Source organism: Facklamia sp. P12945 (assembly GCF_050409485.1).
Taxonomy (GTDB): Bacteria; Bacillota; Bacilli; order Lactobacillales; family Aerococcaceae; genus Facklamia.
Genome location: NZ_JBNUPJ010000003.1, coordinates 1 through 115,343, shown reverse-complemented (window position 1 = coordinate 115,343; position 115,343 = coordinate 1). Strand labels below are relative to the sequence as shown.

The following is a 115,343-nucleotide window of genomic DNA, read 5'->3' as shown; positions in this document are numbered from 1 at the left end:
TGCCTCACTATTTGGGGTCAGTGCCTAAATCAGGGAGGGAGTTTAATAAAATTAATTAAAATCTTGATTTGACTCTTGATTATCATCAGCTACTTGCTTAAAAGAGTCGTATTTAGCAATATGTAATAACTTTTGTCTTTCTTCGTAAGAATAAGTCTCACGCTCTAGGACATCGCGCTTAATTATTTTGTAGATAGCGGAAGCTATCGGAACTCCTAGCAACATACCAGCTACTCCGTATAGTCCCCCGCCAATGGTTACAGCGAATAAAACCCACATACCTGGCAATCCTATCGATCCTCCCACAACTCGTGGATAAATGACATTTCCTTCGAATTGCTGGATGAGAATGATAAAGATAATAAACCATAATGCCTGGGGAACCGATTGCACTGAAATTAATAAGGCACCAATAGCTCCTGAAATATAAGCGCCTAGCATAGGAACCAAAGCAAAGAAACCAGTTAGAGATCCAATCATTCCAGCATAAGGAAATCTAAAGATCCACATACCTACGGTAACTAAAAAACCTAATATGATTGCTTCAATCACAGATCCTGTAAAGAAATGTTTAAAAGAGTCATTCAATGTCGTTAACACATAAAATATTCTGCGTGATACCGGCTTACTAGTATAAGTGGTAACGATTCTTAAAAATTGGTCCATTAGTTTTTCTTTCGATAACAGTAAATAGATAGAGAAAATGAAGGCCAATACTCCATTAATAATAATAGAAGTTAAAGAACCGACCGTAGAGAGGGTGGTATTTACTACTCCAGTGATAAATCGATTTCCCATATCTTGAATACTTTTAAGAATATCAGCCCAATTTATTTCAAAACGGTCTAAGAATTCCATCGATTCTGCTGGTAACATTTTCTCAAGATTGGTAAGTGCTTCTTCTATGCGAGTAATTTGAAAGGGAACAGCTGTAATAAACTCTGTAATTACATTGTAAACTTGTGGTAAGACCAAGCCTAAGACAAATAACAATACTAAAATAATTGTTATAAGAGACAAAAGAATGGCGATCGGGCGTCGGTAGGGTTTAATCCAACTTTTATCTGAGACTTTCTTTAGCAAGTCTTCATAACGCACCATTAAAATATTTAAAACATAAGCAATCGCGAGGCCCGAAAGAATCGGTAAAAAAACTTGGCCTAAACGATTAATCCATGAAAAAATCACATCATAATTAAAGATTGCTAAGACTAAACCAGCAATTAAAAAGATGTAGCGAACAACAATTTTATCTAATCTATCAATTTGTTTCAAAAGCATTCCCCTTTCTCATGCATTCTATTCTAGCATCTTTTAGTCCTTTTTACACCATTTAGAAGGTATGTTTTCACTAGTTTAATTGTAAAAAAGGCCCTGATAATCAATCAGGACCCTAACTTATAGTAAAAGATTTAATTAGAAGATTTGGCAATTAATTACCGGATGCTAACCCTTCAAATTGCAAATGATCATTAGCTAAATCCACTTTTACAAGTGAGTTTGGCAGAATATCACCCGCTATAATCGCTTTAGCTAATGGATTTTCCAATTCTTTAGTAATAAAACGTAATAAAGGACGGGCTCCATAAATCGGATCATAACCTTTATCCGCTAGCCAATTGATGGCTTCTGAGGTTAATTGGAGTTCAATTTCTTGATAAGCCAAACGATGACGTAAATCTTTTAAGAATTTCTCTACTACACCTTGTAAATCTGCTCGAGTTAAAGGTTTAAAGAGAACGACATCATCAATTCGGTTGAGAAATTCAGGTTTAAAGTGGTTGCTTAAGGCTTGATTTACTTGTGTTTCTACTTCAGCTAGAATTTCTCCCTTATCACTCACTCCTTCTAATAATAAATGAGAAGCAATATTAGAAGTCATGATTAAAACAGTGTTTTTGAAATCTACAACACGACCTTTAGAATCAGTCAGACGGCCATCATCTAAAACTTGTAAGAGAATATTAAAAACATCTGGGTGAGCTTTTTCAATCTCGTCTAATAAGACAATGGAATATGGACTACGTCTTACAGCTTCTGTTAATTGGCCACCTTCTTCATAACCAATATAACCTGGAGGGGCCCCGACTAAACGAGAAACGGAATGCTTCTCCATGTACTCAGACATATCGATTCGAACCATGTGGTTTTCATCATCGAATAAGACTTCGGCCAAGGACTTGGCTAATTCTGTTTTACCAACACCGGTTGGACCTAGGAAGAGGAAGGAACCAATTGGTTTACGTGGATCTTGCAAACCAGCTCTTGATCTTAGGATAGCTTGTGTTACTTTTTCTACCGCTTCATCTTGCCCCATCACTCTTTGATGAAGCGTTTGATCCAAGTGCATTAACTTGGTTCTTTCTCCTTCAACTAAGCGACTGACTGGAATACCAGTTAACCTTTCAACTACTTTGGCTATTTCAACATCAGTCACACGTTCTTGAGTTAACCGTTCAGTATCAGACTGTAAAGTTTCTTCTGCTTTAGCCTCTAACTCTTTTAATTCTTGCTCTAAATGCGGAATTTCGCCATGCTGTAAGCGAGCCGCTGCTTCAAGATCATAATTACTCTGAGCTTCTTCTAACTGTCTACGCGCATTATCTAAGGCTTCTCGCTTATCTCTTAAAGCGTTAGAAGCTTCTTTTTCTACTTCCCAACGCATTTTCAGTTGATTGGCTTCTTCTCTTAAATCAGCCAATTCTTCTTGAAGATTTTCTAAACGTTTCTTAGAAGCCTCATCAGATTCTTTTTTCAAGGCAGCCTCTTCAATTTCTAATTGCATTAACCGTCGGTTGACAGCATCCATTTCAGTTGGCATAGAATTCATTTCTACGCGAATAGTAGCAGATGCCTCGTCAACTAAGTCAATTGCCTTATCTGGTAAGAAACGATCGGTAATATATCGATGTGATAAGGTTGCAGCGGCCACTAAGGCATTATCATGGATATTGACCCCATGGTGAATCTCGTAACGTTCCTTTAGACCTCTTAGGATAGAAATAGTATCTTCAACTGTTGGTTCTTGGACTAAAACGCGCTGGAATCGACGTTCTAAGGCCTTATCTTTTTCAATGTTTTCACGATACTCGTCTAAGGTTGTCGCACCAATACAGTGCAATTCTCCCCTTGCTAGCATCGGTTTTAACAAATTACCAGCGTCCATCGATCCTTCTGTCTTACCTGCACCAACAATGGTATGAATCTCATCAATGAAGAGTAAAATTCTCCCTTCGGATTCTTTTACCTCTTTAAGAACGGCTTTTAATCGTTCCTCAAATTCTCCACGATATTTTGCTCCTGCTATTAAGGAGCCCATATCTAAGGAATAAAGTTCCTTATCTTTTAAGTTTTCGGGAACATCTTTGCGAACAATTCGATGGGCCAATCCTTCGATAATGGCTGTTTTACCTACACCTGGCTCACCAATTAGAATCGGATTGTTCTTGGTTTTTCTAGATAAAATTCTGATAACATCACGAATTTCTTCATCACGACCGATTACTGGATCCAGCTTATTATTTTTAACCGCATCATTAAGATTCGTTGCATATTTATCTAGAGACTCATAAGTCTCTTCTTGGTTTTGTGATGTCACACGATCTCCCCCTCTTAATTTCTCAATTCTTTCTCTTAGTAGGGACTCATTAATAGCCTTTTGGTTTAACCATTTGGTCAAAGGATTATTTTTTTGCTTATATAAAGCTAGTAGAATCACTTCAGTGGCTAAGTATTCATCCTTATATTTCTTTGCTATTTGACTGGCGTCATTCAATAACTGAGTAAATCTTTGACTAAAGTGTTGGCCATATTGAATATTTTGACCGGCAACTTGAGGTAATTGATCAATTTCTCCTTCAATCACTGCTTGAAAAGCCGACCGATCAACACCTATGTCTTCATATAATTTTGCAGCATAATGGTCTGCTTGAATAAATATACGCCATAAATGCGGGATATCAATCTCTTGATGCTGTCTTCTAATAGCAATTTGTTGCGCTTCAGCTATGGCGCTTTGCAAAGTGGTTGTCATTTTTTCTATCATATTCTCACTCCTTAAGGTCAGAATTAGTCAAATTATTTAATCTATATTAAAAGCTCTCTCAAAGAGCTTAAATTGAGTATAACCTATTGGTCAGGAATGGTCAATAGGTTGGGGCAAAATTTTTAGGAAAAAATAAACTTCTACTAAATTACTTAAATTATTTTAAAAAGTAATTAATTTCCACTTGTATAGAATCTAAATCAATCAATGAATGATCCTGATAATATTTCTTAATAGTCTTTTGACTCTGATCAATTATAAAATTTAATTGATGCCAGTCTGAGAGGTCAAGTGCATATTCTTCAATTAATAGAGAAATTCGTTGTAAGACTATATCCTTAATTCGATTCCTTTCGATACTGATTAAGAGCGGAAAGCCACTACGAATATCTGTGGCGATCATTGAGGAGGGTAAAAGAAGAATCAGTTTGAAAACCAATTGATTGATTTGGTCTTGGCTAACTTTTTCAATATAAGAACTTAAATCCACCCGATGGTCTAACCATTGTTTAGTTTTTTGCAAGCAATCACCTTTCTTATTATTCAAAAAAATCTTTTCTTTCTAAAGATAGCTTTTCTACGTACTCCCATATCTGATCGGACTCTTTAAGAGAAGCTGCCTTTAAAAAGCTGGCCATCTTAACAATTTCTTTAAATGGAACCCGATGATAAGCAGGTTCGTGGTTGAAGTATGTATTTTGACTATAGGGTTGATCGATGATGGATTCCACAAATTCTACCGTATCTTGATAAGGAACAAGCGGATCATTTTCGCCATGCCAAATATATAAAGGGCGATTGGCTATCTTTTCGGCTTGCTTACTTAAATCTGACTGATAAATAATGGCAAATTCTTTATGTGTTTCTTTTAAAAGTTGATTATTCGTTAGACTTTGATTAGATGATGACTGGTTATTAATAATATTTTGATCAATCAACTTAGAAATGTGCGCACTCCCCATTAAGGAAACGGCTGCTGAAAGAAATGGGTGTCTACTGAGTAAAAGTAAAGTGGTCATTGCTCCCATTGACATTCCCGAAACTGCCACAAAATTATCCTTAGTCGTTGATTTAAAATGGTCGAATAATAATGGAAATTCTTCTATATTAGCTCGAAGAGCCATTAAAAAACCTTGCAATTCTAGCGACTTTCTATCCCCTCTTTTCCCATGTAAATAGGCATCTGGCATGACTACTCGAAAGCCTTGTCGGGCAATTTCCATACCATAATGTAAATGTTCACCAGCTGAGTTGGTCCACCCATGATAGAAAAAAACAAGTGGTAAGGGCTGATTCACTTGCTCACTAGGAGATAGAGTCCGTCCTGGAAGAGGGCCAAATGGCCCATCTTCAATCACAAAATCAGAAACCATGACATCCATTACATCACTCCTAAAGCTATCTTGGCATAGCGTGATAATTTATCTAAAGACCAGGGTGGATCAAAAGTAATAGTAACTTCAACATTATTAACTTGAGGAACATCTTCGAAAGTTCCATTTAATTCATCCACAATAACATCTGCCATTGGGCACATTGGAGTAGTTAGAGTTAATAAAATCTTTAAAATCCCCTCTTCAGTTAAATCGGCTCGATAAATCAAACCTAAATTAATTAAATCGACCCCTAATTCAGGGTCAATCACATTCGATAAACGATCCACAATCATACGTTCTTCATCATTTAAACTTTTTGTGTCGCGCATTTTTTCTAAATCCATTCAAACGCCTCACTTTCTTTGTTTTCATTCTACATCAATTCAAGCTTTTAGCCAATAATCATGAATAGTTGCCCTTAAGCTTTCATCTTTGCTATAATCGAAGCAATCTCTAAAGGAGGCGAATTAATGAGCCAACATATGATTGCCATTGATTTAGATGGCACTACTCTAAACAATCAATCCAAACTTACTCCTTTAACGATTCAAACATTGCAAAAATTAGATCACATGGGTCATTTAGTTTGTATCGTTACTGGAAGACCTTATCGGACTAGTAAAGAAATTTATCAAGTCTTAAACCTCGTTACACCTATGGTTAATTTTAACGGTGCCTATTGTCACTTCCCTGACCGACCTGAGTGGCTAGCAAGTTACTACCATGAGTTAGATCGTGAAATAGTCTTTGATTTATTTAACCGGCAAGATGAATTAGGCATTCAGCTAGTTTGTGCCGAAGGTAAGGAACGTCTTTATACTTCCTCAATGAATCTTCCTGAGTCACCCTATTATCCAGCCGAAGACGCAAGCTATCAAAAACTTTCTCGACAAACTCTCATTCATAATCCGATTGCTGTAACCCTTTTCACTTCGGAAGCAGACCAAATACCTATTCAAAAGAAAATCATGGCTAGCTATCCAAATCAAGTTTCTGTGCGAACTTGGGGGGGTGAAATACCCGTTTTAGAAGTGGTTAGTAAAAATTTACACAAGGCAGTGGGTGTTAAAACCATTGCTGACTTCTATCATATTCCTCGTCAAAATATTCTAGCCTTCGGTGATGAAGATAACGACTTGGAGATGATTGAATTTGCAGGTCATGGCGTGGCAATGAGTAATGCCATCCAACCCCTCAAAGATATTGCTAACGATATTACTGAGCATTCCAATGATCAAGATGGTCTGGCTCATTATCTTATCGATTATTTTAATCTTTCTTTTAACTAATAATAAGTTATTACTTTATTTCTGGCTTCACTTTGATATAATTTATTTGAAGAGAAAATTCTAATCTTGCTTATTGAAGGAGGCGTTATGATGTTGAAGCAACTTTTCAGTTTGAAAAAATTCAGAAGCTGCATTCAATCACTCTTTCTGAATAGAAACTCTTCCACTCAGCCTGCATTTCTTGGAGGTAACTTCTCAATTAAAATAATCAACTCACATACCCCCTAACCAATTTTTGGTGGGGGTATTTTATTTTATGTCAAGTAAGTGCAGAGACTAATTTGTGAAAGGAGTGTTGGGATTGTCATTAACTCAAACTAAAAAGAAAGGTTAAGGTGATCCAAATGCTTAAATTGCACGTATCTCGCTCCTAGGCGTTAATAGGAATAAAGTAAACCATCCTTTTAGCAAAAGTAATCAGAAACTAAAAAAGAGCAAAGGAAGAATGTACTGACTCCCTAAAGTTGGATTTCATGGTCCAACTTCTTGGGGTCACTATATCCCTTGCTCTTTTACTTTGTTTAGAAATCGTCATCCTCATGCTCGATTCCATCATATAATTGATCAAATTCCATCGGCAGGTTGAAAAAGCTAAAGTCTTCGGATTCCTCTTCTAATGGTCTGTCTACTTGAACTTGTTTCCTCATAGCCTTTTGTTGGTCTCTACTAAAGAAATGACCTACCACTTTATTCGAACGAATAAAGTTAATAAAAGCTTTAGGGTCTGTTTGTCGAATGGCTTGCTCTAAGGGGAACATTTCATAGCGGTTTAAAACAACCATTAAGACATCTCGTTTATCACGCGAGTAGCCACCTTGTCCTTCAAGAATAGTTACTCCTCGAACAATTGACTTATAAATAGCGTTGACTACTTCATCCGTATTATTAGTCACTACTAAAGCTGTAAGGCGTTGCTCATTGGTATGAATGGCATCAATTGTTTTAGCTAAGGCATAAATGGAGATCAAGGTATAAAGGGCAAATTCCCAATCATATAATAAGCCAGAAGCTAAAATAATTAATGAGTTGATGGCAAAACCAATGAATGCCACATTCATATCAGTAGCACGAGAAATTACCAAAGTAATAATATCTAAACCACCACATGACATACCATATTTAATAGTTATCCCAGAACCAATGCCACAAATCACTCCACCTATAATCGCATTAAGCAACGGATTAGAAGAAATGACTGTTAAAGGAATCATATTAGTTGCTAAGGAAGATACAAAAACAACAATTAAGGTCCAAATAGTAAACTGCTTTCCTAATTTCACCCATGAAAGAATAATAATCGGAATATTAAATAGAAAATAGATATTCCCTACTGTCATATAAGGACCTATAACTGGGATATTCACTGCAAAGTAGTTTAAAATTTGTGCTAAACCAGAAGTACCTGATGAGAAAATATTTCCAGGCATTAAAAAGAGTTTTAAGCCAATACCTATACATAAGGCAGCTGTTAAGGCCACCGTCAGTTCAAATAAAAAGTTTAGCCAAGGTCTTTGTTGTATATATTCAATGATCAATTTATTTTTCCTCCATTAAATCATTGGATTAGCAGATTCGCCTAATTTCTTTTCCAGTTCAACAAGTAATGCACGCGCAATACTAGAACCCATTACCAATACTTCATAAATTAAAGTAGGGTCTTGAGTGGCTCTTAGTAGGTTACGCAGGTAAATTTCACCATCTCCTGCCAAATAAAGGTTATAATAACCTGTTTTAGCTTCGTTTAATTCATTGATTGCTTCTAATGCTTCAGGGCGCTGATTATAATCTTTTAATAAATGAACATGACGGTAAATAATCTGAGCATCTAAATGAGCGCCTTTAGCATTTTGAATAATCACTTCTACAACAAGTCTACGCTCTTTACTCACCTTAAATTGAAAACGATATAGGTGGTTTCCGTCTTGAATTTCTTGGTAATTAGCAGGTAATTTCTTTTCTTTTAGTAAAGCATCAAATCTTTCTTTAAATTCTGACATTAATTTCCCTCTTTCCTCACAATAAGTGTAATCGAATTTAAGTATATCAAAGTTTGACTTTGAAACAAAGGATTGACTTTCACAATTAAATTGCATAGCTTATAGATAGAATCATAAAAAATTTATATTATTTGAAAAGAGGTAGGAAATGGATAGATTAGAAAAAGCTCAAACTGTTGAAGATTTAATCGAAATTATAAATCTTGAGGCTATTAAGCAGTTACCTAAAGCAACCGAACATTTTATTTCCGATTTACATGGTGAATTCGAAGCCTTTGATCATTTGCTACGGAACTGCTCAGGTGTTATTTCAATTAAGGTCGATGACCTTTTTCATGATACTCTAACTAAAGATGAAAGGTTAGAATTGTGTTTCAATATTTATTACCCAGAAGACTTGATATTAAATGCCAAAAAAACAAAAGATGAATGGATGACACTCCTAGATCAATTAGTTCAAATTACGCGCCATGTTTCTAGTAAGTATACCCGTTCCAAGGTAAGAAAAGCTCTACCAAAATCCTATGCCTATATTCTAGAAGAACTTATTTATCAATATGACGAAAAAGATAATAAGTCACGCTACTACCACACTATTTTTAACACCGTTATTGACCTCAATCTTGCTGACCACTTTGCCATGGCTTTAGCTCAGTTAATTCAACGTTTTGTGGTTGACCACCTCCATGTATTAGGAGATATCTACGATCGAGGACCAAATCCGGATAAAATCGTAGACCGCCTAATGGAAATTCCTTCGCTTGATATTCAATTAGGTAACCATGATATTATCTGGATTGGTGCCTATTCAGGATCATTAGCTTGTTTGACCAATGTTATCCGTATCCAGCTGCGCTATGGTCATAGTCAACTCTTGAAAGATTATGGAATTGACTTAAGTCGCTTAGCCAAATATGGCCATCGCTATTACCAAGACAATCCAGCCTTTCACCCTCGCGGAGATAATTCCGAATTAAGCCAAGAGGAAATTGATGAAATCACACTCATGCATCAAGCTATTTCGATTATGCAATTCAAAGTGGAAAGTCAAATTATCCAACGGCGTCCTGAATTCAATATGGAAGAAAGACTCTTACTGGATAAATTATCCGCTGACCGTCAAAGTGTCGTGGTTGAGGGCGTTGAATACCCAATTAAGAACGGTTGCTTCCAAAGGGTCGATTCTGCAGAACCCTTTGAACTGACTTTAGGCGAGGAATTAGTACTCTTAGACTTATTGCATCAATTCCAAAATTCTGAAAAGTTACAACGTCATATTAACTTTTTAGTCTCAAAGGGAACCATGTATAAGTGCTACAATGGCAACTTACTTTTCCACGGCTGTATCCCCACTCATCAAGACGGGGAATTTATGAAAGTCACCCTAGATGGTAAAGAATATAGTGGACGCAGTTTGATGGAAAAGTTTGGCGAATCGATTACACGAACTTTTCTAGATAAGAACTCTATGGATGATTTTGATACCGATTTAGTATGGTATTTATGGTGTGGTCCTGTTTCTACACTCTTTGGTAAACATGCCATGAAAACATTTGAACGTTACTTCCTTGAAGATAAAACAACCCATAAAGAAATTCAAAATCCATATTATGAGTTAAGGAATGATGAAGATTTTTGCCTAAAAATGCTGGCAGAGTTTGATTTAGAACCGACCGGCTATATTATTAACGGACACACACCTGTTAAAGCTGTTGCAGGTGAAAAACCGGTTAAAGCCAATGGAAAAATGTTAGTCATCGATGGTGGCTTGGCAAAACCTTATCAAAAAGTAACCGGCATTGCCGGCTATACCCTAGTAGATAATTCATTTGAAATTTATATCTGTGCTCACCAGCCATTTACAACCAGAGAAGATGCTATTGCCTCACGCTTTGATATCCTACCAAAGAAATATGTAGTGACTGAAAAACCAAAACGTTATTATGTTGCCGATACTGATATTGGATTAAGCTTGACTCGGCAAGCTAATGAATTAAAGAAGAACTTACCTACATATCGCTCGGATATCTTTGAACAATAAAATAGTTTCTCATTTAAATGTAGAGAGGAGACCCTCAAAAGAACGTTTTAAACGCTAACTTTTGGGAGTCTCCTCATGTTTATTTTAAATGAAAAAAATTTTCCTAACAAAAAAAGAAAGCCTACAGAATAGGCTTTCTGGGTCTTTTCTAACGTCCGCGTTCTCTGATACGTGCTGCTTTTCCAGACAATGAACGGATGTAGTATAACTTAGCACGACGTACTCTACCTTTACGTGTTACTTCTAATTTAGCGACACGTGGTGAATGTACAGGGAATGTACGTTCAACACCTACTCCATTAGAAATTTTACGAACAGTATATGTTTCACTGATTCCAACACCACGACGCTTAATTACTAAGCCTTCAAAGATTTGAATACGCTCACGTTCACCTTCAACGATCAGGGCATGAACACGAACATTATCTCCAGGACGGAAATCAGGAACATCATCACGTAATTGAGTTTGGGTAATTTTATCGATTAAATTACTCATTTTCATTTCTCCTTCCAACAAATATTCTTAAATAGTCTTTCTATTTAGCGGAATATCGTTAATTCGGGTCAATAGACCACTTAAACAATTATACAAGAAATAAAACACTTGTAAAGGCTCAATTGCTTAATTTTGAGCCAAATTTTTAAATTCTTCTAGCCACTGCTCTTCTTGCTTACTTAAGCTACGTTTTTTTAACATATCGGGTCTTCTTTCAACTGTTTTTCTCAAACTTTCTTTTTGACGCCATTGGTCAATTCGCTCATGATGACCACTCAATAAAACCTCTGGCACTTCCATTCCGCGAAAATTTTGCGGTCTTGTATATTGAGGGTATTCTAACAAATGATCTTGAAAAGACTCACTGACAATGGATTCAGCATTCCCGACAACTTCCGGTATTAACCTTACTGTCGCATCAATCATCACCATAGTCGGTAACTCCCCGTTGGTTAAAACATAATCACCTAAGGAAACTTCTTGAGAGACATAAGAACGGATCCGTTCATCAAAGCCTTCATAATGGCCGCAAATAAAAACCAACTCATCTTTTGTCGACCACTCTTGCGCCATAGTTTGCGTAAAGGGTTCGCCAGTAGGATCCACCAAGATAATCGGTGTCTTTGAATCTAAGTCGAGACTTTCTAAACACTCCACTATCGGTTCAGGACGCAACAACATACCTGCTCCACCACCATAGGGATAATCATCGACATGACCGTGCTTATTAACGGCAAATTGGCGAAAATCAAGGGTGGAAAACTCAAGAATCCCCTTATCTTGAGCAGCCTTCATTAATGACTCCTGCATAGGGGCAAACATTTGCGGAAAAAGCGTTAATACTTTAACCTTCATCAACAAGTCCCTCCATTAACTCCACCGTTACTTTTCCTTGAGCTAAATCCACTTCTTTAACAACATCATCAATAAAAGGAAGTAAGATATCTTTTTGTTTAGCTTTTTCAGCTTTAACCACCCAAACATCATTAGAACCTAAGGCCATGATTTCTTTAATCTTTCCTAATTTTTCACCTTGATTTGTATATACACTTAAACCAATAATTTGATGGTGATAATAAGCCCCTTCTTCTAGTTCTTGCTGGTCATCAGCAGGAATAGCTAAAGTTAGCCCTTTAAAGCTTTCAACTTGATTAATATTACTAAACTCTTTGAATTTCACAAGATAAGAACCCTTATGTTCTTGGAAGGATTCAACAGTCACTTGCTGGATACTTTTTCCGTCTTTCATTACAAATAAACGATTCTCTTTAGCAAAACGTTCCTCTATGAAGTCGGTGTCCATCAATAATTTTAATTGCCCTTTAATACCAAAGGTATTGACAATCCTTGCAACTTGATAATATTCCATATGTGTTCCTCCTGTAAATTCATTTGTAAGTTAAGGGTATAAAAAGTTGTGTTCTTTGTCTAAAGTTTTGAGTACGAGTTTACTCAGGGCACATACAAAAAGACACTAACTTAAGTTAGACTCAGTTTAGTGCCTTAAGATGGAATAAATAATAAGTTACCCTATTATTTTACTCTTCTTCATTATCATTGAGGTCATCAGCAATGACGATACGTGAGCGTTTTTGATCACGTAGACGAACACTGTAAACAATTGTTCGAATTGCTCGAATGACACGGCCTTTTCTACCAATAATTCGTCCTACATCATCAGGATGTAAGATTAAATGATACTCCATAAATTCTTCAGTATCATGAAGTTCAATTTGAAACTCCTCTGGGTGGTCTATTAAAGGTTCCACAATAGTTTGAATTAAACGTTCAATTTTTTCTGTCATTGAGAGCACATCCTTATCTTTTGACGCTATTGATTAGGCTATTTGCTTAATTTAGATTCGTGGAATTTTTGCATAATTCCTTGACTGGATAAAAGGTTACGAACGGTATCTGAGGGTTGTGCCCCATTTGCTAACCATTCTAAAGCCTTCTCTTCATCAATTACTAATTCTCTTGGTTCTGAAACAGGATTGTAAGTACCGATTTTTTCGATAATACGACCGTCACGTGGAGAACGTGCATCTGCTACCACGATACGGTAGAAAGGACGCTTCTTAGCTCCTGAACGCTTTAAACGAATTTTAACTGCCATGTATTTCACCTCCATAAGTTCTATCACAGTTATGAATAATAACAGAAAAAAAACAATCTGTAAAGGGTTTTTCCTTTACAGACTAAAAATTTATTTACGCTTGCGTTTTTTCTTCAACAGACGGGCAATTTTCTTTTGTTCTTGCTCTTTTTGAATCTGCTCTGGCGATTGTATTTTACCCAAAGAAGGTATGCCCATATTTGGCATTCCACCCTTTTGTCCTCCTTGTTGCAATTGATTCATCATTTTGTTCATGCCCCCCATTTTACCATTGGACATTTGACTCATCATTTCACGCGATTGGTTGAATTGCTTAATTAATTGATTAACTTGTTGTAAGGATTGACCACAGCCAGCCGCAATCCTGCGTCGACGACTTTGGGAAATGACATCTGGATTGGTTCTTTCATAAGGAGTCATGGATTGAACCACTGCTTTGACTCGATTCATCTCTTTATCATCGATATTAAAATCTTCCAGACCAGGAATTTTATTCATACCAGGGATCATCTTAAGTAGGTCTTTAATAGGCCCCATTTTACGAACTTGATCCATTTGATCAATAAAATCATTAAAATCAAAGGAAGCATCTTTAATTTTATCAGCCATCTTAGCTGCTTGTTCTTCATCAAAATCTTGTTGAGCCTTCTCAATAAGGGTCATCATATCTCCCATACCGAGAATTCGTCCTGCCATACGATCCGGATGGAAAGGCTCAAGTGCACTTAATTGCTCACCTTGCCCGGTATATTTTATCGGTTTGTCGATAATGGCACGAATAGAAAGCGCGGCTCCTCCTCGTGTATCACCATCTAATTTGGTAATAACAACACCGGTAATATCTAGCGAGTCGTTAAAGGCCGCTGCTACGTTTACAGCATCTTGACCGGTCATAGCATCGACGGTTAAGAGGATTTCATCGGGCTGAACAGCTGCTTTAATCTGACGCAGCTCTTCCATTAATTCTTCATTTACGTGAAGACGACCCGCCGTATCGATTAAGACCACTTCGTTACCATTTAAACGCGCCTGTTGAAGAGCTTCTCTAGCAATCTCGACCGGATTTGCTTGCGTTCCTTGACTGAAAACATCAAAACCAAGTTGTCGACCAATCGTTTGGAGTTGGTCAATGGCTGCTGGACGATAAACGTCTCCAGCAACTAGCAAGGGTTTCTTTAAACCTTGCTCTTTTAAATGTTTCGCCAATTTACCCACCGTAGTTGTTTTACCAGCCCCTTGCAAACCAGCCATCATAATTACGGTTGGTGGTTGTTTAGAGATATTAATCGGGGTATGCTCGCCCCCCATTAATTCGGTTAATTCTTCGTTAACAATTTTAACCACTTGTTGAGCCGGTGACAGTGAGTCTAGGACTTCTGATCCGAGGGCTCTCTCATTTACTTTCTTTACAAAAGTCTTCACTACCTTGAAGTTAACGTCCGCTTCCAGTAAAGCAAGTCGGATCTCACGCATCATTTGTTTAAGGTCGGCTTCGGTAATTTTTTCCCCTTTACCGACAAATGAAATGGAATTCTGTAATCGTTCGGATAATGCTTCAAATGCCATAATATTGCTCCTTTTTAGCTTTCTAATTGAATTAAATAGTCAATTTTTTCTAATATGTCATCTTGATCTGCCACCATTGAGCGAATTTCTTTTAAATGTTTCAGTCGGTCATTGCTTTTGGCTAAAATACGTAACTTTTCCTCATAGCTTTCTAATAATTTTTCTGAACGTTTTAGAATATCATGCACAGCCTGGCGACTAATCTCATAATAGTCTGCGATCTCCGATAATGATAAATCTTCTTCGTAATAAGATTGCATCATGGATAATTGACGATCCGTTAGGAGAGAACCATAGTAGGAAAGTAATTGATTGAGATAGATTGTTTTTTCAAGTGACATCTTAAGCTCCCCTATTGATTAATAACTAGCTAGAATAAGTAACAGTCTTTAAAAAAAATACTTAACATTCAATCGCGACTTTTAAATAAATTTACTCCTCCTATTTTAGCATGATTTCAGCCGTCTCACAAATCGATAAGTGAAAAGCTGGGATTAAAGAAAAAGATGTCTTCTATAAGTTGCTTTGGCTTTCTAAAACTTAGATAATGTCTTTCTTAAAATTATTTCTTTACTAGATGTTCCATGTTCAAAGGCCTTATAAAAACGGCTCGCCGCTTGATTCTCTGCCTGGATTAAAAAGTACTGATTTATTTCTTCTTGTAAGCAAATATTCTCAAATGCTTTAAATAATGACTGAGCCACTCCCCTGTGTCGATAGTCTGGCAGTGTATAGACCCAATTGACATAGGCCATCCTATAAGAATCTTGAATGCAAAGATAAGAATGAAACTCCAACCTACCCACAATCTGATGGTCCTCATAAGCTAATAAAGAACGACTTAGTTCGTTGGGTTGATTGGAAACCACTTTAATTATCGCTTCTTCATCTATATCATCCGTTGTCATCCTATCCGGTTCTATTGCCAATGCTTTGTTCAAATAAATGATAAACTCTTCTACGTTTTCTTTTGAAAGTTCTTTGATTTCCATTTTTCTCCCCTTAATCTATAAATATACTATGCTGAATCATCTCTCTATTTTATTAAAAACTATCTGTCCTTAAGACTGTTGTCCATAAACTAGATTCAATCAAGACTTCATCTGATAGCTTAAGCTTAACAGAATAGTCTTTGTTAAACAGTAAAAATAAAGATAAAATAAAAAGAATAGAGCAAAAAACGAACTCCATTCTTTAAGATTCCATTTATTCAACTATTCAGTCTGTTTTAAGAAGTACACCGAAGATCAACACCTACTTAAATTAGCCAAAGTAAAATAACTCTTCAAATTTTTTATCTAAAGCAATGCAAATAATAAGCGCTAATCTTGCGGATGGGTTAAATTGTCCTTTTTCGATAGCACTAATAGTTTGTCGAGAAGCCCCCACTAATTTGGCTAATTCTTCCTGAGTCAAACTTTTCTCTGCTCTAGCAACTTTTAAGCGATTTAGTAAAACTAATTCTTCTTTTTTTCCCATATTTAAAAAACTCCGTAACTACTTAATAATGAGGCAAAGCCTAATATAATAGCTAATATAGCTATGATCCCACTTACCAAATAGAGCTTTTTATCAGGCATTTTAGAATACTGATAAAATGAAGCCGCAGCTACTTGAGCCATTAAGATTATCATAATGTCTATGGCTGATTCATTAAAGATAACCCTCAAAACAATAAGAAGTAACATTACAACCGATACTCCTACCCACCCAATTTGAAAAGCTTTCGTATTAATGGCTTCGTCCCTTTCGTCTTTTTGTGCTCGCTGTGCTTTTTTTAAAACATCCTCTTTTTCCATAGTTTGCCCCTCCTTTAACTATTATCTAAATAATAACATTCCAAAAGAGATATGTAAAGTATTGTTGTCACCATGTAAGGTTTAATTGCTTTTGTGTTTTCACATTCCTGTCTTTTATGTGGTAGATTGCAAAATTCTATCCATATCGCCTAGTATTCTAACCATAACCCTATAGCCTTAGTAGGGCTTTCAAACAAAAACAAAAGAACAGAGTTAGAACTAGCTCTATCCTTAACGGTCAATTGATTCAGCTGTTCAGTTGATTTTAAGAATTAGATCGAAGATCACTCAGAAATTAAAATGGGTATTGAATTTGATCAAGGTGACTACTTTTAATCATTAGTTCTTTATACAAACGATAAGCCAAAATTTCGCCTAAATAAGCAAAGGCTGAAGACAAAGGCATTACAACAAGGATAGCGTTAAGAGGTAAGATGAGTATGAAAAGACTCATCATTTTTCAGTTAATATGGACTAGACAGTTCGCAAGTCGAGGGAAATAGATTATTCCTATTAAGACAGGTCATAACATTTTCTTAACTAAATGTTCTGGAGCTTGTAGAAATAATGTGATATCAAGTGGTGTCAATAAGCTGATCACTAAGAGTTTTCTTTGTGTGTTCTTCATAAAATTCTCCTTGTTTAGTCTGCCAACTTCCTACTCTCTATAATATACGTACCATTCAGATACACTACCGCCTTTCAAGATTGACTGTCATCTTTAAAAGAGTTTATAAATCAGCCAGTTTGACAGCTTAAGTTGTTTAATTTGCTTTTTCTTGGCAAATAAAATAAAAAAAACAACTACTTCCTAAGTCTAAAAGTAGATTTAGAAAAAAGTTGTTTTAAGGATTATAAATAGAATGACTAAGGATTAACTAATTACCTTTAAATAAACTTGCTTCATTGAAATAAACGATTTAGGGCATAAAATGCCCCCACCCTTTTCCAATTGCATAGCCGGCACCATAGAAAAAAGTAACAATCAGTAACCCATAAACGATCATTTTTAAAATCTCTGTTATTTTTTGGTATTTTTCTAATTCATTTGCATCTTTTTCAACTTTTTTCATCAGATCAACATCCCCTCTTAACATATAATCTATAGATATTTGATAAAAATTACTAATCTTAATCAAGGTTGGAACATCAGGAAAGCTTTTTCCTACTTCCCAACTAGACAATGTTTGTCGTGTGACATTCAACGAATCAGCAACCTGCTGCTGAGTAAGTTTAAGTTCTTTTCTCTTTTCCTTTAAGATCTCATTGAGCATCGTCTTCACCTCCTAAATTTAAGATAGGCTTTATCAGAGTTTTGGCCTAGCAATTTGAAATTGCAAGTGATCATATTTTGGCAAATATTCTTTGCATGGCGATTATATCAGGGATTGCTTTGAATTTATATCATTCAAATGAATTGTTAAGACTTTCAACTGTCCTATTTATTTTTAGCAAATAAAATGAATTTCCATATTTAAAAGAGACTCGAATGGTTCTCTTTTATAGTTCTTAATATTTTTCATAATTTTCTGACTAAAAGCAAAAGATTATTTAAATTTAAATTAAAAGTTTTATTTTTATAATTTCTAACATAATTCTATTATAAATCTCTAATTTTCATTTTTTCAATTTGGGAAGAAATTTTTAATTGCTTTCTCATAGCAAAATATATAGCTAATAGAATAAAGGTAGGTATATTGTTTACTAAGAGTGTCGATACAAAATCCATTAAACTTTTCATGTTATCGGATTGTTCCAGGGGGGTGATGGTTAAAACAAGTGATAAAGACATAGAATAGACAAAACTTAAAGAGGGCAGTATCAAGCCAAACCATTTATTTTTAAGTTTAGATAATAATATTTGTAAGATAATAATTAATGCCCCATATACAATAAACATAATCAAAGCAGCTCTCATATCATTCAACTCCTTTCATCTTTTTATACTCTGAAACCAAAATTTTAGCTGTTTCAAAATCAAGCTTATCATTAACAGCCAATCGTTTAATTAAAGAGATATAAGGTTCATTTGCAATATCATCGCTCATTTGAATTTTTTGGATAAGCCTATCTAACCTTAGTCTTACTGTCGGATAAGTAACCTCATATTGTTTAGCGATTTCTTTTAAAGAGCCAGATGCTAATATAAATCTTTTGATAAAAGATAAATCTTCTTCTTCAAGATTTGCCATCCATTCAGGAATAATATTAATTTTCATTTCACCCTCCTTCTTTAATTAAGTTAAAGTTATCATTTAACATTATTAAAGTCAATCTTTATCCTATACTTTTACATTATTTAAATTAGGTTTATATAAAAACTGTTTTTAGTGATAAAATGAAGCTTAACTCAACAATTGATTCTAGTGAGACTACTATTTAGGAATTAAACTAAAAGCTAGCTTTAATTTTAGTAAAAAGTTTAACTATTAGCCTGAGATAATTATTATATCGGCCTCTCTTAAAAACAACTTCATTATTGCTAAAAAAGAGTAAGTTATAACACTTCATAACTTACTCCTTTTTTTATATTTGATTTAAGAAAGCTAGTCATACTAACTCATAGCTCTTTGTAATTTGGTTAGAAAAAATATATTCTCAGCAAAAATTCTGTGAGTGTTGTATTAAATAAATAAATTGATAGACCATTGACCATGGCACTAAAAATATAAAACAAAACCGAAAACGATTAATTTCTTTACGACTTTTTTATTATTCTTCTTCATATTATTCCTTTTTTTCTAACATTTTACAGCCTGAGTCGCTTGAACACTAACCATTCTTAAAAGGATAATCTTAATAGATTTTCACTTGCAGGATAGGTGAAATTCCATATTAACAACTAACTATCTGAAATTTTTTAAACCCATTCAAAACAATATAATTCTATTATATATTCTTTATTTACTTAAGACTGAATTTATTCTTAATTCTCTTGCTTCTTGAATAAAACGTGTATTAGAGAGTTTAGAATTAAAAGAGTGTATCCTATCAATACAATAATATCAATTAAAGTCTCTAAATTTAAATATTGAAGCAAAAAATAAAGGAACAAAATTTGAATTAGAATGATAAAAAATTTATAGTTTTTCCAAAATGAAGTATCAAACTTTTTGTTTTTCATTAATACCCTCCTCTATGAATCTGTCCCTTGAACCAATTAAAATTGAATTGAAATTATTTAAATCGACCTAAATTTTTTTATAAATATTTGTCTTATTTTAAACGGTTTTATTATCATTATAGCAAGGCTACTTCAAAAATTAAAGTTTCGAAATAAATTAATTTATTTTAATTAAGGTGCCCACTGATATAAAAAGGTAATATCACTTTGTCGTATTCAAGAATTGTTACTATATTCGATTACCTGTTTATAATTTAATTACCAGGATCGTCTTCATTCTATCCTCCAACGTTTTATCGTAAACAGGTCTACTTAAACCTATAATAAATGATAACTTTAAAATAAGAATTCCCCTCATCCAAATACGGGTGAAGGGATCCATCATTCTATATTCTTATTTTTAGTTAAAATTTATCATGGAGTTTAAGGATATCTAGCAACATTTCATCCCTATATTTTAATAAGGATTCCCGATCATTTCCAATTTCTTTTGGTCTGTTTTTAAGCGATTCTGCGACCATTTTCGGAATTTTCTCCTTGGCTTCTTCGGGAATTTCAGTCCATGTAGCAAGGTCTTCTAACCAGCTTTCTAACGATGGACCGATATGTTTGAGGACAGCTTCAATTCCACCTTCTCCTCCGCCTAGTTCAAAGACAAGACCCGGTCCCATAATTCCCCAACGAATGCCTGGTCCAAAGGTAACTGCCTTATCAGCATCTTCCATCGATACTGCACCGTCTAAGACCATCGAGATAAGCTCTCTAAAAACAGCCGCTTGAATTCTGTTAGAAACAAAACCTTTTAATTCTTTATTCAATACAATCGGTTCTTTATTAGAAGACTTAAAGATTTCTTTAGCCACTTCAATCGCCTGATCACTCGATTTTTCGCCTTTAGCCAATTCAATTAGCGGAATCAAGTGCGGGGGATTATAAGGGTGTGCTCCGATAATTCGATCGGGTTTTTCAGCAAATTTAGCAATTTCTGAAATAAGCAAGCCAGAGGTTGAAGAACCCATTACTGCTTTTTCTGGTGCATATTTTTCAAAGTCTTTAATAAATTCTTGTTTTATTTCATAATCTTCAGGTAAACACTCTTGAACATAATTAACATCTGCTAGCGCTTCTTCTAAGTTTCCTGTATAAGAGATTCTGCTTAAAATTCTATCTCTTTCTTCTGATGTAAAAACATTTTGAGTAACTAGGGTATTTAAAGCATTATCAATATATTTTTTTACTTTTTCTTCTTCTTCTTCCCATTTGTTATAAGAAACTACATTATATCCTCCAATAGCAAAAACAATGGGGAAAGAACTACCTATCACACCACCAGCAATAACGGTAATCTTTTTATCCATATAAAACGCTCCTTTAAATACAAAAACCAACCCTATAACTGATTTCATTAACTAGTTATAAACAAGACTATGTTCCATATCGTTTTAACGAACAACCCCATTGAATGTCATTAGTTATCTCCTATCCTTTTCTTGAAGCCCCCTTCCTAAAGCAATTCATTAAAGCAACGAACTTTCTATCCATGCACATTCAATTTATTGGTCTTCGTTAACAAATTTATCTTAGAATAAAAATAGAAGTCTTTCAAGAATTCTGAATTCGTTGTTTTTTAATATCATACAATTCAAAACACCCGTCTTTTAAGGGTGTTTTGAAAGCATTTTTACTGTCAATTACAATCCATAAAAACTATCTTTATTTTTAATGACCATTTAAATTATAAGGAGACAGTCTGTTGAAGATCAAAAAGGTTAAAAAAATCTATTGTATCCATTTTTCCTTCTTATTCATGCACTTGTATCCTACTTCAAGAGAACATTAACCTACTCATCGTTTTTCGACTATGTGATAGGTAGTGGAGTAATTTTTTAACTATTATATGGACCCACAATGGCTAATTGTTGACCTGGCTTGATTTTTAGAGTCACTCCGTTAATGATCGAATAATCTTTGTAACTAAAGTGGACATCTTCTAATTCGATCGGACTTGATAAATATGTCTTTTCTTTTAGATGATCTTCTGTTTTTTGTTCCAAAATATGAACAATTTTGCTTAGAGAACCTTTCATTCTTGAATAATCTGAAATCTGTTCGAAAAATGCCCCGATTAGGTTTAATAATTGAAGTTTTTAACTAATTAATGGAATTCTTATTTCATCCGTTTTTTATTTTTTAATTAGGTTAAAAAGACGATATTGCTATCTCTTTAGCTTTGTCTGTGAATTTGTTTATTCTACAAATAGGGATTTGTTAAAGAATTTTATCTCTCTCCTAAATTAAACATTATTTTCTAAAAATGGTTGAACCAGATCCATCCACTCTAGAGGAAGATATGCCGATAGGTAGCCATGACTATAACCTTTGGCTTCATATAGAGTACAATTAGGATGCATTTTTCGAAATAGCTTCGCTGATTCCTTGACACAGCGCATTTCTTTTTCACCATAAATATATAAAACCTGTGCTTTACTATCTATAATAGACCTTTTTAGCTTATATCCTCCCATATATGTTTGGTACATTGTGATTAATGTTTTCATGGGAAGTCTTGGCATATCTACCATATAATAGTTTTCTAGTTCTGCTGGGTAAGCCATATTTGGATACATTTTTTTCATTAAACTAAGTTGAACTTTACTAGCTAATTTACTAAACATAAGTTTACCAAAAAGTTTTACAATTATCGTACTAACTCTTGCTAATTTTGGCTGAGGAATGCAAAGACTTCCATCTATGATTGCTTTCTGTGCTATTTCATTGTCTAATGATAATAACTCCATAACAATTTGCCCACCCAAAGAAACACCACCTACAGCATACAATTCTCCATCACAATTATTTCTTATATAATCCATAATTTGCTGTGAAGAATTTTCAGTCGAGATATAATCTTTCTGATATTCTTCTCCATGACCATCAAGTGTTGGTAAAATGACATGGTAGTTTTCGGATAACATACGCGCTTGGCGAAGATAATTCCACCAAGAATTACCTCCACCATGCACCAATAATATATGTGGACACTTTCGATCGCCAAATTCATGAAATTTCATATTTCAGTACCCTCTTTACTTCTATTTTGTAGGAAATATATCATTTAGATTTTAAACTAAATCTTAATAAATTAGTAGAAACTTTCACCTTATTTTCTCCTTCTACCGTTTTAATTAATATAATTTTATAAGTGTGTCAGCCAATCGATAGAATATAAAATTCCTTCTTGTATTAGCCAAGTAAACACAAAAGTAGAAACAGCTTTTGTTGGGATAAAAATTAAAATAAACTTTTTAAAAGACAAAGAAGTCAGCCCAGCAATCATACATAGAATATCATCAGGCGCGGCTGGTAAGAAGAATAATGTTCCTAATATCCAAGCAAAACGATTAACATTTGATGTCCAAGCCATATATCTCTTATAACACTTTTCCGAAATAAAGCAGAGTATAAAAAATTTTCCGTACTTACGTGCCAGAAAGAAAGCAATAATCGATCCAATGGTAATCCCTATATAATTATAAATAAAACCAATTAAAGTTCCAAAGACAAAATTTCCTGCTACTGAAGTCATCCCACCTGGTATGATGGGAATAACTACTTGAAAAATTTGTACTCCAATGAAGAAGAGCGGCCCCCAAAAACCTAATTGACGGAGGTGAACGGTAAACATTCCACCTTTATTTTCAGGCTTAAAATACGTGCCACAAGAAATAAAATAAATAATAATCATTGAAAGAATTAAACCGACAAGGGTTATTATCTGAACTATTTTCCGATACTTTTTTACCCGTGAGCGTAAATCTAACTCTAGCATAAATAATAAACCCCATTTCATCTATAATTATTATATGATCCAACTGATTACTTAAACCTAGTATAGAGTCCTAATGTGATAAGAAAGTGATAATGTTTGTATTCGCTTAAATTATTTAGGGAGATTTGAATTTAATTAAAAGACTTAAAATTAATTAAAATAGGTTAATTTCTCAATTTCTACGGAAAACTTTTCTTCTTTAAACCTTTATTATTCCAGTTTTTTTACCCTCTTCTTAGACAAAATAAAAGATGTGCTAGAAAACCATGCGGATGTCTAGCACATCTTTATAACGTTAAACTTAGATCGTTCTAATTAAATCAATAATGGGTCTATCTAAAATTCTTTTTAATGAGAGGTAATAGATAAGTATATTAATTAGATAGATAACCAAAGAAAATCCTAAAAATAGTAAATAGTAATAGTTATTAATCAGAACCCCCAGACTTAGAGTGGAGGATAACAATGAAATACTAATCATAACGCCAAGCGTCACAAAAATTGAAAGCATAAACGATTTTATTTGTTCGAAGAAAAATTCCTTTAGATAGAGTTTTTTTAATTCTTTTGAATCCATTCCACAAGAATAAAGCATGCCAATTTCTTTTTTCCTATTCATTAAACTCATATTAATGGATGAATAGCCATTGGTTAAATTTAAGATAAATATAATCAAACCTATCGCCACAATAATTTTTATTAAGGAGTTTAGACTTTGAACTCGATTTTTTTTGACTTCTTCTCCTGAGATTATCTCGTATTGGTCATCATAAGCTACCTGCTGATTAATCTTCGCTTCAATATAATGCTTCACATCATTCACTTCTGCTTCAGCGACATTTATTTTTAATTTATAGGGATAGCGAGCGACTTCCGAATTAGCATCCTCCATCAAGCGATGATAATTAGCAAAATCAGTATAAAGCTTAACTTGAAAGGGTAGCGTCCGCGACTCATACATACCAGGATCATTAATGGTAGTAGCGATTTTAATTTTTGACCGATAGTTTTCACCAATGAATATATCCATTTTTTCAACATTTTTGAAATAAGGGATTTTTTTTGCCTTGGCAATTGGTGTTTGAGGATCCTCTTGAACCCGATTGTCTAAAATGAATTGCCCCTTCTCTCCTCCCATCTTTTTTAAATCTTTTTCTTCTAAAGCAATCAAGAAGCCTTCAAGATAATCTGAGTCCATTTTTTCTAGTTCTTGTTTTAGTTTTTTGCCTAAACCAACTTCCTCTGCCTGGTTGGATAAGGCTAAAATATTTTCAATAGATAAGTACTTCGCTTTCGAAATATACCCTTTATTATGCGGTATTTCTTTTAAGATATCTTTTAAGACTACAGGAATTTCATTATCTTTACTATAATAATCAACGATAATATTATACCCTTCATCAAAGTAGCCAAAATTAGTATAATAACGCGAAATTGACACAACCAAAAGGAATAAAGAAATGATTATAATACCTATAGCTGAAATATATGTCTGCGATTTTATACTTGCTAGGTTATTCAATCTTAGCTCTTGCCAAAGATTATCAGCTTTTTTTTTACTTGTTTTACCCAAGCTAATATTACCCTTTATTCCGTCAATAATACTGATTTGAGTGATTTTTCTTGTTGGAGTTATGACTGCAAATAAGACCACTGAAAAAGTAATCAATAAGATGACCAGACTTAAAAGAGGATTAATTTGGATTAATTCTATTTTTGTCACTTCTTGTGCTTTTTGAATATTAATAAATAAATCAGATAAGATTGCAAATCCCAGGAAATGCCCAATTAAAATTGGGATGATAGATAGCCAAATAGCTTCCTTCACTAACAGCTTATATATTTGTAAATTGGTAGTTCCAATCGACTTATACACTGAAAGCTCTTTTATTTTTCTAAGTCCCCATACCCAGAATATATTTTTGATGAAAAAGATAAATAGAGCTAAACAGACAATTAAGGAAAAAATGATCATAGCTTTTGACATAAATTGTTGTATCGGATCATTTTCAACCCCGAAATATGCAATCAGTCTTTCATTAAACTCTAAATCTAGAGTGCGATCTAATGTTTGACTCATTTGTTCTTGTAGAGTCTCTCTATTTTTATAAGCCTCTTCAAAAGAATCAAATTTAATTGAAGCTTGCAGTGGTTGATCACTAATGGCATAGGTCAATGCATGGGTAATTTTACTATATTTATTATAGACATCTTCATAAACACCTACGATTTCATACTCTTTAGTATTTATTACATTAAATGTTTCTTCATTAGTTACCGTACTTAACGGACCTACTTCTTTTTGATTAACCACTCGACTACCCAGTTTAATTGATAGTCTATTCCCTAATTTAAGCTGATGCTTATCAATAAAGGATTTGGAAAGGACTATTTGTGAATCATTTTCAGGAAAGTGTCCTTCAATCATCTCTGAATAGCTTCGCATTTGATTGATTGATTCATCTTGATAATTGATAGCTAAAATATCCTTTTCATATAAGCCTGAATCTGGTTGAACTGATGTTCCACCAGCTAATTTTACTGTTTCTATCGATTGAAGTTGCTTAATTTCTTGACTGTTTAATTCTTGTTTAATCACAGCATCGGCGTAATTCTGAGCCATAGTAGACTTATAATGAATTAAGAGATTGTTGTAGCCATAATAGATGACCACCGAAAAAAATAGACTCACAATAAACAGCGAAATAAAAATAGGGAAATTTCTTTTATTCATTGCGCTCATCCCCCTCAATTTTACCATCGACAACTGTAATCACTCTATTGGTTTGAAGAGCGATTTCCTCATCATGGGTAATGACTATGATCGTTTGTTTTAAACTTTTGTTAAAGAATTTTAAAATATCGATAATCTCTTGCGAATTTTTACGGTCTAAATTACCTGTTGGTTCATCTGCAAGTATAATCGAAGGTTTATAAATTAAGCTTCTAGCAATAGCCACTCTTTGTTGCTGGCCACCTGAGAGCTCACTAGGGAAACTGTCTAACTTATTTTCAATCCCCAATTTTTGAACTATATCCTTAAACCCCCCCTTGTCAATTGCTTTTCCGTCTAATTTTAAGGGGAGTTCTATATTATGTCTGACTGAAATATTGGGTATGAGATTATAAAACTGATAGATTAAACCAACTTTTCTCCGTCTGAACAAGGCTAATTCTTTCGCGCTGTAATTAGCGATATCATTTCCCTCTATATAAACTTTGCCCTCACTTGGAAAATCGACGCCACCCACAATATGGAGTAAAGTAGACTTGCCTGAACCACTAGGACCAACTATCGCCACAAATTCTCCTTTGTCAATGGTTAGATTGACCCCTTTTAAAGCTTGAACAAGATTATCTCCATTTCCGTATTCTTTTTTCAAGTTTTCTACTTTTAAGATCTCCATAATAGCCTCCTATTAGTTAGTAAATTAATAATAGTCTGGCAATGTGATAATTAGGTGACATTATAGAATTTAATTTCAAATTTTGCCCCATTCTCAACATTTGAGACATTTATTTCTCCTTTATTCTTTTCAACGATACTCTTAGCCATGGCCAATCCAATTCCAAACCCATTGGAATCAGGGGTCTTATAAAATCTTCTAAAGATTTTTTTCAAGTTCTCTCTAGCTATCCCACCGCCATTATCTTGAATAGTAAGCGAGGTAAATAAAGGATTTCTCCTTGAATCAATCTTTATATGATTACATAGGGGACGATTATAGGCATTTTTTAAAATATTCGTCACTGCTTCAGCCAGCCAGTAAAAATCACCCTCTATAAAGAGAGTTTCGAGAGAATCACTCACTTCAAAATGAACATTCCTTCTAAAATCAACTGTTTCTGAAGCATATTCCACTAATTCTGCTAAATTTATCCTTTCTTTTTTCATGAGGTCTTCTTTTGCATCCAGACTCGAAAGCTTTAATAAAATATCTGAAAGTGTATTGAGTCTTAACAATTGTCTTTTTAAAATTAAAAGTTCCGACTTACTGGCTTCTTGGACTTCTATGGTTTCCAAAGAAAACTGCATACTTGTTATAGGTGTTTTAATTTGATGGGCAATATCTTCAAGGTATTCTATCTGCCTTTGAGCGTTATCGACAGTCTGTTCCCGAGCTTCTACTAAAGCAATAAATAATTTGTATAGACCATCTTCTAACATCGAAAAATCATCTTGCTTCATAGGCATGGTATAATTTTTTTTGTTCATATTTTCGATTAATTGAAGCAATTCATTGATTCTTTGCTTCTTTCTATATTCAAGCCAGTAATATAAGCCTAGTAGACTGAATATCCAAAGTATATATATCATTTAATCCATCCTATATCCTATGCCTCTAATTGTAGTAATTACATCCTTATCAAGCTTTTCTCTGATTCTCTTAATGGTCGATGTCAATGTATTGTCATTAACGTATTTATCCCTATCCTCCCAAAACATTTGCATCAGATGACTTCTTGTATAAACCCTGTGTGGATTTTTCAAAAACAATAGAAGAATCTCGTATTCAAGCGCTGTTAGATTAACGGACTGGTGATGATAATGAACTTGCGATCTTGTAAGGTCAATTTCAATGTCTTTGTATGCTAAAGTTTTACTTTCGGTCAAAGGAATCGTTCTTAAAACGGCATCCAGTCTTGCCCGAAGTATGGCCAAAGAAAAAGGCTTAATCAAGTAATCATCCGCCCCACTATCTAACAATCGTATAATAAAATCCTCATCATTCTTCACACTTGTAATAATGACACGAATATCTTTAACTTTTAACTGTTCAACTAAATGATGCCCCTCTTTGTCTGGTAAATTGATATCTAATAAAGCAACATCATAAGTAATATTTATTTTTTCCAAAGCTTCATAATAGGAATGAGCGATGTCTGCAAGATAGTCATGGCTCAGTAGATAATTTTGAATTTGATTTGCTATTTCTATATTGTCTTCAATAATCAAGACTTTATTCACTGCTAAATCCCCCCATCTTTTCATAAATAATTATACAAATTATAAATCATAAAGACACCCTATCTTTTTAGAATGAAATAACCCTCAAAAATTAGATTTGGATCTAACTTTTGAGGGAATTATAAGATAGAAATCCTTTCAATTCTCAACATAATCTGCTCCTTCAGTTATTTAAGTATATCTTTAGTAAAATTATAGAAGTAACTAACTTTTTGAATATTTGTATGAAGTGTGTTCAACTCTAATTAAATCGAAGGTTTAATATCATTTATAAAAAATCTCCAATCGTAATCGTATATAGAGGAAGTAGGTACAATTTATCAATTAAATATATTATGATCTTCTTATAATAACTGCATTCCTAATTACAAATAATCGTGGAAAAGAAGATATTAATAGAAATTCTTACGACAGTGAAACACAATTCCTTTTTAAAATAAATTAAAATCAGGAGGTTGATGACAAAGACCCACGTATCTCGACAAAAATAACGTCCTGCGGTTGCTTCCCTGGCATTTTAGCTGAACGGTACAATGCAAGGAATCAATAGTATCAACACAATCGATTGCTCATCAAAAATGCGTGGATATGATGAGCTAAGAGATGAAATACTGGTCTAACAATTACCATTTTATGGTATAGGTTGTACAATTAATTTGACTCTATCTATGGTAACTCATAGACAAAGAATTAACATTAAAACAATTACTAGATAAAATAATAACTTTAGGAAAGGAATTACTAAATATGGTTGAGTTAACTTATGGAATATTAGAATATACTAAAGCATATAATATTGAAGATTCTAGTAAAATTTATCGCATTATAGAAAGATAGGACAATTCCTTTATCCTTATCAATCAATTTGGAGAAATCTTTATAGCAGACAACAACGATTCAAATGAAGAATATGATGTTGACGATTATATTCGAATTGCTGTAAAAGAAAAAAGGTATATTTAAAAAAATTATGCAAAAGGTCTTCTTAAATAAATAGAGCTATTAGCTCTATCAAAAAAACTTTTCTTATAACTCTGATGAACAATTACTCGTTGCAAACGTTGATAAAATTTTCCCTTTAATTTCTGCAGATCAAAAATTTACTCTCTCTTAAGTTGAGAGATATTTATTAACTTTTAATTGTATGGCAGAAGATATTAGATTAACCCTTTCAAAAAAAAGATTTTATTGAAAAATCTAAAACGATTAAATCTTAACTATTAGAAAAATTCCCCAATATCAAGATTTATGAATCTTCTGTTTTTATAAATAATAAGATAAATGTCATTTTCATTTTTTATTTTTTATTTTCTTCAGATAAAACTGTCGTATCTAATTCATTATGACCTGTCAGTCTACATAAAGCATTGATCTGTCTTTGCATCTTTTTTGTTGTTTTTTGTTATCTGATAAATCTAATATTCCTAAAATCAGACTTACATAAAATAAGCCTACTAATATATATGGAAAAGCTATACATTACCTCCAAAATAAATTATTTATATGAATTTTATAATAAGAATTTTAATTTTCAATTAGAATTTGTATCATATGAGTAATCGTTAAAAAGGCAGTAATTCCGATTGGTTAAAAAAAGCTTGATCTGAATTTATTTTTACAGAGATATCGTAATTAAGATAATTATCTTGCTTAAAATTATCGATAACTTCTTTTTCGAATATAGACATTGATGATTTTGATAACAAAAATAGGAGGGTAATTCCTTCCTAGACTTTTTTAAGTTTGACTTATAGAAGTGAGAAAAAATCAACTTTAAATGATCCATAAATTAGTAAAGCTAAACAATCGAGAAATCCCTAACCAAAAAAATTTTAAATACTAACATCGCAAATGATAAATTCGAAAGTATAAATTCATTTCTCTATTTCTTGATTAATGGCAATATTTCATCATTCAGCTAAGTCAGTCACTCATTTTAGATTTTTAACTATTAAATCGGATTACCTGTTTATAGGATCATACAAACGTTTTTTTAGATCATCACTAGCAAGACCTAACTGATCTAATTCAATATATATTGCCATACAAAATGAACGAAATGCCGACCATTGGTAATATTCTTTATTATTTCTTCGCGGAAAATTTTCTCGATTAATCCACACTTTGAATTTATCCTCGTGTAAAATGTTATGAACAAATAATTCTTTAATAATATAGACTAGACGGTCCTCTTCATCATCTACCGGTTTTATTTCTATCTTTCTAAAGTAGTTCATAATCGCTTTCCAGATAGCTTCCAGATTCGTTTTATTAAATAAGGGGTGTTTAACGATTGCAACCATTAAATCTGCAGCATGTGCAAAGGTGTGAACCCACCCAAAACAATCAGCATATCCCGAAAAATCCAACTCTTTGTAAAAGTAAGTCAAGGTATCATTTTCAATTTTTTTAAACGCTTCTTTGTCTAAAAGTTTATAGTATATTGAGCCTTTTTCATTGTCGTATGTAACAATTAAGGAGAGAAGTAATAAGGAAAAAGAGCGTTTTAAAGTAGCTTCCCCTTTTTTATCAATTTCAAATAAAATAAAATCTTTCTCTAACAATTGGTCAATCATATACCTAACTTGATCTATTGAAAATAATTCTTTTGCCATTCCTCTGACAAAAGTCCTATAGATTAATTTATCTCTAATTTCTGAGTTAGGATGACCTCTATTATTAATTAACCATTTTATTTCATCCAAATTATAGTTTTGTGAATTAAACTTCATCTTCTCTAATAACTGTTCTTGCATTACTGATCTCCTTTTATAAGCTATACTCCTTATATTTTGTAGAGGTAAAGTTTAAATCAATTAGATTTTATAAAGACACACTAAATTTTTAGAAGGAAACAATCTCAATTCTCAAAACTTATGTATTCTACCCCAGGTAAATGTAACTCTTTAACTCGTCTTCCCATTTTATAAATAAATAACTTCATCAAATAGATTTAAGTAATCAGGATTCGTATTATGACTGACTAATATGATTGTTTTATCTAATTGCACTAATTTTTTAGTGAGATCGATTTCGAGTTCAGAATTCATCGCGGAAAATGGTTCATCCATTAATAAAATAGGCATTTGAGAAAGTATAGCTCTTTGCAATTTGATCATTTGTTTCTGTCCACCGCTAAGTTGACTACAATTATCACTCTTTAAAATTTTATTTTTGTGCTTTTCAGGTAAACTAATTTCTTCTTTTATTGTAAAACTATCAAATAGTGTGACATTATTAGCATAATTATCCGAAAAAACATTAGAAAACTGACTATTATAAAAAATAATTTCTCTTAATTGACGATAAGACAATTCTCTATTATCAATCAATATTTTTCCGTCCAAAGGTTGGAGATTACCAAATAGTATATTGAGTCAAGTGGACTTTCCTTTTCCACTCTCTCCAACTATTAAATACTTCATGTCTTTTTTTAATTTCATGTCTTAAAAAAAGCGAATGGATTCATTCATTTCCAATCACCATGTGTTTTATTATGTTTTTACCTTGCTTATCAAGTAGGGCTTCTTATCCTATCCATCTTTCCTTTCTGATTTTTGGTACAAAAAAGACGATAGATTTTAATTTCTATCGTCCTTTTACGATAATTACCCTACTTGAGTTTATATGTTTTTATCTATCAACTTTTGATTTGCTGCTAATAACTCTTCATAATAATCATTATATGCTGGACTAAACTTTCTCATCAAAGGAATAGCTTTTTCATAATAACCTGAATCTTGCATATGCTTCTTCATTTTTTCTTGAATACGATATATTGGGTTATTTAGATAAACACTACTTTCCTTAAAAGACTGATATCTTTCTAACATTTCTTTTTTTCCTCTAACCATTCGTCTGGATTATAAATAGCCTTTGTTTTTTCCTCATTTACCTCTTCAATGTCTGTTAGTGAAATGGTTTTTGATGCTTGGTCTATTGCTATCTTCTCATCTTCATCTAACTCAAAGTCAGGCATAGTATCTAAAAATTCAATATAGTCTTCATAATATTTTATCTTATCCTCTTTCAACGTATCTGTTAAAAAAGCTTTGTATGATAAAAAGAAAATTTGACCAATATATCCTGGAAATACTCTTACTAACTTAGAATAAATCGATTCCTGTTGATCGATTAAAATCAATTGTTCTTTTAAAGTGTTTATATCTAATCCCTCAAGGAGTAGTTTCAATATTTCAACTCTTTTATTATCTAATTGTGATTTTATTTCTCTATCTCGAATGATAGTGGCTAACATTGACTTATTGGGTTCTTGTAAAATACCTTCAATTTCCTCTATTGAGCAACCTTATTTTCGATAAATAGATATTTTCTTCAGAATATCAACCTCTTCATCAGTGTAAATCCTGTAATTATTCGACTCTCTTTCTGGACTAATAAATCCTTTTTCTTCATAATATTCTATGGCTTTACGTATTAGACCTGTTTTTTCTCTCACTTCATTCATCAACATAGTACATACCTCCTTTTAAATCAAATATATCAGCCCCCCTAAGGGACAGGTCAAGAGATATTTAATAATTTGAAATAAGAGATCTGTAGTTTCTTTAATTAGAAGTTCTGATAGTTTTTTCAGTCCTTATTCTTTTATTATTAGAAATAAAATAGTGATGCAATGATCGATACTTTGAATAAAAAGAGGTTATTTTCTCTTGTTCTTTTTCAAAAAGCTGGTTATCAAATCTTTTAAAAATAAAGTACCATAAAGTTCACTATCTAACCCCATGGTGCCTTATTTTAATGGATTAACTTCGCATCCCCTGATAGGATCCTCTTCTTTCAAGCTCATGATCAATAGCGTTTAAGACCTCCCACTTCTTCAGTGACCATTGAGGTCCAATCAATCGCTCACGCGGTGCATCGCCGGTTAATCGGTGAATAATAATATCCTGAGGGACATACTCCAATTGGTCACAGATTAATTGCACATATTCCTCCTGTGTCATAAATCTTAACCGCCCCGTCTGATAATCTTGGACCATTTTAGTGCCTTCCATCAAATACAAGAGATGAAGCTTTAAGCCTTGAATATCTGATTCTTTTACTACTCGTTTCAAACTCTCCATCATCATGGCGTAGTCTTCACCAGGCAAACCATTAATTAAATGGGTACACACAGGAATATGATGTTTTCTCAACTTGGCAACACCATCTAAGTAGCATTGGTAATCGTGTCCCCTATTTATATGGACGCTGGTCTGGTCATGAACAGTTTGCAGTCCTAATTCTACCCACATATAATACTTTTGATTCAATTCTGCCAAGTATTCAACCACATCATCAGGCAAGCAATCTGGACGCGTCGCTATCATTATGCCTACCACACCCTCTTCATGAATGACTTGTTCAAACCGCGCTTTTAAAACATGTAGGGGAGCATGCGTATTGGTAAAGTTTTGAAAATAAGCGATGTATTTTTGAACTTTAGGCCATTTTTTGTGCATTTGCTGGATCCCTTTTCCTAATTGAATAGGTAGCGGATCCAACCGACTTTGAGCAAAGTCGCCCGAACCAGATTCCGAACAAAAAGTACAACCGCCAAAGGCAACTGTACCATCACGATTAGGACAAGTAAAGCCACCGTCCAGTGAGACTTTAAAGACCTTTTCGCCAAAATGATCCTTTAAATGCTTATTCCACGTTTGATAACGTTTATTATTTCCATTCATCTTTTTCATTCCTAACTTTTCATTTAAAAAAGACTGTCATGATGAATTCATGATCAGTCTAAGTATTTTATTTCGATTTGACATAAGTAATTCCGTTAGCTGCAGGCCCTCTGGACTGACCAACCACTCCGACCAGGACAATAATTGTCACTAAGTAAGGTGCAATCTGTAAGTAAACAGATGGAATACTCTCAATATAAGGAATACGTGACCCTAAAACTGCTAGGGATTGGGCAAAGCCGAAGAAAATAGCCGCTCCCATTGCGCCAAGCGGATTATATTTACCGAAAATCATGGCCGCCATCGCCATAAACCCTTGCCCGGCAACCGTCGAAAGTGAGAAGTTCAAGGTAATGGTATTCGCTAGAACACCCCCACCTAAACCACCAAAAAAGCCTGAAAGTAAAACACCGGCATACTTCATGCCATAAACATTGACACCTAGTGTGTCCGCTGCTTGAGGGTGTTCGCCGACTGAGCGTAACCTTAAGCCAAAAGGTGTTTTGAATAAAACGAACCAAGCGATACCCGCTAGTAAAATACCAGCATAAGCGGGGGCTGAAGTAGCTTTAAAGAAAATCGGTCCAATAAAAGGAATATCCGATAAAATGGGGAAAGTCGCATAACCAAAGGACTCTCTAATGGAAGGTGTTTCACCTTTACCATCAAATAATACTCTAACTAGAAAGACACCCAAAGCTGGCGCGATCAAGTTGATAACGGTTCCTGAAATGATATGGTCAGATCTTAAATGGACAGTGGCCAATGCATGGATAGCTGAAAGGAGGATACCTGCCAGACCTCCTGCTATCAAGGCCAACCAAGGGGTCAGATCGCCAAATTGATCCGCAAAATTTAAGTTAAAAACAACTGAAGCTAAGGCACCAATAACCATGATTCCTTCTAGCCCCACGTTAACAACCCCAGAACGTTCTGAAAAAACACCACCAATGGCTGTAAAAATTAGAGGAGCTGAATAAACAAGGGTTGAAGAAACGATAAGTGTTAGCAGATTAACTGACATTAGACTTCGCCTCCTTCTGAATTAGCTTTAGTGGCTATACTTTGTTTTTGTGGGAATAATTTATCTTTAAAATAAGTAATAATAAAGTTCGCTCCAATAAAGAAAATAATTATCCCCATGACAATATCTACGATTTCGGAAGGAATTTTAGCAAATAGCGCCATGGTCGATGCCCCTGTTTCTAAAGCACCAAAGAGAATAGCTGAGAAGATAATACCGATTGGATTATTAATTCCTAGTAAAGCGACAGCCATTCCGTTAAAACCAATAGCCGGTGCCACACCATTTTGAAGGTTAATGAATCCAAATTCACCCAAGCCATTCATTACGCCCCCTAAACCAGCTAAGGCACCAGAGATGAGCATGGCAAGCACAATGTTTTTCTTGTCAGACATTCCGGCATATTTAGAAGCATAACGGTTGAGACCCACTGAGGTTAATTCAAAACCAGTCGTCGTGCGTGACATTAAGATGCCAATGATTACCGCAGCAATCACTGCTAGGAAAATCCCACCATGTAGGGTGGAGTTTTTAGTTAATTGACTGAGCCATTCCATTCTTAGGCTGGCATTTTGACCAATTGAAGGCGTTCTATCTGCTCGATCGGTTAAGACATAGCGAATTAAATAATCGACAAAATAAATAGAGATATAATTTAACATGATGGTTACGATGACTTCGCTGGTGCCAAAATAGGCTTTTAAAACGCCGGCGATAGCTGCCCACAAGGCTCCGGCTAATGCTCCGGCGATAATAGCCAAAGGAATGACTAGCCAAGCAGGTGATTCGGGCATCATCAAGGCCACCCCTACGGATACAAACCAACCCCATAGGGCTTGACCCGAAAGACCAATATTAAACGATCCAGCCGTATAAGCCACCGCAAAACCCAGTCCAGTAAAAATTAAAGGAGCTGCTGCTCGGAAGGTTTGACCGATGGAAAACGGATTACCAAAAGCTCCTGTAATTAAAAATTTGTAACCTGTCACTGGATCATATCCAAAGGCCAACATTAAAAGGGCTCCAAAAACCAAACCAATAATGACCGAGGCTACGGAAGTAAATATTTTAGTTAATCTTGACATTAGTTACCTTCACTCCCTTCTTTCTTATTACGATTAGCCATTACTTCTTCAAAAGGCGTCCCGGCCATTAATAAACCTAATTCTTCTTCATTAGTTTCAGCAGCCGGGATATCGGCTACAATCTTACCATCAAACATAACTAATATACGGTCAGATAAGTTCATTATTTCATCCAACTCAAAACTCATTAGCAGAACTGCCTTGTTTTTATCCCGTTCATTGATTAATGCTTGGTGAACAAATTCAATAGCCCCTACATCCAACCCACGTGTAGGATTCGCTGCAATTAAAATATCGGGATGCATCTCCAATTCACGCGCAATAATCGCTTTTTGTTGATTTCCTCCTGAAAGCGAACGGGCATTGACCTTTTCGGAGACCGTTCGGACATCATATTTTTTAATTAGTTCTTTTGCCCGCTTTTCTATTTCTTTAAAGTTCAAGAAATTAGACTTTGAAAAGGGCGAATGATAATAATCTTTCAATACAATATTGTCTTCTAATTTTCGATCGAGAATTAAACCGTATTTGTGACGGTCTTCAGGAATATGAGCCAGACCTTTTTGCGCAATTTGACGGGTTGTATAGTGGGTAATATTCTCACCATTTAAGTAAATCTCACCTGAGTTAGGTGGGATTAAACCAGTGATGGACAGAACTAATTCAGATTGCCCATTACCATCTATCCCTGCAATCCCAACAATTTCACCGTGTTTCACTTCAAATGAGAGCTTGTCTACAGCTACGATGCCTCGATGATCTTCAATATGGATATTTTGAACTGACAAAGCTACATCGGTCGGGTGTGCTAATTTCTTTTCGGTTTTAAAGTTAACGTTTCTTCCTACCATCATATTCGCTAAATCCACCGTTGAAGTTTCAGCCACATCAACGGTTTGAATTGACTCTCCTCGGCGAATAACAGTACAACGGTCAGCCACTTGCTTAATCTCTTTTAACTTGTGCGTAATAATAATTATAGACTTGCCTTCATTAGACAATTTATGCATTGTTTCCATTAGCTCGTCTATTTCTTGCGGCGTTAAAGAAGCCGTCGGCTCATCAAAAATTAAAATATCTGCACCACGGTAAAGGGTCTTTAGAATTTCCACTCGTTGTTGCATACCCACTGAAATATCTTCAATCTTAGCATCAGGGTCTACTGACAAACCATATTTTTTAGAAAGCTCAACAATTTTTTCGCGTGCTTGAGCCTTATCCACCACCAGTCCCTTGGTCGGTTCTTCACCTAGAATAATGTTTTCAACTACGGTGAAGGCTTGAATCAACATAAAATGCTGGTGCACCATGCCGATTCCTAACTCGACTGCTCTTTTTGGAGATCCGATTGTCACAGCCTTACCGTTCATATAAATCTGACCGGAGCTAGGTTCTAGTAAACCGGATAAGATATTCATTAAAGTTGATTTGCCTGCCCCGTTCTCACCAAGTAAGGCATGAATTTCTCCTTTTTTAAGTTCTAAATTAATCTTTTTATTTGCAAAAAAATCGCCAAACTTCTTGGAAATATCTCGCATTTCGATAACAGCATGATCCATGTTAATCGAAACTCCTTTCTCCATTGCTAATGTTCATAGTCCCTCATATTATATCGGATAATAGCATAAATTTCAGTAACAAATTTATTTTAATAGACCATGTTTTTTTAAAACTATTTTAATCATCCTTGGTCTAAAAATTAATCTTCATTTGATTCAATTAAGACTTGCCTTGGCTTACTCCCATCTTGTGCGGAAACTAAACCTTGTGCTTCTAGGTCATCAATCATACGGGCTGCACGATTATAACCAATTCTAAATTTGCGTTGGAGTTGTGAAATAGAGATAGTATCCTGTTCCTTAATCAACTCCACTGCTTCAAGATAATATTCATCATCAGAGGCTTCTGAGTTTAAGACACTCTCTTCACTGACGACAATATTTTCATCATAATTGGCTTGTCTTTGTTGCTTGATGAAGTCAGTAATGCGCTCTACCTCTTCATCAGATATATAAGCTCCTTGAACTCGGATCGGTTTATTCTTGCCCATGGGTTGGAAGAGCATGTCACCACGACCCAGTAATTTCTCAGCACCGACCGAATCTAGAATTGTGCGTGAATCTGTTCCAGAAGAAACAGCAAAGGCTAAACGAGAAGGAATATTGGCCTTAATAATTCCAGTAATAACATCAACCGAAGGTCTTTGCGTCGCTATAATCATATGGATACCGGCTGCCCTCGCCATTTGAGCTAAACGGATAATGGCATTTTCAACATCATTAGAGGCCACCATCATGAGGTCTGCTAACTCATCAATGATAACGACTATCTTCGGTAATTTCTCGTAGCCAGTTCCTTCTTCTTTGTTCCAACTCTCCACTTGTTCGTTATAGCCATCAATATTTCTCACCCCGCTTGTAGCAAATAGTTCATAGCGTCTTTCCATTTCTTCTACCACATTATTTAAAGCTCTAGCTGCCTTGCGTGGATTGGTAACCACCGGTGATAACTGGTGGGGTAAGTCGTTGTAGAGGGTTAATTCGACCTTTTTCGGGTCAATCATTAAAAATTTAATGTCTTCAGGTTTTGCCTTCATTAAAATAGAACAAATAATTACATTCACACCAACCGACTTACCTGAACCTGTTGCTCCAGCAATTAATAAATGGGGCATCTTGGTTAAGTCAGCCAGACAAACTGAACCTGAAATATCTCGTCCTAAAGGCACTTCTAAGAGTTTATCAGATTCCAAGCCCGCATCGACAATTTCACTAAAGGCGACTGGGCTGACTTGGGTATTTGGAACTTCAATTCCTATTAGCGATTTGCCGGGTATAGGGGCTTCCATTCGAATATCACGTGCTGCTAGTGCCAAAGCAATGTCATCAGATAAGGACACAATCTTACTTACCTTAACTCCCACAGCAGGTTCAATTTCATATTTAGTGACTGAAGGACCCAAATTGGCCTTCACTATCTTGGCATCGACCCCAAAACTTTCAAAAGTCAATTCTAATTTTTTTATATTGTCATTAATACGTTGATATTCTTCCGACTGGTCGACTACTGGTAATTTTTTTAGTAGCTTTTTCCCAGGGAACTGATAGGTTTTAGATTTCTTTTGTTTGGTTTTGGTTTGCTTTTGTAGTTCTTCCTTACTTAAAACCTGATCTAAGTCATCGTCAGTTAGAGCTTGCCTTTGATTACTAGCGTCTTGCCAATGACTAGCAGTAGCTAAGACATCTGCTTTATTAGGCGTTTGTTTAGAAAGTGCCTCATCAGCCATTTCGTCTTGTGCTATGGCTGTTTCAATTTCTTCTAGGCTTTCTACTTCCTTCGTTGGTAAAGGATTCAGCTGCTCTTTTGTCATTGAATCAATCGATTGACTATCAGCTTGAGAATGCGCTATTTCTTGATCGTGCATCTGATCAAAGAAGTCTAAATCCAAGACACGTCCTTCTTCTTGGGATAAACGTTTGGAGTTTAAAGATTTTTGCTGATAATCTTCTTGACGATAAGGCTTAAATTCATATTCTGTGGTGGGGTTAAAAGCGGGTTGGTCTTCTCTTTCGAAGGTTGGCATATAAGCTGTTCGATTGTTAAATGAAACATCCTTTGGAGGAAGACTTTGTGTTTCTTCTGTTTTCATAAAGAAGGAATAGAAACGACTAAATAGTGTTGTAAATACATTTTGCTTTTCTTGCTTTGATTCATTAAGTTCGTTGCCTTCAATATTCATAACCTCATCAGGATTTTCTTCCAATGGACTAGCAGCGATGATGTTTCGTTCATCGTTAAGATCATCACCTTTATCTTGGTAAACCTCTTTAAGTTCTGAAAAATCAGGAAAAAGTTCTTTAAAAAGATTAGTCATTTGGCTAAATAATTGCTGAATGGCTTGCCAACCGGTAATTAAAGGGCGATCTAAAAGAAAAATTAAGCCGATAAAGAAACTAACAAAGAAGAAGAGATAAGATCCCCATTTACCAAATAAATATCCGATACTGACATAAAGACCTGCTCCGACCAATCCACCCCCTAAGTTAGAAATACTTTGTTGAGATAATAATTCCTTACGGTAGATTCGAAATGCATGCTCAAACGCCGACTGCTGAGTATTATTTTGTAAGTAATCGTAATACTCAATAAAGTGTAAAGACCCTGCTAATGCGATTATAATTAAAAAACCACCTAAGAGTGGTCTCAAAGGTACATTAATTACTCTTCCTTTTAGCATCATCATGGAGCCTAAGAATAAACTGGTATATAAGAGAAGTCCGTAACTTTCACCTACCATTAAACGAAAACCATTAGTTAGCATTAAACCCATAATGCCCCAATTGAAAATAGCGACTAAACTTAAGAAAGTAATTAATATACCTAAAAATAAGTAGATTGATTGGTACTTCATTTGATTGGGTGATTGACTCTGACGCTTGGATTGTTTTTTCTTTTGAGCCATTCACATCACATCCTTTCAGAACTCTCGTGCATGGGTTATTATATCATTTATGATAAATGATATCGAACAAATTATCGTATTTCTAAGTTTATTAAAGGCTTATACCAATTAAAATTCAACTTCTAGAAATACTCTTTTATATGATTACTAACTTGATAAACCACAAATTTTAGCTTAGAATGTATCAAGTCATTGTATTTGTTGTAAAATAACACAAAATAATATATCGTTAATTATATCAATTAGATGGAGCGTGAAAAATGAAATTTATAAAAAAATATTGGAAGTTAATTTTTCTTATCTCGATGGTTTCATTGATAGCAACAGGCTGTATTCGCTATGATGCATCGGGTAACCCAACTGGACCTATCTATGAATATTTAGGAGTACCAACTGCTAACTTCTTAGACTTTTTAGCAGATATTTTTGGCGGTTCTTATGGGATTGCAATCATGATAGTTACCCTAATCACTCGTTTGTTTATGCTTCCATCGACTTATAAGATGACTAAATCATCAATGGAAAGCTCAGCTAAAATGAAATATGCCCAACCTGAAATTGCAGAAATTCAAGAAGAAATGAAAGGAACAGATAATCCACAAGAAAAAGCTGCTCTGCAACAAGAGTTAATGCAAGTTTACGGAAAATATGACATTAACATGTTATCGAACGTTTCTGGCTGTTTACCATTATTAATTCAAATGCCAATTATTTCAGCTGTTTATACAGCGGTTCGTACATCCGATAAAATTGCAGAGTCCTCTTTCTTAGGTATTCACTTGGGTGGAAAGAGTTTACTATTAGTTGGTTTAGTTGCAGCAACTACCTTCTTATCTAGTTGGTTAATGCAAAAAGGAACAGCTACACCCGTTTCCGATAATCCTCAAGCCAATCAAATGCAACAATCAATGATGTATATGAACCCAATTATGTTAGGTTATTTCACTTATATTTCTAACGCGGGAATCGGACTATATTTCTTCACTGGTTCTCTTTTCACTTTAGCTCAACAATTCTATATGAATCAGGTTGCACGACCAAAAATTCAAAAAGATATTGATGAAAAAGTCAAAAAGTATCAAAATATGCCGCGAGTAAAGCGACAGAAAAAAGCGAGACAAACGAAAAAACAATTAGAAAAAGTAAATGCTGACCGTATTGTGCCGGTTAAAAATCCAAAAGCTAGAAATGCTGGAAAGCAAAGAAAGAATAAATAAATCTACATAAAATGAGCCTCACCACATTATTGTGCTGAGGCTCGTTTTATTTTTCTTCTTTAGCAAGTTCTTTGGCAATCCTTTCACTTTTATAAATTAAGTGTTGGTCCGTTAAAATCGGAAACTCAACATAGAAGATCGATCCTCTTTGATAGACAGACTCCACCCGAATTTTTCCGTGGTAGCCTTCTACTAATTGTTTAGCGATACTTAACCCTAAGCCATTACCACCTTTGGCACGCGCTCGTGCTTTATCCACTCGGTAAAACCTTGAAAAAACACGCTCTTTATCTTCTGCTGTCATTCCTTCTCCAAAATCTTGGACAGCAATTTCAACCTTATTCATGGTTTGACTGACTGAAATATGTATCTCCGGACGATCTGTCGAATATTTCACAGCGTTATCAAGTAATATTACTAAGATCTGTTCAAAGTGATGATGATAAATATTGACATAAACTTTTTTACTTTTCTCATTATCTAAATAAAAATGAAAGTTTGGATATAAAATTTCAAAATTATGGTGGACTAGAGAAGCTGCGGTGGTGATTTCGGTTACTTCGTCTTTGTAATCCACGTCTACATGGTCTGCTCTTGAAAGGTCTAACATTTCTTGGACTAATTCCTTCATTCGTGTAATTTCTTGCAGCGAAGCAGAAATAGATTCATCTAAAACCTGCTGATCTTCTTTACCCCAGCGATTTAACATCTTTAAATGTCCTTCAACAATCGCTACCGGCGTTCTTAATTCGTGCGAAACATCTTCCACAAACTGTTTTTGACCCTTTACATAAAGCTCAATCTTATCGAGCAGTTTATTAACATGTAAACTTAAATCGCTCCACTCATCATTGGTTCGCGGTCGAACAACACGAACCTGAGAGAGAGTATCTCCTTCTAATAAATCTAAAGTGTTAATAACATAAGTTAAGGGCCTTAAAAAATAATGAGCGATTAAAAAGCCACATAATATTGAAATCAAAGTCGTTATTAGAAAACAACGAATCAAAAAATAATTTAACTTTTGAACATACGCTACTTTTGCCTCAGGTAGAACAATATATTGAACAATGCCTAATAATTCTTGATTAATACGACTCGAAATCCGACTAGAGCCGATTAGATAATTCTTTCCTTTTATATTTTGCCTTTCAAGCTCTTTACTAGATGATCCAATAGGATATTGAAAATGCTGACTTTCATTTAATAACTTTTGTTCGGGACTATATAGGCGAATGATAGTTTGGTCGTTAGAATAGTGATCTATTAAAAACTTAACTTTTGTCTCACTATCTTGTTCTTTTTGGTCAAGGAATTGTTGAGCTTGGAAAGGCTGATCTTGGTCGGATAGCCCCTTAATTAAAAATTCAAATTGCATCTGATGACTTTCCTTTGATTGTTCATCGTACATTTGAATCGTTAACTGGCGATAGATTAAAAGTGAAATAAATGACAGCATAATCATTGCTAAGGATAAGAAAATACCCCATTTCCATTTAAGCGAAAGGGGTTGGTCTTTCTTAAAAGTAAAGACAGAAGATGATTTAGTTTCTGATGACATAGCCTGTACCACGAACCGTTTGAATATAAGATTCTTCTCCTGGAATATCGATTTTATTTCTCAAATAACGGATATAAACATCCACCACATTAGTTTCAACCTCGGATTTATAGCCCCATACTTGTTCTAATAAGACATCTCGTGGCATAACCATATTGATATTTTCCATTAAAAAGACTAATAATTCGTATTCTCTTTTAGTTAAATCAATTAACTCACCTTGTCTTTTCACCATACGGCTTGATTTTTCAACCACTAAGTCCCTAAATTTTAGATAAGGTTGATTTTGAGTTCTTGATTCATCTTCAGTCTCGATTCGACGGAAAAGTGCTCTGAGTCTGGCTAATAATTCTTCAATGGCAAATGGTTTAACGATGTAGTCGTCTGCTCCTTGGTCAAGACCTGAAACACGATCAATGACAGAATCTCTAGCCGTCATAATAATAATAGGTACATCTTTAACTGGACGAATACGGCGTACAACTTCCAACCCATTTAATTCAGGTAACATTAGGTCAAGTAAAATAACATCCCACTTTTCTTCTAAGGCCTTTTCCAAACCACTGCGCCCATCATAACAGATAGCTGTTTCATAGCCTTCATGTTGAAGCTCAAGCTCAACAAAGCGAGCTAAGTTCTTCTCATCTTCAACAATTAAGACACGTTGATTTACATTTTTTACCATGCGAACTTCCTCCTATAGACTTAACTTACTAACCAATTAACGTTTATTAAGGTCTTAGACTATTGGTTTACTCTTTCTTCACGCGATTCATCCCAAATGAAATGGTAGCTGCCAACTTTATCCACACGTTCATAAGTATGCGCTCCGAAATAATCACGCTGTGCTTGAATTAAATTAGCTGGAAGTACTTCACTACGATACGAGTCATAATAAGCAATTGCGCTTGAAAATCCAGGAACAGCAACACCCGCTTGAACTGATAAAGAAACAATTTCGCGAACACTTGATTGATACTGATTAGTGATTTGAGTGAAGAAATTATCTAATAAAAGGTTATCTAATTCTCTATTACGATCAAAAGCATCAGAAATATCTTGCAAAAAGCGCGCACGAATAATACACCCTGCACGGAAGACACGGGCAATTTGGCTATAATTTAAATCCCATTGATATTCTTCGGAAGCGCTGCGATATTCTGCAAACCCTTGAGCATAGGACATAATTTTTGAAAAATAAAGTGCCTGACGAATTTTCTCTATCCACTGTTTACGATCCTTTTGGAAGCTAGAAGTATCATGCGAAGGTCCTTGAATAATTTGAGAAGCCTTAACACGTTCTTCTTTTAAAGCAGAGATAAAGCGCGCATAAACCGATTCTGTAATTGTAGGTAAGGGAACGCCTAAGTCTAAAGCTGATTGCGAGGTCCATTTTCCAGTCCCTTTATTACCAGCTTTATCAATAATCATTTCAACCATTGGTCGCTTGCTTTCAGGGTCTTTTTCCTTAAGAATCTTGGCGGTGATCTCGATTAGATAGGAATTTAATTCTCCTTGGTTCCATTCCTCAAAGACTTGAGCAATCTCATCTGCAGACATTCCTAATAATTTATCCATGATTGCATAGGATTCGGCAATTAATTGCATATCACCATACTCAATACCATTATGAACCATTTTAACATAATGACCGGCACCATTTGCTCCCATATAAGCCACACAAGGTTCTTGATCAGCTGGTGCTTTTGCCGCAATTTCTTTTAAGATAGGCTCAACTAATTCATAGGCTTCTTTTGGTCCACCAGGCATTAAGGCAGGACCATGTAAGGCACCTTCTTCCCCACCAGAAACTCCCATCCCAATAAAATGTATGCCAGAGTCAGCTAAAGTTTCTGCTCTTCTCATAGTATCTTTAAAGAAGGTATTCCCTCCATCGATTAAAATATCTCCTTGGTCTAAAAGAGGTAAAAGTGATTGGATTGTAGAATCAGTCGCTTGACCTGCTTTTACCATTAACAAGATACGACGAGGCTTTTCAATTGATTGAACAAAGGATTCCAAGTCATAGCTAGCTACTAAATTTTTATCTTTATTTTCGTTTATGGCTGCTTCTGTTTTAGACTGTGAGCGATTATAAATTGCTACACGATAACCTCTACTTTCAATATTTAACGCTAAATTCTTTCCCATTACAGCCATTCCAACTACACCAATTTGAGCTAATGTCATCTAATTATCTCCTTCACTTTCATGATTATCTCATTCTAACAAACTTTTAACTTGAATTAAAGTTAACTTAATAAAGACAAATTGCATTTTATAGGCGTTTGCGTTACACTATTTTTATCAATGGATAGGAGGTTCCAGCCAATGAAAGCCAACAAAAAAAAGAAAAGTAAATACGATCGACGTATAAAAATCTTTTCGATTATTATGGTGATTACCATGTTAGCTGGTGTCATTTTTAGTCTCGTAATTTCTTTTTTTCATTATAAAGGATAATAGGAATGAAGTGGATTCTGCCACTTCATTTTTTATTGATTCGATTTGGTTTTCCCAAACCATTTTTCCATTCCACCCTTTAGAATAAAGACTTGGTCATATCCATTCTTTCTTAATATATTAGCAGCTCTTGAACTTAAAAAATAATTATCATCCACTAAATAAACAGGAATATCTTTTCGAATTTCACTAAAACGCATTTTAAATTGCGACATTGGAATACTTCTAGCTCCTAAAATATGACGTGCATCAAATTCTCCTGCTTCACGAACATCCACCACTTGGACTTTGCGAATAATTTCATTTAATTCTCCACTAGCGACCAATTGGGCTGATCGTTTGCGCATTATCCAAAGGCTTACCCAGAAAATACCATAAACTAAAAGAACAGTTACAATTATCCACAAAAACAGTTCAAATATACTCATCATTATTTCCTACTTTCTTTTACTAAAATTAAATAAGCTGCTCCTAAAATTCCGGCGTCATTGCCTAATTCAGCTAAGCTTATTTGTGTTTGATCTTTGATAGGTTGAAAAACAAATTTTTGATATTGTTTTTCAATGGATTCCTTAAGGGAGTCTCCAGCCTTGGAGATACCCCCTCCGATAACAATCTGTTGCGGATTGAGAATGTTTGCTAAGTATGAACAAGCTAAGCCTATGTATTTTGAAAAGTTTTCAAAAATTTCCAGAGCAAAGTCATCATTAGCTTTTACTGCTACCATTAAATCCTCAGCTTCAACCACTTGGCTAGCTTGGAACATTTGGTACAAAGAAGATTGGCCTTGATAATCTTTAGCAAGAAGTTGACCCAAGTTATTGAGACCTTTGGCTGAAGCAATCGCTTCTAAGCATCCCTTTTTACCACATGAACAAGGAAAACGATCGGTAAAGTCCACTGTTATATGGCCAATTTCTCCCGCTGAACCCGAAGCTCCTTTAATCAAACGATTTTGGCAGATAATTCCTCCTCCAACTCCTGTTCCTAAAGTTAACATTGCTAAATCACTGCAACCCTTGCCTGCTCCTTGCCAGAGTTCACCAAGAGCAGCTGAATTAGCATCATTAATGTTCATAAAGGGAAGGTTGATTGCTCTTTCAAATTGGCTTTTAACGGGATGAGGGTGTACCCAATTTAAATTATAGGCTCCCTTAACTGAACCATCTTCTAAAATAGTGCCCGGACTACCCATTCCAATGCCTAGGTAATCTTCTGCTACTTCTTGTCTTTCTTCTAATTTGTTTTGAATAGATTCGATAATCGAAGGAACAATTTTTTGACCTTTATTTTGAGTCATGGTTGGTATTGACCATTTTTCAATAATTTGACCTTTTTGTGAAATAATGGCCATTTTAACACTCGTTCCACCCAAATCAATGCCGATAATCTTTTTCATATACAGCCTCCTAGCGATAGTTAAAAATTTTACCCATAATTAAGAAAGCAGTCAAAATAAATATTCCCCAAAAAACCCCTGATCTTATCTTCTTATCAACACTGGCATGCAATCGGTGACCTAGACCTAAGACTAAGGTCGTCATACCACCGTATACCGCTCCACCAAAATGTCCCCACTGATCAATCCCTTGAGAAGAAAAACCAGTAATGACATTCAAAATAATTAACAGTGAAAAATTAATGGCTCTTTGCCTTAAAACAATCATATTGGGATACATTTTCGCTAAGACAATATAAGCTAGAAACAAGCCGAAAATACCTGTCGAAGCACCTGCTGAAACATTGTCATTAAAGGCAAAAGAAAATACATTGCCCCCAAAACTAGCAAGTAAATAAATTATTAAAAAGCGTCCGTGTCCAAGAATTTTTTCTAAGTCTTGCCCTATAAAATAAAGAGAAAGGTTATTAAAAAGCAAGTGTTCAAAACCAATATGTATAAAGCTTGGTGTAATTAATCGCCACCATTCTCCACCATAAAGAATTAATTCATTGGACTTCGCTCCCGTTTTTATTAAAGCCTCTAAGGATGTTGTTGTTTGAAATCTTATTAACATATAAATGAAGACCATTAAGTTGATCGCTACTAAGGAATAAGTAACGAAGGGTAAGGCTAAAATACGTCTCTTTTTCATATTTGAAACTCCTTTAATAATTTGAAGTCCATTATACACTAAGTAGCTATTTTTTCCTATTGAGCCTAATTCAGTTAAAAATAAAAAGTCTAGGTCATTAATGGCCCAGACTTTCATAAAAATTATTTTTTAACTTCACGGTGTAATGTTACCTTACGATCTCTTGGGCAGTACTTTTTAACTTCCAGACGATCAGGATTGTTACGTTTGTTTTTATTAGTTAAGTAATTACGTTCACCGCATTCAGTACATTCTAAATTGATGTTTACGCGCATGATTTTCCCTCCAAACTAAAAAATATTTACTCTTCCAAGAACAGCACTATAAGATTATACCATTGTTTCTAAAATTTAGCTATGGTTTTTTATTGATAATAATAAGCTCCATGAGTTAACTGGCTAGCAATTTCATGAATGGTCATATCAGAGTTCAATTGATATTCGCCTGTTTGAATTAATGAAGATAATTGCCATTGTTCGATAAGGTTTTGAAACTCTTGAGCGGAGGTAATATATCCTTCTGTTTCTAATCGCTGAGAAATCTGACTAGCATTCTCTCCTTGACGAATTACAAAGGCTCCTTCAGCAGAAGCTTGGTTATTATCTTCACTTGCAGTTTCATCATTAGAATCTATGGATTCATCTTGTTCTTCAGTATTATCACTCTCATCTCTCAGTGACTCTAAATAATCAATTGATTCTCTTTGTTTAGCAACCTTTTCTGTTAAGGATTCGTTATCGGTGGTCACTTTTTCTAATTGTTTTTTTAAGTTTTCATTATCGCCTGTTAGTTTTTCTAAACTGGCTTCACTTTCTTTAACCTTGTCTTTTAATTGCCTGGTTTCTTGCCCATCAAGTAAGCTAGGTAAGGTCACTCCCTCGATTGGCACATACCCTTGAACAAAGGTAGCATAAACAGCCGTTAGTAAACTGGCAATTAGAAGCCCCACCCCTAATGATCTTAATTTTTCTTTTTTCATATTAAACCTCCTAACTAGCGGTTTTCAATATATTCATCGATCACGTATTGAATGGTTACGAGCTCTTCATCAACCTCATCTTCAATTTCTTTTAAGGTATAACCTTGTGAATAGTAACGAATGATGTCTTCGCGATTGCGATCATTGACATCATAATTGACACGCGGTTGAACCACTTCTTCTGCAACTTCAAGAGCTTCATGCTCTTCAACTGCTTCAATTGCTTCAAATTCTTCAGCATCTTCTTTGGGTGCAAAATAAACATCTTGAGCTGTTAAAGGCTGCATAAATTCTTCCTCAACACTTTCAATGGAAGTATCTTCCACCTTGAGTTGATTAATCGAATGTTGTAACTGTCTGATTTTTTCTGCGTGATCTTCAAGCTTTTTATTTAAGCTTGCATTACCTGTAGAGTCTTTGGTAAACAAAGACATCACCAAGACAATAATTGCCAGCACCAATAGAGCCAGTACTAAAATCCAAATATCCATTATTTCACCTCATCTATTTTTTCTCAGTTTAGCAAACCTTTGTGAAGATTTAAATAAATCTTTCTGAAAATTTAACCCTAATTAAGGCGAAGTTAAATTTTTCTTATTCTTATAATCAATAATAGTCTCTCTAGTGGCTGATTTCAATTCAAAGTAAGCATTATACACGTCCCGTGCTATTCGAGTGGCTTCACCACCGTATGAAGACTGGTTAAGGTAAGGGACAATCACGCTAATAGCTATCTCAGGATCATCAAAGGGTGCATAACCAATGTAAGTACCATTTATAACAGGATCATTTTTTGCATATTGAATAGGTCCTGCATAGAAGGCTTCTGTCGTTCCCGTTTTCGACCCTACTTGAAAAGGATAATCCTGCAAATAAAATGAAGCAGTTCCTTCTTGGGTATGGGAAACCATTCGCATTCCTTCTTGAATTCTTTGCATTTGGGCAGGCTCATTTTGAATGACATTCATTAACTTTGGTGGAATAGTGGTAACAATCCCACCTAATTGACCGTTTTTATCAGTTCCGCGAACTTCTTTAACCAATCTAGGTGAATAACGTTTGCCGTTATTAGCTATTGTAGAGACATATTGAGCCATCTGTAACGGTGTGTATAAGTCGAATTGACCATACGATAAATCAAGTGCTGAAACTAACATATTACTAGCAGGTGTATATCCCGTTGATTCATTGGGGAGGTCGATACCAGTCTTAGTTCCCAAGCCAAATTCAGCAAAGTTCCTTCTCAAAATATCGATGGTCCGAGGATTAATATTCAATCGTCCCTCTTCTTCATAATTGTATTGCCCACCGATACGCATGGCTAACTTAATCATGTAAATGTTTGAAGAACGTTGCAATGCAATCATATCATCAATAGGAATTTGCCCTGTTCGATTGAATAGGGATGTTTTCTCTTGAGAAGCTTGGAATTTTAATGGTTCATCAACAATTACATTATCTGTTAAAGAAATAACGCCTTCTTTATAACCCATTGAGATCATGGCAGGCTTGACACTAGACCCCATACCGTAGGATGTGTTAATGGCTCCTAAAGCGTCATCAACAATTTGCTCACGATTATAGGTATCATTTTTTTTATCATAAGCATATCTCTTACCGGAAATGCCTAATACTTCACCATTTTTTGGATTTAAGGCTACCACATAAACTCGATCATTTAATCCCTGTTCGGCTCCCATATTAACTAAACTGCTTTCAACAATCTCATCTAACTTAGCTTGAAAATCTGTATTGATAGTTAATACCAGATTGTTTCCTTTTGAACCTTCGTAGACTTTATCATTTTTTAGAATATCATCTTTAGCATCTGTCACAATATTAAAAACTGATTTAGAGCCTTTTAAAATCGATTCATATTGCTTTTCTAAATAAGAAATTCCGATTCGATCATTCATAGCATAACCTTTAAGCAATAATTCCTTAGCGTCTTCTCTTGGAATACCGCGCTCTTCAGTCGAAACTTGTCCTAGGATAGAACGAAGCATATCCTTTTTAGGATAAACTCTTTGCCAATCAGTCCCAATTTGAATGCCGGGTAAGTTTCTTAAGTTTTCACTCACCCTAGCTATTTCTTCTTGGGTAACATTTTTATTTTTTATCGTAACGGTCGATAACTCGTAAGCAGCTGCCATACGTTTATAGATGGCAATAATTTTTAATTCGGCTTCCGAAAATTCTAAATCTTCGTCTTCAACTTTTGATAATTGAGCTTCATAAGCCTGACTGCCTGATAAAAGCAGTTCCTCATCATTTAAACGTTTACGAATTTCGTCGATATTATTTACGATAAAATAATCTTTCTTATCTCTTTCGGTAACTCCTTGAGTTGGTAATTCAATTAAAGAGGCTAACTGAGTAGCAATTTTAATAAGATCTCCATTATCTACCCTCGAGGCACGATCTCTGGTAAAGAGAATAGCTCGTTCCGGTTGATTACCGACAATCACATCACCTTGGCTATCATAGATCATTCCACGAGGCACAGCCCCCGTTGAAATGGTTGATTCGGTTCGTTGAACCATTTTAGTAAGACTTTCTCCTTTATATAGTTGCAAATAGCCCAGACGAATAAAAAGGGCTGTAAAAGCTAAAAAGGCTGTAAAAAATAAAAGATTTAATCGCCTAGGTATATGTGAACGCTTCTTTTTTTTATTTTTATTTAATTTTTTAGGCATCTTCATCATACTTTCTGTAATCTATTTCTAAAGTCTAAGTTATTATAGCAAACTATACCTCAAGTTGAAACTTTATCCGTTAAGTCATAAATTAACATTTATTATTTTGTGATTTTATCACTATTTTTTGCTAAGATAGATAAGCAATGTTTCAAGAAAAAGGAGTTTTTTCGTGAAAATTAAAAGTAGAAAATATTTTATTTTAGTGAATATATTTATTAGCTTCTTAATAGCAAGTATGTTAGCCTATTTGATGAAATTTATTCCCATAGGAGATCAACAAGAACGTACCCTGCTCACCGTTGATTTAAGCCAGCAATACATCGATTTTTTCAGTTTGTATCAACGAGCACTCACAGAAAATCCTAGACTCTTCCTTTATTCTTTTGAAAAAGGAATTGGTGGTGAGATGATTGGCTTATGGGCGTATTATTTAATGAGTCCCTTTAATCTGATTTTACTATTTTTTAAAACTGAAAATTTAGATTTCGCCATTCTATTTTTAACCCTCATAAAACTGCTAGCCATTTCGGCCAGTTTTTATTATTTTGTTGAAAAAAAATACACCATCCAGCCAGTCATGAATATAGCTTTTAGTCAAGCCTATACCTTCATGTCTTATACCATGGCCTATCAACTGAATATCATGTGGTTAGATGGATTATTCTGGTTACCACTAATTGCACTAGGTCTAGATTATCTACTCAAAGAGAACAAACCGCTTCTTTATGTTTTTAGTTTAGCGATTGCAATGATCAGTCATTATTACATAGCTTATATGATTTCGATCTTTTTAATGGGTTATAGTCTTTTTGTCATTTTCGAAGATGAGAAACACCTTTCAATCAAAAAAGTTTTTTCGCAATACTTTTCTTTTATAAAATATTCACTGCTTTCAACCGGATTGTCAGGACTCTTTTTACTCCCTACTTTTATTTCAACTCTGAGCAGCAAAAATGCTCATAAGAAAGGATCCTTCGATTTTATTTTTGATTGTTCAAGTGAACACTCCTTGATGGATTTACTGGCCAAAAACTTTATCGGTGCTTTTAATTTTAATCAGTTATCCAACGGTTCAGCCAATTTTTATGTGGGCATGACTGTGGTAGTTCTTCTTATCTTATACTTTCTCTCAGCTAAGATAAGAATGAAAGAAAAACTAATCAGCTTTATGTTATTAGTCTTTTACTTTGCCTCCTTTACTTTCACTAATTTAGATAAGGCATGGCACCTTGGTCAATTTCCGATTTGGTATCCTTCTCGTTTTTCATTCTTAGTTTCATTCTTTTTATTAATTTTAGCGATTCGCTCTTATAAATACGTTCATAAGATCAGACTCTATCAAATACTCACCATAGTTTTTTCTTTAACAGTCTTTTGTTTATTTTATTTTTTGAATGATAATTATAGCTTTTTAAGTGATGCAAAAATCTTTTATAGCCTCATCTTCATGCTCTTAATTAGTTTTATTTTCTATCTTAATCGCAAGCCCAATAAGGGTTTGCTTTTCCTAATACTCCTTCTAACATGTGGAGATATGACTCTAAACGGTTACTTCATTTTGTCATCTAATGATCATTATGTGCAACCTTCTCGATTTAAAGATTATATTGCCTTATTGGATGAGATGATTGCCCCTGTTCAACCTAAAGAAAATGAATTCTATCGCATCCATAAGACCTTTAATCGAACAAAAAATGAATCCTTTTTCGCTAATTATCCTAGCGTCAATCATTTTGGATCAACCTTAGAGGCTTCTACTAGCCAACTGTATGGTTATTTGGGAATTCCACACACTAGTAATTCCATTTATTACACCAGTGGGACCCTGTTTACCGATGATTTTTTGAATATTCGCTACCTCATCGATATCACCTCCAATACAAATATGTATGCCACGGTTGAAAGTTACGCTTTATATCGAGAAGTCAGCGATTTTGATATTCGAGCGCATCAAAAACTCAAAAAAGAAAAGCGCTATGTCTACTATAAAAATCCGAATGTTTTGGGACTAGGAATGGAAGTATCTCCTGTGGTTATAAAAGCTAAGTTTAAAAAATATAAGCCCATTGAAAATCAAGAAATCTTATTAGACTTGCTGAACTTTGACGGTGAAAAGCTACAATTCTTTGAACAAAAAAAATTCAAAAAAATTGATTATCTAAATCTGAATGTGACCAATAAAGGAGATGGGGACTTCTATACCTATAAAAAAGAAAATCCCAAAAGGGATGCTTCTTTTGCCCTATCCTTTGATACTGAATCAAACAATCCCTTTTATTTTACTTTTCCTAATCATTTTTCTAACAACAGAGTTGAACTTATACTAGATAGTAAGCCTTATGAGTTTTATTCGCCTACTAACAGCCGCCAAATTATGGATGCGGCTTTTAAAAAATCAGGTAAAGAACATTCACTTAGAGTTAAGTTAAAGAAAAACACTTTTAAAGCCAACCTTATAAATCTCTATGAATTCAACCTTAAAAACTATCAGCAGTTAATCACAAAAAGAAAAAACAAGTCTCTAAAAATTACTTCTTTTGAAGAAAATACTTTGGAAGGCCAAATTAATATTGAGCAAGAAGAAGGATATTTGCTGATGACATTGCCTTATGATCCTTATTGGCATGTTAAAGTGGACAATCAGTCTGTAGAAGCCCTTCCAGTTTTAAATGATACTTTAATGGCTATTCCAATGACCAAAGGTAAACATACAATTAAGATGACTTATTTCCCCGACTCTATCTATTATGGTGGCTTGGTTAGCTTTCTAGCTATTGCTTTATTAATAGTAGATCAAAACAAATTTCGCCATAAAAATAAATAATTCATGTTATAATAAATATAGGCGTCCAACTTGCATAATGCTGAATAGTTGGATAAGATAGCTCTATTAAATTATAGAATAAAGGATGTTTTATTTGAAAAAATTATTTTTTATCCTTAAAAATGGCTTGAATAATCCACGCTTTTATATCGAGAGCCTCAATGTCAAATGGAAGCAAGTATTAGTCCTTCCTTTAATTATCACCATTTTAATGGCTTTGAATTTTGGAAAAGCCCTTTTTCCAACACTGCGATCCATTCAAACAGATATTAATGAAAGCATTAATTATCTACCTGATTTCCACATTAATGCGGGTGAACTCCAGCTTAATGAAGGCGAGAAAGCTCTATATTATGAATCACGACAATTTCAATTAATTATAGACGATCAGTTGACCAATCTTTCTGAAGGAGAAGGTTTAATTTTAAAGTCAGTAGATAATAGAGACCCTCAATTGACGAGCACCTTCAACTTGTTACTAGTTAAAAACCAAATACTGGTCTATACACCCGAAAATGGTCAGGTTTTTGCCTTTAATCATGATATGGTCACTAATAAAGAAAATCTAGCGGCCGTTTTGACTTATGCTAGTCAATTTAGTTTAACTCAACTCTTCTTTACTATAATAATGACTTGGATAGCCGCGGTCTTCGCTCACTTTTATTTTCTAGTTATTACCTCTTTATTAACCGGTATCTTGAACATGCGTTTAAACTTTCCTTTACCTTTTATGGTGCGAATGAAGTTAGTTATGGTTTGTTCTTTTGTGCCAATCTTAATGATAGAAATCATTAAATTATTATGGTCAGGCTTTTATGTTCCTTTCTATCTCTTTGTGGGCCTAACACTCTTTATTATCTACCATACTTTTAAACAACATACTCTCTTCATGCATCAATTGTTATCTCATATGGATATCAACATTATCAAAGAAGAAGATATTAAAACAGATGAAGACAAAAAGGACTCCTAATTCAGGAGTCCCTTAATTTGTCTTATTTTTTCGTTCTTGTCTAGCTCTCAATTTATTTTTACGTCGGCCAACTGAGCGTTTATGCTCTTTTATTTCTTGCTTCAGTTTATTTTTATAGCCTGGCTTGACTTTAGTCTTCTTAGCGCGATTAATTAATTGTTTTACCTTAGGATCTTGTGTTTTTTCTTGTGTATTTTTGCGAACGGAGCGTCGACTCCGATGATCAACTTCTTTTAACTCACCCTTACTATATTTGACTTCAGTAAATTTAATACCCTTGGCTTCTAAGCTCTCAATAGCCGCTTCATCGTCAGGCCCCATAAAGGTATAGGCTGTGCCGGTTAAGTCATTTCGCGCTGTTCGACCGACACGATGGACAAAGAATTCTAAGTCCTTTGGCAATTCGGTATTAATAACGTGCGAAATACCTGGAATATCAATTCCTCTGGCCGCAAGATCAGAAGCCACCACATATTGAAACTCTAGATTTCGAATTTGTTTCATTAAACGATTTCTTTCTCTTGGTTGCATGCCACCATGAATGGTGGCTATCTTTAAGCCCTTGCTTTTTAAAAATTCACTTAAGTCATCGGCATAATTTCTAGTATTACAAAAAACAATTGCTAAATAGGGCTGACCCATTGTTAATAGATTATAGACCATTTCCTCTCGTTTGATCCCTTTGATATCAATTAAGTAATTTTCCACTTGGTCAGTTAGCACTTGCTTCGGTTTAATCGTAATCTCTTTGGGTCCGGTCATGTATTTATTTAAGAACACTGCTACCTGCTGAGGAATCGTAGCAGAAAAAACCATCATTTGCAGATTCTCTGCCATTCTAGAAGCAATTTCATCGACAATTGATAAAAAACCCAAATCAAAAGTCATATCCGCTTCGTCCACAACCATCGTCTTAGCTGTTTGTACCCATAAAGCATTGGCTTGCATCAGATCAAAAATTCGCCCTGGCGTTCCAATTACTAGATGCGGTTGTTGGTTGGCTAATTTATCTATCTGTCTTTCCTTATCCGTTCCACCTATAAAACGTGAAATTCTGATACTCTCACTTTGATCACCTACTAATTCCGTCGCAAATTCATAAATTTGATTGGCTAATTCACGACTAGGAGCTGTAATAACTGCTTGAACTTTTTGATCGCTAGGATCTAATTGCTCCAATAACGGAATAAGAAAGGCATGTGTTTTTCCTGACCCAGTTTGAGACTTTACAATAAGGCTCTCGCCTTTTAAGGCAAGAGGGATCACTTCTTCTTGCACCGGGGTCAACTTTTTAAATGATATTCTATCCAGTGCTTGCTTAATAAATGCTTTTATATTTAATTCATTAAAATTCATATATTTCTCCTCTATATATTCTTTTGCTTATAATAACGTCATTCGTAAAAAAGTATACCATAAAGCTATCTGATAAAATATGACGGATTCTTAATCTTGAATCCAAGATCTAATTTGATATAATAAAAACTATGTAAAAATGGAGGCATCATAAAGATGAAAGAATATCGCTTAATTATGACTATTTTTGGGGCTAGTGGTGACTTAGCCCACCGTAAATTATACCCTGCCCTTTATCAATTATATAATAAAGGCTTTTTAGCTGACCATTTTGCAATAATTGGGACCGCTAGACGAGCATGGGACGATGAATTCTTTCGTCAAGTGGTTAAAGAAAGTCTTTCACAAGCTAAACAAGCGAATGAGAACATTGAAGATTTTCTCTCGCATTTTTATTATCAAGCTAATGATGTAAAGGAAAGTCGACAGTATAACCAACTTAAAAAGCTATCTCTTTTTCTCTCAGAAAAATATCAAACTCAAGGAAATCAGATTTTTTATATTTCTTTATCTCCTAAGTTATTCCCAGTTATTACCAGTCAATTAAAAAATCAAGGCTTACTCACTGACCAGGGATATAATCGACTAATTATTGAAAAACCTTTTGGATATGATGAAAAAACAGCTGAAGAATTACAGACTCAGTTAACTCAGTCCTTTGATGAAAATCAAATTTATCGAATTGATCATTATCTAGGTAAGAGTATTGTCAATCAAATTCTACCCATTCGGATGAACAACTTTCTCAGCCAATTCCTATGGGATCCAGCCAATATCGACCACATTCAAATCACTTTAGATGAAGAAATTGGAGTCGAAGATCGTGGAGCCTATTATGAAACTAGTGGGGTCAGTCGCGATATGATCCAAAATCATGCCCTGCAATTATTAACCTTGATCACTATGGACCTACCTGCTAATAGGAGTAATGAGGCTTTAAGGCAGAAAAAAATTGATCGATTGAAACAATTGAAACACTATGCTGACTTAGAAGTTTTAAAAAAACATGTGGTACGTGGGCAATACATACAAAGTGAAGACCAAAGTCACGTAGCTTACCGTCAAGAAAAAGACGTTGCCAGTGACTCGACAACCGAAACCTATATGGCTTTAAAAATAGCTATTGAGCAAGATAAATGGGCAAACACCCCCATCTATTTGCGCTCAGGTAAGCATCTTAATAATAAACAGACCGATATTAAAATAATCTATAAGAAGCAAGCTGAAAATGTTCCAGCTAACTATTTACAAATTGAATTAGCTCCTCATGCTGGCATTCGTTTGTGCTTATCCCAGTCTGATTCTACCCATCGTAACGAAATTAAAGAGCTCAATTTATGCTATCATCTTCCACGAGAACTTACCAAGGTTATACCAGGTGACTATGAAAAATTACTTTTTGACTGTATGAACGGCGACCTGAGTAATTTCGCTCACTACCTAGAAGTCAAGTATGCTTGGCAATTTATCGATTCCATTCATGCTCTATGGCAAGAAGAAAAAGATCCCGATTTGGCTTTCTACCCTGCCCAGTCTAACGGACCAGAAGCAGGTGACTATCTGATCGAAAAGGACAATCGCTCATGGTTTAATGAATAACAAAACAAAATAAAGATCCTTTCACTTTAACCTGTACTAGGCACTGCCCCCAAATAGTGAGGCAAACATAAAAACACCTCCGTTGAATTCGTGTGAAATGAATTTAATGGAGGTGTTTGATTAGGGTTAATCACCTAGCTTACTCTGCAGAAACAAAATCGAAATGTATTGAAATGAAAAATGAAGGCCGGACTAATAAACAAATAATAGATGAATGAAACATTAAGAACACATCTCAAGTAAAAACTTGCTGGCCTTGGGATCGTTAAAGTCAAACCTAGCGCTTCAATCAAGCTGGAGGTAAAGAATAGACTTATGGCAAAGGATTAGAAGAACTTAGCGAGATAGATCCACTCAAAATCAAATTAAAACGTCAACAAGCAGCCTAACAAAGGTATTTTTTATTCTGTCCCATTTATGGGGTGCAGTGCCACGTTAAAGGGAAAGAACTTTTTATCGATTAGATTATTAAATGTTTTGATCTTTTAAAAACTGAGCATTAACTTTAATCATTTGATCAATTAGCTCTTTTTTCTCTTCATCATCATAAACATTGGCTCCCGAAGCCATTTCATGACCACCGCCATTAAACTGGATCGCTACTTGATGAATATTTGGGCCTTTTGAGCGAATACGTGCACGATACTCTCCATGTGAGTCTTCTTTTTCAATAAAAATAACCCATGTTAATACTTCTTTTAAACGTCCTGGTAAATTGGTAACCGCATTGGTTCCATCAACCGTCATTCCTCTTTGAATTAAATCTGCTTGTTTCAAGGTCATTGTTGCTACTCCCTTTTCATACAATTCAATTTGATCAATGGCAAATGATTGGAAATTTAATTCATTGAGTGATAACTCATTCATCTTGCGGTTAATTTGAGTATTTTCAGCTTGATGAGCCATCAAATAAGCTACCGCCTCAAAGGTTGCTTGAGTGGTATTTGAATGGAGGAACCGTCCTGTATCACCGACAATGCCCGCATATAGGAATGTAGCAGCTTGTGGTGAAAGGGTCAATTGACCTTGAGAATGCATGATCATTTTAGTAATGAGTTCTGCAGTTGAAGAACTTAGAATTTCAACAATTTCCAAGTCAGCAAAGTGCTCAACTACCAGATGATGATCTATTTTGATTAAAGTATTATTTTGAATGTGATCATTTCCGTCAATCCGTTCAAAAACTGGTGTATCTAAAATAATTACCAAAGCATCTTCATAATCCTGTCTGTCAACATTATCCATACGGCCCAACCACTCAATTCCCTTGCCCATCTTGCCAGCAGCTAGGACAGTCTTATCTGGAAAATTATGTTTGATTGTGGCCTTCAGCCCTAATTGTGAACCAATCGCATCTGGATCTGGATTGATGTGTCGATGAATAATAATACGATCATATTGATCAATTAGACTTATTAACTTTTCGATTAAGCTTTGCTTAACTGTCATTAGTTAGACTCCTTCTGTCTTTTATTTACCATTTGTGAACCAACTGTTGCTTGAGCGACCAGAATATTTTCAACAAAAACTTTCACTTGAGAAATTGCCGAACGTCGATTGTAGTTAGAAATTTCAACTTGAAATTCAATCAAGTTTCCTAATTGAATAAATGTGAAATAATTAAGATTAAGTGATTCAAGAATATTATTATGACCTGTTAAATCCTTTACCTTGATAATTGCAACTTGGGCAATCAACTCACAAAGCCCTCCATAGGATAAAGTCCCCAAAGTATTAACCATCTGGGGTTGGACCTCAAACTGATAATCATAACGATTTTTAAAATCATTACGGTTAACTTCAACCAAGTGTTTTAACAGATCGTGTTCGAAGGTATTAGCTGTTTGTGGTTGCTGTTGAATATTTTGTAAGGCCTTCATAACATCTTGGCGAGAAACGACACCCAAAAGTTGCAAGTTGTCAGCAACAACGGGAATCATTTCAATATCTTCCCAAATCATCTTATATGAAACAGATGCTAAACTCATATGCGGCTTAACAGTAATGACATTTTTACTCATCGCCCGTTCAATTGAAACACTGTTACCTCTTCCCATTAAATCATTAGCAGTTACGACTCCTACTAAACGCTTATTGGTCACCACTGGGAATCTTGATAAACCAGTTTCACTCGATTTCTTCTTAAAATTCTCAATAGTATCTGAAGGCTCCAATGATACCGTTCTTTCAATAGGAGTATAGACTTCTTCAACTGTTACAATTTCTTGCTTAATCATTTGCTCGTTGATTGATTGATTGATTAATGAGGCAACAGTATAAGTATCATAACTAGTCGTAATAATGGGTAGCTCTTCTTGGTTTGCTAGTCTTATAATATCGTGGTCTGTTTTAAAGCCACCTGTTATTAATACAGCGATACCATTCTTTAGGGAGTGTCGGTGAACTTCAGACCGATTACCAACAATAATCAGGGTCTGACTTTCAAAATATCGCTCCATAGCTTGCAAGGTCATCGCTCCAATAATGAATTTGGTCAGGGGTTTATCCAGTCCTTTTTCCCCCCCTAAGACCTCGCCATCAATTAGAGGGATTATATCACCAAAGGTTAAATGGCCGACTGATAAGTGATTTTTCTGTTCAATACGTATAGTCCCTACCCGTTCAATAGTCGAAACAAGTCCCTTTTCTTCAGCATCTTTGATAGCACGATAAGCAGTTCCCTCACTCACTTGCAATTGCTTAGCTATGCCTCTGACAGAAATTTTGTTTCCTATGGGCAAGGATTGAATGTATTGGATAATGCGTTCATGCTTAGTTCCCAAAGAATCACCTCAAAATCTTATTTATTAATAATATATCTTAAAGCCACATCTAAAATCATTTTAATCACAAAACCTACCATAAAACTCATGGTTGCTAAGTCTGTATTGCCTTCTGTTTGTGATTCTGGAATTAATTCTTCCACTTGAACGAAAATCATAGTCTTCAGCATAATGCAAGTGCGAAACAAACTGATCCATTAAGCGTAAGAAGACACCACCAACTAAAAAGCCAACTGCTGCTGGAAACCGTTCAGAAATTTTAAAACCAACACTGGCAAGTTATTCTAAAGCAGGAGCTAAAAGTAACCAGAAAGAAGCTGCCACCTTAATTTCACCTGCTAATCCCTGCATCATGGCTAGTAATTTATTGTCTACTTTCTTTACTAAAAAACAAAAGATGCAGCAAATACAGTACATAAACATGTTCCTATGCCGACTATACCCGACTGAAAGATGGGGTTCAGCTGAAGAAACCCTTCCATTTTATATCCTTCTATTAAATATCTAATTGAATGGGTAAGGGTTCACTTTGAGGGTCTAATAACTTGGATACTGAAATTCCTAATAAACGAATCTCTCTATTTGCCTCACCGTGATCTTCCCACAATTCTATAGCTTTATTCATTAATTGATAACGATCATTAGTTGGATAGGCAAAGCTGTCTTGCCTGGTCACTGTTTCAAAATTACTGTAACGTATCTTAAGAGTGAGCGTTTGACAATATAAATCTTTAGCATTTAGATCTTGCGATATTTTCACTACTAGTTGGCGTACTTTTTCCTTAATAACCTCCTCATCTAAAAGGAAAGTTTGAAAGGTTTGTTCAGTTCCCATCGATTTTCTTTGCCGATTTTGACTGACAGGCACATTGTGAATACCTCGAACCTTAAAATAAAGTGAGTGTCCCATTTTTCCAAATTTAGCAATTAATTCTTCGAGTGAAAACTTTGCTAGGTCTGAGCCAGTTTTAATGTTATGGCTTTCAAAAATACTTAAAGACTTAGCGCCTACCCCATAGAAATCTTTAATTGGGAGCGCATGAAGAAAAGGTATGGCTTCATCCGGAGAAACCAAGGTAATACCATTCGGTTTATGAAAATCTGAAGCCAATTTAGCAATAAATTTATTATAAGAAACTCCTACTGAACAACTTAGATGAATTTCTTCATAAATTTGAGCCTGGATAAGACGAGCGATTTTTAAAGCTGATTCTTCCTTTATATGATTTTTCGATACATCCAAATAGGCTTCATCTAAGGATAGAGGCTCCACTTGGTCAGTGTATTGATAAAAAATTTTGCGAATTTCTTGCGAAACCGAGCGGTAATAAGCCATATTGCCTTTGATAAAAACAGCTTGAGGACAGCGCTTATAAGCTTCCAAAGAAGACATTGCAGAATGAATACCGTATTGACGCGCTATGTAATTACAAGTGGTCACAATCCCTCGTCCATTAGTTAATTTTGGATGTTTAGCAATAACTACAGGTTGATTGCTTAAGGACGGATTATCACGAATTTCAATGGAAGCATAAAAGGCATCCATATCCACATGTAATATTTTGCGACTTGTATCCGGTTTAGGATCATCGAAAGTAAGTAAGCCATATCTCATATTTAGCCTCCTAAAGGCTTCATATCCTAATAATAATACTATAAAGCTAGATAGAATAAGTGAAAAAACATTTATTAATAAGTAATAATTACCTACTAATAAATGTTTCAATTATTCATTTAAGATGCTAAGACTTACACATTAGCATCCGTTTCTAACTTCCCTTCAACAGTGGTTTTATTTTCAGAAGAGTAGACGGTTTCATCATTTGTACCCGCACTCTTAAGAACATTTGCTACCGCACTGATTTCAAAGGTTAAATATATACCTTCACAGTCAATTACAACAAGGCCTTCTTGCTGTTTTACTTCATCTACTATTCCATGCAATCCCCCAATTGTAACTACTCCATCACCTGCTTGCATTGCCTCAATCATTTGGCGCTTTGCATCGGCCGCTTTTTTTTGGGGACGAATCAACATAAAGTAAAATAAAGCGAACATAATAAGCATTGGTAAAAAAGCAAAATAACTATTTCCCATTAAAAATTCCTCCTCTAAATATCTCTTATATTATAACAGTTTTTTAAGACTTTCTCCATTAAAATTCTGGAGCATTTGGTTTGTTATAACCATATTCTTCACGAAAAGCTTGACGAAACTCTAATAAATTATCTTCTCGAATGGCTTGACGAACATCACGCATCAATTGCAATAAGAAATGGGTATTATGTATCGAAGTTAAACGTAACCCAAAGGTTTCTTGACTCTTCATTAAATGGCGAATATAAGCGCGACTATAATTACGACAGGTATAACAGTCACATTTAGGATCAATGGGGCTATAATCACGTGCATATTTAGCGTTTTTCACCACTAATCTTCCTTGCGAAGTCATGCAGCTACCGTTTCGAGCAATGCGAGTAGCTAAGACACAATCAAACATATCCACACCACGAATAGAACCATCAATTAAGGCATCAGGAGAACCAACCCCCATTAAATAGCGTGGTTTGTTTTTAGGAAAAACTGGCATTAAGTAATCTAGGACTTCATTCATTTCCTCTTTAGTCTCGCCCACTGATAAGCCGCCAATGGAATAGCCTGGGAAATCTAAAGCAATCATGTCTTTAGCGTGTTGTAAGCGCAAGTCTTTATAACCTGCCCCTTGGCAAATGCCAAAGAGTGCTTGTTTTTCAGGATTTTGATGTGCTTTTAATCCTCTTTCTGCCCAACGACTAGTTCTAGCAATCGACTTTTTAACGTAATCATAAGGCTGATGATAGTCTGGGCATTCATCAAAGGACATGATAATATCTGATCCCAAAGCATTCTGAATTTGAATGGCTTTCTCAGGAGATAAGAATAATTTTTCTCCTGAAATGTGATTACGAAAATGAACGCCTTCTTCTTCTATATCACGAATCTCACTCAGAGAAAAGACTTGAAACCCTCCTGAATCGGTTAAAATCCCTTGATCCCAGTTCATAAACTTGTGAAGCCCGCCTGCTTGCTCAATAATCTCTTCACCAGGCCTTAACCATAAATGATAGGTATTACTTAATATCACACCCGCTCCCATATCTTTTAACTCTTCAGGTGATAATGATTTGACGGTAGCTAATGTTCCTACCGGCATATACATGGGGGTTTCAAATGAGCCATGTGGAGTATGAAGTATCCCTAATCGAGCTCCCGTATGTTTTTCTTCTTTGATTAATTCATAAGTTATAGCAGCCACTATTTACCTTCCTTTCTATTATTTCAATTCCACTTTAAAAATTAATGGATAATTTTTTCCAGTTAAATAAAATTGATCCGCTTCAATATGAGCAATCCCATTTAAGACATCCATTGTTTCTCTTTGTTCTGCTGTAAGATCCAACTGATCGAGCATAGGAGTCAAATCATATGTTTTAAGTATTTGACCACTTTGGGGATCAATTTTAACAATGCGATTATCATACCAAATATTAGCGTAAATTGCATCATTGGCATATTCCAACTCATTTAACTGATCTAATGGCTCTCCTTCTAAATTCACTTCCACTTGATCAACTAATTTAAAGTTGTCAGGATTATAAGTATAGATAGTTGATGACCCATCAGACAAGTAGAACAGATCTTTTTCCTCATTATAAGCTAATCCCCATCCTTCACCTTTTATTTCATAAGTGTTGACTAGTTCTTTGGTCTTTAAATCCCATTTGAAAACTTTGCCCTCTTTCCAAGTTAACTGCCAAAGTTCATTGTCACGCAAAGAAATCCCTTCTCCAAAGTATTGGTTATCTAATCCAATGGAGCGGTCTAACAAGCCTTTTTCCCAATTAAAATAACCCCAAGCTGATTCTCCGTATAAACCTGTGCCGATTAAGAGTTGGGCCTCTTGATCAAGCTCAAATCCTTGTATAAATAAATTTTCCTTGATAGGGTATGTCTCAATTAAATAGACCCCTCCTAAGCTACCATTAGCTATAACGTTTCTTGTAAAAGTAAGACTAACTAACAATAAAATAGTGAAATTCAATATTTTAAACATCATTCATTCCTCCTATAAAAAAACTTGATAAATCCTTAAGAATATGCTGACTTGAATCTTGATTGAATCTTGGTAAAATAATAACAAACATTGTAACTGAAAGGAAATTGAATATGACTTTTTATCAGTTTGCCGTAGCCATTTTACGCTTTCTCTTTCGTCTTTTTAATGGGAAATCCTATATAATTGGCAAAGAAAACATTCCCGATCCCAATCAATCAACTTTTATTCTAGCAGCCACTCACCGCTCTTTTTGGGATCCATTATACTTGGCCATTGCACTTTATCCACTTGAAATTTCTTTTATGTCAAAAGAATCAATTTTTCATAATTCTTTGTTAGCTAGCATTTTACGAAAGGCACATGTTTTTCCAGTTAATCGAGAAAAACCTAGTCCTAAAACGATCAAAATAGCCGTCAAACAATTAACTGAAAAAAATTTGAATTTAGGTATCTTTCCTTCTGGTAGTCGGTACACAACTGAAATTAAAGGTGGAACTGCTTTCATTCAACGTCTTTCAAAAAAAGACATCATCCCAATTGCTATTCAACCACCTTTAGACTTTAAATCATTCTTTAAGAGACAAGGAGCTAAAATAGCTTTTGGACCTGCCATTAAATATAATCCTGAATTAGATTATAATAAAGATCAACTAGCTAAAATAGACCAGGAATTGGCCAAGGCTTTTGATAATTTGGATCATCAATTAGACCCAAGCTTTAGCTATGTTCCTGCTAAAAAGAAATAATTATTACGCTTTATAAAAAAACTCCTACCCTTGAAGCTGTCGTTAAGCTGCTCTAGGGAGGAGGTTTTTAATCTTAAAAATAATTTATTGTATACTTGATTAAAGAAAACCTAATTTTCTGCGCCTTTTCTGCTCCTTAAGGACAGAAAACAGTAACAAAAATTGTGAAAGCAAAAACATATTTTCAAACAAAGCTATTTCGATTGCATCTTCATAGACTGCATGATTTGCTGAACTTTTTTCTTGGAAGGCTTTTGCCCCATTTGCGCCATCATAGTCGTAATCATGCGCTCATCAATAGGTGGATTTTCTTTAAAATAATTCATCATATACTTCCGAGCAATAAAGAAACCTAACACTGCTCCTGCTACCAATGCTAAAATAACAATTAAAACCCATGAAAATGTTGACATACCATCTCTCCTTTTAAAAATTTAACCGATTAAATACTCTAACCTATTAATCTTTACGATTATGCATTCCTTTAGCTTTTTGAATTCTTTTAACTTTTTCAGGTGTTAAATCATTTCCATCTGAATCGACAATTTTAACTCCCTCAACCTGTCTTACCATGTGCTGTCTGAAGACTTTTAAGTACTCTTGTCTTAATTGATTCTGTTCTTCTTTTTCTGAATCCGTAAGGCCTTTAGTTTTTTGAAGTTTAGCTAACTCATTAATTCTTGCTAGTTTTGAAGATGAAAGCATAGCGATCCTCCTTTGCTACGAACATTTGTTTGATTTATAATTCTACTTCTGCTACAATTAAATTATCCTATAGAAAGAGTGAGTGAAATGATTAAGATAACGACCAAGCAATTAAACGTGCTACAATCTATTTATGAATTACTCAATGAAAATGGTTATCCACCCACTGTTCGCGAAATTGGAGCGCGTGTTGGACTTTCTTCTCCATCCACTGTCCACGGTCATCTTGACCGATTAGAAGAAAGTGGACTGATTGAAAGATCTGCCAGTAAAACAAGGACGATTGAAATAACGGCCTTGGGAATTAAAAAATTGGGCATCAAATCCGATAAAGTACCTTTACTCGGCTATGTTGCCGCAGGTGCTCCGATTCTTGCTGAAGAAGAAGCTATGGAATATTATCCTAAGCCTACCGATCTTCAATATGATTCAAGCGAATTATTTATGCTGATCATTAAAGGTGAATCCATGGTTAATATTGGCATTTTGGATGGCGATATCATCACCGTCCGCAGACAAGCAACTGCCAATAATGGTGAAGTCGTTGTTGCTATGACTGAAGATAATGAAGCAACATGTAAAACTTTTTATAAGAAAAAAGATCATATCGTACTTCGCCCTGAAAATGATACCATGGACGATATTATCTTGCCCGACGTTTCAATTTTAGGCAAAGTAGTTAGTCTTAATCGCTATTTCTAATCAACTCAATTAAAGATTAGCCTAACCAGAGATTAAAACTGGTTAGGCTCTTTTTATTTCTAATAGTGCATTAGTGTGAAATACTTGTGATCTCCCAACTTCTCTTTTCCTTTTAAGTCATCTAACTCAATAAGAAAAGCACACCCTGCGACAATTCCTCCAAGATTTTCCACTAATTGGATAGTTGCTTGAATGGTTCCACCTGTTGCTAATAAATCATCGGTTATTAAGACTCTTTGGCCCGGTTGAATAGCATCTTTGTGGATTTGTAAGACATTTGATCCGTATTCTAAACTATAGTCTACTTCAATTGTTTCTCTAGGAAGTTTACCTTTTTTACGGACAGGGGCAAAGCCCACTCCAAGCGCATAAGCAACTGGGCATCCAATAATAAAACCACGCGCTTCAGGCCCTACGACCATGTCCACCTTTAATTCTCTAGCATAGTCTACTATCTCTTGAGTCGCTGCTTCAAAAGCGGGACCATTTCCCATGAGAGGTGTGATATCACGGAAAATAATACCTTCTTCTGGGTAATTATCAACACGAGCGATATAGTTTGTATAATCCATTTTAAGTCTCCTTATTTATCCAGCTTTTCACTTGATCAAGTGTTTGAAAATTCAATAATTTTTCTGCTTCCATGGCTTCTTGATACTTGCTCATGGCAGGCAACTCCATTAAATCAAGTTTGTTGGCTTGCTTAAGCTGGTTCATGATTACAAGTCCATCTTTTATTGTAACAAAACCCGCCTCAAAAAACACCACAATCATTGTTTTTATTTTTATTAATGGAATTGATAAATAGCTAGAAAGAACTTGTAAATCTTTTAGTTGAAGACTACCTTCTTGCTTAAGCAGTTGGAACAATTTTGCAAAGTCTTGACGCTGGGGCAAGCCTGCTAAATATCTGGATTCTACAACAACACTGGCTAAATAAATTTTTTCCCATCCGTGACTCTTTAAAAGTTTTTTTAGTTTATTAAGATTTTGGGGGGGCTCAATCAACACTAGATTTTCATATTTAAAATTAATGGGTAATGCTTCATAATTAATCAATTGATAGTCGTTTTTCAACTGTTCAGAAAAGAGTGCCGCATTTTTTTTATCTTGAAAACAATAAACCACCTCAGACAGCTGTTTTAATTTTTCAAAATGTGTTTTCCCTCGGTAATCAATCCACAATTGCCCTTCCAAATTAAAATCTTTGACAATTAATTGACATTCTTTTTGTTGTTTCCATTCGTTAATTGACAGTTCTCCAACCATATCCAACTGAATACCCAATTGACAATCTTCAAAGTCATCCGCCATACTAAACGCTATGGCAGCTAGTGAGTTTGCAGTGCCTGATTGATTAAATTTCATTTTAACATGTTGTTTATTCGCCCCAATTACTCTTTTTTCAATCATCTTTAAGTCCTTAAATAAAACAATAGGCTTAGGATTATGCATACCGAAAGGTCCTAATTTTTGAATCTCTTCGATTAATTTTAAATTAATATCTGTCAAACTTAGTCTAGCATCAACCGACAAGGAAGTTTTGGCTAAAATTTGATCTTTGTGTTTATCAGCTAACTGGCTTAATTCAGTCTGAAATTTTTGCCAATTATCTTCTTCAATTGTCATACCAGCCGCTTGGCTATGACCACCAAAATGCTTTAATAGTCCTTTTAGCTGACTAAGATTTTTGAAAAGATTAAAGTTTTCTTTTGATCTAGCTGAACCTTTATACTGATGATTTTTCTTGTCAAAGTTGAAAAGTAGGCATGGGCGCTGGTATTTATCACAAATGCGACTAGCTACAATTCCTAAAACTCCGGGATGCCAATTTGGAGAAGTCTGGCAAATAATTCGAGGCAACTCCTTTAAAACATCTAATTTTGATGTAACTTCTTGATAAATTTGAGTGACTAATTGCTGTCTTTTATAATTTTCCTGTTCAATAAACTCAAGCCACTGACTAGCCTCTTGCTCGGTAAAAGCTGCCAACCAATCGAATCCCGGTCGAGGATCTCCCAACCGTCCCACAGCATTGAGTCGAGGACCAATAATAAAACCAATCGTTTCGGCAGATATATCATCTTTTGACTGTAATTGTTGGTTTAATAGAAGCTGTAGTCCGGGCCGCTGAGTAACTTCTAACTGATGGATTCCTCCAATAACAATTGTTCGATTTTCATCTAAGAGAGAGACCATATCAGCAACCGTACCAATAGCTGCTAAATCTAACATTTCTATTGGTATTTCACCAAGGATGGCTGTTGCTACTTTAAATGCGACACCTGCTCCAGATAAATCTCCAAAAGGATAACTTCCCTGAGGGTGACGAGGATGTATGATGGCATATGCAGCTGGCAGCGTTTCCTGTAACTCGTGATGGTCAGTTACAATAACGTCGACCTTCTTTTCTTGAGCAAATTCAATTGCTTCATGACCTGCCACTCCATTATCAACCGTGATGATTAATTGAACCCCTTCTTCAATAAACTCTTGATAACGATCGATATTGGGACCGTAGCCATCTTTAAAACGATTGGGTAGATAGACTCGACTGTCAGCTCCTAAAGCATCTAAAGCCTCTTTTAAAATTAAAGAAGAAGTGATTCCATCTGCATCATAATCACCATAAATCAAAATTTTTTCTCCCTTTTCAATGGCTAAATGGATGCGTTTTACTGCTATATCCATTTGATATAAGGCAAAGGGGTCATGATATAAAGTTGGCTCTTGTTCGGTGGCTTTTTTTATTGCCGATAGATCATGAAGACCACGATTAAAACAGATTGCTAAAAAAGCGGGCGAATAGTCTTCTCCCGCTATTAATAATTTTTGATAGTTTTGATTTCCATTTAAATTTTCTGGCAATTGCCATTGGTATTTAGACAACATCGTTATTCTCCTTACACATCATAAACTCATTAATTAAGTGGGATTTCATATTCATCAAAGTCATTAACAAGATGACTGTTAGGAAAAATAGAACAAGCTTCTTTTTCAAGTTGCTTGAGAGCCTTGCCTAAGTAGCGAGCTGAAATATGATTGAGATAAAGAGCCTCTACTTGACTATCTTTAGCCACTTGGGCTGCTTGATGACTGGTCGAATGGTAATAAGCTCTTGCCATTTTTTCTTCCGCTGCTTCATGAGTAGCCTCATGGACTAAAGCATTCGCTTTTCTGGCTAAGACTTTAGAATTCTGACAATAACGGGTATCCCCCAAAATGGTAACGATTCTACCAGGTCGATCCGGAGCAAGAAAATTCTGGCCATCTATCCATCTGCCATCTTCTAATTGAACACGTTCTCCGCGTTTGAGTTGACCATAAATTGGACCATTAGGTATCTCAAATTTTTTCAACTCTTCAACTAAAAGTTGACCAGGTAAATCTGGTTCTTCTACTCGGTAGCCAAAAGAAAGAATCCCATGTTCTAAAGGTAAATAATTAACCTTCCAGCCATTATCAAAGATTAACTCGCCACCTCGGTCTACCAACTCTGTTATTTTTAAACTGTATGCAAGTTTGGATTTTGAATATTTTAAGGAAATCTTAATAAAATCTTTTATCCCCTTAGGTCCATAAACTTCTAAACAGTCTTCTCCACCTTGAAAAGATCTTGAACTTAGAAGTCCTGGCAAGCCAAAAATATGGTCTCCATGAAGATGAGTAATAAAAATTTTAGTTATTTTTCTAGGTCGAATGGTTGTTTCCAAGATTTGATGCTGGGTTGCTTCTCCACAATCAAATAACCAGATTTCATTCAACTCATCTAATAACTTTAAAGCCAGCGAAGAAACATTTCTTTGTCTGGATGGAATCCCAGCACCTGTGCCTAAAAAATGTAATTTCATATTTCCATCAACCTCTTTCTATGACTAGCGCTGACGGTATATCTCCTTAGCGATAAATTTGGATAACTCCAATGATCCCTCATCATTTAGATGAACGCCATCTTCAGCAAACCATTCAGCGTGTCCACGGGCATAATTCGCCCAGTCTATAATTCTAACATTTCCATATTCTTGAGCCGCTCTTACCAATTGACGGTTAGCATCATCTGTCCAAATGCGATCAACCAAAACGTTGACATAATACTGATCACGGTCTAGACCGACTGCTTGAATATAATCATCCATTTGACCAACTGTAAATGTTCCATTAGAGCCTAACATGGTTACCACAGTAGGCTTTAATCCGCCTGTTTGATTGAGACCATATACCGTATCATAAGATTCATAAAGTTGTCGACCGACTTTCGGATCAAAAACAGCCTTAGGAAATACATCATTCAAGCGCTCGGTAGCTGCAGCTAAAGTTGAATCCCCTATGAAAGTTATCTCCAATGCATTAGCATAGAGTAAGACTTCTTGATCTAAGCCTTCGATATTATTAACAACTACTTGTCTTTCTTCAGTTTTTCTTGACTCTTCAGCAATATTCATATTGTTTTCAATAATGGCTTGAATTTCCTTACTTGATTCTACACCCTTAGCTGGTGAAGAAATAGCCAGAGCGATGACCCCCATCACGACATTAAAAATATAACACGCTGTGATAAATTTCACTACTCTTAATGATTGAGGGTGAGAGCTTAAATAATCAAATTGATGCTTCATTTTGCGCCAATTAAAGTCTTGTCCAATTGGAAGACTAATTCTGCGCTTTTCAAATAATTGGTAAGTAATTTCAGCTAAAATAATGATCAAAAGCAACTGAAAACCATAATTTAACCATGGAGACCTATTCATAAAGCTAATGTTTTGAGGCATTAAAAGATAGACAGGATAGTACCATAGATAGTAAGAAAAAGATCGTTGGCCTATCCAGGTAAATAGTTTAAAACGAAAGATTTTGTTCCAAATAGTTGCTGGATGAATACTTGAAACAACAATTACAGCAGAAATCAAAGAAAACAAAGTTAAACCAAAACGATAAGCAAAAGGTTTGGTTGCAAACATGAATTTAATCATGAAGAAAGCAAAAATGACTGCAAGTAAACCCATAAGATTCATGGTCATAATTTTCTTTGATGAAATCTTTTTAGGTGATAAATTAACTGGAAGAGCTAATCCTAAAGAACCCCCAAGAGTAAAAGCAGATAATCTTGTTAAAAGGTCATAGTAAATTCGGGTAGGATCTTGGTTATCTTTATAAAGATAGCCCATTAAAAAAGCGGATAAGGCTGAAATAATCAATAACATACGAATAGTTACTTGAGGTTTTTTATGCCAACTGTAAAGTAAAAATATTAAAATAGGTGTTAAAATAACCAATTGTCCATATAAAGAGACGTACCACAAATGTGTAAAGGGACTTGGATTAGCCGCTTGAACAAAGTAAGACTGTTGATTAAAAATCTGATAATAATTGTTAATAAATGTGAGTGAACTTAATCCCATCCACCGAATATTAGATAAAAAATCACGGTTAAAAAGTAAAATATAGGTAGACGTAGTTAAAACTACGAATAAAGTAGGGAAAAAAAGTCTTTCAAAACGCTTATATATAAATTGCCAAAAGGACTCTTTTCTAGCTTGTATATCTTTTAAATAAAAATGTCTAAAGTTAAAAAAACCAGCTATGAAAAGAAATAGATTAACTGCAAGGAAACCACCTGGAACAATATGTTCAAAGTAATAATAAGCAATGATTAGCAGTATTGCGATTCCCTTAAGACCGTCAAAAATTGGGATACGCCCTTGTTTAACTTTATTTTGCATATTAAAACCACCTAATCAATAAACTCAAATTGATAATCCTCTAAGTAAACTGTATCGCCATTTTTCGCGCCAGCTTCTCTCAAGGCTTGATCGACACCCATTGATCGCAGTTGACGTGCAAAGCGTTGTAAACTTTCATCATGAGCTGTATTGGTCATTTTATAAAGCTTGATAATCTTTTCACCTTCTAATTCCCAATAACCTTCTTCAAGTTTACGAACAGTAAAATCAGGGCTTTCGTCGATCGTATAATTTTTATGATCACTTTCTTTTTCCTCCAAGGGTATAAAGTCACTGGAGGCAACTAATTGAGCTGTTGCTCGCATCAATGAATCAATTCCCTGGGCTTGCCAAGCTGAAATTTGATAAATTTTTGGAATAGAAAGATTTAAATTCTGATAATAATCAGATATTTTTTCTTCAAATACTTTTAAATTATCTTTAGCTTGATCTAAATCCATTTTATTAGCCACAATCAACATGGGTCTTTCTAAAAGACGAGGATGATAATTAGCTAACTCTTGCATAATAGAAGAAAAATCTTCAAAGGGATCGCGTTCATGTACCGCTGCCATATCCACAATATGTAATAACGTTTTAGTTCTTTCAATGTGGCGTAAGAAATCAATACCTAAACCAACACCATCAGAAGCACCATCAATAAGGCCCGGCATGTCTGCAACGACAAATTCCTGACCATCAGCAATTTTAACCACTCCCAAGTTGGGTACTAAGGTAGTAAATTGATAATCTGCTACTTTGGGTTTAGCATTAGAAATAATGGACAATAGGGTTGATTTGCCCACGCTTGGATAACCAACCAAGCCCACATCTGCTAGAACTTTAAGTTCCAATTGTAACTCCAAGGCTTGACCTGGTTCTCCATTTTCAGCAATTGAAGGAGCAGGGTTTTTATGCGTGGCAAAGCGTATGTTTCCACGCCCCCCTCTCCCTCCTTTAGCAACAATTACTTCTTGTCCATGGTCCACTAAATCGGCAATGAGTCTACCGCTTGCTTCGTCATAAACAGAGGTTCCTGGTGGAACTTTTACATAAAGGTCTTCTGCATTCGCTCCATATTTACTCTTACTCATTCCATTTTCCCCGTTATGCGCTTTGAATTGACGATTGTATCTAAAATCCATCAAAGTATGAAGGCCTTCATCCACTCGAAAAATGACATCGCCACCGCGGCCGCCATCTCCTCCTGCAGGTCCACCATCTGGTCGATATTTTTCTCTTAGGAAAGCGACCATTCCGTCGCCACCTTTACCAGCAATTACCTTCACTTTTGCGCGATCTAAAAAGGTAGACATTATTATCGCTCCTTTACTCTTATTTATGGACCACTTTTCTCGGATCCATGAGACTGAGAATTGTTTGTGTTAATTGGTACATCATTTGATAGCGATTATGGCGAAGAGCTTCTTGGTCAGCGTTAACCATATGTAGTTCTAAATATGAAGCAATCATTGGACTAATGCTTTCAAAATATTCCATTAATCTTGAGGTGTCTTGTAAGTCCTCTATTGCCACTATCTTTTCAATTAAGTCCTTTTCTAGTTGACTTTCAGCTAGGTTATCAGTGATTTTAACTTGCTCGCTAACCTTTTCACCTAAATTAACTACTCGTGCCAAGTTTTCAATCATTTTTGAAAACTCAACCGGTTTGGCAGCTTTGAAGTCTTGTAAACTTTTAGCCGTTTCTTTTATTTTTACAGGATTTAGTTGTTTTTGTGCGAGTGCTGCTTGAATAATATCGTAATCCATTCCTAGATTACCTAATCTAACTTGAATCCGAGCTTCTATAAAACTAAGCAAATCATTTAAGTAATCGGCTGCTGAATCAGCATCTTCATGGTTAATCTTCACTAACAAGCTCTTTAAATCGATATTCCAAGATTGGTCTAAAAGAATGTCAATTAATCCCATGGCTTGTCTTCTTAATGCATAAGGATCATTAGACCCTGTTGGTATCATATCCGCTTTGAAGTAAGCAATTAGACTGTCTAATTTATCTGCAATCGATAAGGCGGCAGCCGCAGGTTTATCAGGTAATTTCCCTCCAGCCGAAGTTGGTAGGTATTGCTGAGCAATTGCTTGCGCTACACTATCTTCTTCACCATAATGTTTGGCATAAATCCCACCAATGACACCTTGTAATTCGGCAAACTCATTTACCGCTTGAGTCACAAGATCAAACTTGTAAATCTCACTAGCACGCAAAATGGTCTTTTGATCTTGAGCAGATAAATCGATAAAATCCATCAATTCTTCAAGCAAGTGTTTAACACGTTCTTGTTTTTGACTATAAGTACCTAACTTAAAATGCTCTTTCAAGCTTGATAATTTAGCTAAGTCTTCTTTTAAAGATAATTTTAAATCTTCTTGGTAAAAGAATAAACCATCTGCTAAACGAGCTCTTAATACCTTTTGATTACCTTTAATGACTTGATCAATATGCTGATCATTACCATTTCGTACTGAAATAAAATAAGGCAACAATTCTTTGCTTTTAGGATCTAAAACATAAAAATAACGTTGATGATCACGCATTGCTGTGATGACCATTTCTTGGGGAATTTCTAAATATTTTTCCTCAAAACTGCCGTAAAAAGCAGTTGGCCACTCGACAATGGCTGTTACCTCTTCTAGTAATTCATCATTTTCCGGTATAACCCAGCCCCTTTCATCTTCAATCGCTTGAATTTGCTGGTAAATCTTCTCTTGTCGTTTTTCAAAACTGGCAATCACATACATCTTTTCTAGTGCGTTTTCATAGTCACGACTATTTTTAATTATAACTTTGTCATTTTTAGTTAGAAAACGATGACCATGTGAAAAATTATTCGCCTGAATACCAGCAAATTCAAAGTTAATCACCTGATCTTCTAGTAATGAAAGTATCCAATGAATCGGACGAATATATTCTAAATTTAAATCTGACCACCGCATGGTAACTGGGAAATGCATACTGGCAAGAACAGTTGGGATAGCTTTTAACACTTCTTCTACTTTCTTCTGCTCAGCCACCTTATTCACAAAGAGGTAGTCAGTTCCTTTAACTTCTTTAACAAATAAGTCTTCCTCTTGACAGGCTTGACCTTTTAAGAAGCCCAATGCAGCTTTCGTCAGATTCCCTTCGTTATCTTGTCCAACTTTTACGGACGGTCCTCTTACTTCTTCTTCTAAAGCTGATTGCTGATCAGATAAACCTTCTACTCTTAGAGCTAATCTTCTAGGAGTTGCGTAAGTTTCAATGGATTGAAAGCTGATTCTTTCTTCTGCAAGAAATGCTGCAAGTTTTTCGGCTAATTGATCACGCAATTTCAATAAAAATCTAGCTGGAATTTCTTCCATTCCTACTTCTAATAAATAATCTCTCATAGCAATCCTCCTAGTTCTTATTTTCTTTTAATAATGGAAATCCAAGTTTTTCTCTTTCTTGTACGAAGGTCTTAGCAATACCGCGAGCTAATTTACGAACACGTCCTAAATAAGCAGGGCGATCTGATGCCGAAATCATCCCTCTAGCATCCATTAAGTTGAAGGTATGACTGGTCTTTAAAATATAATCATAGGCTGGATGAACTAAGTTTTCCTCAAGTAAACGGTTGGCTTCTTTTTCATAAGCTTCATACTGCTTCATTAATAAGTCAGTATCAGCTAATTCAAAAGAAAATTTAGACTGCTCATATTCTTGTTGGAAAAAGATTTCGCCATACTTCACGCCTTTGGCCCACTCTAAATCATAAACATTTTCCACATCAAAAATATACATAGCAAGACGCTCCAAGCCATAAGTAATCTCTGACATTACCGGATCACACTTTAATCCCCCCACTTGTTGGAAGTAGGTAAATTGAGTCACTTCCATACCATCAATCCAAACTTCCCATCCCAGTCCCGCACAACCCAAGGAAGGGTTTTCCCAATTATCTTCTACAAACCGTATATCATGCTCTAGGGGATCAATGCCTAATTCAATCAATGAATCCAGGTAATATTCTTGTATAGCAAGAGGAGAAGGCTTCATAACCACTTGAAACTGATGGTGTTGGTATAAGCGGTTAGGATTTTCACCGTATCTTCCATCAGCAGGTCGTCTTGACGGTTCAACATAAGCGGCATTCCAAGGTTCTGGTCCATTAGCCCTTAAAAAGGTATAGGGGCTCATGGTTCCGGCTCCTTTTTCAGTATCATAGGATTGAAGGATCAAACATCCTTTCTTTGACCAAAAATTTTGCAAGGTTAAAATCATATCTTGTAACGATTCAACTGCCATTTTAACACCTCTTTCTTAAAATAAAAGTCCCTATGACCCCCTTTGGAGGTCATAGGGACGAAATAAATTCGCGGTTCCACCCTAATTCTAGTTAGACTAGCACTCTTAAAATTCATTTGTTAACCCAAAGGACCATTCGATTTGCTCTAGCTTTCACCTGCCTAGAGTCGCTTTACTATCTTCTTTTAATTGCTTTGGCTTGTTAAGATTCTACTAATTATAAAGCTTTTTGTCAATTATCTTCCTTGATTTTTACTGATTTTCAATTGGTCGGCTACTTTATATAATTGATTGAGATAAGATTCTCCTTTTAATTTAATCCCTACTTGTTCATGGTAGATGGTGAAGATCAATTCATCAATTTTTTTGTAAGAAAGGTCTGAAATTGAGACTTGTCCTAATTGATTCAGTTTAATTTCATTAAAGAGTTGTAAAATTTTGACTTGCTTAGAACTAAGATGCATTCGGTTGGGATCTTTATCTAAATGGTTATGACACAAAACACCCAAATGGACCATCGAAAAGTCCTCAATCCTCTGGCTCGATCCGCAGACTACACAATTTTTCATATTTAATTGAAGCCCGAAGCGTTGCAAAAGTTTAAGTTGCAAAAGTAATTGAATAGGCCGGGCATCTTCACGCTCATTGAGACTGCTTAGAGTAGCTTGGAAAAAATCAAATAGCTGTTGATCTTTGCTATTATCATCCACACTGGCATCCACTAGTTGACTTATATAAGCAGCATGCGCTTGCTTAAAGGGATCAGATTGAATGGATCGAAAGAGGTTAAGGGTTTGACCTTCTTTCAAAAAGGACAAACCCTGTTGCTTAATAGTTCCCCAATATTGATGTTCTGTCAATGGGATTAAATGCTTTTTAAGGGGATGATTGAGTGACTGTAAACCTCTTACAAAAAACATTTTAGTACCAAATTCACGTGTAAAAATTTTAACTAGACTATCTTTTTCGCGGTACGGCCGAATAAACAAAACAATTCCGGTAAATTTTTCGTTCATTGGCACTCTCCTTATTAATAATTCTCACTCTGATAGCCCAATTCATTTAAATTACTTTGACGATCCCGCCAATCTTTTTGCACCTTGACCCATAAGTCTAAATAGACTTTGGTTGCTAAAAGCTTTTCAATATCACGTCGTGCCAGATGACCTATCTTTTTAATCATTGATCCTTGAGCACCAATAATTATTCCCTTTTGGCTTTTACGTTCCACGATTATTGTAGCTAGTACTTCTACCTTGTCATCAGCATTTTTTTGCATGGATTGGACTTGGACGGCTACTGAATGAGGAATTTCTTCGCGTGTTAACATTAAAATCTTTTCACGAATTAACTCCGCAACGAGGAAATACTCAGGATGATCCATTACCTGGTCAGCCGGGTAATATTGGGGGCCATCTGGCAAGCTGAGTGTCAGTTGGTCTAATAAAGCTTCGACATTTTCACCTGTAAGTGCAGATAAAGGGATAATCTGATCAAAATCATAAGCATCTTGATATTTAGTGATAATATCAAAAAGCAAATTTTTTTCAATCAGATCTACTTTATTAATAACTAAAAAGACTGGTTGCTGGACATCTTTTAAACGATTGATAATAAATTGATCGCCAGGTCCTATTTTTTCTGTCGCATTGACTACCATAATCACTGCATCCACCCCACTCAAAGAGGAATAGGCTGTTTTTATCATGAAGTCTCCTAAAGCATGCTTGGGTTTATGGATTCCGGGGGTATCAATAAAAATGATTTGTGAGTCTTCACGGGTATAGACACCCTGAATTTTATTGCGGGTTGTTTGGGCTTTATCAGACATAATCGCTATTTTTTGGCCAATAATTTGATTTAATAAAGTTGATTTCCCAACATTGGGACGGCCAAGAATAGCTACAAAACCCGATTTAAAATCTTTTTTCATTTAAACTCCTTTAGTATGATTAATTGTCACCTTTTAAAATAAATAGGGGAGAAATAGTATAGCCCCGATTATAATGGAAATGATTGCTGTCATTAAAACAGAAGCAGCAGCGATATCTTTTGCCTTTTTCGCTAAGGGATGCCATTGGTCTGCTACAATTAAATCAATAACCGCTTCTATTGCTGTATTGATTAATTCGGAAAAGATAACAAGGCCAATAGTTAATAGTAAAATCGTCCATTTCAGTGGTTCAAATTTAAAATAAAAGGCTAAAAGGACTGCCACTAAAGCAAAAAATAAGTGGATTTTTAGATTTCTTTCACTTTTAATTGCTTGAAAAAATCCTTGGCTGGCACAAATAAAAGACTGGAAAAAATTTGAATTCTTAAAAGGATTATCTTGTGAGTCCATATTCACTCAGCACCTCTTCTTGAATTGCAAACATCTCTTTCTCAGTTTCAATGGTTTGGTGATCATAACCATTTAAATGTAAGAAACCGTGGACAGCTAGAAATCCCAACTCTCTTTCTAGAGAGTGGTTGTATTCACTGGCTTGTTCAAGCGCTCGTTCGATTGAAATAATAATATCTCCCAAGTGAAGATTTATTGGCTCTTGAACTTCATTTGAGCTGATAACTGACCAATCTATTGGTTCTTCCCCCTCCATTAAAGCAAAAGATAGCACATCCGTTGCTCGGTCAATACCACGGTAGTCGCGATTCAATTGGCGAATGGTGTGATTATCGACGATGGTTATGTCTAATTCTGCTTGAGTAGGAGCAGCGATTTTTAAGCCTGCTTGATCAATTAAGTCTAAGATAATCTGTTTTTGTTTTTCAGTCAGCCTCTGACCTTCATCAATTAATTCAACTTGCATTTTCTTCTCCTTATTTAGGATATTCCACACGTGTGTGATACATACTAGCTATCCCTAAAATTAGTGACTTTCTTACTGTTTTTAGTTCATCAACCGTCAACCCACAATCGGCAAATTGGCCATCGTTAATCTTACTCGCAATTATGGAATCCAGTAATTCTTCAATACTCTTTTGAGTATGTTCTTTCATTGTTCGAGAGGCTGCTTCCATTGAATCTGCAATCATCACTATAGCGGATTCTTTTGATTGTGGAATCGGGCCAGGATATCTAAAGGTCTCTGGATTAATAGGCATTTTTTGCTCTTTAGCTTGGTAATAAAAATAGCTAGTCATGGTTGTGCCATGGTGTTCTTTACATAAATCAATAACAGACTGAGGCATACGGTACTCTTCTAATAATTTTACACCTTGAGCAACATGATCAATAATAATTTTAGCAGACTCATCTGGCCCTACCATGCGGTGAGGTGATTCAATGCCTCCAGATAAGTTTTCAACGAAGAATAGGGGATGGACTGTCTTTCCAACATCATGATAGTAAGAGGCTACCCGGGTGGTCAAGGAATCCCCGCCTATGGCTTCCACGGCATTCGCTGCTAAATTAGCCACCATAATTGAATGATGATAGGTTCCCGGTGCTTTTTCAATCAACAATTTTAATAAGGGATGATTTAAATTAGCTAACTGATTCATCGTCATGGCTGAACGACTGGATAAAAGTTGCTCCCAGTAGGGTTCAAAAACAGCGATTAATAACAAGCCAAGTAAATTAGCTGCAATTGTCATTATTAGGATGATAAAAGCCTGACGAGATAATATAGGAATTGTAAGAACAGCCATTAGAGGCAAAGCAATTATGAACTGCCAAATGATATTTAAGGCCACTCTTTTTTCTACTTTCATCGCCTGACGATCAGAAAAAGTAGTCAGTAAAACGGAAACAATGGTAGTAAATAGGTAAAATAAACTGATGAAGGTTACAACAGTTTGATTGTCTAAATCACTAACTATAAAAATAGCAAAGATATTAATAAATAGAAATGCTAACAATGTTACTTTATAGGAAGATTTTTCTTTTAAATATCCTGGTAAAATCATCAAAGGTAGAAGCAACATACCATACTCTAGACCTGCCTGTTGGAAGAAACGTCCCATCTTGGCCATGATCAACGACCCAAAAACAATAATCATATAAGCAGTAGCCTGCATATTCGCACGGCTTAAATCTGTCCAATTTAATTTATCAGAAAAGATATAAACGAATAGAAAAGCATGGACAAAAATTAATAGAACAAAGACTGGCATGAGATATTGCTTAGTCGATGCATCCAAGTAACCAAACATCTCAAGTTGTCGCATATTATTTTGATTAATAATATGACCTTCTTGAACAATAACTTGTCCTTGTAGAATATAAGATGTTTGAACTTTGGAAGCTGCTTCTTCCTTTAAGCGATTTGTTTCTGACTCCGAATATACCATCGTTGGTTTTATCAAGGCGCCTAAAAAGTTTAAAGTCGTTTGCTGAGCAAGCTCTGACATATCGGAAGATGTGATTTGTAAACGATATTTGTCCAACTCTTTATCAACTTGATCAGGACCTAATTCTTGAGCAAGACTCTCGGATATAAAATCAGTTAAATTCGATTGTAATTCAGATAGTTCTAAGGGACTGATTTTAAAAACTTGATCAATTGAGCGGTTAGAAAGCTGATCAAACAAATTAAAAACATTTTCATCTACCATTTGTAATTGTGCTTGAATCACTGTTCGCTTTTGCTCCTCGGATAAATTATCGAAGTTGGTTTTTTTAGTTGGTAAATTATTGACCTTTTCATTAAAAGATTGATCCAGTGGCTTTTCTTTAGATGCATTCTTTAAAGAATCAATTACACCGTCTCGTGAGTACTTACCATTACGAGCCTCACGAACAAAGCCAAAAAACTGCTCAATCCGCGTAATTTCCTGAATCCTGATATCTTCTTGATATAAATAGATATCATTAATAGCATCCTTAGCTCTTTGTTGATTGGCTTTTGTCTGCTCAACATCTTCCATCGTCACAGGCGCTAAAATTGTTTCATCTGCTACTTGATTCAATTCAAAGTGATAAACTTCTGGTTTGACGTGTTGATAGCCAATTAAAAAAATTGCTAAGGATAGTATGAATGTAATAAGAGGTATAAAGACTTTACCTAAACGCTCATGAAGTAACTGTAGTCGACGATTCATTTTCTTCTCTCCTTGGAAGGTTTTCAATCATGGGTTCTTTGCTATAAGCTCTAATAATATCCGCAACTACTGGATGACGAACCACATCGAACTCATCAAAAGATACAAATTCAATGCGTTTAACCTTTCTTAATTTATGATAGGCGTCAATCAATCCAGATTTTACCCCTTTAGGTAGGTCAATTTGTGACTGATCGCCATTTATAATCATTTTTGAGCCAAAGCCTAATCGAGTTAAGAACATTTTCATTTGTGCAATTGTTGTATTTTGAGCCTCATCTAAAATAACAAAAGCATCGTCTAGGGTTCGACCTCTCATATAAGCCAATGGCGCAATTTCGATAATGCCTCTTTCCATTAGACGGTTGGTTTGTTCCGTTCCGTAAATGTTATATAAGGCATCGTATATTGGTCTTAAGTAAGGATCTACTTTTTCTTTCAAATCACCTGGTAAGAAACCAAGGTTTTCTCCAGCTTCGACTGCTGGGCGTGTCAGTATTATTTTTTTCACTTTACCTTCTCGCATAGCCTGGACAGCCATCAAAACAGCCAAGTAGGTCTTTCCAGTTCCAGCAGGTCCCATACCAAAGACAACGTCTTGTCGGTTAACAGCTCTAACGTATTGTAACTGTCCAAAGTTTTTGGCACGAATAGCTGTTCCATCTGCAGAACGACCCACCACTTCTTCGTAAAGGTTGAGAAAAAAATCTAATTTATTACTTTTTGCCATTTTAATGGCTGTCATGACATCCATGGATCGAGGGGTGATTCGCCTTTCCAAAAGTTGAATAAGGTTTAGGAGGATTTGACGAACAGACTCCACTGTCTCTTCACGCTCACCAATAATGTTAATTATTTCACCGCGGTTGGTTATTTCTACTTCGAAACTATCTTCAATCATACGTATGTATTTATCATGATTGCCCAACAAGGAAATTAGCCAATCTGTGTTTGTGACGGTGACTTGTTTTGAGAATTTTTCGTTGTTATTCAAATAGTCGTCTCCTTTATTAATAAACTAAGTTAAGATTACCATAAAATGCTTATAAAATGGAATAAAAGACCGATATATTAATACTTATTATGATATTTTTTAAAAATAAAAAAGAACCAGAAAACTGATTCTTTTTAAACAGAATATTTTATTCTATATTGTTGCTTAGGCGATACGCTTAAAACTTGCGTTTACGAGCTGCTTCTGATTTCTTTTTACGTCGAACACTTGGCTTTTCGTAAAATTCACGCTTACGAGCCTCTCTCAAAGTACCGGTTTTAGAAACGTTACGCTTAAAGCGACGAAGAGCGTCATCCAATGATTCGTTATCACGAACTACTGTTTTTGACATCTGGTTCCCCTCCCCCCGAGCTTATAGTAACCTTTCCTTAGAAATAATAATCTAAACAAAGTCCTCTCTATATTATAGCATGAATCTAAAGCTTTTCAAGAACAAAGAAAAACTTTTGTGAAGTTTATGCGGGATTATCTTGTAATACTTCTTTACATTCAGCACACAGGCCAAAGACTTCAAAGCGGTGACTCCTTATTTCAACTGAAGATAAATCGGTTGTAATATGTTGCATGGGACAAGCATCAAGTAGAATTGTTTTACCACAATTGGTGCAAATAAAATGATGGTGATGGTGATGGTCTGTGCCGTGAGTTAAATGGCAATTATATCGAAATAGTTGTTCTTGTTGGTATTCTGTCGTTTCAAGAATACCCACTTCAACGAAATCATAGAGGTTACGATAAGTAGTATTATAAGACATGGTCGGATACTTCTCTTCCAATGCTTTATGAATGCCCAAAGCAGATAGGTAGCGTTGGTTTTCAGCAAAAAGGGAAAGTATTTCTCGGCGCTTCTTGGTCATTTTAAATCCTTCTTTTTTTAGAGTCTTTAAACCTTGATCAATAAGTTGTTGAACTTCTGGAGCTAACTGACCTTCATTTAATCTAACTTCTTTCAATTCTGTCACCTCTTTCAAGAAATATGGTAAACTTAAATTAATTCATTAACTGGATAGCCATTAGGAATCAAGCAAATCCGTTACCACTTCATTTTTTATCATATCGGATTCAATTGGTGAGACCACCTTAAGAGTTGCTAAAGCAGTAGCCTATCAATTCCCATATGTTCATATATTATTGCACAAATATGTCTTCATTTCAACAAGCTCGCGCTTGCAAGGGGTTCTACAAGAGGCTAAAAATCATCAAGCTAAAGAGGCCGAATCTTTTTGCATAATGAATAATTTACATTTCTTTAATTTATCACCACCCTTTACTCAAGTGGTATCACAACTTACCGGAAAAACAAGTCAAACTATCGGTGCTCAAAACGAGTTAAACCATGAATATTTTGACCGTATTAATGCCGTGGAATTTGCCATGCGCTATGCTGATGGAAAAGAGCCCAAAATTTTTATCGAAGCAGATATTATCTTATTAGCTGTCTCACACCCTTCAAAAACACCCCTAAATGTTGACGTAAAAACATTTAGGGGTTATTATCATTGCCATTGTTGATATTTTTCTTTTAAATAACTCGTAATATCCATTTGATAACTGCTATTTAATTTTTCTGAAGACAAAGCCTTAGACACATCATTAAAAACTACTTGATGTCCCTCTTTTAACAATAGAGCCCGATTTCCATATTTTTTAGCAAGACTCAAATCGTGCATAACTGTAATAATGGATCGTCCTGGCTGCTGCAACCACTCTTTAAGTATTCTAAAAAGGTTTTGCTCATATATTAAGTCTAAATGATTACTTGGTTCATCTAATATTAATAACTTAGGATCCTGTAAAAAAAGTTGAGCTAAGTATGCTCGCTGCCTTTCTCCTCCTGATAAGCTTTGAACTGATCGCTTACGCTTTTGATATAGATTGGTTTGAAGCAGGACTCTTTCAAGCGCCTCTTGATCTATGTCTGTCCAGCTCTTAAACCAGCCTTTAAGATGTGGGTAGCGTCCCATACGCACTAATTCTTCTACAGTAAAATCAAAGTCTGAACCAGGATGTTGATCTAAAACACCAAAAATCATTGCCTTTTGATTGCTTTTTAAAAGCCGAAGGTTGCTGCCATAGATCTCAATTTCTCCAGTGTAGGGATTTTGACCAGATAGAGCTTTTATTAATGAGGTTTTTCCTGATCCGTTTGGTCCACAAATCATCAACCAATCACCCTCGGCTACTTCAAAATTAATGTCATGTAAAATTATTTTTTTATCTAATTCCATTTTGAGTTTATTAACTTTAAGCATTACGCTTCCCCCTAGCAAAGATAAGAATAAAAATACAGCTGCCAAATAAGGAAGTGATTGCCCCTATTGGTATTTCAAGGGGGGAGGCAATGGTGCGAGCTAATAAATCGGTTACCACCATAAAGTTACCACCAATAAATAGAGTCCAAGGAATCAAACGTCTATGATTGGAGCCTACAATTAAACGACTAATATGGGGGGTTATTAAACCTACAAAAGGTATCGAACCGCCTATTGAAACAGCAACACCAATCAAGATGGAAGTGGCAATAAACAATTTAATTCGAACAGAGACTATGTTTATCCCAATATTTCTTGCGATGTTTTCCCCCATTGAAAAAGCGTTCAATTCTTGCCATTTCATAACAATATAGCCACCCATTATTATGACGCAAACACCCATTACCCAAACATCGGTATACCTGGAGCCTGAAAGCGACCCTAAAGTCCAAAAAACTAAAGAAGGCAGCTTTTCTTTGCTAATAATCATTAAAATATTCATTAATGAAGAGACCAGCATGGTAAAGACGATTCCAGTTAAGATAACAGTCATATTCTTTAACTGTTTATCCAAATAATAAGAAAAAGATAAAATCAATACTAGTGATCCAAAAGCAAAGATCACCGCCATCAAAAAGATTCCTTGCCTTTGGATAAAGGAAGGAATCCCAATGACGATAGCAATGCCAGCACCCAAGCTTGCTCCAGCTGAAACTCCCAAGGTAGAGCCATCAGCCAAGGGGTTCATTAACAAGCTTTGCATGGTCATTCCACTCAAAGAAAGGGCCATGCCGATTAAAAAAGCAGTGAGTAAACGAGGTAGTCTAACAGCAAGTAAGATGGTTGCCTGTTGTTCCAAGTCGGTCATTGATTGATTTAAGACTTGATTTTCTAGCACTTGATACAAGTCAGTGAAAGAAATTTTCACACTTCCTATAATCAAAGCCATAGCTAGTATTAAGAGAGTTATTGACACCATCAGGACTAATTTTACGACACTTTTTTTAGCTGATTGTGAAAGCTGCCAGCTCTTATTCTGTGCCATAAACTAGATCATATAATTCTTTGACAGCATCCATCAAGCGCGGTCCAGGTCTAGTGAAAGCAGAATTGTCTACTGCAAAAACTTTATCATTTTTTACAGCTGAAAGGTCATCCCATTCTTTGCGTTGCATAATTTCTTCTTCAGGAGAAGGAGCCTCTTCATCCATAGGAAGAGAAGTAGTAATGATTACTTGTGGATTGGCTAATAAAACTTGTTCTTCTGAGACTTCAACAAAGGATTTTTGATCTGCAAAAACATTTTCTAAATTCAACATCTGTCCAATTTCATCCATGAAGGTTTCAGAACCAGCAGTCCATAAGCCAAACTCTAGCGGAGAAACTTCATAATAAACACTCTTAGATTCTTCTTCTTGGTCAGCTTTTTCTTCAAACTCTTTAAAGACTGTTTCCATTTCTTCAATTAATTGGTCTGCTTCTTCTTCTTTACCAACTAATTGACCGAGCAAATCGATTGCTTCATAGACTTCCTCAATTGTCTGGGCATCTGTCACCAAGACGGTAATTCCTGCGTCTTCAATAGCAGTCATTTGATCTTCAGTTAAGGACATAGCAGTCATCACAACCACTTCTGGGTCTAGGGCAATAATTTCTTCAATATTTAAATTTTCACCAGTAGCGATAGCTGGAATCTCTTCCACTTCATCTGCCGGGAAGTCTACATAAGTTCCTCGACCCACAATAGTGTCTCCCGCTCCTATTTCAAAGAGTATCTCAGCATCTGCTGGCATTAAAGTAACAATTTCATCAACGGGTCCCTCTTCAAGCACAACTTCTCTACCAACCATATCGGTCAATGTGAGAACCGTCGTTTCTTCACTAGATACCATTTGTCCGGTAAACAGAGTCATCACAAACATCATTAAAACAGCAATTTTTTTATTCATTTAATTTTCTCCTTTATTTCTTTAAATTTTTTTACTTTATATTCACTGCAATTCCTGAAACCACCCAATAAACTAAGTTCGCTTGTCTGGCAATTTCTTGATTCATTAAACCATGAATATTTCTGAAAATGCGCCCGAGTTTATACTCTGGAACTAATCCTAGACCTAGCTCATTTGACACAATGATAAAATCCGTTGATGAAGCTTTTATTTCTTTTAAAAAAGCATTAAGCTCTTCCATAACAAAATCTTCTAGCTTTTGGATTTGCTCACCCTTTAGTTCATTGACATACTCATCAAAAGATAGTTCTTGATTGTTAGCTAAGAATTGCCATTTATCAAAAAGAATATTGGTTAGCCAAACCGTCATACAATCGACTAAAGCAATTTGATAATTATTTGAAAGTTGCTTAACCAATTGATCCAAATCATGAGCCTGTTCATAAGTATCCCAATCTTTGGGTCTTGATAAACGATGTTTTTCAATACTCCTTTTTACTTCTGAATCAGAAAACTTATTGGCTTGGGTTGCTATATAAGCAATATTTTGAAGCTTTCGTCTATAAATTTCTTCTTGAGCTAATCTAGATTTACCAGATTTAGCTCCTCCAGTATAATAAAAAATTTCCCCCATTCACTCACTTCCTAAACATCGATATATTTATTTTTGTTAGACCTTCAAAAAGTCGCAAAGCTAACAATATATTAGCAAGAGTAGCTAGCTTTAAGGGCCAAAAGAAACTTACCAGCATTGCAGCCCCTAAAATCGGTTGAAAACATAGAAGTGGTAATAAAACATTAAACAAGCAGGCGCCTAGAGTTGGAAGAATAACCGGCCATATTTCAAAGATTTAAATTTACGATAAATCATGACAAAATTAATCTGAGCTAGTATCATAAGTGCCATTAATAAAAGATAAGTGGAATACTTAAGGGAAAAGCTGAGCTCATTGCCGTTGTTAAATGTCCTATAGCACCAACTATCGCGCCAGCAGATCTTCTCATAGCTAGCAAGAGTATAAAAGCTGGACTTGAATCAAAAGCTACTGTCAAGAATAGCTTGAACTGTGCTAAGATGATTGACAATGACATCATATGAGCAAGGGTTACTAAATCTTTTGCCTTCATCTTACCTCCTTAAAAAAACCAGACTAGGCTACTTGTCTGGTTAATAAACGTATTTGTTAACGAACCTTGTTACGAGACCTTGAGAAATAACAATCATCCTTGATAAAATAGGTAATCTGACTTAGATTTTCATCCATACAGTAGCAAGGGACTGCGCACGATTCTCACGTGCTTCCCCTATTCTATCTTAATTATCAAAGAGCTTAGCATCATTATAGCATAATTATTAAAGAAAATAACAATCCTAATTCTTATTAAAAAGAAGTAAAACAAACAGCATATAAATGATTTGACCAATTAAAGCAGCAGCTCCCATGGTATCTCCTGTCATACCTGAAATTTTATGATACACGAAATAGCGATAAAAATACATGGTAAGCAAAAGACTTATATAACTAAGTAGATACGGCCACCCTAATAGGAAAAAGAAGGCCATTGTTAAAATCTGACTGGCCACAATTTTCCAAGTAGAAACGCCTAGGAAAAGACTACCTAAGCCATTGGGGTTATCACCAACATACACTAACTGATAAAACATTAAGGGTAAACAGCTACGACCACTGGCAGCCCAAGCAATAACAAAGACTATTTCATTTTCAAAATAATTAATTAAAAACTCTCTTCCTAAAACAAAGGTAAGTAAAATAGTCGAAATTAAGATCAAAGCACCATTGGCTCCAATTGCTGAATCTTTCATAATTCGAACCATCTCATCAGCTTTTTTAGAGGATAATAGTCCGTCAGCAGTATCAGCCAAAGCATCATAATGAAAGCCTCTAGTTAGTAAAATATCCAAGATAATTAATAGAGACCATGCGATGGTGGATGAGAAAAAGAAACGAAATAAAAAAAAGAACAAAGCAAAGATTCCGGCATATATAAAAGCAAAAGCTGGGAAATAGATTACCCCTTTTTTTAATTTAGTAGCTGCTTGATCGACTGATTGATTAATTGGGATTGCTGTAAAAAATTGAAAATATAAAATAATAGACTCAATCAATATAGCTCACCCACCCATTTAATATCTTTAAAAATTGTCAATAAATTAGCTTTAAAAGCTGGTTTTATTACAATTAAGAGAGATGTTGCAGGCCCTGCTGATTGATAAAATTGAGGTAAATCTTGACCTAATCTAAAATCAAGTTGGTTAAATTTAGCCACTTGCTGTGCTTCAGCAATCGCACCTTTAGACCCAATTGGAACTATTTCATGAATGACATCTTTAAGATTTAATAAGTGGTAAAGCTCTTGATAACTAACTATTTGATCGACCTGGTCAATTAAATCCTGACCCATTAAAGGTTTTCCTATTTGATAGACTTGATCCCCTGGTTGGACTTTTTTTATTTTTAAATCAGCGATTTTGGCCTTTGCAAGCAAGGTGAGTCCAAGGGATGTCATCTTAGTTGGCATATTTTCCTCAGTTGAGCCATTCATTGCTAAATCAAAAAGACCTGCTAATGCCAGTTCTTTTTTTATACCATCAAGCATTAAATCTCCAGTTGGATTCATTTCATTGCCAAACATATTTATTAATAATTGTGGCTGGGCGTTTACAGAAAGAACCTCCATAAGTACCACGCGAACAGCAAAAGCTGCAGTAATTTGGGGTGAAACGCTTAAAACATCAGCTTCTTTTTGGCCGATTGAAGCTGAAGTGTCACAAGCAATAACTAAGGACTCATCATTACTTAATGGCATAATATGTATATCACGATATTTTTCCATTTCTACTCTCCTATCTCAATAACCTTCAAAGCTTCCTTTAGATTGTCCAACAAAGTCGATCCCTCTTCCCACTCTCTAGGTGTTCCTAAACTTGTTAAATAATAATTACATCCTTGCTTAGTCAGTTTCTGTCTGCGGTGGACATGTCCCATAAAACTATGACGGATGGGATATTTATCATAAAAAGGCTTAAGATCATCAGTAGAAATAAAAGCATTAAAATAATCTATGTCTTCTTGAAATTTAGGATCTGGTAAGATTTGCAAATCAAAATCTGTTACAAAATGAGTGACTAGAATATAATTAGCTTTGTTTAGGTAGATCATATCTTTTTCTATTGTTCTGGCAAATTCTCTTGAGACTTGGCGATCAGATTGCTGCCAATTAATATGTAGTTTATCCTCCCACATATAACCTTGGTATCTACCTGCTTGAAGAAATTTTTCATCATGACGTCCAAAATTTCCCGAATGATTGTACCAAGCGGAGTGCCCGACTAATCCCCAATCTTGATTTAGAGAAAGTGGCTTTCCTATTAAACAGTTCGGATGGTTACAATAGCCATCATAAATAATTTGGGTTTCTTGATTAGTAGACCAATAATCGTGATTTCCTGGAACAAAATATAAAGGGATGGTTATGGCTGCTTGTAAGTCCTTAATGAATGAAAAAACTAAAGACTGATGATTCGCTATGTCTCCAGCTATAATTAAATAAGACAAATTCCACTCATCAGTTTCTTTAGCCAGTAAATCAATAATTGTTTGAGCGTAGGGCTCTGCTTGTAAATCAATATGGAGATCAGAAATAACACCAATCTTCATTTTCTATCTCCTCACAATTAATTTAAACCACTTAGCGAAACACTTTCCCCGATCTTACATACTTCGGTTCTGCTTGATTATTAAGGTGGTTAACTAAGCGACCACCTACAAACAAATAATCGGAAAGCCGATTAAGAAATTTTAAGACATTCGGATTTAACTTTTCAGAAATTGGTAGGCTAACCAGCCTTCTTTCAACTCTACGAGCAATACTACGAGCATATTGAAGTTGACTGGCTTCCATGGTTCCTCCAGGCAAGATAAAAGATTCAATAGGGTCAACTCTTTTATCGTAAGCATCAATTCGTTCTTCTAACCAAGTAATAGCAGTCTCTGCGGTACGATAAGGAATCTTTTCATCTGCGTTTGCAACATCTGTCCCACAATCAAATAGTAATTGTTGAATTTCTAATAAATCTTGACGAATTTCATCGGCTAAATTAGGGCTTGCAATAAGGATACCAATATAAGAATTGAGTTCATCAATACTTCCATATGCCTCAACTAAGGGGTTGTTTTTGGCTACCACACGGTTGCCAATTAAACGCGTATTCCCTTGATCTCCTGTTCGCGTATAAATTTTCATTGTTTTCTCACCTCTTTGATAGTTACTGAATCAGGTCGTTAAAATATTTCCAATCATGATAAATTATTTTTTTACGTGTAAAAGTAATTTTTTTCTCTTGAGTTAAATCTTTAATGACTCTTCCTGCTGTCTCTCTTGTCGTACCGGCTACTGTCGCCGCTTCGTTAATAGTCAATGGATGTGGAATAACCACATGATCACCCATAAAACGCCCCATATCATACATCCATAAAGCCAGGGTCTGAATTACTCGGCTAGAAGCACTTGGTATAGCCGTCATTTGCACACGTTTTTCCAAATAATATTGGACACTGGCTAAATTTTCATAAAGAAATTTGAATTGTTCCGCATTTTTAAAGACAATATTTTCCATTAGGTTTTTGGGGATGTAAGCTAAATCAACATCTGTAGCTGCATAGGCATCATAAAGATGGTGGTCTTTAAAAAAGAATTCCGCATAAGGAAAAAAACTTTCCTCCGCCACATAATCTAAGTAACAAAACTCTCCTGAAGCATTTTCTCTTTCAAGACGAACCAATCCTTTAAAGACGAAATAACAATAAATATTTGGATCATCTTGAAAAAAGATTAACTGACCTTTTGGAATGTGATGAAAAATAGAGTTAGAAGTAATTTGATTGACTTCATCAATTGAAAGTCGATTGAAAAAATCATAGTTATATATATCGTTAATATAATTTTCAATTGCCCGATTAACCATAAAGACCCCTTTCTTTGTCAAAGTAAATTGTTTACTGACGATAAAAGGAGTCTTTTGTATAGAAATTTAGTTTTCAATTTTCAAAATTCAATTCAAAAGATGCCACTATATTTACTCACCTTTTATGTCATTTATTCATAGATATTATCTCACTTGTGAATATATAAATCAAACAATGAAAGGTGTCCAATAAATGTTAACAGGAGGTTCTCATTACATCTTTTCAGGAGCGCCAATACCTAGCAATGATAATGCATCTTTTAGAACAATCGTAATCGCTTTAACCAATTGAATTCTTGATTCTAACTGATCATTTTCTTCCAAAATACGGACTTTGGCATAATACTTATTGGACAATTGTGCTAATTGAATAACATATTTTGCAATGACTGATGGTTCAAAATGCTCAGCTGCCTTAATAATGACTTCTGGATACTGTTTAATTAATTTAATGATTTCCCATGAGTGTTCATGATCTAAGTTCAACTCTTCCGTTGGCTTTATTTCCTTACTATATTTATTAAGCACTGTATTTAAACGCGCATAAGTATACTGAACATATGGACCAGTTTCACCTTCAAATTGAACGATATCATCTAAATTAAAATCAAAAGAGTTGAGACGATCTGCTTTTAAGTCATGGAAGACAACAGCCCCCACACCCACTTGTTTAGCAATCTCAGCTTTATTTTCTAAGTCAGGGTTCTTAGCTGTGATCTGTTTATCGGCAATTTCAATCGCTTCATTAAGCACTTTTTCAAGTAAAACTATCTTACCTTTACGAGTGGATAATTTTTTACCATTTAAAGTAATCAAGCCAAATGGAATATGGTGCATATTTTCAGCCCAATCGTTACCCATTTCATTTAAAACAGCTTTTAATTGTCTAAAGTGATCACTTTGCTCATTACCAACAACATATAAACTCATCACGAAATCAAAAGTACGCTTGCGATAGTAAGCAGTCGCTAAGTCTCTAGTCAGATACAAAGTAGCTCCATCTGATTTTTTAATTAAAGCAACAGGTAAGTGATACTTTTCAAGGTCAACAATTGTGGCTCCACGTTCGATTTTAGAGATATTATTATCTGCTAAATAATCTAAAACTTCGCCCATCTTATCATTATAGAACGATTCTCCAGTATAATAATCAAATTTAATATTTAAAAGATTGTAAACACGTTTAAATTCATTAATAGACTCTTCTTTAAACCAAGTCCATAGTCTATGATACTCTTCATTGCCATCTTCTAGGGCTCTGAAGACTTGTCTTGCCTGATCTTCTAATTCGGGATTTTCTTCAGCTTTTTCATGGAAATCAACATATAACTTTACTAATTCATTAACTGGATCTTTCCTTACTGTTTCTTCATCACCCCAACCTTGATAAGCAACAATTAATTTACCAAATTGCGTTCCCCAATCACCTAAGTGGTTAATACGAATAGGATTATAATTTAATTTTTCCAAAATTAAGGCAATCGAATTCCCTAATACGGTTGACCGTAAGTGTCCCATTGACATTGGCTTAGCGATATTAGGAGACGACATATCAATTGGAACGTTACCTCCTTTACCAATATCTGTTTGACCATAGCTTTCACCTTGTTCAAGTACTTCTTTTAAGACTTTGCTAGCCAAGTCGTCGCGCTTAATATAAAAGTTGATATAAGCTCCGACTACTTGAACTTTTTCAAATGCAGAAGTATCAATTTTTTCTGCTACTTCTTCAGCAATTTGATGGGGGGCTTTGCGAAATATTTTAGCCAAAGAGAAAACTGGAAAAGCATAGTCTCCGTGCTCATTATTATTAGGTTGTTCAATTAAATTTTCGATCTGTTCTTGGGTCAAGTGCTCTGATAATACAGGATATAAAGTTTCAACAATTTGCTTTTTTACTAACATAAAATCTTCCTTTCTATACAAAAAAGCCTCTAGAATTCCTTCTAGAGGCATATGGTTATACGCGGTACCACTCTAATTCACCTTAAATTTTAAGGTCTTAAATTGATAACGCAGTTGCCTACGTGATGAACTACTCATTTCATTCACCCAAATAATAAAGTGCGGTTCAATTAATTAAGACTCATCGGCTCCCATCATCCCAACTTGCTATTCAGTCTTGCATAATCTACTCTCTTTAAGATTTAATTATTAATTTTGTCTCATTGTATATTAATTTTAAAAAAATAACAAGCTCTTATTTTTTAATAATCGTTCCTGATTCATTTTCAATTAATGCTTGAAGATTTTCTAATGAAGTAATGACAGCCTTACCATGATCTGTATTTTCAACGAATGCAATAGCTGCTTCAACTTTTGGTAACATAGATCCCGGTGCAAACTGCTCTTCTTTAATATATTCTTTCAAGCTTTCGATCGAAACTTTTTCTAATTTTTTTTGATTTGGTTTGTTGTAGTTGACATAGACATAATCCACACCTGTTAGAACGATAAACAAGTCAGCTCCGAGATCGTTAGCTAGTTTTTGTGAAGCAAAGTCTTTGTCAATAACTGCTTCTACTCCAACTAATTGGCCATTGTCTTCAAGTACTGGGATACCGCCACCACCAGTTGCAACCACTACATTACCAGCATTTACTAAGGTATTGATGGAATCAACTTCTTTGATAGCAACTGGCTTAGGTGAAGCAACAACTTTACGCCATCCACGACCAGCATCTTCTTTAAAGCTAGCATCAGTTTCAGCCATTTGTTGTTTGGCTTCTTCTTCACTGTAGAATGGTCCAATTGGTTTTGATAAGTTATCAAAAGCTGGATCGTTTTTATCTACAATAACTTGAGTGACCAAACTAACTACTGGCTTATCGATACCTAATTTATTTAATTCATTTTGCATGGCATTTTGTAACCAATAACCAATTGAGCCTTCGGTCATAGCCACTAATGAATCTAATGGGAAAGCTGGGTTTTTCTCAGAATCAGCTGCAATATTTTGTAGCAATAGATTTCCAACTTGGGGACCATTACCGTGAGTAATAATAACCTCGTCTCCATTTTGAATTAATTTCACTAAATGTTTTGCTGTTTCTTTTAAAGCGTCTTTTTGTGCTTGAGCGCTTGGGTCGGAAGATAGAATCGCATTCCCACCTAAAGCGACAACAATTTTACGTTTTTTCATATATTCAATCCTTTCATTAGGCCTTAGTAACTAAAGCCTTCAATGCATGGGCATAGATTTCCATGGTTTGATAGAAATTATCGAGTGGCATTCTTTCATCTATTTGATGCATTGTATCTTCTACCCCTTCTTGAAGGGCACCAAATGCCACACAATTTTTCATTGTGCGAGCAAAGGTAGCGCCACCAGAAGAAATTGGTTCAGTCATATCGCCAGTTAAGTCGCGATATACTTTTAACAAAGTAGTTACTAACTCAGAGTCAACTGGAACATATAACGAAGCTAGATAATCAAACTCATTATACTTGAGTTTGTACTCTTTTGCTACTTTAGCTAATTGTTCTACCAATTGATCTTTGTCAGCAGTTACTGGAATACGCATATCAATACCTAGTTTGGACTCTTCAGCCGTAACCTCTAGGTTAGCAATGTTACATGTTAGGCTGCCAGATGCTTGGTCTTCAACCTCACCAAAGATACTCTTACCATTAACATCATTAGCAAAGTGATCTTTAACAAATTTTAAGACAGGATGGTCATATAATTCAGACATTCCTTCAATTAGATGCGTTAAAGCATTGTCTCCTTTTAAGGAGTCTTTAGAGTGAACGGATTTACCTAAAACGGTTAAAGTTTCACCGTCTACTTGGTATTTGTAGCCTAAATCCTCAAGAATTTGTACTAATTCATCTTTTTTATCACCCTTGTAAATAGCTTTATCAGGCACCACATTTAGGGCTCCTTTATTTTCCATTTCAAAAGCATCTGAACCTGGACCGGTGATGTGCAACTGTAGTAAGCCTTTTTCTGCATAGGTTAGAGGGAAAGATGAGTCAGGAACAATACCCATTGTTACTTGCTCTTCTTTTTCATTGTAACGGTTTAACCCACGCCACAAGTTCTCTTCGTCTGTTCCAAAGATAAAGCGAACACGTTTATTTAATTCATGTCCTTGGTCTAATAAAGCTTTTAATGCATACAAGGCAGCAATAGAAGGTCCTTTATCATCTTGTGTTCCACGACCAAATAAGGCTCCTTCACGGATATCCATTTCAAATGGAGGCGTTGTCCATTCATCTGGGTTTAAAGCTGGAACCACATCCAAGTGACATAGAACACCAAACAACTCTTCACCCTGACCCATTTCTGCATAACCATAATAACCCTCTGGATCAATATAGGTTTCCATGCCCATTTCTTGACAAGTTTTTAAAGCAAATTCTAGCATTTCTTGAATGGGTTGACCAAATGGAGTTTCCGCATCATTTTCATCTAATACAGATGGAATAGCAACCCATTGGCGCAAAGTTTCAATAGCTGGTTCTTGATGATTTTTAGTTAATTGGTAATCCATTTAAACACTCCTTTAAATTCCTAAGTAAGCTCCAATAAGTAGTAAAACAATGGTCACTACAAAGACTATGATAATCAAATTGCGCATAAATTTCCACCAAGTTGATAGGTCAATATTTGCAATTGCTAAAGCACCCATTACGACACCTGATGTTGGTGTAATTAGGTTAACAATACCACTGGCAGATTGGAAGGCAGTGACGACAATACTTTCTAATACATCAGCAAATTGGGCTAATGGCGCCATGATACCCATAGTAGCTGCTGCTAGACCAGAAGTCGATGGAATTAAGAAGGACATTGGGATATAGAAGATATAAGTTAAGACTGTGAAAACACCTTTTGGTAAATTCGCTAACCCTTGTTCTCCCCAGTGTAATACAGTAGCGGTGATTTGACCATCATTCATCACTACTTGAATACCACGAGCGACTGCAGCAATTAGAGCTACTGACATTAAATCTTTTACTCCCGCGATAAAGACTTCTACGAAACGATCTTCTTTAATTCCATAGTATGCTGCGATAATAACTGACATTAAGAAAAAGAGAACTGAAATCTCAACTAGATACCACATACCAAAAGGTAGGTCTTCTAAAGATTGTCCAATCAAATCTCCAATTACTGGTATGCCTAGTAGGAACTCATGAGCATTTTTAAAGAAAGTAAAGTTATTATTTAAATCTGTCCATGGAATTAAAGCTAAGATCATAATAACAAATGTAAGCGCAAATAACCAAAGAACGCCCTTTTGTTTTTTAGTAACTTTTGGCATATCTTCGGGCACTTTCCATTTTTCTTTGTCCGCTTCCATTTGATCAGCTATCAGAGAGTTATTCTTATCAGCCATTACCTTTTTAGCGTAGCGCGTAACATACCAAGCTCCAATTATATATGTGACTATCCAGAAAATTACTCTTAATACCATTCCATCTATTATTGATATACCAGCCATATTTGAAGCAATTGTGGTAGCAAATGGATTAACGGTTGAAGATAATACTCCTAATCCAGCCCCAATCAAAATTATCGCCACAGCCACTAAAGCATCAAACCCGACACCTACCATTAAGGGAATTAATAATGGATAAAAGGCCATGGTTTCCTCAGCCATACCATAGGTAGAGCCACCTAGTCCAAAAATAGCCATTAAGATCCAGATTAAACCGGTCATATTATTCTTATTGTTTTTGATGGTAGAGGCGATTCCGGCGTCAATAGCACCTGTTTCCGTAACAACTCCCAAGAATCCACCAACGATCATAACAAATAGCGAAACTTCAACAGCTCCCGGAGTGGTTTCAGTACCTAAAAACCCACGAATAGGTGCAGCAAATAAATCCCACAACCCTTGACGTGTACGCTCTACTGTGTGATAAGTTCCAGCAATAAAATTTCCTTCAGGATCCACCTCATAGGCGCCTGATGGAATAATCCACGTTAATACAGCGATAACCGCCGTAATAATAAATAGTATCGTAAAAGCATTCAACATCTTTCGTTTCTTCATCTTTTCCATTTTCTTCCTCCTCCTTTTTTAAAACAAAATCCGATTGCGGTTCATGGCCACAATCGGATTTCATGCCCCGTTTCACTTTTTATAGGGTAATGTTATTGTTATTAAGCTTTAGGAATGAACAAGTTCCCGTTAGTAACTGCCATAATCGCTTTGATTGAGTGCATACGGTTTTCAGCTTGTTCAAATTGACGGGCTTGTTTACTGCGGAATACTTCGTCAGTAATTTCCATTTCTTTAACACCGAATCTTTCTGCTACATCTTTACCATATTTTGTTTCTGTATCATGGAAAGCTGGTAAGCAGTGAAGGATAATATAATCTCCCTCAATTAAGTCAGTCAATTCTTTATTGATTTGGTATGGTTTTAATAAGTTAACACGTTCTTCGAACTTGTCTTCTTCACCCATTGAAACCCAAACGTCTGTATATAATGCATCAGCATCTTTAACAGCGGCTTTAATATCAGATGTAATTTCAATAGTAGCGCCTGATTCTTTCGCGTACTCTTGAGCTTTTGCTACCAATTCTTCATCTGGGAATAATTCTTCTGGTGAAGCGATGGTCACATTAACACCGATAATAGCCCCAGTGATGAATAATGAATTAGCCACATTATTACGACCGTCACCACAATATACTAACTTTTTGCCCTTTAGCTCTCCAAAATTTTCTTTTAAGGTCATATAATCAGCAATCATTTGAGTTGGATGCCATTCATCAGTTAAACCGTTCCACACAGGAACTCCAGCGTATTTACCTAAGTCTTCGACCATCTCTTGACTGAAACCACGGAATTCAATACCGTCGAACATGCTACCTAAAACGCGTGCTGTATCTTCTACAGATTCTTTTTTACCTAATTGAATGTCATTAGCACCTAAGAATTCTGGAGCCGCACCTAAGTCATTAGCAGCTACTGTAAAGGCTGCTCTTGTACGAGTAGATGTTTTTTCAAATAATAGACAAATGTTTTGTCCTTTTAAATACTCGTGTGGAATCCCACGTTTTTTCAAGTCTTTTAAGTGAATTGAGAAATCAATTAAGTAGTTTAATTCGTCGGCAGTAAAGTCGATTTCTTTTAAAAAGTTTCTTCCTTGGAACATAAATTCCCTCCTATATCTGTGTGTTTATCAAAAAAATTAAATATCTTCGCGAACAAATGGCATTGACATGCAACGAGGACCACCACGACCACGTACTAATTCACTACCTTCGATTTGGTGAATCTTAATACCATTTTCAATCAATAATTTGTTGGTTACAGTATTACGGTTGTAAACAATTACTTCACCTGGTGCTACCGTTAAGGTGTTGGCACCATCGTTCCATTGTTCACGTGCTCCAGCTACGATGTCATCACCACCACAACGGATTAAGGTAACTTTTTCTAAACCTAAAGCTTCTGCTAAGATGTCTTCTAACAGCCCTTCTTTTTCAGTTACTTTGATTTCACCATTTTCACCAGGAGTTACTGAGAAGACTTTTAATTCGCCTTCAATTTCAGGGTGGATAGTAAATTTATCATAATCGATCATAGTAAATACAGTATCTAAATGCATGAATTTACGGTTGTTATCGATTAAGAATGCTAATACTTCTTTGAATTCAGTCTCTTTAAATAAGTTGCGAGCTAATTTCTCGATTGAATATTTATCAGTACGTTGAGAAATCCCAACTGCTAGAGTGTTTTTAGATAAAACTAACTCATCTCCACCTTCGATACGTGTATCTTCATCACGTTCATAATAAAGGGTAGTTCCTTTATATTCTGGGTGATAGTTAAAGATATATTTTCCATACAATGTTTCACGGTTACGTGTATCTGAGTACATGTGGTTAAGAGAAACACCGTTACCCATCGTTGCAAAGGGATCTCGGGTGAAGTATAAGTTTGGCATTGGGTCCACTAAAAAAGGATAGTTTGACAGCAATTCATCAAAACCATTTGATTCATGCTTAATCTCACTCTTCTTGAATCCTTCCATCGTTTTTAATACCATTTCATAGGTATCTTCCATATCCATTAAATACTGTTTAACTTGGTCATAATTTTGGCCTGGCTCTAACCCTGTTTCAGCCATCCACTCATCAACAAATTGTTCTTTCAATCCTTCTGCATCAATTGCTTCAGCCACTAATTTTTCCAAATAAAGTACTTCAACACCTAGGCTTTCTAATAACTTAGCAAATTCATCGTGTTCTTTTTGCGCTGCTTCAAGATAAGGAATATCATCAAACAATAAGCGTTCGAGGTAATCTGGCATCAAATTTTCTAATTCTTTACCCGGACGGTGAAGCATTACTTTCTTCAAGCGACCAATTTCAGAATTAACATTAATACTGTGGGACATTTTATTTCCTCCTTAATTATTTGTTAACTCTAGTCTAACATACGATAGAAAACGTTTCCGTTAAATCGGTCACTTCGATAAATTGAATTGATAACATTCTAAATGAGATATTCATCACATTTATCCCTTAAATTTTAGAATACCACTATCTTTCGTCAGAAAGATAGTGGTATTAATAACTACTTCAAATTTTAATGGGAATTATTTTTTAGCTTTTAATTGTAAATATAACTCATCCAATTGATCGGTCGAAACATGACTTGGTGCATCTGTTAATAAGTCGTGACCACGACCATTCTTTGGAAAGGCAATGACTTCACGAATATTAGGCTCTTGAGCAAGTATCATCACTAATCGATCTAAGCCTAAAGCGATACCACCATGAGGAGGGAAGCCGTAATCCATTGCTTCTAATAAGAAACCAAATTGACTTTTAGCTTCTTCAGCAGTAAATCCTAATAATTCAAACATTTGATCTTGCATCTCACGTTGATAAATTCTTAGAGATCCACCTCCCACTTCATAACCATTAAGAACAATGTCGTAGGCTTTAGCTTTAGCATCCGCTGGATTGTCTTTTAATGCTTGGACATCGTCGTTTTGCGGAGCAGTAAACGGATGATGCATAGCAACATATCTTTGATTATCTTCATCATATTCAAATAATGGCCAATCGGTAACCCACAAAAAAGCTAACTCTTCAACATCGTATAAGGTGTGTTTCTTGGCTAAATGATTACGTAAAGCACCTAAGGAATCAGCAATGACACTGGCTTGATCAGCCACAAAGAAGAGGATGTCTCCCTCTTTAGCTTCCAACGTCTCTTTAATCTGGTCTTGGTCTTCTTCAGTAAAGAATTTAGCGATTGGTCCATTAAAGCCTTCCTCTAATACTTTAATCCACGCTAAGCCTTTAGCTCCATAGGGTTTAACAACTTCTGATAAGGCATCTGCTGTCTTGCGTGTGTATTCATCAGCTAAGCCTTTAAGGTTTATGGCTTTGACTTGCCCTCCATCTTTTACAGCATTTTTAAAGACGCCAAATTCACTATGTTCAGCCCATTGAGAGAGGTCTTTTAATTTCATGTCAAAGCGAATATCTGGTTTATCTGACCCGTATTCTTCCATTGCTTGAGCATAAGTCATGGTTGGGAATGCTTGCTTAATTTCTACTCCTCTTGTTTCTTTGACAACTTCTTTTAGCATCTCTTCTATATATGATTGAATATCTTCTTGACCTAAAAAGCTGGTTTCAATATCGACTTGGGTAAATTCTGGTTGACGGTCACCACGTAAATCTTCGTCTCGGAAGCATTTAACTATTTGATAATAGCGATCCATGCCTGCACCCATCAGCAGCTGCTTAAATAGTTGGGGTGATTGAGGTAATGCAAAAAAGGATCCCCCTTCACGGCGAGTAGGTACTAAATAGTCTCTAGCACCTTCCGGAGTGGATTTGGTTAACATAGGTGTCTCAACATCAACAAATCCTCTTTGGTCTAAGAAATTACGGATTGTTCGCGTTACATTATGACGTAGGCGAATATTTGCTTGCATTTTAGGACGACGTAAGTCTAACATACGATTTCTTAAGCGAACTTCTTCATCCACATCCAAATCATTTTCAATATATATAGCAGGCGTTTTAGCTTTAGTATAGATGGTTAAAGCATTGGCATACAGCTCAAAACGTCCTGTTTTAACTTGCTTATTCATTTGATTGTTTTCTCTTAATGCCAATTCTCCAGTCACTTCAATAATGTATTCTGAACGAATCCGATTGGCTAGCTCAAAATCTTCTTTTGAAAGTCTCTCAGCATTAAAGACCACTTGACAAAAGCCTTCACGATCACGTAAATCAACAAAAATTAAACTCCCTAAATCTCTTCTTTTTTGTACCCATCCTTTTAATGTGATCTCTTTACCAAGGTACTGTTCATCTACTAATCCACAATATACAGTTCTTTCTGTCATTTTATTCACCCCTAAAATATTTATCAATTACACTCGTATCCGTTGTTAAACGGCGATAAACGCCATAAAAATCAGACCATAAGTCGCCTTTTGAAATCTCGGTCTCAGTCCCATTTTCTTGATTTTTAACGACTAATATCTCAGACTCAACTTCTTGCTCACCCAACATAATAGTTAATTTGGCCCCTAATTTGCCGGCTGTTTTAAACTGAGACTTTATGCTTCTAAATAAGTAATCTCTTTCTGCAATCAATCCAGCATATCTAGCCTTTTGAACTAACTCGGTTGCTAATTGATTAACCGACTCATCACGACATAAGACATATAAGTCTAGAGGCTCATATGGTGGAATGTCAATCTTTTGTTGATCCATTAATAACATGAGACGTTCAAGCCCTAATCCAAAACCAAAGCCAGGCTTCTCAGGTCCGCCTATTTGTTGAACCAGTCCATCATAGCGACCACCACCACAAACCGTTGATTGAGCACCAATCCGATTATCATCTACTACAAACTCGAAAATAGTATCCTGATAATAATCCAAACCTCTTACCACCTTGTCATTGACTTCAAAAGGTATTTCTAGTTGCTTGAGCATGGATTGAACTTGTCCAAAATGGTCCTTACTCTCTTTAGATAAATAGTCTAAAATACTTGGAGCCTCTTTTACATAAGCTTTATCCTTAGCATCTTTTGAATCTAGTACACGCAGTGGATTGTCATGCAGTCTTTTTTTAGAATCATCACTTAAATTATGAATATGTGGCTCAAAATAAGCAATAAGCGCTTGACGATAAGCCTGCCGATCGTTTGGCTTTCCTAGTGAGTTAATTTGTAAAGTAATATTTTTTAAACCTAACTCTTGAAAGAAATGCCAAGCTAAACTGATAACTTCCACATCCGTTGCTGGATTTTCTGACCCGAAAACTTCGACGCCCATTTGATTGAACTGTCGTTGACGTCCTGCTTGGGGTCTTTCGTAACGAAAGTAAGGACCTAAATAATAAACCTTAAAAGGCTGTGCATGTTCTGGACCAAACAATTTATTCTCAACGTATGCTCTCACAACACCCGCAGTCCCTTCGGGGCGTAAACTAATATGTCGTTCTCCTTTATCATAGAAGTCATACATTTCTTTAGAGACAATATCTGAAGTATTACCAACTGAACGTGAAAATAAATCATAGGACTCAAAAAGCGGTGTCCGTATTTCACGATACATATATTGATCAAATAAATCTCTTGCTACATCTTCGACATATTGCCAACGATAACTATCCTCTGGCAAGATATCAACGGTGCCTTTCATCTTTTGAATCATTCTACCCCTCCTAATATAAAAGCGCCCTAAGTTTTCACTTAGGACGCATTAACGTGGTACCACCTATATTTGTAATGAATTTATCCATTACCTCTTAATCGTAACGTGATTGACGGAATAACTTTTGATTATTCTTCTCCATAGTGTCTTCACTCTCAAATGCAACTTTTCACTCAACGTTGCTCACTGTATATTACAGAGCTACTTGTCTATTTCACCGAATTGATTAATTATGTTCAGATTACTCAATGATGATTGATTTGTCAAGTTGAATTAAAATTCTTCTTTAGTTTACTTTATAGCAAATGATTAACAATCTAGTTACTATTGTGTAACAGTCCATCTAGAGTTGACCTTTAATTCAATTAATCAACTATAATGCAATTAATAGAGGAATAGTGGAGGAATATAGGATGGCTATCGTTTGGACCAAAAATTTGAAACACTTAACTAAAAAGCGACTTACTCCTTTCTTATTAACACTTATAATTAGCGTCATAACAGTATGGGGAATTGTTAATCTTAGCAATTTAAAAGCTTTACCAATTGATCGTCAAGGAATCGTTCTGCACTCTTTTCCAACTACTAATTCCGAGGTTTTAACCGAAATTGATCCTGACTTTCCTATTGAAATTATTCAAGAACAAACCGGTTGGCTTAAAGTGCGCTATCAAGGGAAAGTTGAAGGTTGGTTACCCAAGTGGCTAATCGAAAACAAGGAACTTAAAAGTGACCAAGATTTAGCAGCCTCTTTTGAAAAATCAACGGCTCTTTATCAAAAAGCTGATTCTAAAAGTCCTATTCTCTCAAATATTCCTAAGGAAAGCCTCATCCCTATTAATTATATAGAAAAAAATTGGGCTCAAGTTAATTATCAAGGTAAACCAGCCTTTGTAAACATAAACGAGATAGAATTATTGAATCGACAAGACGCGGAGCGTTTAATTGCCGAAAAGAATGCTTTAGATAGCAGTATTAATAAAAAAGAAAAAGAAAAAGAAAGCTTGAAAAACAAGCTTATCATGCGCAAAAAAGAAGAATACTTATTAGAAGAAGCAGACTTTTTTTCTAATATGATTTATCAAACGGATTACCTACAAGAATTTACAAGGCTTGATTATGTTGAATATAGTCCTCAGGAATCATTTTACTACGTAGAAGACAGTCAAGGAGTTAAAGGATATATTGATTCCTTCTCTCTATCTGAGCCTTACTATTCAATTGACCATCGCTTTCTACCTATTAAATCTGAACTCCAACAAGCGACCATCATGCTAGACCCTGGCCATGGTGGAGAAGACCCAGGTACATTGAGTAAAGATCAAAAGTATGCTGAAAAAAGCTTTACCTATAAGATTGCTAAAGTATTAAAGAAAACACTTGAAGCTTTCGGGGCTAAAGTTATCTTAACTAATGAAAGCGACCAATTTTTAGACCTCGCTGAAAGGGTTAAAATCAGTAACCAAAAACAGCCAGACTTATTTCTTTCGTTACATTTCGATTCCTCCTATGACACTCAGGTCAAAGGTGTTCGTACATATTTCTATCATTTAAATGACGAAGAATTTGCGAAGACCTTACATTCTGGGTTGATAACATCTGGTCGACCTAATTTGGGTGTGGAGTATGGAAACTTTCATGTTTTACGCGAAAATACCGTCCCCTCCCTCTTGCTCGAACTCGGTTATATTACAAACAGCGAAGACTTGGAGTTAATGTTAACGGATGACTACCATCAAAAATTAGCTGATGCTATTACTGAAGGACTCTCAACTTATTTTAATCAAGTTGGAAATCAATTAGAAATAAATACCCCTGATAGATAAGGTCTCTATCAGGGGTATTGTTTACTCATTGGAGTCCAAAATTATTGTAACAGGTCCATTGTTTTCAAATTCAACTTTCATGTCAGCTCCAAAAATACCTGTTTTAGCTTTAAAACCTTTTTTGTCAAGCTCTTGGTTGAAATAATGGTATAATTCTTCAGCCTGGTCTGGTTTTGCAGCATTGGTAAAGCTAGGGCGATTCCCTTTCTTACAAGAAGCGTACAGGGTAAATTGACTGACTGAGAGAATACTGCCGCCAGTATCTTTCAACGATAAATTCATTTTTCCTTTTTCATCGTCAAAAATCCGCATAGTTACAATTTTTCTAGCACAATACTCACAGTCTTTAACCGTATCTTCAGGTCCAAATCCGACTAAAAGTAGAAGTCCTTCTTTAATGGCTCCTACTACTTCTTCATTAACTGTTACACTGGCATGGTTCACTCTTTGAATAACTACTTTCATTTGACCTCCTAATTGCCTTGACGTTTAACTTCGTAAACATCTGGGATGTTCTTTAATTTAACAATTAATTCATGTAATTGTTGTGTATCAGCAACTAAAACCTTAAGTTTGATGATGGCTTGACTTTGATCATCAATGCGCCCATTGACTGCTTTGAGGTTTTTGACCGTATGGTTGACAACGTTTAAAACGTCGTTAATCATACCCGACCGGTCAAAACCAATGACTTGTATTTCTGTTTCATACTCATGTTCTTCTTGCTTTTCTTCGGACCAATGCACTGCAATCGTTCGATCATCCAATTCAATTTCACTTTTTAAGTTGGAACAATCTTTGCGGTGAACAGAAATGCCTCTGCCTCTTGTTATATAACCAACTATCTCATCACCGGGAACCGGGTTGCAACAACGACTAAGTCGCATCATTAAGTTATCAACGCCGTCAACCACTAATCCTTTTTCATTTCCTACTTTTTCTTTGTTAGAGTCGGTCTCCCTATCTTTAGAAATGACATTAGATAGCTTTACATTTTTGTCGACTTTCTTAATATTCCAAAAATGCATAATAGAAGTCGGTGAGATTTCTCCTAAGCCGATAGAAGCATAAAGATCTTCCATCTCATTGAAGTTAAATCTCTCAAGTAAGTCTTTTTCTTTGTTCTTTTTAAGTTCTATTTTTAAAGATGTTTCGTTTTCTTTCAGGGCTTTTTCAAGTATTTCCTGTCCAATTTCGCTATTTTTCTCACGCTCTTGCATTTTAAAATAACGTTTGATCCGATTACGTGCTTTAGAAGTTTTAACAAACTTGAGCCAATCACGGCTAGGGCCAACAGAACTCGGATTGGTTAATATTTCAACAATATCTCCATTTTTCAAGCGATAATTAAGAGGAACGATATTACCATTAACTTTTGCTCCAACCGTCTTATTTCCTATTTCAGTATGGATATGGAAAGCGAAATCGACTGGACCTGAGCCTAATGGTAATTCAAAGACGTCGCCTTTAGGAGTAAAGATATAAACTTGATCTTTAAAAACATCTTCTTTAATAAATTCCATGAATTCACTAGCATTCCCTGCATCATCTTCATACTCAACAATATCATGAAACCATTTTAACTGTTGTTGAATGTTATCTCGTGGTTGCTCATCGACTGTTTTCCCTTCTTTGTAGGCCCAATGAGCTGCTAGTCCGTACTCTGCCACTTCATGCATAAGGTGCGTTCTTATTTGAACTTCAACAGGTTTGCCTTGAGGTCCAATAACAGTCGTATGAATTGATTGGTACATATTAGCTTTAGGCATAGCAATATAATCTTTAAAGCGTCCTGGCATCGGCTTCCATTTTGTATGAATAATGCCTAAGACTCCGTAGCAATCCTTAATCGAATCGACTAAAACGCGAACCGCTAATAAATCATAGATATCATCAAACTCTTTTTTCTGATCGACCATTTTACGGTAAATGGAATAAATATGTTTCGGTCTTCCATAAACAGTAGAGTCCATGGACAGTTCGTCAATCGCATCTTTTATCTGATCAATGACAACTTGAATATATTCTTCGCGCTCATCTCTTTTTTGGTCCATTTGATGGACAATATCATAATAGGCTTGAGGATTAATATATCTTAAAGAAATATCTTCTAATTCCCATTTAATGACACTCATACCAATTCGTTCAGCCAAGGGTGCATAAATATCTAATGCTTCTTGAGACTTTTCAATTTGTTTGTGGGGTTTTTGAAATTTCAAAGTGCGCATATTATGTAAACGGTCAGCTAATTTAACCATTACCACACGAATATCTTTAGCCATGGCAATCAACATTTTACGATGATTTTCTGCTAATTGTTCTTCTTTACTTTGAAATTTAATCTTACCGAGTTTAGTAACGCCATCTACTAAGAAGGCGACGGATTCTGAAAATTCTTCCTGGATTTTTTCCAAAGTGTAGTCCGTATCTTCCACTACATCATGTAAAAAGCCAGTAGCTACTGTATCAGGGTCTAATTTAATATTCGCTAAAATACCTGCTACTTGAATTGGATGATTAATATAGGGTTCTCCTGAGAGACGTTCTTGCCCTTCATGGGCCTTGGTTGCTACTGCTAATGCCTTTTTTACAAAAGCTACCTTACTGTCATTCATATAAGATCGACAAATTGCTATAACTTCTTCACCAGTATAGACATCATTTCTACCCATATTATCACCACTCTTTCTAGATAATTTTTCTACTATTATAACTTAAATACTCACTATAAAACAATATTAGCCTCTTTAATACTATCAATCTTAGCTTATGCTAAAAAACAACTGGTCGAAAGACACAGTTGTTTTAAAATTTTATTCAGAAACAATTTTAATCCCTTTAGAAGCACCAATACGGTTTGCGCCTGCTTCAATCATTATTAATGCAGTTTCTTTATCGCCAACGCCTCCAGAAGCTTTGACTCCCATTGTTTCACCAACAGTCGAACGCATTAGAGCAATATCTTCTTTCACAGCTCCTGCTGTTGAAAAGCCAGTGGAAGTTTTAACAAAATCTGCTTTGGCTGCTTTGGCTGCAAGGCAAGCTTTCACTTTTTCTTCTTTTTCAAGTAAACTAGTTTCGATGATAACTTTCACAATAATTTCTTCTGGAACAGCTTGAACGACTTGACGGATATCCTCTTCTACTGTTTCCCAATCAGCAGCTTTAGCCGCTCCGATATTGATTACCATATCAATTTCACTAGCCCCATTTTTCACTGCTTCTTTTGCTTCAAAAGCTTTAGTAGATGAAGTATTCGCTCCTAAAGGGAAACCAATCACTGTACAGACTTTGATGTCTGAATCCTTCAACAAATCACTCGCATAAGTAACCCATACTGGATTAATACAAACTGACATGAATTGATATTCCAAGGCTTCTTGACAAATTTGCTTAATTTGGTCTTTGGTTGCATTTGCATTTAATAAAGTATGATCGATATATTTATTTAATTCCATTTTAAAACTCCCTTTCAATTTCAGTGACATATGATAGGACACTTAAAAGATAAATAGGTGCCGTCTCTGCCCGTAAGATTCTTGGACCTAAGCTACAAATCTCAAAGCCATTTTCTACTAAGAAAGATACCTCTTGTTGTTCTAATCCACCTTCCGATCCAAATACCATAACTATCTTTTTATTCTTTTCGATATTTTTTAATATTTTGGCTAACAGATGGTGTTGACCTTCTTTAGCACTTTCTTCGAATGCCACTAGTTTAATGTCATGAGTACGATACTGATTAACAAAGTCTTTTAAATTTAAAAGCTGCTTAAATTCAACCTTTTTTAAACGTTTTGACTGTTCTGCAGCACTATCAGCAATTTTTTGTAGTCTTTCAACTTTTTTACCAGCTTTTTTCCGGTCCCATTTGACTACATCACGTTTTAAAGCTAATGGTTGAAAGCTGCTCATGCCGCATTCTGTAGCTTTTTGAACAATTGAATCCATTTTGTCATTTTTGGATAAACCACAAGCTACAACTACCTCGACCGGTAACTCCGTTTGACTGAGAGTCTCACTTAAGGGTGACATGATTTCTAATAGAGCATAATCATTCTTTTTTTTGAGATAAGAAGCTAGATACTTCTTTTGATCGTATACAACTATTAACTCCTTCCCTTGCTTAGCCCTTAAAACATTGACCAAATGATGACTGTCTGATGGATTCAAAACAACTTTCTTGCCAATTTCTACTATTTGATTCGAATCATCGATAAAATATTGATGCATAACTCACTCTTTCTTCTGAGCCGTGATACCAGCCCATCCTTTATAATAATTAATTTGGATTATTTCCCACTGATCTGTTGATAAAGAATCGATTACTTGTTCTGCCTTCTCAGTCAGTATGCCTCCAAGAATGAGATAGCCACCCTTTTCTAAAAGCTGATAGGCATCCTGATAGAGCTTGAGTAATATATGAGGTAGGATGTTTGCCATGATGATATTTACTTTTTCTTCAACACCTCTTAATAAATCATTGACATGAAATGATATAGGTGGTTGAAAATCATCAGAATAGCCCATATTTTGCCATTTTTGATAAGTAAGATTTTGTTTAGCAGCTGCGATTGCTTGAGGATCAAGATCGTATCCCACCACTTTTTGTGCGCTGAGAGCAAAAGCTATCAATGCAAGGATACCAGATCCCGTTCCAACATCATAAACTTTCTCGTCACCTCGCATAACCATTTCTAAAGCTTGCGCGCCGAGTCGGGTTGTCGGGTGATCACCTGTTCCAAAGGCAACTCCTGGGTCTAAATAAATAACTTTCTCATCCTTATATTTTGGAGAATAAGCATCCCATACCGGAACAACTTTTATAAATCGTGAAATTTCTTGAATTCGGTAGTTTTTCATCCAATTTTTTTGCCAATTTTCCATTTCAATCGGCTCTTTTTCCCAACTATAATCGAAATAAAGGTTATCTTCTAAATAACTATCGAACAAGTCTTTTTCTATATCTTGTTCAAAAAAACCTAAGACAAGCCCCCGTTTATCTTGTTCTTTAAGGGATGGAGCTAAAGGAATTTCTCCAAATAAATTTTCTTTATTTTCCATATATCCATCGACATTTATAAGCTGCGTCCCTTTCGCCCCCCACTCAAATAAGAGATGAGAAACATATTCCACTTCATCAGGCTTCTTAGTTTCAAGATAGATAGTCACTTTTGTCCAATGAGTCATTAAACCCCCCCAGTCAATGCATCTAAAAAATTTAAAGCTGAGCTTATTCACATTATGGAGGACAGTTTATCTTTTTTCAATCAAAAGAAGTTATTTTTTCAAGATTAAGTCTAGCTATTTTAATAAGGGCATGTAATAATAAATAATAGACTTTAGAATATTTGTAACTTTTTTTGAAATTTTCAAAAGAAAAGGATAAAATAGTAGTTGATATTCTATTAATATAAAAGCTAATAAACGAGGTGAACTTCATGGCAGAAAAAAACTTAACAGCAAAAGATATCTTACAAAAAGAATTTTCTCGTTCCATGCGTGGCTATAATGCTGCTGAAGTCGATGAGTATCTCGATAGTATTATTCGTGACTATGATTCTTATCAAAAAGATGTAGTGTTCTTAAAGAATGAAAATGAGCGACTCATTGCTAAAATAGATGAATTAACTAAGCAGTTATCATTAGCTAAGAAAAACGTTTCAACAACTCCAGGTTCTGGCGTAACCAACTTTGATATCCTTAAACGTTTATCTAACTTAGAAAAACATGTTTTCGGAGCCAAAATTTCAAACACAGAGTATAGTCAAAATTAATGATCATAGTAAATTTCAGGTAATCGCGGTCAATTCATTTGGCTGAGGAAAGTCCATGCTCGCACAAGCTGAAACGCTTGTAGTGTTCGTGCTTAGCGAAACAATAAGCTAAGGTAGCCTTAAGGTGAACGGCGAGTGAATATTCTAAGGCTTAGCTAAGAATAAGTAATTCATAAAGTGCCACAGAGACGATCTTTTTGGAAACAAAAAGCTGAAACGCGGTAAACCCCTCGAGCGAGCAACCCAAATTTGGTAGGGGCACTCTCTGTATGGGAAAATGCGTAAGCATTGCTTAACTGAAAGAGAGACAAGTTATCTTGTAGATAGATGATTACCCTTTATTTATTCTTGCCTATGGAATAAATATTGACAGAACATGGCTTATCGAAATTTACTAATATAGGTATTTATAGATGCATATAGTCAACAACACGATTCTGAGCCTAAAAGCTTGTTGAATCGTGTTTTTTTAAAAGGAAGGATTATCCATGAAAACATATCACTTAATTGCTACAGCAGCGGCAGGTATCGAGGGAATAGCTAATCAAGAACTCAAGGATTTAGGCTATGAAACACAAACAGAGAATGGTCGCGTGCGCTTTAAAGGAACTGCAGAAGATATTGCTAAAACAAACCTATGGTTGAGAACAGCTGATCGAATTAAAGTAGTGGTTGGCGAATTTAAAGCAACCTCTTTTGAAGAATTGTTTGACCAAACCTATGCGATTGCCTGGGAAGACCTCTTGCCCATGGATGGAGAATTTCCTGTTTCAGGTAAATCGGTGAAATCAAAACTTTATTCTGTCCCTAACTGTCAAAGAATTGTCAAAAAAGCCATTGCCAAACGGCTAATGGATCACTATGCTCGTAAAATGCCTTTGAGCGAAACAGGTGATTACTACCCTATTGAAATATCGATACTAAAAGATGTGGCGATGATTACTTTAGATACAAGTGGAAGCAGTCTATTTAAACGAGGTTATCGAACTGAAAAAGGTGGCGCGCCTCTAAAAGAAAATATGGCAGCAGCTTTAGTCAAATTGACTACTTGGTTCCCTGACCGTCCTCTTTATGATCCAACTTGCGGGTCTGGAACAATTTTAATTGAAGCTGCCTTAATGGGACGCAATATTGCTCCAGGATTAAATCGGTCATTTGCAGCAGAAAAATGGGAGTTCTTTAATCCAGAAGTATGGTCAAAGGAAAAAACAAAAGCACGTCAAAAAATTAACCATGAAATAAAACTCAATATCTTTGGAAGCGATATAGATGGAAGAATGATTGAAATCGCCAAGCAAAATGCAGCAAATGCCGGTGTGGGAGAAGATATTACTTTTAAACAAATGCAGTTAAAAGATTACCGTCCGAATGAAGAATATGGCATTTTAATCTCCAACCCTCCTTATGGGGACCGCTTGCTAGATGAAGATAAGGTACACCAACTATACCAGGACATGGGTACTATTTACCGTTTGATGACCACTTGGTCGAAGTATATTCTCTCAAGTGATGACTCATTTGAGAAATTTTATGGTGAAAAAGCTAGCAAAAAACGCAAGTTATATAACGGTGCCTTAAAAGTAAATTATTATCAATTTTGGTCTACAAATAAATAAGGGTCTAAAGTCTTTACTTTCCCTTGTTTACGTAAGGCTTGTTTTGCTGCTTGATCAGCTGCTCGATTTTCTTTTTCAGGAATCCATTTTAGAAAAAGTAAAGGATAATAGTCCATTTCAAAGAGAATATCTTTTAAAAGCTTGCTAAAATAGTCTTTTTTGGCAAAACGTTTTTCAATCGATTGGAAAACAATCTTAGAATCGGTTTTAATTTGAATGAGTTGATCTGTTTTTAATTTTTCTTGCTTGATCCATTGCATAGCTAATCTTAAAGCAAAAAACTCAGCTTGGTGATTATCCAGACATTCATTAATATAAAATTTAAAAGTAACAACTTTTTCACCATTGAATACCAAAAAAGCTAGGCCCGCTTCTTTAGTTTTAGGATCAAAAGCGGCATCAATTTGTATCCACATAGGTTTTTCACCCTCTCTATTTTGAAAGGAGTCTCCTCAATTGACAGATCTTATTCATATGCCAAATAAGAGCGAATATTTCTATCGCAAAGCCATGAATGCGCTTGAACAAAATGATTATGCAAGTGCATCTAACTTTTTGAAAGAAAGCTATCAGATAGAACCTTCCCTTAAAGTGTTTAAAGAACTAATTTCTATTCATATTATTCAAAATAAAAGTCAAGCTGTCAAAAAGTTATGGCAAAATTTTCTTTCAGACCACTCCATACAAGACCTTGACTATGAATTAGCGATGCTTTATGTTCATTCTTTACCTTATCTTTTTTCTCATCAAAAACTATTGATTCAGCTATATGAAATCAAAGAATATTTTGATCAAAAAAAATGGGATATCTCTTTGATTGTTAAACAAATTGAAAAAATTAAAGAAAAAGAAGCTCTTTCTAAAGAACTTCAACTCCTTATAAATACGAAGGGGTTAGATTCAAAGTTGAAACAATTGAAAGAACTAACCTTATATGAACTTTTAAAAGAAATCAAAAATTTCTATAGTTTAGATTACTCCCTTAAACATCCAATCTTGACTGCATTATTGGCTGACAAAGAGATAAGTCAATTCGTTAAAAGTGATATATTGCATCATTATATAGTTCGAAATTACCAGGCCCATCTGAAACTGACATGGTTTGAAGAAATTAAAATCATCGATAGCCTATCTCTAGTCCCTTATAAAGAAGATTCGACCTATTTACAAATAAAAGCTCTTCTTGAAGATTATACGGTCAATAATAATCCTCATATTTATGATGGTCTACTAGAAGAAATAAATTTATTGGTGATGGTATACTATCCATTTATCAAAGAAAAAATCTCAGACCCTGTTGCATGGTTTAATAGCTTTTTAAGTTATTACCATATAGAAAAAAGTGAAGAATCCGATCAAAATGAGCGAATGGATGAAATTCTCCAACAGGCTATCGATGAAATCAAACAACTAAGTCTATAGATAGAAATTTAAAGAAAACTTTCTAAATAAATGGCTCTTTGTCAAATAGGGTTGATGAGTAGGTGAGGTAACCGACTGGTTACTTCA

The 115,343-nt window shown here is 35.2% G+C and carries 111 protein-coding genes, 1 other RNA gene, 1 pseudogene, 1 riboswitch and 1 other annotated feature; of the genes and pseudogenes, 15 read left to right on the top strand and 98 right to left on the bottom strand.

Annotation, left to right across the window (positions count from 1 at the left end; genetic code table 11):
* Positions 1-51 precede the first annotated feature (51 nt).
* From ACQV2X_RS01940 to ACQV2X_RS01920, 5 genes are all read right to left on the bottom strand, one after another.
* Positions 52-1,275 carry an AI-2E family transporter gene (locus tag ACQV2X_RS01940; protein WP_428873927.1) on the bottom strand — a complete coding sequence of 408 codons (1,224 nt, stop codon included), beginning with the start codon at positions 1,273-1,275 and terminating at the stop codon, positions 52-54.
* A 157-nt stretch (positions 1,276-1,432) separates the two neighbouring features.
* Positions 1,433-4,045 (bottom strand): ATP-dependent chaperone ClpB, encoded by a 2,613-nt coding sequence (gene clpB, locus ACQV2X_RS01935; protein WP_428873926.1) that lies wholly within the window; start codon positions 4,043-4,045, stop codon positions 1,433-1,435.
* A 157-nt stretch (positions 4,046-4,202) separates the two neighbouring features.
* Positions 4,203-4,568, bottom strand: coding sequence for a hypothetical protein (locus ACQV2X_RS01930; protein ID WP_428873925.1), 366 nt, complete (start codon positions 4,566-4,568; stop codon positions 4,203-4,205).
* 16 nt (positions 4,569-4,584) lie between these two features.
* Positions 4,585-5,427, bottom strand: coding sequence for a serine aminopeptidase domain-containing protein (locus ACQV2X_RS01925; protein ID WP_428893215.1), 843 nt, complete (start codon positions 5,425-5,427; stop codon positions 4,585-4,587).
* Entirely contained in the window at positions 5,427-5,765 is a 339-nt protein-coding gene (locus ACQV2X_RS01920; RefSeq protein WP_428873923.1) for a metal-sulfur cluster assembly factor, read from the bottom strand. The genes ACQV2X_RS01925 and ACQV2X_RS01920 overlap by 1 nt, the downstream gene beginning before the upstream one ends.
* Before the next feature lie 126 nt (positions 5,766-5,891).
* Between ACQV2X_RS01920 and ACQV2X_RS01915 the strand changes: the two genes are divergently transcribed.
* Positions 5,892-6,710 (top strand): Cof-type HAD-IIB family hydrolase, encoded by an 819-nt coding sequence (locus ACQV2X_RS01915; protein ID WP_428873922.1) that lies wholly within the window; start codon positions 5,892-5,894, stop codon positions 6,708-6,710.
* 521 nt (positions 6,711-7,231) lie between these two features.
* Here ACQV2X_RS01915 and ACQV2X_RS01910 read toward each other — a convergent pair.
* Positions 7,232-8,245, bottom strand: coding sequence for a YitT family protein (locus ACQV2X_RS01910; protein ID WP_428873921.1), 1,014 nt, complete (start codon positions 8,243-8,245; stop codon positions 7,232-7,234).
* A 15-nt stretch (positions 8,246-8,260) separates the two neighbouring features.
* Positions 8,261-8,707 carry a hypothetical protein gene (locus ACQV2X_RS01905; protein ID WP_428873920.1) on the bottom strand — a complete coding sequence of 149 codons (447 nt, stop codon included), beginning with the start codon at positions 8,705-8,707 and terminating at the stop codon, positions 8,261-8,263.
* Positions 8,708-8,855: 148 nt separating this feature from the next.
* Here ACQV2X_RS01905 and ACQV2X_RS01900 point away from each other — a divergent pair, with 148 nt between their 5' ends.
* Entirely contained in the window at positions 8,856-10,748 is a 1,893-nt protein-coding gene (locus tag ACQV2X_RS01900) for a fructose-1,6-bisphosphatase (protein ID WP_428873919.1), read from the top strand.
* A gap of 148 nt (positions 10,749-10,896) precedes the next feature.
* Here ACQV2X_RS01900 and rplS read toward each other — a convergent pair whose 3' ends face one another.
* The 31 genes from rplS to ACQV2X_RS01745 all read right to left on the bottom strand — a co-directional run bounded on the left by rplS (position 10,897) and on the right by ACQV2X_RS01745 (position 40,908).
* Complete coding sequence (gene rplS, locus ACQV2X_RS01895; protein WP_428873918.1) at positions 10,897-11,244, bottom strand: 50S ribosomal protein L19; 348 nt, start codon at positions 11,242-11,244, stop codon at positions 10,897-10,899.
* 126 nt (positions 11,245-11,370) lie between these two features.
* Positions 11,371-12,099 (bottom strand): tRNA (guanosine(37)-N1)-methyltransferase TrmD, encoded by a 729-nt coding sequence (trmD, locus tag ACQV2X_RS01890; protein WP_428873917.1) that lies wholly within the window; start codon positions 12,097-12,099, stop codon positions 11,371-11,373.
* The gene (gene rimM, locus ACQV2X_RS01885; protein WP_428873916.1) at positions 12,089-12,613 is read right to left on the bottom strand and encodes a ribosome maturation factor RimM; all 525 of its coding nucleotides are present in this window, start codon (positions 12,611-12,613) and stop codon (positions 12,089-12,091) included. Before rimM ends, trmD begins: the two co-directional genes overlap by 11 nt.
* Before the next feature lie 169 nt (positions 12,614-12,782).
* Positions 12,783-13,049: a KH domain-containing protein gene (locus ACQV2X_RS01880; protein ID WP_428873915.1), complete on the bottom strand. Its 267-nt coding sequence runs from the start codon at positions 13,047-13,049 to the stop codon at positions 12,783-12,785.
* Positions 13,050-13,087: 38 nt separating this feature from the next.
* Complete coding sequence (gene rpsP / locus ACQV2X_RS01875; RefSeq protein WP_428873914.1) at positions 13,088-13,360, bottom strand: 30S ribosomal protein S16; 273 nt, start codon at positions 13,358-13,360, stop codon at positions 13,088-13,090.
* A gap of 90 nt (positions 13,361-13,450) precedes the next feature.
* The gene (gene ffh / locus ACQV2X_RS01870) at positions 13,451-14,926 is read right to left on the bottom strand and encodes a signal recognition particle protein (protein WP_428873913.1); all 1,476 of its coding nucleotides are present in this window, start codon (positions 14,924-14,926) and stop codon (positions 13,451-13,453) included.
* A gap of 14 nt (positions 14,927-14,940) precedes the next feature.
* Complete coding sequence (gene ylxM / locus ACQV2X_RS01865; protein WP_428873912.1) at positions 14,941-15,267, bottom strand: YlxM family DNA-binding protein; 327 nt, start codon at positions 15,265-15,267, stop codon at positions 14,941-14,943.
* A 192-nt stretch (positions 15,268-15,459) separates the two neighbouring features.
* Complete coding sequence (locus tag ACQV2X_RS01860; RefSeq protein WP_428875470.1) at positions 15,460-15,918, bottom strand: N-acetyltransferase family protein; 459 nt, start codon at positions 15,916-15,918, stop codon at positions 15,460-15,462.
* A 271-nt stretch (positions 15,919-16,189) separates the two neighbouring features.
* Positions 16,190-16,405: a helix-turn-helix transcriptional regulator gene (locus ACQV2X_RS01855; protein ID WP_428873910.1), complete on the bottom strand. Its 216-nt coding sequence runs from the start codon at positions 16,403-16,405 to the stop codon at positions 16,190-16,192.
* A 2-nt stretch (positions 16,406-16,407) separates the two neighbouring features.
* On the bottom strand, positions 16,408-16,725 hold the full coding sequence (locus tag ACQV2X_RS01850; RefSeq protein ID WP_428873909.1) for a DUF6442 family protein: 318 nt from the start codon (positions 16,723-16,725) through the stop codon (positions 16,408-16,410).
* 920 nt (positions 16,726-17,645) lie between these two features.
* A complete protein-coding gene (locus ACQV2X_RS01845) occupies positions 17,646-17,999 on the bottom strand; it encodes a helix-turn-helix transcriptional regulator (RefSeq protein ID WP_428894187.1) in 354 nt (117 codons plus the stop codon).
* A 326-nt stretch (positions 18,000-18,325) separates the two neighbouring features.
* Entirely contained in the window at positions 18,326-18,643 is a 318-nt protein-coding gene (locus tag ACQV2X_RS01840) for a hypothetical protein (RefSeq protein WP_428892900.1), read from the bottom strand.
* A gap of 1 nt (position 18,644) precedes the next feature.
* Positions 18,645-18,944, bottom strand: coding sequence for a DUF2089 family protein (locus ACQV2X_RS01835; protein WP_428873905.1), 300 nt, complete (start codon positions 18,942-18,944; stop codon positions 18,645-18,647).
* A 1,309-nt stretch (positions 18,945-20,253) separates the two neighbouring features.
* The gene (locus tag ACQV2X_RS01830; RefSeq protein ID WP_428894186.1) at positions 20,254-21,207 is read right to left on the bottom strand and encodes a 3-hydroxyacyl-CoA dehydrogenase family protein; all 954 of its coding nucleotides are present in this window, start codon (positions 21,205-21,207) and stop codon (positions 20,254-20,256) included.
* Positions 21,208-21,735: 528 nt separating this feature from the next.
* Positions 21,736-21,903, bottom strand: a complete 168-nt coding sequence (locus tag ACQV2X_RS01825) for a hypothetical protein (protein WP_428894185.1) — start codon at positions 21,901-21,903, stop codon at positions 21,736-21,738.
* A 240-nt stretch (positions 21,904-22,143) separates the two neighbouring features.
* A complete protein-coding gene (locus ACQV2X_RS01820) occupies positions 22,144-22,920 on the bottom strand; it encodes an alpha/beta fold hydrolase (RefSeq protein ID WP_428894184.1) in 777 nt (258 codons plus the stop codon).
* A gap of 125 nt (positions 22,921-23,045) precedes the next feature.
* The gene (locus ACQV2X_RS01815; protein ID WP_428875818.1) at positions 23,046-23,678 is read right to left on the bottom strand and encodes a TVP38/TMEM64 family protein; all 633 of its coding nucleotides are present in this window, start codon (positions 23,676-23,678) and stop codon (positions 23,046-23,048) included.
* A 301-nt stretch (positions 23,679-23,979) separates the two neighbouring features.
* The gene (locus tag ACQV2X_RS01810; RefSeq protein WP_428894183.1) at positions 23,980-26,412 is read right to left on the bottom strand and encodes an FtsX-like permease family protein; all 2,433 of its coding nucleotides are present in this window, start codon (positions 26,410-26,412) and stop codon (positions 23,980-23,982) included.
* Positions 26,405-27,085 (bottom strand): ABC transporter ATP-binding protein, encoded by a 681-nt coding sequence (locus tag ACQV2X_RS01805; protein WP_090288724.1) that lies wholly within the window; start codon positions 27,083-27,085, stop codon positions 26,405-26,407. Before ACQV2X_RS01805 ends, ACQV2X_RS01810 begins: the two co-directional genes overlap by 8 nt.
* 50 nt (positions 27,086-27,135) lie before the next feature.
* A complete protein-coding gene (locus tag ACQV2X_RS01800; protein WP_428891707.1) occupies positions 27,136-27,996 on the bottom strand; it encodes a sensor histidine kinase in 861 nt (286 codons plus the stop codon).
* The gene (locus ACQV2X_RS01795; protein WP_428891708.1) at positions 27,997-28,647 is read right to left on the bottom strand and encodes a response regulator transcription factor; all 651 of its coding nucleotides are present in this window, start codon (positions 28,645-28,647) and stop codon (positions 27,997-27,999) included.
* A 1,961-nt stretch (positions 28,648-30,608) separates the two neighbouring features.
* Positions 30,609-31,403, bottom strand: coding sequence for a DUF2785 domain-containing protein (locus ACQV2X_RS01790; protein WP_428884928.1), 795 nt, complete (start codon positions 31,401-31,403; stop codon positions 30,609-30,611).
* 168 nt (positions 31,404-31,571) lie between these two features.
* Positions 31,572-32,018, bottom strand: coding sequence for an ATP-binding cassette domain-containing protein (locus ACQV2X_RS01785; RefSeq protein WP_428873837.1), 447 nt, complete (start codon positions 32,016-32,018; stop codon positions 31,572-31,574).
* Positions 32,019-32,270: 252 nt separating this feature from the next.
* The gene (locus ACQV2X_RS01780) at positions 32,271-32,480 is read right to left on the bottom strand and encodes a hypothetical protein (protein WP_428894182.1); all 210 of its coding nucleotides are present in this window, start codon (positions 32,478-32,480) and stop codon (positions 32,271-32,273) included.
* Positions 32,474-32,905: a hypothetical protein gene (locus tag ACQV2X_RS01775; protein WP_428894181.1), complete on the bottom strand. Its 432-nt coding sequence runs from the start codon at positions 32,903-32,905 to the stop codon at positions 32,474-32,476. Before ACQV2X_RS01775 ends, ACQV2X_RS01780 begins: the two co-directional genes overlap by 7 nt.
* A gap of 51 nt (positions 32,906-32,956) precedes the next feature.
* Entirely contained in the window at positions 32,957-33,121 is a 165-nt protein-coding gene (locus tag ACQV2X_RS01770) for a MerR family transcriptional regulator (RefSeq protein WP_428884926.1), read from the bottom strand.
* Positions 33,122-33,413: 292 nt separating this feature from the next.
* Positions 33,414-34,346, bottom strand: coding sequence for a TIGR01212 family radical SAM protein (locus tag ACQV2X_RS01765; RefSeq protein WP_428884925.1), 933 nt, complete (start codon positions 34,344-34,346; stop codon positions 33,414-33,416).
* 58 nt (positions 34,347-34,404) lie between these two features.
* Positions 34,405-35,361 carry an ABC transporter permease gene (locus ACQV2X_RS01760; protein WP_428873775.1) on the bottom strand — a complete coding sequence of 319 codons (957 nt, stop codon included), beginning with the start codon at positions 35,359-35,361 and terminating at the stop codon, positions 34,405-34,407.
* On the bottom strand, positions 35,361-36,446 hold the full coding sequence (locus tag ACQV2X_RS01755) for an ABC transporter permease (RefSeq protein ID WP_428873777.1): 1,086 nt from the start codon (positions 36,444-36,446) through the stop codon (positions 35,361-35,363). The genes ACQV2X_RS01760 and ACQV2X_RS01755 overlap by 1 nt, the downstream gene beginning before the upstream one ends.
* Entirely contained in the window at positions 36,446-38,005 is a 1,560-nt protein-coding gene (locus tag ACQV2X_RS01750) for an ABC transporter ATP-binding protein (RefSeq protein ID WP_428881727.1), read from the bottom strand. The genes ACQV2X_RS01755 and ACQV2X_RS01750 overlap by 1 nt, the downstream gene beginning before the upstream one ends.
* 140 nt (positions 38,006-38,145) lie before the next feature.
* Entirely contained in the window at positions 38,146-40,908 is a 2,763-nt protein-coding gene (locus ACQV2X_RS01745) for a DNA translocase FtsK (RefSeq protein ID WP_428893222.1), read from the bottom strand.
* A 260-nt stretch (positions 40,909-41,168) separates the two neighbouring features.
* Between ACQV2X_RS01745 and yidC the strand changes: the two genes are divergently transcribed.
* Positions 41,169-42,125 carry a membrane protein insertase YidC gene (gene yidC, locus ACQV2X_RS01740; protein WP_428873780.1) on the top strand — a complete coding sequence of 319 codons (957 nt, stop codon included), beginning with the start codon at positions 41,169-41,171 and terminating at the stop codon, positions 42,123-42,125.
* A 46-nt stretch (positions 42,126-42,171) separates the two neighbouring features.
* Here yidC and ACQV2X_RS01735 read toward each other — a convergent pair whose 3' ends face one another.
* Genes ACQV2X_RS01735 through gndA form a run of 3 tightly spaced genes read right to left on the bottom strand, consistent with a single transcriptional unit; the run spans position 42,172 to position 45,876 of the window.
* Positions 42,172-43,686, bottom strand: coding sequence for an ATP-binding protein (locus tag ACQV2X_RS01735; protein ID WP_428874693.1), 1,515 nt, complete (start codon positions 43,684-43,686; stop codon positions 42,172-42,174).
* A complete protein-coding gene (locus tag ACQV2X_RS01730) occupies positions 43,670-44,371 on the bottom strand; it encodes a response regulator transcription factor (protein WP_428873782.1) in 702 nt (233 codons plus the stop codon). Before ACQV2X_RS01730 ends, ACQV2X_RS01735 begins: the two co-directional genes overlap by 17 nt.
* Positions 44,372-44,430: 59 nt before the next feature.
* Entirely contained in the window at positions 44,431-45,876 is a 1,446-nt protein-coding gene (gndA, locus tag ACQV2X_RS01725) for an NADP-dependent phosphogluconate dehydrogenase (RefSeq protein ID WP_428873783.1), read from the bottom strand.
* Between the two features lie 141 nt (positions 45,877-46,017).
* On the opposite strand from gndA, the gene ACQV2X_RS01720 reads away from it, so the two are divergent.
* A complete protein-coding gene (locus ACQV2X_RS01720; protein ID WP_428873784.1) occupies positions 46,018-46,149 on the top strand; it encodes a hypothetical protein in 132 nt (43 codons plus the stop codon).
* A 32-nt stretch (positions 46,150-46,181) separates the two neighbouring features.
* On the opposite strand, the gene ACQV2X_RS01715 is transcribed toward ACQV2X_RS01720, so the two are convergent.
* The 7 genes from ACQV2X_RS01715 to ACQV2X_RS01685 all read right to left on the bottom strand — a co-directional run bounded on the left by ACQV2X_RS01715 (position 46,182) and on the right by ACQV2X_RS01685 (position 51,917).
* Positions 46,182-46,580 carry a rhodanese-like domain-containing protein gene (locus tag ACQV2X_RS01715; RefSeq protein WP_428873785.1) on the bottom strand — a complete coding sequence of 133 codons (399 nt, stop codon included), beginning with the start codon at positions 46,578-46,580 and terminating at the stop codon, positions 46,182-46,184.
* On the bottom strand, positions 46,580-47,548 hold the full coding sequence (locus tag ACQV2X_RS01710) for an ROK family glucokinase (RefSeq protein ID WP_428873786.1): 969 nt from the start codon (positions 47,546-47,548) through the stop codon (positions 46,580-46,582). The genes ACQV2X_RS01715 and ACQV2X_RS01710 overlap by 1 nt, the downstream gene beginning before the upstream one ends.
* Positions 47,549-47,558: 10 nt before the next feature.
* Positions 47,559-48,242 (bottom strand): rhomboid family intramembrane serine protease, encoded by a 684-nt coding sequence (locus ACQV2X_RS01705; RefSeq protein ID WP_428873787.1) that lies wholly within the window; start codon positions 48,240-48,242, stop codon positions 47,559-47,561.
* A gap of 122 nt (positions 48,243-48,364) precedes the next feature.
* Positions 48,365-48,517 carry a 50S ribosomal protein L33 gene (gene rpmG / locus ACQV2X_RS01700; RefSeq protein ID WP_090290502.1) on the bottom strand — a complete coding sequence of 51 codons (153 nt, stop codon included), beginning with the start codon at positions 48,515-48,517 and terminating at the stop codon, positions 48,365-48,367.
* 89 nt (positions 48,518-48,606) lie between these two features.
* Positions 48,607-49,221, bottom strand: coding sequence for an endolytic transglycosylase MltG (locus tag ACQV2X_RS01695; protein WP_428873788.1), 615 nt, complete (start codon positions 49,219-49,221; stop codon positions 48,607-48,609).
* 14 nt (positions 49,222-49,235) lie between these two features.
* On the bottom strand, positions 49,236-49,712 hold the full coding sequence (locus ACQV2X_RS01690; RefSeq protein WP_428873789.1) for a terminase gpP N-terminus-related DNA-binding protein: 477 nt from the start codon (positions 49,710-49,712) through the stop codon (positions 49,236-49,238).
* Between the two features lie 81 nt (positions 49,713-49,793).
* On the bottom strand, positions 49,794-51,917 hold the full coding sequence (locus tag ACQV2X_RS01685) for a peptidoglycan D,D-transpeptidase FtsI family protein (protein ID WP_428874690.1): 2,124 nt from the start codon (positions 51,915-51,917) through the stop codon (positions 49,794-49,796).
* Positions 51,918-52,089: 172 nt separating this feature from the next.
* On the opposite strand from ACQV2X_RS01685, the gene ACQV2X_RS01680 reads away from it, so the two are divergent.
* Both ACQV2X_RS01680 and ACQV2X_RS01675 read left to right on the top strand, forming a co-directional pair.
* Positions 52,090-54,744: a YfhO family protein gene (locus ACQV2X_RS01680; RefSeq protein ID WP_428875811.1), complete on the top strand. Its 2,655-nt coding sequence runs from the start codon at positions 52,090-52,092 to the stop codon at positions 54,742-54,744.
* A 94-nt stretch (positions 54,745-54,838) separates the two neighbouring features.
* The gene (locus ACQV2X_RS01675; RefSeq protein WP_428873792.1) at positions 54,839-55,717 is read left to right on the top strand and encodes a DUF1189 family protein; all 879 of its coding nucleotides are present in this window, start codon (positions 54,839-54,841) and stop codon (positions 55,715-55,717) included.
* Positions 55,718-55,729: 12 nt separating this feature from the next.
* Here ACQV2X_RS01675 and ACQV2X_RS01670 read toward each other — a convergent pair whose 3' ends face one another.
* Positions 55,730-57,073, bottom strand: a complete 1,344-nt coding sequence (locus tag ACQV2X_RS01670; RefSeq protein WP_428873793.1) for a DEAD/DEAH box helicase — start codon at positions 57,071-57,073, stop codon at positions 55,730-55,732.
* Positions 57,074-57,229: 156 nt separating this feature from the next.
* On the opposite strand from ACQV2X_RS01670, the gene zwf reads away from it, so the two are divergent.
* Positions 57,230-58,672 (top strand): glucose-6-phosphate dehydrogenase, encoded by a 1,443-nt coding sequence (gene zwf / locus ACQV2X_RS01665; protein ID WP_428873794.1) that lies wholly within the window; start codon positions 57,230-57,232, stop codon positions 58,670-58,672.
* A 468-nt stretch (positions 58,673-59,140) separates the two neighbouring features.
* Here the strand turns inward: zwf and ACQV2X_RS01660 are convergent, their stop codons facing one another.
* From ACQV2X_RS01660 to ACQV2X_RS01625, 8 genes and pseudogenes are all read right to left on the bottom strand, one after another.
* Positions 59,141-60,121, bottom strand: coding sequence for a DHH family phosphoesterase (locus ACQV2X_RS01660; RefSeq protein ID WP_428873795.1), 981 nt, complete (start codon positions 60,119-60,121; stop codon positions 59,141-59,143).
* Complete coding sequence (locus ACQV2X_RS01655; RefSeq protein ID WP_428873796.1) at positions 60,121-61,455, bottom strand: DRTGG domain-containing protein; 1,335 nt, start codon at positions 61,453-61,455, stop codon at positions 60,121-60,123. Before ACQV2X_RS01655 ends, ACQV2X_RS01660 begins: the two co-directional genes overlap by 1 nt.
* A 17-nt stretch (positions 61,456-61,472) precedes the next feature.
* A pseudogene (locus ACQV2X_RS01650) lies at positions 61,473-61,613 on the bottom strand (hypothetical protein); the annotation flags it as partial.
* 121 nt (positions 61,614-61,734) lie between these two features.
* A complete protein-coding gene (locus ACQV2X_RS01645; RefSeq protein WP_428873797.1) occupies positions 61,735-61,872 on the bottom strand; it encodes a hypothetical protein in 138 nt (45 codons plus the stop codon).
* A 79-nt stretch (positions 61,873-61,951) separates the two neighbouring features.
* On the bottom strand, positions 61,952-63,070 hold the full coding sequence (gene dinB / locus ACQV2X_RS01640; protein WP_428873798.1) for a DNA polymerase IV: 1,119 nt from the start codon (positions 63,068-63,070) through the stop codon (positions 61,952-61,954).
* Positions 63,071-63,204: 134 nt separating this feature from the next.
* Positions 63,205-63,552: a preprotein translocase subunit YajC gene (yajC, locus tag ACQV2X_RS01635; protein WP_428873799.1), complete on the bottom strand. Its 348-nt coding sequence runs from the start codon at positions 63,550-63,552 to the stop codon at positions 63,205-63,207.
* A 58-nt stretch (positions 63,553-63,610) separates the two neighbouring features.
* On the bottom strand, positions 63,611-64,750 hold the full coding sequence (tgt, locus tag ACQV2X_RS01630) for a tRNA guanosine(34) transglycosylase Tgt (protein WP_428873800.1): 1,140 nt from the start codon (positions 64,748-64,750) through the stop codon (positions 63,611-63,613).
* Positions 64,751-64,768: 18 nt separating this feature from the next.
* Positions 64,769-65,551 carry a glutaminyl-peptide cyclotransferase gene (locus tag ACQV2X_RS01625; protein ID WP_428873801.1) on the bottom strand — a complete coding sequence of 261 codons (783 nt, stop codon included), beginning with the start codon at positions 65,549-65,551 and terminating at the stop codon, positions 64,769-64,771.
* Positions 65,552-65,661: 110 nt separating this feature from the next.
* Here ACQV2X_RS01625 and ACQV2X_RS01620 point away from each other — a divergent pair, with 110 nt between their 5' ends.
* Complete coding sequence (locus tag ACQV2X_RS01620) at positions 65,662-66,297, top strand: lysophospholipid acyltransferase family protein (protein ID WP_428873802.1); 636 nt, start codon at positions 65,662-65,664, stop codon at positions 66,295-66,297.
* 194 nt (positions 66,298-66,491) lie between these two features.
* Here the strand turns inward: ACQV2X_RS01620 and ACQV2X_RS01615 are convergent, their stop codons facing one another.
* A complete protein-coding gene (locus tag ACQV2X_RS01615) occupies positions 66,492-66,710 on the bottom strand; it encodes a YneF family protein (RefSeq protein WP_428873803.1) in 219 nt (72 codons plus the stop codon).
* Positions 66,711-66,756: 46 nt separating this feature from the next.
* Positions 66,757-67,002: a DUF896 domain-containing protein gene (locus tag ACQV2X_RS01610; RefSeq protein ID WP_428873804.1), complete on the bottom strand. Its 246-nt coding sequence runs from the start codon at positions 67,000-67,002 to the stop codon at positions 66,757-66,759.
* Between the two features lie 87 nt (positions 67,003-67,089).
* On the opposite strand from ACQV2X_RS01610, the gene lexA reads away from it, so the two are divergent.
* The gene (lexA, locus tag ACQV2X_RS01605; RefSeq protein ID WP_428873805.1) at positions 67,090-67,704 is read left to right on the top strand and encodes a transcriptional repressor LexA; all 615 of its coding nucleotides are present in this window, start codon (positions 67,090-67,092) and stop codon (positions 67,702-67,704) included.
* 59 nt (positions 67,705-67,763) lie between these two features.
* On the opposite strand, the gene ACQV2X_RS01600 is transcribed toward lexA, so the two are convergent.
* The 15 genes from ACQV2X_RS01600 to ACQV2X_RS01530 all read right to left on the bottom strand — a co-directional run bounded on the left by ACQV2X_RS01600 (position 67,764) and on the right by ACQV2X_RS01530 (position 84,720).
* Complete coding sequence (locus tag ACQV2X_RS01600; protein ID WP_428873806.1) at positions 67,764-68,276, bottom strand: adenine phosphoribosyltransferase; 513 nt, start codon at positions 68,274-68,276, stop codon at positions 67,764-67,766.
* Position 68,277: 1 nt separating this feature from the next.
* Positions 68,278-70,596: a single-stranded-DNA-specific exonuclease RecJ gene (recJ, locus tag ACQV2X_RS01595; RefSeq protein WP_428873807.1), complete on the bottom strand. Its 2,319-nt coding sequence runs from the start codon at positions 70,594-70,596 to the stop codon at positions 68,278-68,280.
* 29 nt (positions 70,597-70,625) lie between these two features.
* Positions 70,626-71,555, bottom strand: coding sequence for a ribonuclease Z (gene rnz, locus ACQV2X_RS01590; protein WP_428873808.1), 930 nt, complete (start codon positions 71,553-71,555; stop codon positions 70,626-70,628).
* 24 nt (positions 71,556-71,579) lie between these two features.
* A complete protein-coding gene (locus ACQV2X_RS01585) occupies positions 71,580-73,424 on the bottom strand; it encodes an acyltransferase family protein (protein WP_428873809.1) in 1,845 nt (614 codons plus the stop codon).
* Positions 73,425-73,435: 11 nt separating this feature from the next.
* Positions 73,436-74,740: a GTPase ObgE gene (obgE, locus tag ACQV2X_RS01580; protein ID WP_428873810.1), complete on the bottom strand. Its 1,305-nt coding sequence runs from the start codon at positions 74,738-74,740 to the stop codon at positions 73,436-73,438.
* A 19-nt stretch (positions 74,741-74,759) separates the two neighbouring features.
* Complete coding sequence (gene glyS / locus ACQV2X_RS01575) at positions 74,760-76,811, bottom strand: glycine--tRNA ligase subunit beta (RefSeq protein ID WP_428873811.1); 2,052 nt, start codon at positions 76,809-76,811, stop codon at positions 74,760-74,762.
* Between the two features lie 10 nt (positions 76,812-76,821).
* A complete protein-coding gene (gene glyQ, locus ACQV2X_RS01570; RefSeq protein WP_428873812.1) occupies positions 76,822-77,709 on the bottom strand; it encodes a glycine--tRNA ligase subunit alpha in 888 nt (295 codons plus the stop codon).
* 236 nt (positions 77,710-77,945) lie between these two features.
* The gene (gene recO, locus ACQV2X_RS01565; RefSeq protein WP_428873813.1) at positions 77,946-78,725 is read right to left on the bottom strand and encodes a DNA repair protein RecO; all 780 of its coding nucleotides are present in this window, start codon (positions 78,723-78,725) and stop codon (positions 77,946-77,948) included.
* Between the two features lie 14 nt (positions 78,726-78,739).
* Entirely contained in the window at positions 78,740-79,642 is a 903-nt protein-coding gene (gene era, locus ACQV2X_RS01560) for a GTPase Era (protein ID WP_428873814.1), read from the bottom strand.
* Positions 79,643-79,675: 33 nt separating this feature from the next.
* Positions 79,676-80,053, bottom strand: a complete 378-nt coding sequence (locus ACQV2X_RS01555; RefSeq protein ID WP_428873815.1) for a diacylglycerol kinase family protein — start codon at positions 80,051-80,053, stop codon at positions 79,676-79,678.
* Positions 80,037-80,519 (bottom strand): rRNA maturation RNase YbeY, encoded by a 483-nt coding sequence (gene ybeY, locus ACQV2X_RS01550; RefSeq protein WP_428875802.1) that lies wholly within the window; start codon positions 80,517-80,519, stop codon positions 80,037-80,039. Before ybeY ends, ACQV2X_RS01555 begins: the two co-directional genes overlap by 17 nt.
* A 10-nt stretch (positions 80,520-80,529) precedes the next feature.
* The gene (locus ACQV2X_RS01545; RefSeq protein ID WP_428873817.1) at positions 80,530-82,752 is read right to left on the bottom strand and encodes an HD family phosphohydrolase; all 2,223 of its coding nucleotides are present in this window, start codon (positions 82,750-82,752) and stop codon (positions 80,530-80,532) included.
* Positions 82,724-83,746 (bottom strand): PhoH family protein, encoded by a 1,023-nt coding sequence (locus ACQV2X_RS01540; protein WP_428873818.1) that lies wholly within the window; start codon positions 83,744-83,746, stop codon positions 82,724-82,726. Before ACQV2X_RS01540 ends, ACQV2X_RS01545 begins: the two co-directional genes overlap by 29 nt.
* Before the next feature lie 178 nt (positions 83,747-83,924).
* On the bottom strand, positions 83,925-84,098 hold the full coding sequence (gene rpsU, locus ACQV2X_RS01535) for a 30S ribosomal protein S21 (RefSeq protein ID WP_066126806.1): 174 nt from the start codon (positions 84,096-84,098) through the stop codon (positions 83,925-83,927).
* A gap of 124 nt (positions 84,099-84,222) precedes the next feature.
* Positions 84,223-84,720 (bottom strand): Fur family transcriptional regulator, encoded by a 498-nt coding sequence (locus ACQV2X_RS01530; protein ID WP_428873819.1) that lies wholly within the window; start codon positions 84,718-84,720, stop codon positions 84,223-84,225.
* A gap of 97 nt (positions 84,721-84,817) precedes the next feature.
* Here ACQV2X_RS01530 and ACQV2X_RS01525 point away from each other — a divergent pair, with 97 nt between their 5' ends.
* On the top strand, positions 84,818-85,279 hold the full coding sequence (locus ACQV2X_RS01525; RefSeq protein WP_428874740.1) for a kinase/pyrophosphorylase: 462 nt from the start codon (positions 84,818-84,820) through the stop codon (positions 85,277-85,279).
* Here ACQV2X_RS01525 and ACQV2X_RS01520 read toward each other — a convergent pair.
* The 18 genes from ACQV2X_RS01520 to hisS all read right to left on the bottom strand — a co-directional run bounded on the left by ACQV2X_RS01520 (position 85,264) and on the right by hisS (position 104,615).
* Positions 85,264-86,019, bottom strand: coding sequence for an ABC transporter ATP-binding protein (locus ACQV2X_RS01520; protein WP_428873820.1), 756 nt, complete (start codon positions 86,017-86,019; stop codon positions 85,264-85,266). The two genes, ACQV2X_RS01525 and ACQV2X_RS01520, sit on opposite strands and share 16 nt — an antisense overlap.
* A complete protein-coding gene (locus ACQV2X_RS01515; RefSeq protein ID WP_428873821.1) occupies positions 86,012-87,064 on the bottom strand; it encodes a FecCD family ABC transporter permease in 1,053 nt (350 codons plus the stop codon). Before ACQV2X_RS01515 ends, ACQV2X_RS01520 begins: the two co-directional genes overlap by 8 nt.
* Positions 87,051-87,968 (bottom strand): ABC transporter substrate-binding protein, encoded by a 918-nt coding sequence (locus ACQV2X_RS01510; RefSeq protein ID WP_428873822.1) that lies wholly within the window; start codon positions 87,966-87,968, stop codon positions 87,051-87,053. The genes ACQV2X_RS01515 and ACQV2X_RS01510 overlap by 14 nt, the downstream gene beginning before the upstream one ends.
* 31 nt (positions 87,969-87,999) lie before the next feature.
* On the bottom strand, positions 88,000-88,602 hold the full coding sequence (cobU, locus tag ACQV2X_RS01505; RefSeq protein ID WP_428873823.1) for a bifunctional adenosylcobinamide kinase/adenosylcobinamide-phosphate guanylyltransferase: 603 nt from the start codon (positions 88,600-88,602) through the stop codon (positions 88,000-88,002).
* A gap of 272 nt (positions 88,603-88,874) precedes the next feature.
* Positions 88,875-89,096, bottom strand: a complete 222-nt coding sequence (locus tag ACQV2X_RS01500; RefSeq protein ID WP_428873824.1) for a hypothetical protein — start codon at positions 89,094-89,096, stop codon at positions 88,875-88,877.
* A 101-nt stretch (positions 89,097-89,197) separates the two neighbouring features.
* Positions 89,198-89,292: riboswitch (adenosylcobalamin-variant (AdoCbl-variant) riboswitch) on the bottom strand.
* Between the two features lie 48 nt (positions 89,293-89,340).
* Complete coding sequence (locus ACQV2X_RS01495) at positions 89,341-90,096, bottom strand: adenosylcobinamide-GDP ribazoletransferase (protein WP_428873825.1); 756 nt, start codon at positions 90,094-90,096, stop codon at positions 89,341-89,343.
* Positions 90,093-90,824, bottom strand: coding sequence for a hypothetical protein (locus tag ACQV2X_RS01490; RefSeq protein WP_428873826.1), 732 nt, complete (start codon positions 90,822-90,824; stop codon positions 90,093-90,095). Before ACQV2X_RS01490 ends, ACQV2X_RS01495 begins: the two co-directional genes overlap by 4 nt.
* A 2-nt stretch (positions 90,825-90,826) precedes the next feature.
* Positions 90,827-91,648, bottom strand: coding sequence for a metallophosphoesterase (locus ACQV2X_RS01485; RefSeq protein ID WP_428873827.1), 822 nt, complete (start codon positions 91,646-91,648; stop codon positions 90,827-90,829).
* Positions 91,649-91,679: 31 nt separating this feature from the next.
* Complete coding sequence (locus ACQV2X_RS01480; RefSeq protein ID WP_428873828.1) at positions 91,680-92,234, bottom strand: cob(I)yrinic acid a,c-diamide adenosyltransferase; 555 nt, start codon at positions 92,232-92,234, stop codon at positions 91,680-91,682.
* A gap of 22 nt (positions 92,235-92,256) precedes the next feature.
* On the bottom strand, positions 92,257-92,955 hold the full coding sequence (locus ACQV2X_RS01475; protein WP_428873830.1) for a Crp/Fnr family transcriptional regulator: 699 nt from the start codon (positions 92,953-92,955) through the stop codon (positions 92,257-92,259).
* A gap of 213 nt (positions 92,956-93,168) precedes the next feature.
* A complete protein-coding gene (argS, locus tag ACQV2X_RS01470; protein ID WP_428873831.1) occupies positions 93,169-94,860 on the bottom strand; it encodes an arginine--tRNA ligase in 1,692 nt (563 codons plus the stop codon).
* A 295-nt stretch (positions 94,861-95,155) separates the two neighbouring features.
* Positions 95,156-96,097, bottom strand: coding sequence for a carbamate kinase (gene arcC, locus ACQV2X_RS01465; protein ID WP_428873832.1), 942 nt, complete (start codon positions 96,095-96,097; stop codon positions 95,156-95,158).
* Positions 96,098-96,113: 16 nt separating this feature from the next.
* Positions 96,114-97,451, bottom strand: coding sequence for a M20 family metallopeptidase (locus ACQV2X_RS01460; protein WP_428873833.1), 1,338 nt, complete (start codon positions 97,449-97,451; stop codon positions 96,114-96,116).
* A 12-nt stretch (positions 97,452-97,463) separates the two neighbouring features.
* Positions 97,464-98,969 (bottom strand): YfcC family protein, encoded by a 1,506-nt coding sequence (locus ACQV2X_RS01455; RefSeq protein WP_428873834.1) that lies wholly within the window; start codon positions 98,967-98,969, stop codon positions 97,464-97,466.
* A 101-nt stretch (positions 98,970-99,070) separates the two neighbouring features.
* Positions 99,071-100,072, bottom strand: a complete 1,002-nt coding sequence (gene argF, locus ACQV2X_RS01450) for an ornithine carbamoyltransferase (RefSeq protein ID WP_428874663.1) — start codon at positions 100,070-100,072, stop codon at positions 99,071-99,073.
* 36 nt (positions 100,073-100,108) lie between these two features.
* Complete coding sequence (gene arcA / locus ACQV2X_RS01445; RefSeq protein WP_428874662.1) at positions 100,109-101,320, bottom strand: arginine deiminase; 1,212 nt, start codon at positions 101,318-101,320, stop codon at positions 100,109-100,111.
* Between the two features lie 201 nt (positions 101,321-101,521).
* Positions 101,522-103,294, bottom strand: coding sequence for an aspartate--tRNA ligase (gene aspS / locus ACQV2X_RS01440; RefSeq protein ID WP_428876420.1), 1,773 nt, complete (start codon positions 103,292-103,294; stop codon positions 101,522-101,524).
* Position 103,295: 1 nt separating this feature from the next.
* Positions 103,296-104,615 (bottom strand): histidine--tRNA ligase, encoded by a 1,320-nt coding sequence (gene hisS / locus ACQV2X_RS01435; protein ID WP_428873001.1) that lies wholly within the window; start codon positions 104,613-104,615, stop codon positions 103,296-103,298.
* Between the two features lie 36 nt (positions 104,616-104,651).
* Positions 104,652-104,842: a binding site (T-box leader), on the bottom strand.
* A gap of 186 nt (positions 104,843-105,028) precedes the next feature.
* On the opposite strand from hisS, the gene ACQV2X_RS01430 reads away from it, so the two are divergent.
* On the top strand, positions 105,029-106,441 hold the full coding sequence (locus ACQV2X_RS01430) for an N-acetylmuramoyl-L-alanine amidase (protein ID WP_428884914.1): 1,413 nt from the start codon (positions 105,029-105,031) through the stop codon (positions 106,439-106,441).
* Positions 106,442-106,462: 21 nt separating this feature from the next.
* Here the strand turns inward: ACQV2X_RS01430 and dtd are convergent, their stop codons facing one another.
* The 5 genes from dtd to ACQV2X_RS01405 all read right to left on the bottom strand — a co-directional run bounded on the left by dtd (position 106,463) and on the right by ACQV2X_RS01405 (position 111,631).
* Positions 106,463-106,906 carry a D-aminoacyl-tRNA deacylase gene (gene dtd / locus ACQV2X_RS01425; protein ID WP_428876419.1) on the bottom strand — a complete coding sequence of 148 codons (444 nt, stop codon included), beginning with the start codon at positions 106,904-106,906 and terminating at the stop codon, positions 106,463-106,465.
* Positions 106,907-106,914: 8 nt separating this feature from the next.
* The gene (locus ACQV2X_RS01420) at positions 106,915-109,113 is read right to left on the bottom strand and encodes a RelA/SpoT family protein (protein ID WP_428872997.1); all 2,199 of its coding nucleotides are present in this window, start codon (positions 109,111-109,113) and stop codon (positions 106,915-106,917) included.
* 141 nt (positions 109,114-109,254) lie between these two features.
* Complete coding sequence (gene deoC, locus ACQV2X_RS01415) at positions 109,255-109,899, bottom strand: deoxyribose-phosphate aldolase (protein ID WP_428884913.1); 645 nt, start codon at positions 109,897-109,899, stop codon at positions 109,255-109,257.
* Between the two features lies 1 nt (position 109,900).
* Complete coding sequence (locus ACQV2X_RS01410; RefSeq protein ID WP_428894180.1) at positions 109,901-110,674, bottom strand: RsmE family RNA methyltransferase; 774 nt, start codon at positions 110,672-110,674, stop codon at positions 109,901-109,903.
* A 3-nt stretch (positions 110,675-110,677) separates the two neighbouring features.
* On the bottom strand, positions 110,678-111,631 hold the full coding sequence (locus tag ACQV2X_RS01405; protein WP_428872993.1) for a 50S ribosomal protein L11 methyltransferase: 954 nt from the start codon (positions 111,629-111,631) through the stop codon (positions 110,678-110,680).
* 251 nt (positions 111,632-111,882) lie between these two features.
* Here ACQV2X_RS01405 and gpsB point away from each other — a divergent pair, with 251 nt between their 5' ends.
* The 3 genes from gpsB (at position 111,883) to ACQV2X_RS01390 (ending at position 113,834) form a co-directional block, all read left to right on the top strand.
* A complete protein-coding gene (gene gpsB / locus ACQV2X_RS01400) occupies positions 111,883-112,218 on the top strand; it encodes a cell division regulator GpsB (RefSeq protein ID WP_428872992.1) in 336 nt (111 codons plus the stop codon).
* Positions 112,219-112,229: 11 nt separating this feature from the next.
* An RNA gene (rnpB, locus tag ACQV2X_RS01395) (RNase P RNA component class B) lies at positions 112,230-112,607 on the top strand.
* 99 nt (positions 112,608-112,706) lie between these two features.
* Positions 112,707-113,834 carry a THUMP domain-containing class I SAM-dependent RNA methyltransferase gene (locus ACQV2X_RS01390; RefSeq protein ID WP_428872991.1) on the top strand — a complete coding sequence of 376 codons (1,128 nt, stop codon included), beginning with the start codon at positions 112,707-112,709 and terminating at the stop codon, positions 113,832-113,834.
* Here ACQV2X_RS01390 and ACQV2X_RS01385 read toward each other — a convergent pair.
* On the bottom strand, positions 113,810-114,250 hold the full coding sequence (locus ACQV2X_RS01385; RefSeq protein WP_428872990.1) for a ribonuclease HI family protein: 441 nt from the start codon (positions 114,248-114,250) through the stop codon (positions 113,810-113,812). The genes ACQV2X_RS01390 and ACQV2X_RS01385 overlap by 25 nt on opposite strands.
* A 40-nt stretch (positions 114,251-114,290) precedes the next feature.
* Between ACQV2X_RS01385 and ACQV2X_RS01380 the strand changes: the two genes are divergently transcribed.
* Positions 114,291-115,256: a hypothetical protein gene (locus tag ACQV2X_RS01380; RefSeq protein ID WP_428893245.1), complete on the top strand. Its 966-nt coding sequence runs from the start codon at positions 114,291-114,293 to the stop codon at positions 115,254-115,256.
* Positions 115,257-115,343: the final 87 nt, after the last annotated feature.

What these genes read in the sequence shown, in the direction of transcription:
- ACQV2X_RS01880 (WP_428873915.1), bottom strand. Translation starts at nt 13,049, where the DNA reads ATGACAGAAAAAATTGAACGTTTAATTCAAACTATTGTGGAACCTTTA.
- rpmG (WP_090290502.1), bottom strand. Translation starts at nt 48,517, where the DNA reads ATGCGCGTAAACATCAATTTAGAATGTACTGAATGCGGTGAACGTAAT.
- ACQV2X_RS01510 (WP_428873822.1), bottom strand. Translation starts at nt 87,968, where the DNA reads ATGAATAAAAAAATTGCTGTTTTAATGATGTTTGTGATGACTCTGTTT.
- ACQV2X_RS01480 (WP_428873828.1), bottom strand. Translation starts at nt 92,234, where the DNA reads ATGAAAATTTATACGCGAACAGGAGATCAAGGGAATACGCGTTTAATT.
- ACQV2X_RS01695 (WP_428873788.1), bottom strand. Translation starts at nt 49,221, where the DNA reads ATGAAAAAAGAAAAATTAAGATCATTAGGGGTGGGGCTTCTAATTGCC.
- ACQV2X_RS01420 (WP_428872997.1), bottom strand. Translation starts at nt 109,113, where the DNA reads ATGGGTAGAAATGATGTCTATACTGGTGAAGAAGTTATAGCAATTTGT.
- ACQV2X_RS01770 (WP_428884926.1), bottom strand. Translation starts at nt 33,121, where the DNA reads ATGTTGATGAATGAAGTGAGAGAAAAAACAGGTCTAATACGTAAAGCC.
- ACQV2X_RS01515 (WP_428873821.1), bottom strand. Translation starts at nt 87,064, where the DNA reads ATGGCACAGAATAAGAGCTGGCAGCTTTCACAATCAGCTAAAAAAAGT.
- obgE (WP_428873810.1), bottom strand. Translation starts at nt 74,740, where the DNA reads ATGTCTACCTTTTTAGATCGCGCAAAAGTGAAGGTAATTGCTGGTAAA.
- arcC (WP_428873832.1), bottom strand. Translation starts at nt 96,097, where the DNA reads ATGAAAAAACGTAAAATTGTTGTCGCTTTAGGTGGGAATGCGATTCTA.
- lexA (WP_428873805.1), top strand. Translation starts at nt 67,090, where the DNA reads ATGATTAAGATAACGACCAAGCAATTAAACGTGCTACAATCTATTTAT.
- ACQV2X_RS01745 (WP_428893222.1), bottom strand. Translation starts at nt 40,908, where the DNA reads ATGGCTCAAAAGAAAAAACAATCCAAGCGTCAGAGTCAATCACCCAAT.
- ACQV2X_RS01460 (WP_428873833.1), bottom strand. Translation starts at nt 97,451, where the DNA reads ATGGATTACCAATTAACTAAAAATCATCAAGAACCAGCTATTGAAACT.
- trmD (WP_428873917.1), bottom strand. Translation starts at nt 12,099, where the DNA reads ATGAAGGTTAAAGTATTAACGCTTTTTCCGCAAATGTTTGCCCCTATG.
- gndA (WP_428873783.1), bottom strand. Translation starts at nt 45,876, where the DNA reads ATGACATTAGCTCAAATTGGTGTAGTTGGAATGGCTGTAATGGGAAAG.
- ACQV2X_RS01405 (WP_428872993.1), bottom strand. Translation starts at nt 111,631, where the DNA reads ATGACTCATTGGACAAAAGTGACTATCTATCTTGAAACTAAGAAGCCT.
- aspS (WP_428876420.1), bottom strand. Translation starts at nt 103,294, where the DNA reads ATGACAGAAAGAACTGTATATTGTGGATTAGTAGATGAACAGTACCTT.
- rimM (WP_428873916.1), bottom strand. Translation starts at nt 12,613, where the DNA reads ATGGAATATTATCAAGTTGCAAGGATTGTCAATACCTTTGGTATTAAA.
- ACQV2X_RS01490 (WP_428873826.1), bottom strand. Translation starts at nt 90,824, where the DNA reads ATGGAAAAATATCGTGATATACATATTATGCCATTAAGTAATGATGAG.
- ACQV2X_RS01520 (WP_428873820.1), bottom strand. Translation starts at nt 86,019, where the DNA reads ATGCTTAAAGTTAATAAACTCAAAATGGAATTAGATAAAAAAATAATT.
- ACQV2X_RS01860 (WP_428875470.1), bottom strand. Translation starts at nt 15,918, where the DNA reads ATGGAAATCAAAGAACTTTCAAAAGAAAACGTAGAAGAGTTTATCATT.
- ACQV2X_RS01820 (WP_428894184.1), bottom strand. Translation starts at nt 22,920, where the DNA reads ATGAAATTTCATGAATTTGGCGATCGAAAGTGTCCACATATATTATTG.
- yajC (WP_428873799.1), bottom strand. Translation starts at nt 63,552, where the DNA reads ATGGGAAATAGTTATTTTGCTTTTTTACCAATGCTTATTATGTTCGCT.
- ACQV2X_RS01735 (WP_428874693.1), bottom strand. Translation starts at nt 43,686, where the DNA reads ATGTCATCAGAAACTAAATCATCTTCTGTCTTTACTTTTAAGAAAGAC.
- ACQV2X_RS01455 (WP_428873834.1), bottom strand. Translation starts at nt 98,969, where the DNA reads ATGGAAAAGATGAAGAAACGAAAGATGTTGAATGCTTTTACGATACTA.
- rplS (WP_428873918.1), bottom strand. Translation starts at nt 11,244, where the DNA reads ATGAGTAATTTAATCGATAAAATTACCCAAACTCAATTACGTGATGAT.
- ACQV2X_RS01810 (WP_428894183.1), bottom strand. Translation starts at nt 26,412, where the DNA reads ATGAATAAAAGAAATTTCCCTATTTTTATTTCGCTGTTTATTGTGAGT.
- ACQV2X_RS01475 (WP_428873830.1), bottom strand. Translation starts at nt 92,955, where the DNA reads ATGGTTAATCGGGCAATTGAAAATTATATTAACGATATATATAACTAT.
- dtd (WP_428876419.1), bottom strand. Translation starts at nt 106,906, where the DNA reads ATGAAAGTAGTTATTCAAAGAGTGAACCATGCCAGTGTAACAGTTAAT.
- ACQV2X_RS01775 (WP_428894181.1), bottom strand. Translation starts at nt 32,905, where the DNA reads ATGTTAGCCACTATCATTCGAGATAGAGAAATAAAATCACAATTAGAT.
- rpsP (WP_428873914.1), bottom strand. Translation starts at nt 13,360, where the DNA reads ATGGCAGTTAAAATTCGTTTAAAGCGTTCAGGAGCTAAGAAGCGTCCT.
- ACQV2X_RS01800 (WP_428891707.1), bottom strand. Translation starts at nt 27,996, where the DNA reads ATGATATATATACTTTGGATATTCAGTCTACTAGGCTTATATTACTGG.
- hisS (WP_428873001.1), bottom strand. Translation starts at nt 104,615, where the DNA reads ATGATTCAAAAGATGAAAGGCACCGTTGATATCTTGCCAGAGGATAGT.
- ACQV2X_RS01790 (WP_428884928.1), bottom strand. Translation starts at nt 31,403, where the DNA reads ATGCAAGAACAGTTATTAGAGAAGATGAAGTTTAATTCACAAAACTAT.
- rpsU (WP_066126806.1), bottom strand. Translation starts at nt 84,098, where the DNA reads ATGTCAAAAACAGTAGTTCGTGATAACGAATCATTGGATGACGCTCTT.
- ACQV2X_RS01600 (WP_428873806.1), bottom strand. Translation starts at nt 68,276, where the DNA reads ATGGATTATACAAACTATATCGCTCGTGTTGATAATTACCCAGAAGAA.
- ACQV2X_RS01920 (WP_428873923.1), bottom strand. Translation starts at nt 5,765, where the DNA reads ATGGATTTAGAAAAAATGCGCGACACAAAAAGTTTAAATGATGAAGAA.
- ACQV2X_RS01845 (WP_428894187.1), bottom strand. Translation starts at nt 17,999, where the DNA reads ATGCTCAATGAGATCTTAAAGGAAAAGAGAAAAGAACTTAAACTTACT.
- dinB (WP_428873798.1), bottom strand. Translation starts at nt 63,070, where the DNA reads ATGAGATATGGCTTACTTACTTTCGATGATCCTAAACCGGATACAAGT.
- ACQV2X_RS01500 (WP_428873824.1), bottom strand. Translation starts at nt 89,096, where the DNA reads ATGAAGGCAAAAGATTTAGTAACCCTTGCTCATATGATGTCATTGTCA.
- glyS (WP_428873811.1), bottom strand. Translation starts at nt 76,811, where the DNA reads ATGAGAGATTATTTATTAGAAGTAGGAATGGAAGAAATTCCAGCTAGA.
- ACQV2X_RS01625 (WP_428873801.1), bottom strand. Translation starts at nt 65,551, where the DNA reads ATGATGTTTAAAATATTGAATTTCACTATTTTATTGTTAGTTAGTCTT.
- ACQV2X_RS01690 (WP_428873789.1), bottom strand. Translation starts at nt 49,712, where the DNA reads ATGGATATTTGGATTTTAGTACTGGCTCTATTGGTGCTGGCAATTATT.
- ACQV2X_RS01710 (WP_428873786.1), bottom strand. Translation starts at nt 47,548, where the DNA reads ATGAAAAAGATTATCGGCATTGATTTGGGTGGAACGAGTGTTAAAATG.
- zwf (WP_428873794.1), top strand. Translation starts at nt 57,230, where the DNA reads ATGAAAGAATATCGCTTAATTATGACTATTTTTGGGGCTAGTGGTGAC.
- ACQV2X_RS01915 (WP_428873922.1), top strand. Translation starts at nt 5,892, where the DNA reads ATGAGCCAACATATGATTGCCATTGATTTAGATGGCACTACTCTAAAC.
- ACQV2X_RS01755 (WP_428873777.1), bottom strand. Translation starts at nt 36,446, where the DNA reads ATGTCAAGATTAACTAAAATATTTACTTCCGTAGCCTCGGTCATTATT.
- clpB (WP_428873926.1), bottom strand. Translation starts at nt 4,045, where the DNA reads ATGATAGAAAAAATGACAACCACTTTGCAAAGCGCCATAGCTGAAGCG.
- ACQV2X_RS01900 (WP_428873919.1), top strand. Translation starts at nt 8,856, where the DNA reads ATGGATAGATTAGAAAAAGCTCAAACTGTTGAAGATTTAATCGAAATT.
- ACQV2X_RS01705 (WP_428873787.1), bottom strand. Translation starts at nt 48,242, where the DNA reads ATGAAAAAGAGACGTATTTTAGCCTTACCCTTCGTTACTTATTCCTTA.
- ACQV2X_RS01925 (WP_428893215.1), bottom strand. Translation starts at nt 5,427, where the DNA reads ATGGATGTCATGGTTTCTGATTTTGTGATTGAAGATGGGCCATTTGGC.
- ACQV2X_RS01430 (WP_428884914.1), top strand. Translation starts at nt 105,029, where the DNA reads ATGGCTATCGTTTGGACCAAAAATTTGAAACACTTAACTAAAAAGCGA.
- ACQV2X_RS01610 (WP_428873804.1), bottom strand. Translation starts at nt 67,002, where the DNA reads ATGCTTTCATCTTCAAAACTAGCAAGAATTAATGAGTTAGCTAAACTT.
- ybeY (WP_428875802.1), bottom strand. Translation starts at nt 80,519, where the DNA reads ATGCAAGTTGAATTAATTGATGAAGGTCAGAGGCTGACTGAAAAACAA.
- ACQV2X_RS01835 (WP_428873905.1), bottom strand. Translation starts at nt 18,944, where the DNA reads ATGAAAATTAATATTATTCCTGAATGGATGGCAAATCTTGAAGAAGAA.
- ACQV2X_RS01670 (WP_428873793.1), bottom strand. Translation starts at nt 57,073, where the DNA reads ATGAATTTTAATGAATTAAATATAAAAGCATTTATTAAGCAAGCACTG.
- ACQV2X_RS01555 (WP_428873815.1), bottom strand. Translation starts at nt 80,053, where the DNA reads ATGGACTCACAAGATAATCCTTTTAAGAATTCAAATTTTTTCCAGTCT.
- glyQ (WP_428873812.1), bottom strand. Translation starts at nt 77,709, where the DNA reads ATGGCAGTTGAATCGTTACAAGATATGATTTTAACCTTGCAAAATTTT.
- ylxM (WP_428873912.1), bottom strand. Translation starts at nt 15,267, where the DNA reads ATGTCACTTGAAAAAACAATCTATCTCAATCAATTACTTTCCTACTAT.
- ACQV2X_RS01805 (WP_090288724.1), bottom strand. Translation starts at nt 27,085, where the DNA reads ATGGAGATCTTAAAAGTAGAAAACTTGAAAAAAGAATACGGAAATGGA.
- ACQV2X_RS01840 (WP_428892900.1), bottom strand. Translation starts at nt 18,643, where the DNA reads ATGAGAGCTGCTTTGATTATGTTTATTGTATATGGGGCATTAATTATT.
- ACQV2X_RS01485 (WP_428873827.1), bottom strand. Translation starts at nt 91,648, where the DNA reads ATGAAGATTGGTGTTATTTCTGATCTCCATATTGATTTACAAGCAGAG.
- ACQV2X_RS01765 (WP_428884925.1), bottom strand. Translation starts at nt 34,346, where the DNA reads ATGAAAAAGATGAATGGAAATAATAAACGTTATCAAACGTGGAATAAG.
- ACQV2X_RS01720 (WP_428873784.1), top strand. Translation starts at nt 46,018, where the DNA reads ATGAAAGCCAACAAAAAAAAGAAAAGTAAATACGATCGACGTATAAAA.
- ACQV2X_RS01715 (WP_428873785.1), bottom strand. Translation starts at nt 46,580, where the DNA reads ATGATGAGTATATTTGAACTGTTTTTGTGGATAATTGTAACTGTTCTT.
- recO (WP_428873813.1), bottom strand. Translation starts at nt 78,725, where the DNA reads ATGAACGAAAAATTTACCGGAATTGTTTTGTTTATTCGGCCGTACCGC.
- recJ (WP_428873807.1), bottom strand. Translation starts at nt 70,596, where the DNA reads ATGTTGTCTAAATACCAATGGCAATTGCCAGAAAATTTAAATGGAAAT.
- gpsB (WP_428872992.1), top strand. Translation starts at nt 111,883, where the DNA reads ATGGCAGAAAAAAACTTAACAGCAAAAGATATCTTACAAAAAGAATTT.
- ACQV2X_RS01410 (WP_428894180.1), bottom strand. Translation starts at nt 110,674, where the DNA reads ATGCATCAATATTTTATCGATGATTCGAATCAAATAGTAGAAATTGGC.
- ACQV2X_RS01390 (WP_428872991.1), top strand. Translation starts at nt 112,707, where the DNA reads ATGAAAACATATCACTTAATTGCTACAGCAGCGGCAGGTATCGAGGGA.
- cobU (WP_428873823.1), bottom strand. Translation starts at nt 88,602, where the DNA reads ATGGGGGAAATTTTTTATTATACTGGAGGAGCTAAATCTGGTAAATCT.
- arcA (WP_428874662.1), bottom strand. Translation starts at nt 101,320, where the DNA reads ATGTCCCACAGTATTAATGTTAATTCTGAAATTGGTCGCTTGAAGAAA.
- ACQV2X_RS01760 (WP_428873775.1), bottom strand. Translation starts at nt 35,361, where the DNA reads ATGTCAGTTAATCTGCTAACACTTATCGTTTCTTCAACCCTTGTTTAT.
- ACQV2X_RS01385 (WP_428872990.1), bottom strand. Translation starts at nt 114,250, where the DNA reads ATGTGGATACAAATTGATGCCGCTTTTGATCCTAAAACTAAAGAAGCG.
- ACQV2X_RS01685 (WP_428874690.1), bottom strand. Translation starts at nt 51,917, where the DNA reads ATGCCTAAAAAATTAAATAAAAATAAAAAAAAGAAGCGTTCACATATA.
- ACQV2X_RS01660 (WP_428873795.1), bottom strand. Translation starts at nt 60,121, where the DNA reads ATGACAGTTAAGCAAAGCTTAATCGAAAAGTTAATAAGTCTAATTGAT.
- ffh (WP_428873913.1), bottom strand. Translation starts at nt 14,926, where the DNA reads ATGGCATTTGAAGCATTATCCGAACGATTACAGAATTCCATTTCATTT.
- argF (WP_428874663.1), bottom strand. Translation starts at nt 100,072, where the DNA reads ATGTTCCAAGGAAGAAACTTTTTAAAAGAAATCGACTTTACTGCCGAC.
- ACQV2X_RS01645 (WP_428873797.1), bottom strand. Translation starts at nt 61,872, where the DNA reads ATGTACTGTATTTGCTGCATCTTTTGTTTTTTAGTAAAGAAAGTAGAC.
- ACQV2X_RS01850 (WP_428873909.1), bottom strand. Translation starts at nt 16,725, where the DNA reads ATGGAAAAAGAGGATGTTTTAAAAAAAGCACAGCGAGCACAAAAAGAC.
- deoC (WP_428884913.1), bottom strand. Translation starts at nt 109,899, where the DNA reads ATGGAATTAAATAAATATATCGATCATACTTTATTAAATGCAAATGCA.
- argS (WP_428873831.1), bottom strand. Translation starts at nt 94,860, where the DNA reads ATGTTAGTAAAAAAGCAAATTGTTGAAACTTTATATCCTGTATTATCA.
- ACQV2X_RS01830 (WP_428894186.1), bottom strand. Translation starts at nt 21,207, where the DNA reads ATGGATAAAAAGATTACCGTTATTGCTGGTGGTGTGATAGGTAGTTCT.
- yidC (WP_428873780.1), top strand. Translation starts at nt 41,169, where the DNA reads ATGAAATTTATAAAAAAATATTGGAAGTTAATTTTTCTTATCTCGATG.
- ACQV2X_RS01620 (WP_428873802.1), top strand. Translation starts at nt 65,662, where the DNA reads ATGACTTTTTATCAGTTTGCCGTAGCCATTTTACGCTTTCTCTTTCGT.
- ACQV2X_RS01585 (WP_428873809.1), bottom strand. Translation starts at nt 73,424, where the DNA reads ATGCAAAATAAAGTTAAACAAGGGCGTATCCCAATTTTTGACGGTCTT.
- ACQV2X_RS01750 (WP_428881727.1), bottom strand. Translation starts at nt 38,005, where the DNA reads ATGGATCATGCTGTTATCGAAATGCGAGATATTTCCAAGAAGTTTGGC.
- ACQV2X_RS01780 (WP_428894182.1), bottom strand. Translation starts at nt 32,480, where the DNA reads ATGTTAGAAAGATATCAGTCTTTTAAGGAAAGTAGTGTTTATCTAAAT.
- ACQV2X_RS01855 (WP_428873910.1), bottom strand. Translation starts at nt 16,405, where the DNA reads ATGGGAAAAAAAGAAGAATTAGTTTTACTAAATCGCTTAAAAGTTGCT.
- ACQV2X_RS01815 (WP_428875818.1), bottom strand. Translation starts at nt 23,678, where the DNA reads ATGCTAGAGTTAGATTTACGCTCACGGGTAAAAAAGTATCGGAAAATA.
- ACQV2X_RS01730 (WP_428873782.1), bottom strand. Translation starts at nt 44,371, where the DNA reads ATGGTAAAAAATGTAAATCAACGTGTCTTAATTGTTGAAGATGAGAAG.
- ACQV2X_RS01905 (WP_428873920.1), bottom strand. Translation starts at nt 8,707, where the DNA reads ATGTCAGAATTTAAAGAAAGATTTGATGCTTTACTAAAAGAAAAGAAA.
- era (WP_428873814.1), bottom strand. Translation starts at nt 79,642, where the DNA reads ATGAAAAAAGATTTTAAATCGGGTTTTGTAGCTATTCTTGGCCGTCCC.
- rnz (WP_428873808.1), bottom strand. Translation starts at nt 71,555, where the DNA reads ATGAAATTACATTTTTTAGGCACAGGTGCTGGGATTCCATCCAGACAA.
- ACQV2X_RS01615 (WP_428873803.1), bottom strand. Translation starts at nt 66,710, where the DNA reads ATGTCAACATTTTCATGGGTTTTAATTGTTATTTTAGCATTGGTAGCA.
- ACQV2X_RS01545 (WP_428873817.1), bottom strand. Translation starts at nt 82,752, where the DNA reads ATGAATCGTCGACTACAGTTACTTCATGAGCGTTTAGGTAAAGTCTTT.